Here is a 115,343-nt window from a genome sequence, read left to right as displayed (position 1 = left end):
CAGTTCCGAATAACGCGCCACGTCTTTGATTTCATGGCCGCTAACGCGGTAAGGGATGGTATTGAGCACGCTATTTTCTTTCACTACGCCGCGCTGCAACGCCGTCATTACCACCATCGGTTTCACGGTAGAACCAGGTTCAAAAATATCGGTGATGGCACGGTTACGCATAGTGTCTTTCGGCGTATCGGCCATATTGTTCGGGTTGTACGATGGGCTGTTGGCCATCGCCAGCACTTCGCCGGTGTTCACGTCCACCAGCACTGCGGTACCAGACTCCGCCTTGTTGAAGGCAACGGCGTTATTCAGTTCACGGTAAACCAGCGCCTGCAGGCGTTCATCGATGCTCAGCGCCAGATTGTGCGCCGCCTGGCTGTCTACCGAGGAGATGTCCTCGATCACTCGGCCATAGCGGTCTTTACGTACGGTTCTTTCGCCCGGTTGGCCGGTCAGCCAGCGATCAAAGCTCTTTTCGACCCCTTCGATCCCTTCGCCGTCAATGTTGGTCACGCCGATGATATGAGAAGTAACCTGGCCAGACGGGTAGTAGCGGCGCGATTCCTGGCGCAGGTAGATGCCAGGCAATTTCAGCTTGTGGATGTAATCACCAATCGCCGGATTAACCTGCCGGGCCAGATAGACAAAGCGCCCCTTCGGATTGGCATTAATACGATTGGAGAGCTGATCGAGCGGAATTTGTAACGCGTCGGACAGCGCTTTCCAGCGCGAATCCAGCGTAATACCCCCGCGTTCGTTCAACTCTTTCGGATCGGCCCACACAGCGTTCACCGGCACGCTCACCGCCAACGGGCGGCCAGAGCGATCGCTAATCATGCCACGCGCGGTGGGCACCGACTGCACACGCAGCGAGCGCATGTCGCCTTCTTTCACCAACCGATCCGGATTGATCACCTGCAAATAAGCCACACGCAGCATCAGCCCAACCAGCGCCAACAGAATACAGCCGCACAGCAACGCAAAACGCCAGCTGACAAAGCTGGCCTGATCTTCCTGGCGTTTCAACTTCTTACCGGGACGTACTGCTTTCATGCGTTAGCTATTTGCTCCGTATCATGACTTCGGCTAAACCACTCATGGCTTGACAATGATATTTTCCTGCGATGGATCAACGTGTTGCATCTGCAGTTTTTCGGTGGCGATACGCTCAACACGGCTGTGATCGCCAAGGGCATTCTCTTCCAGGATCAGGTTGCGCCATTCGATATCCAGCGCATCCCTCTCCAGCACCAGCTGTTCACGCTCGGCGGTCAGCAGGCGGGTACGGTGCGCGGTGGTCACCACAAACACGGCGGAAACCAGCGCGGCAATCATCAGAATCAGCGGGATCTTGGCGTTACGCAGCAGATCGCCACCAATGACGCCAACTAAACCGTGGCGCTCATTACCAATCACGCAGGCATCCTCTCGGCAATACGCAGCACCGAACTGCGCGCCCGTGGATTTTCCGCCACTTCGACATCACCTGGCTTCATTTTGCCCAAGGCTTTCAGCGTGCGGCCGCCCATTTCACGCAACTGCGCTTCGGTTAGCGGAATTCCTGCCGGAACCTGGGCACCACGGCTGTGGTGGCGCATAAAGCTTTTGACGATACGGTCTTCCAACGAATGGAAGCTGATGATCGACAGGCGGCCTTCTGGTGCCAACACGGCTAATGCACCGTCCAGCGCACGCTCGATCTCTTCCAGCTCGCTGTTGATGTAGATACGGATCGCCTGGAAGCTGCGGGTTGCCGGGTGTTTATGCTTATCACGGAACGGGCTGGCATGGGCGATCAGCTCGGCCAGTTCCTTGGTACGGGTCATCGGCTCTACGCGGTTTCTTTCAACGATGGCGCGGGCGATACGTTTGGCGAAGCGCTCTTCACCGAAGGTTTTCAGCACCCAGGCAATATCGTCGGCTTCCGCTTTCATCAACCATTCGGCGGCGGATTGGCCGCTTGAAGGGTCCATACGCATATCCAGCGGGCCGTCACGCATAAAGGAAAATCCGCGTTCTGCGTCATCCAACTGCGGGGAAGAAACCCCCAAGTCGAGCAACACGCCGTCGATCTTGCCCACCAGTTCCCGTTGCTGCACATAGTCAGCCAAATCGGAAAACGGGCCGTGGATGATAGTAAAACGTGGGTCTGCAATAGATTCAGCTGCGGCAATTGCCTGCGGATCGCGATCGATAGCCAACAAGCGCCCTTCCGGCCCCAGTTGGGACAAGATCAGACGAGAATGACCACCGCGACCAAAAGTACCGTCGATGTAGATGCCGTTACTGCGAATATTGAGACCCTTCACGGCCTCATCCAGCAGTACGGTCGTATGTTTATAATTTTCCAGCATGCTTATAGTGACAAGTCCTGTAGCCGCTCAGACAACGGTTCCTGAGTGGATTGTTCCGCGTCAATATCATCCTTGACTTGTTGATACCAGGTCTGTTCATCCCACAGTTCAAACTTGTTGAACTGCCCGACCAGCATCACTTCTTTAGTAAGCCCGGCATGTTGGCGTAGCGTATTGGCTAACAGCAACCGGCCGGCATTATCCATCTGACACTCACTGGCATGGCCCAACAGCAAGCGCTGGACTCGACGCTCGGCGGGATTCATGCTCGACAGACGGGACAACTTTTGCTCGATGATTTCCCATTGAGGTAATGGATAAAGCAGCAGGCAGGGCTGATGGAGGTCAATGGTGCAAACCATTTGGCCTTGCGATTCCTCATTCAGTAAATCCCGATAACGGGTCGGTACGGCAAGCCGTCCTTTACTGTCGAGGTTGACCATCGTTGCCCCACGAAACATACCTGAGCTACCCCCTCGTGACCCTTTTCACCACTTTACACCACAAATTCCCACATAAGGGAGTTTACGGAGGGTATGAAAACCTTGTCAAGCCAGAGCAAGAGCGGTTTGGCAATATTTATAGGCATATTTTGGAGGCTGGCTCACGAAAGGAACTCTATTTATTGCATGAATATAAATTAACATCATGATTAAAGAGGAGAATTTTCTAAGCGGAAAGAGTGTGATTAAAATAAACACAAATTGACGATTAAATAACTCATTATGTCCTTCTGCAATCCAGGTCTCACTTTTCAACATCGCTCTCGGCGGGGACAACCCCACCGCATCCCGCATCGGTCAAGGCTTGGCTGCAAGCCGCCTGCCAGCAGGGAAATGCCATAAACCCTTGACTTAATAACACTCGCTGAGTATTTCGCTGCCAACGGCGCGCTATTTTACTTCAATTATTCCGTCAAAGAACAACCCAACGATAAAATAAATGGCGAAGCACTGGCTCAAGCCGCTAATTATGATTCAAATCAAAATGGTAAGATTATTCTCAAAACACCTATTTACAATTCATCTGGATTTTTTTGCGACTTTAGGAATATACGTAAAATTAGTGAGCCTATCGCTAAATCAGCCGCAAAACCCTCATCTCACCGTTGCCATACAATCATAACACACTGTTTATAATCGTAATTTTCACAACTGCCATTTTAAATTCCTGCTTTACGCGCTTTCCCCCCTGTTGTCAGGATAAAAATCACTCAAATGTTAAAAATAAAAATTTTAAGCCACTTATAACAATCAATGCAGTCAAGTAAACTACCAAATAGCAGCATGGTCAGTTAATAACACCTAATTAACATTAACAAACAACATATTAACCGATAAATTCAGGGATCGTGTCATGTCTAGAGCCGTTTCATCATGGCGCAGCGCTGCCGCCGATACTTTTGCGCTGGTGGTGTACTGTTTTATCGTCGGGATGGCGATTGAAATACTGATTTCGGGCATGAGCTTTAGCCAATCGCTCTCTTCCCGACTGGTGTCGATCCCCGTCAATATCCTGATCGCCTGGCCCTATGGCCGCTACCGCGATTTCTTTATCGCCACCGCACGCCGCAGCCCACACGGGCAGTTTTTGCTGCGTAACCTGGCCGATCTGTTGGCTTATGTCAGTTTCCAATCGCCGGTTTACGCTGCCATTCTTTGGAGCGTGGGTGCAGACGGTCAGCAGATCCTGGCCGCGGTGACCAGTAATGCGGTGATCTCAATGGCGATGGGCGTAGTGTACGGCTATTTTCTGGAGTATTGCCGCAGGCTGTTTCGCGTGGTGGGTTACGTTTAGGGGCCGAATTACGGCCCCTTGAAGATTACTTGCGGCTCAGGCTGCCACGGCGGAACAGGTTACGGCGAATGCGCGTCATACCCGGTTTGGGTTTGCGTGGTTCATCCAGGCTGGCAAGCACCAGCTCCAGCACCCGCTCGGCAACATCACGGTGGCGCTGGGCCACGGCAAGCACTGGGCACTCCAGGAAATCCAATAGCTCATGGTCACCAAAGGTGGCAATCGCCAGATCCGCCGGTAAACGCCCACGCTGTTTCAGCGTTACGTCCATCACTCCCTGCAACAGCGAGAATGAGGTGGTAAACAACGCCTGTGGCATCGGATGGGTTTTCAACCATTCCGCGAACAGCACACCGGCTGCTTCACGTTCATAGCTGTTGGCATACAGATAATCCACCTGCCGCTCATCATCCTGCCAGGCCTGACGGAAACCCTGCTCACGCAAGAAGCTGACCGAAAGCTCAGGCAAAGCCCCCAGATACAACACCGACTTGGCGGGGAAAGTGCGTAACTCCTGCGCCAGGGCAAAGGCGTCTTCCTGATCGGCCCCTACCACGCTGATAAAGTGTTCACGATCCAGAGCGCGATCCAACGCGATAATCGGGAAAGGATCGTTAGCCCAGCGTTGATAGAAAGGATGCTCCGGCGGTAACGCCGTGGAGACGATGATCGCATCAACCTGGCGTTGCAGCAGGTGCTCAATGCAGCGCATTTCATTATCCGGCTGATCTTCCGAACAGGCGATCAACAGTTGATAACCGCGCTGACGCGCCTGGCGTTCCAGATAGTTGGCAATGCGGGTATAGCTGGTATTTTCCAGATCCGGGATCACCAGGCCGATAGAACGAGTGCGGCCTGCACGCAGCCCTGCCGCTACGGCATTCGGGTGATAATTGTGCTCCCTGACCACGGCCATCACTTTTTCGACGGTTTTATCGCTGACACGATACTGCTTCGCCTTGCCGTTGATGACATAACTGGCCGTAGTGCGCGAAACGCCTGCGAGACGCGCGATTTCATCCAGTTTCACGTTAACCCCTTTAAATGACTCTCAAAATGACAATGGATCGTGTGGCGTTGTTTACCCCAGGCTTTCAATGTACGGCTAAGCATGCAGCGAACCGAAAGCGGAAGGGTAATGAGTAACCATGATAGTCACTATGGTTATTCAACCCGTAATGGCGATCTAACAGCAGAAAACACGGCCGAGCAACCGCTTTCGCCCAAAGGTGCCAGCAAATGGGCAAAAAATTAAAAAGAAAGGGCGCAGCAAACCTGCCACGCCCCGGATACAGTGCAGAAAACCCGCTATCAGCGCATAATCTTGTCGCCGCGCGACACGCCAACAATCCCCGAGCGGGCCACTTCGACGATTTCCGCTACTTCACGTACGGCGTTGAGAAAGGCGTCCAGCTTGTCGCTGGTCCCCGCCAACTGCACGGTGTAAAGCGACGAGGTGACATCCACAATCTGGCCACGGAAGATATCCGTGCTGCGTTTCACCTCTTCACGACCGTAGCCGCTAGCCTGCAGCTTCACCAGCATGATTTCACGCTCAACGTGAGCCCCTTGCACCAGCTCACTGACGCGTAAAACGTCAACCAGCTTATGCAACTGCTTCTCTATCTGCTCCAGTACCTTTTCATCACCCACCGTCTGGATCGTCATGCGCGACAAGGTTGGATCATCGGTAGGAGCAACCGTCAGGCTTTCGATGTTGTAGCCACGCTGAGAGAACAGCCCGACGACGCGCGACAACGCACCGGATTCGTTTTCCAGTAATACCGATAAGATACGGCGCTTCATCAGGTTCTCTCCGTTTTGCTTAGCCACATTTCGTCCATGCTTCCACCGCGGATCTGCATTGGATAAACATGTTCAGTCTCGTCGACGGTCACATCGACAAACACCAGACGTTCTTTTTCAGCCAGCGCCTGCGCCAACTTGCTTTCAAGCTCATCCGGGGTACGAATGGCGATGCCGACATGGCCATAGGCTTCGGCCAGCTTGACGAAGTCCGGCAAGGAATCCATATAGGACTGTGAATGACGGCCAGAATAGATCATGTCCTGCCACTGCTTCACCATGCCCAGGTAGCGGTTATTCAGGTTGACCACCACCACCGGCAGATTGTACTGCAGAGCCGTGGACAGCTCCTGGATATTCATCTGGATGCTGCCGTCACCGGTGACGCACACTACCGTTTCGTCTGGCAGTGCCAGTTTCACCCCGAGGGCGGCTGGTAAGCCAAAGCCCATGGTGCCCAAGCCACCAGAGTTGATCCAACGGCGCGGTTTATCGAATGGATAATAAAGCGCGGCAAACATCTGGTGCTGGCCAACGTCGGAGGTGACATAGGCATCGCCCTTGGTCAGGCGGTGCAGCGTTTCGATCACTGCCTGAGGTTTGATGGTGCCACTGTCTTTGCTGTAGCCCAGGCAATCACGCGCGCGCCACTGCTCAATGGACTGCCACCAGTCACGCAGCGCATCGAAATCCTGCGCTTTGTCCTCATGCGCCAGCAGTTCCAGCATCTGCGTCAGCACCTGTTTGGCATCGCCAACGATAGGAATATCGGCATCCACCGTTTTGGAAATGGAGGTCGGGTCGATATCGATATGCAGCACCGTGGCATCCGGGCAGTATTTGGCCAGGTTATTGGTCGTGCGATCGTCAAAGCGCACCCCAACGGCAAAAATCACGTCGGAATGATGCATGGTCTTGTTGGCTTCATAGGTGCCGTGCATGCCCAGCATACCGACGCTTTGGCGGTGAGTCCCAGGGAACGCCCCCAGCCCCATCAGCGTACAGGTGACCGGCAGGTTCAGCTTTTCCGCCAGTTGCAGCAACTCTTCATGGCACTCCGAATTGATGGCACCGCCGCCCACGTACATGATCGGCTTTTTTGCCGCCAGAATGGTCTGCAGGGCGCGTTTGATCTGCCCGCGGTGGCCTTGCACCGTCGGGTTGTAGGAACGCATGCTGACGTCCTGCGGATACGCGTAAGGCATTCTTACCGCCGGACCGACGATATCCTTCGGCAGATCGACCACCACTGGGCCAGGGCGGCCGGTAGAAGCCAGGTAAAACGCCTTTTTCAGCACGGAAGGTATGTCTTCGGTACGCTTGACCAGGAAGCTGTGTTTTACCACCGGGCGGGAGATACCCACCATGTCGCACTCCTGGAAGGCATCGTAACCAATCAGCGAGCTTGGCACCTGGCCAGACAGCACCACCATCGGGATGGAATCCATATAAGCGGTGGCGATGCCGGTAATGGCGTTGGTGGCCCCTGGGCCGGAAGTGACCAGCACTACGCCCACTTCACCGGTCGCTCGTGCATAGCCATCGGCCATATGCACCGCCCCTTGCTCGTGGCGCACCAGAATATGATCGATGCCCCCCACCGTGTGCAGGGCATCATAGATATCGAGTACCGCCCCGCCCGGATAGCCGAATACATGCTTAACGCCCTGATCGATCAGCGATCGGACGACCATCTCGGCTCCTGACAATATTTCCATGGGTTTGCCTCCAGGCTTACATAGCTTGCTCTTGTCTGACGCCGGAACGTAGCGCCTGTCCTGTCTGGGGCATGGCCCCAAAAATCTTATGGACGTTTTGGACTCTTAACATAGCGTCAGAATATGGGGCAGGCAAACGGCAAAATGGCTTATCGTGGGCAAGGGTATTGCCATCAGGCTGGAGATGCGCGGCTTGGCAAAACTATGCACTAGCTGAGAGGTTATTCAGCTAGGCATTGTTTTGCATAGTGGGATAATTACAGAACTATATTAGGCAAGCTAATCGGGCGCAGCCTGCGGCGCCCCTACGTACAATGAACCGGTTGAGGGATGTCTATCCCTCATTTTTCCTGATACATGGACTCAATTTCATGCTGGTAACGCTGGAGGATCACCTTGCGGCGCAGTTTCAGGGTCGGAGTCAGTTCCCCCAATTCCATCGAGAAGGCGGCTGGCAGCAGGGTAAATTTCTTCACCTGCTCAAACAGGGCCAACTCTTTTTGCATCTCCCGCAGACGCTTTTCGAACATTTCGATGATATGGCTGTTGCGCAGCAGTTCGAGCCGATCCTGATACTTCAGATTGACCGATTTGGCATACTCTTCCAACGACTCGAAGCTCGGAACGATCAACGCGGAAACAAATTTGCGTGCATCGGCAACGATCGCGACCTGTTCAATAAAGCGATCCTGCGCCAGGGTGCCTTCCAGCATCTGTGGCGCAATGTATTTGCCGCCAGAGGTCTTCATCAGATCCTTCAGCCGCTCGGTAATAAACAGGTTGCCGCCATCGTCGATCATGCCGGCATCGCCGGTTTTCAACCAACCGTCTGCAGTAAAGCTATCGGCCGTCTCCAGCGGTTTATTGAAATAGCCGCGCATCACGATTGGCCCACGCACCTGGATTTCATTTTCATCGCCAATGCGCACTTCCACGCCGGGCAACGGCTTGCCGATCGAACCAAAGCGGAAGTTGTTTTCTTCCCAGCAGGAGACTGTGGCACAGGTTTCCGTCATGCCGTAGCCATATTTGATGTTAATGCCCATCGCCTGGAAGAACAGAATGACGTTGTCATCAAGCTTGGCACCGGCCGCTGGCAAGAAGCGTACCCGCCCCCCCAGGATCCCCCGCAGCTTGCTTAACACCAGTTTGTCAGCCCAGCGGTGAGAGAGGTCGAACAGCTTGCCTAACGGTTTACCAGCCCGCTCCTGAAGGAACTTGCGTTCTCCGCAGACGATGGCCCAGTGGAATAAGGCACGCCGCAGCCAAGGCGCACGAGCGACCTTTTCATGCACCGCACTGAAGATTTTTTCATAAAAGCGTGGCACTGCGCACATCAGGGTCGGTTTGACATCGGCCATAGCTTCCCGCACCCAGTCGGTATTGGGCAGATAAACGTTCTGCGCGCCCGAATGCATGATAAAGAAGCTCCAGGCACGTTCAAACACGTGTGACAGTGGCAGGAAGCTCAGGGAAACGTCATCCGCCGTCACCGTCAGGCGATCGTCATGCAGTTGCAGCTGTGCGGCCATATTGCGGTAGTCAAGCATCACGCCTTTCGGCTCCCCGGTGGTGCCTGAGGTGTAGATAAGGGTGAACAAATCCTGTAAATCGCGCTCGGCAATTCTTTGCTGACGCAGGGCATCGAAGCGCTCGATATCCGCAAGACGTTCGAAATGATGCAGGTGTTGAGCAATCTCACAGCCACGCAAATCGGCTGAAGCATCAAAGACAATAATGTGGGTCAGTTGCGGGCATACGCCACGCAGCGCAATCGCGGCATCCAGCTGTTCCTGCTCGCCGACAAACAGAATGCGGATATCGGCATCGTTAATGATAAATGCCGCCTGAGCCGGGGTGTTGGTGGCATAAAGCGGTACGCTGACCGCCCGCAGTTCGAGGATCGCCAAATCGGCCAACGACCAGGCCATGCTGTTGTTGGCAAAAATTGCGATACGTTCCTGTACCTCAACGCCCAGTGCCAGCAAGGCGCAGGCAATATGTTGCATATGCGCCCCGACTTGCGACCAGGTCAGCCGTGTTTCTCCCTGCGGGGACCACTGACGGAAAGCCGTATGTTCGGCACGGTTAGCAATTTGATGCTGTATACGTTCGACCTGATGGTAATGCTGCAAGGTATTGGTCATAGCGCTCTATGCCTGAAATTAATCAACCAGTTAACCGCGATTGGAGCGGAAGCTCTCACATCTCAGCTTACACGTGTTTACTTTTTTTTCGCAGTCTACCTAGTCTCCGGCTGTGGGAAAAGGGATTTCAGCGTAGAAGTGTGAGCCAAAACGCGCTTGTGCTCATTTCTCTTGATCTTGGACAAAGGGGAGTGCAAAAGGTTTACGCCAAACAGACAAAGTGGGATCGACGACCAGAAGGGAGAGGTGGCAGGTTAAAATAGCGACAGTATCGTTTGGAGCAGAATAGAGTTTCACCCGCTCAAATTAATTAACCCTCGTGGGTCAATGATATTTCCCACGGTGTTATTAACCGGAATTATCTTAGTTTTTATTGAGCCTATTCTTATTATTGTTTCGCGCTATCCATTATCAACCCGACGCACTCGAAAGCGCGCTGGGCCAATAAATCACTAATTAGCGCAATACACCCGCTTGGCTAAGTACAGACTTCATCCACTGATGGCCTTCATCACGCTCGGCAGACTCATGCCAGGAGAGATAACAGGTGGCGGTTTTTCTCTCCCAGGGCAGCGGAATTAATTTTAGCTGCAAGGCTTGCGCGTGCTGCTGGGCAAACCAACGTGGAGCGATTGCTACCATCTCGGTCATGGCAACTAGATTCAATACGCTGAACAGGTCGGTACATTGCTGGGTGACACTGCGTTGTAGGGTTTCGTCCAGATAGTAGGGTTTGCTAAAGGAACAAAAACGCTCTAATGCGATGACGGCATGCTGCTCCGCCAGCATCTGTTTCTGGCTAATGGTACCCACCAGGCGTGGGTGAGACTGCGCGGCAACCAGGGTCAATTCATCATCGAATAAGGCAATGTCCTGAAACTCGGGATGTTCAAGGCGGCTATAGCCAATAACAAACTCGGTCTCCTGATAGCGTAACTGATGCTCGATGTTAGTGCTCATGTAAGACTTGGTCTGTATCTGCACGTTGGGAGCCATGCTCTTGACGTTGTTGATTATTTTGGCTGTCAGACGAATATCTAGCGGGCTGCAGATAGAAAGCACAAAGAGGCGTTCGCTGCTCAGGGCATCAAAGCCAGCGCCTGGCAGCTCATTTTGTACCAGCTGCAGTGCCTGGCGTACCGGGCCAAAAAGTTGGCGGGCGCGCATGGTAGGCTGAATGCCACGGCCGAAGCGGACAAACAGCTCGTCGTTGAACATGATCTTCAAACGCGATACGGCATTGCTGACCGCCGGCTGCGACATCCCTAAGGAATTTGCCGCCTTGGTAATATTCTGCATCTGCATAACTGCATCAAAAACAGTGAGTAAATTAAGATCCACACTGCGCAAATGAATATCACCGTTTTCTTTCCTCAAGACAGTTCCTGAATTATATTCGGACATATCCAAACTCCACTAAGTCCCATGTAGATAATCTCGCTAGCGCGCAGGGGAATAACGGGAAAAGACACGCTACGTTATTCCCACACAGCGAAATTAGTTATCCCTTTTGACTACCCTTGTAAGATAGCAATCGGGCATCATCCTATAAAAATATGTCACAGCGGTGCATATTAGGCATTGCTCGTCGTTAGGTAGCCTTGGCACATCGGTTCGCAACTCGCAGATGGCATACAAACAAAATTGGCAGGCAAAACACCTGAGTTATGGATACCTGTTGGCCCCATCAACCTCTGGATCAGACCATAAAATGAGTTAATGGACAATCATGCAAAAGCAAAATAGGTCTCTTTAGCATCACTTAATTGATTGTAGCCGCTCAGTTCAGCACTAAGAATACGAATAACGAATAGAATAAAGACAACAAATTGACACCATGAATACCAAACCCGCAACGTCAGCATCCCATCAAACCATGTCTGCTGCTTTTTTGCGCCAACGATAAATGTTAACCGTGTAGTGTTGTTAATCAATGCGACAGCGCCACTTTCAAACCATTTATGCTAATAAAACCCCGATCACCTGCGGATTTAGCGCTGACCCTAGGGAGTTTTACCGAGTTTCCAACTGGCGCCATCCCCGCTGGCACCACGCTTTTCAATACCCCTGTTTTAATCAGGTGTTGACATGCCCCGGCCAATAAAGTATCAAATTAGGCAACGAAACAATTTTAGAGAAGCTGACCGCCATGATCCGTACCCACCGTCTACTAGGCCTACTACTAAACGCATCTTATGTGCGCGGTACGCTGGTGGACGGGGTTCAAAGCTGATTCAGCCCATCATCTGCAAAACCCGCGCTACTGCGCGGGTTTTTTTTTACCCGCTTAGCGTGAAACAAACACGACAAGGAACAACACGATGAGCCAACAAGTCATTATTTTCGATACCACATTGCGTGATGGTGAACAGGCGCTGCAGGCGAGCCTGAGCGTTAAAGAAAAAATCCAGATCGCCATGGCGCTGGAAAGAATGGGTGTCGATGTAATGGAAGTCGGCTTCCCAGTCTCCTCCCCTGGGGACTTTGAGTCGGTACAGACCATTGCCCGCCAGATCAAAAACAGCCGCGTTTGTGGTCTGGCACGCTGTGTTGATAACGACATTGACGTCGCTGCCGAAGCATTACGCGTGGCCGAGGCCTTCCGTATTCACGTCTTCCTGGCCACCTCCACCCTGCATATCGAATCCAAATTGAAACGCTCTTTCGATCAGGTGCTGGAAATGGCAGTGCGCTCCGTGAAACGCGCCCGTAACTATACCGATGACGTAGAGTTCTCCTGTGAAGACGCTGGCCGTACCCCCATTGATAATCTGTGCCGCGTGGTAGAAGCCGCCATCAACGCCGGTGCCACTACCATTAATATCCCTGATACCGTTGGCTACACCACGCCCAACCAGTTCGGCGGCATCATCACTACGCTGTACGACCGCGTGCCTAATATTGATAAGGCAATTATCTCTGTCCACTGCCACGACGATTTGGGCATGGCCGTGGGTAACTCTATCGCAGCCGTCCAGGCCGGTGCCCGCCAGGTAGAAGGCACCTTGAACGGCATCGGCGAACGTGCCGGTAACTGTTCACTGGAAGAAGTGATCATGGCCATCAAGGTCCGTCAGGACTTTATGCAGGTGCACACCAATATCAATCATCAGGAAATCTACCGTACCAGCCAGTTGGTCAGCCAACTGTGCAATATGCCCATCCCGGCCAACAAGGCCATCGTCGGTTCCAACGCCTTCGCTCACTCTTCCGGTATCCACCAGGACGGCGTGCTGAAAAACCGCGAGAACTACGAAATCATGACCCCACAGACCATCGGTCTGAAAGATGTCCAGTTGAACCTGACCTCCCGTTCCGGCCGCGCGGCGGTAAAACACCGCATGGAAGAGATGGGCTACAAGGAGCAGGATTACAATCTGGACGTGTTGTATGCGGCTTTCCTGAAGCTGGCCGACAAGAAAGGCCAGGTGTTTGACTACGATTTGGAAGCCCTGGCATTTATCAACAAGCAGCAGGAAGAGCCTGAGCATTTCAGCCTGGAATACTTCAGCGTGCAGTCTGGCAGCAGCATTATGGCTACCGCCTCGGTCAAACTGAAATGTGGCGACGAAGAGAAGTCCGAAGCCGCCACGGGCAACGGTCCGGTCGATGCAGTTTATCAAGCCATCAACCGTATTACCGACTACCCGATTGAGCTGGTGAAATACCAACTGACCGCCAAGGGCCAGGGCCGCGACGCGCTGGGTCAGGTTGATATCGTGGTGTCTTACAATGGCCGCCGCTTCCATGGCGTGGGCCTGGCAACCGATATTGTGGAATCCTCTGCCAAGGCGATGATCCACGTATTGAATAATATCTGGCGCTCTCAGCAAGTAGAAAAAGAAAAGCAGCGCTTGCAGCAAACCAAACATCAAAATAATCAGGAAACGGTGTGAACATGACTAAGACTTACCACATTGCCGTCTTGCCCGGAGACGGGATCGGCCCGGAAGTAATGGCTCAGGCCCATAAAGTGTTAGATGCAGTGCGCCAACGCTTTGGTATCCGCATCACTACCAGTGAATATGACGTCGGTGGCATTGCCATCGATCGCCACAGCACCCCATTACCCGCAGCGACCGTTGCCGGCTGCGAGCAGGCCGATGCCATCCTGTTCGGCTCGGTGGGCGGCCCCAAATGGGAGCACCTGCCACCGGCAGAGCAGCCGGAGCGTGGTGCGCTGCTGCCGCTGCGTAAGCACTTCAAACTGTTCAGCAACCTGCGCCCTGCCCGCCTGTACCAAGGGCTGGAAGATTTTTGCCCACTGCGTGCCGATATTGCCGCACGTGGCTTCGACATTCTGTGCGTACGTGAGTTAACCGGCGGTATTTACTTCGGCCAACCCAAAGGCCGTGAAGGCCAGGGCATGCATGAGCGCGCCTTTGATACCGAGGTCTACCACCGCTTTGAGATCGAACGCATCGCCCGTATCGCCTTCGAGTCCGCCCGCAAACGCCGCAATATCGTCACCTCGATTGATAAAGCCAACGTGTTGCAAAGCTCCATCCTGTGGCGTGAAGTCGTGACTCAGGTCGCCAAGGACTATCCGGACGTGTCGCTGTCGCATATGTATATCGACAACGCCACCATGCAGTTAATCAAAGACCCGTCCCAGTTCGACGTGTTGCTGTGCTCCAACCTGTTCGGCGACATCCTGTCGGACGAATGCGCCATGATCACCGGCTCGATGGGCATGCTGCCTTCTGCCAGCCTGAACGAACAAGGCTTTGGCCTGTACGAACCCGCCGGTGGTTCAGCACCTGACATCGCGGGCAAAAACATTGCCAACCCGATCGCGCAAATTCTGTCTGCCACCCTGCTGCTGCGTTACAGCCTGGGCGCCGATGAAGCCGCAGATGCGATCGAGCGCGCCATTAATCAGGCGTTGGAGCAGGGCTACCGTACCGCCGATCTGGCAGGTGCCGGCAAAGCTATCGGCACCAATGAAATGGGCGATATCATTGCCCGTTTCGTGGCTGAGGGGGCGTAATCATGGCCAAGACCTTATATCAGAAATTATACGATGCCCACGTAGTGCATGAAGCGCCAAACGAGACGCCGCTGCTGTACATCGATCGTCATCTGGTGCATGAAGTGACCTCCCCACAGGCCTTCGACGGCCTGCGTGCCATGGGGCGCAAAGTGCGTCAACCGGGCAAGACCTTTGCCACCATGGATCACAACGTTTCGACCCAGACCAAAGACATCAACGCCAGCGGCGAGATGGCCCGCATTCAGATGCAGGAGCTGATCAAGAACTGCGCAGAGTTCGGCGTCTCACTGTATGACCTGAACCACCCCTTCCAGGGCATTGTGCACGTTATCGGCCCTGAGCAAGGCATGACGCTGCCGGGCATGACCATCGTCTGTGGCGACTCCCATACCGCCACGCACGGTGCCTTTGGCTCGCTGGCGTTCGGTATCGGTACTTCGGAAGTGGAACACGTGCTGGCAACCCAAACCCTGAAGCAGGGCCGCGCCAAGACGATGAAGATTGAAGTCACCGGCGATGCCGCAGAAGGTATCACCGCCAAAGATATCGTGCTGGCCGTGATCGGCAAAAGCGGCAGCGCTGGCGGTACTGGCCACGTCGTTGAATTCTGTGGCAAAGCTATCGAAGCGTTGAGCATGGAAGGCCGCATGACGCTGTGCAACATGGCGATTGAGATGGGTGCCAAAGCGGGCCTGGTTGCGCCAGACGACACCACCTTCAATTACCTGAAAGGCCGCCAGTTCGCTCCTACCGGGGAAAACTGGGAGCAGGCCGTGGCCTACTGGCGCACCATGAAGTCCGACGCCGAAGCCAAATTTGATACCACCATCACCCTGCGGGCGGAAGATATCGCACCACAGGTGACCTGGGGCACCAACCCTGGGCAGGTTATCGCGGTCGATCAGGCGATCCCAACCCCTGATTCCTTTAGCGATCCGGTGGAACGTGCCTCGGCTGAAAAAGCGTTGGCCTATATGGATCTGAAACCCGGCATCAAACTGACTGACGTCGCAATCGACAAAGTGTTTATCGGCTCTTGCACCAATTCACGCATCGAAGATCTGCGCGCAGCCGCCGCCATTGCCAAAGGCCGTAAAGTGGCCGCAGGCGTGCAGGCGATTGTGGTGCCTGGCTCCGGCCCGGTGAAAGCGCAGGCGGAAGAGGAAGGTCTGGACAAGATCTTTATCGAAGCCGGTTTCGAATGGCGTCTGCCAGGCTGCTCCATGTGCCTGGCAATGAACAACGACCGTCTGAACCCTGGCGAACGCTGTGCCTCAACCAGCAACCGTAACTTCGAAGGGCGTCAGGGCCGGGGTGGGCGTACCCATCTGGTCAGCCCGGCGATGGCCGCCGCTGCTGCCGTTACCGGCCATTTTGCCGACATCCGTGAATTGCACTAAGGAGCACCAGCGTGGCTAAATTTACTCAACATACCGGCTTAGTGGTGCCTCTGGACGCGGCCAACGTCGATACCGACGCCATTATCCCTAAGCAGTTTCTGCAGAAAGTCACCCGCACCGGTTTCGGCCAGCACCTGTTCAACGACTGGCGCTTCCTGGACGATGCGGGTCAGCAGCCAAATCCTGAGTTTGTGCTGAACCTTCCGCGCTATAAAGGGGCCAGCATCCTGTTAGCCCGGGAAAACTTTGGCTGTGGCTCATCCCGTGAGCACGCACCATGGGCACTGACCGATTACGGCTTCAAGGTGGTGATTGCACCAAGCTTTGCGGATATCTTTTACGGCAACTCGTTCAACAACCAGCTGCTGCCGGTCACGCTGAGCGAGCAGGATGTGGATACGCTGTTTAAGTTAGTGGCAGAGCACGAAGGCACGGAGTTTGTGGTCGATCTGGAAAACCAGACGGTGAATGCCGGGGGCAAAAGCTACCCGTTTGAGATCGACAGCTTCCGCCGCCACTGCATGATTAACGGTTTGGACAGCATTGGCCTGACGTTGCAGCACGAAGCGGAAATTTCCCGCTACGAGGCGCAGCAACCGGCGTTTCTGAACTGATATCACTTAGGGGCGCAGCTCGCTGCGCCCTTCTAGATTTCTTCTAAATCACCAATAACCCAGCCACTTCCACCATACTCCCCCGATCAGTGCCCAGATCAGCAGGTTGACTACACTCATGATAAAGCCGGTTTTCCACCATTCCCCCAGGGTGGCATAGCCCGATCCAAAGATGATCGGCGCGGTACCGGTGGCATAATGGGTTAACGACATCATCAGTGAAGACGAGAAGGCCAGGATCAGGCCAAGCAGAGCCGGAGGCGCACCAAGGGCAATACCTGCGGCAAAGAACGCGGCGAACATGGCGGTCACGTGCGCGGTGGTACTGGCGAAGAAGTAATGCGAATAGAGATAGACGAGCGTTAGCAGAATGGTCCCCCCGACCCAGCTCATCCCCATATGATCGATACCCGAACCTACCGTTTGTGACAGCCAGGCAATCAGGCCCAGTTTGCCGAGGAAGGTCGCCATCATCACCAAGGCGGCAAACCAGACCACGGTATCCCAGGCCCCTTTGTGCTTCAGCACGTCGTCCCAGCTCAGTACGCCGGTTGCCAGCAGGATCGCCAAACCAATCACCGCAGCCGTCGTTGGGTTAACCGCCAGTGCGGGGCCAAAAATCATCGCCGGAACCCCGGCCCACAGCACCAGCAACAGGGCAAACACGCCCAGCGTGATTTTCTCTGGCAGGGTTATCCGCCCCAGAGTTTGCAGTTTATCTTTCGCAAACAGTGGCGCATCTGGGGTGCTTTTGATTTCCGGTGGATACAGCAGATAAACCACCAGCGGCATGACGATCAACGAACAGATTGCCGGTACCAGCGCCGCTACCGCCCACATGCCCCAGGTGAGTTCGAACTCGGAACCGGCCCCTTTGGCGATCAGATTGACAATCAGCGGGTTAGGCGCAGTTGCGGTGATAAACATCGCCGAGGTGATCGGGTTGATGTTGTAGTTCACCAGCGAGAGATAGCGGCCAATCTTGCCGGAGGTATTCAGCTCGGGCTTGGAGCCAAAGCTGTCCGCTATCGATTTCATTATCGGGTGAATGATCCCGCCGCCACGGGCGGTATTACTCGGCGTCACCGGGGCCAGCACGGTTTCCGCCAGGGTTAACGCATAGGCGATCCCCAGCGTTTTTTTGCCAAACAGCGAGATAAAGTAGTAGCCAATGCGCGATCCCAGGCCGGTTTTATTCAGGCTCAGGGAGATCATGATCGAGAAACCGATCAACCAGATGAGTTGATTGGAGAACCCACTCAGTGCATCGTCCAGCGCGGCCCCCGGCTTGCCAGGGTTGGTCACTCCGGTCACGGCCACCAGCGCAATGGCAATGATGGATACGGCGCCGATCGGCATCGCCTTGCCGATAATGGCAATGATGGTCCCAATAAACAGCGCCAGCAAATGCCAGGCATTCGGTGCCACCCCTTCGGGAACAGGGATCACAAACCAGATCAGCAGAGCGACGATAACGGCACAGAGGGAGGGAACAGGTTTGAGCGGCGTTAGTTTATCCATAACATACCCACTTTTATCAACGGGATCGGCATCTCAATAGCAAGATGGATAAGAGCGTGAAGCTCACGCTCTGAGTCCGTTTATCTTAGTGAGAATGGAGCAGTTTTCTCAATGATATGTATCAACTAACCGGGTGTTACAGCTCACACTTCGCGAACTTTGGCACACATCCACAGCGCCAGGATGGCAAGCAGGGTAATCAGGTAGTAAACCGCATAGTGCCCAAAGTTTTCCACCAGCGCGCCTTGCAGTACACCGGCCAGGATCACTCCGGTCGAAATGCTGTTGGTAAACATAGTGGTCGCGGCACCGGGCCGCCCCGGCATCAGATCCTGAAAATACAACATGCCGATCCCGGCAACGATGCCAATAAACACCGCATTGAACAACTGCAATACCATCAGGGCCGACTGGAACTTGAACAGCACCAACCCGGCATAAAACAGTACGCCTGCCGCCACCGCAAACAGCATCATATTGCGTTTGCCAAAGCGTTTGACGTAATAACCCGCCAGCAGCATAGCCGGAATTTCCAGCCCGGCGGCGGTCCCCATCAGCCAACCTGCCAGCCGTTCTGGCAAGCCCAGGTCGGCAGTGATATACAGTGGCATATCGATGATATACATGGTGTTGCAGGTCCACATCAGCATCGAAGCCACAAACAGCAGGCGCACATCGGGATCGCGCCAGGCGCTGATTGGCGCGATAGGCGGAGAATCTACGCTGATCTCAACGTTGGCACGGGGCACCGAAGGCAATATCAGCCACACCAGCAGCACGCTGACGACAAAAATCCCCGCCGCAATTATAAACATCACGGTAAAGCCGTAGTTCAGTGCCAGCATAAACGACAGCGGCGGGCCGATCACCCAGGCCAGTGAAAGCTGAGCGCGCATCACCGAACTGAACATCACTACTTCACGTGCCGAGCTGTCCGCATACTCACGCGCCAGGGCAAAAATCTGCGGCATGGCGGTATTGGCAATCGCGGCCAGCAATACACCAGCAGTGATCAAGGTCAGATAATCACGGTTGAACGCAAACAACAGGCTATTGCCCACCGCCATGGCACAGCACACCAGGATCAGCTTGCGCCGATCCCCACGGGTATCCGAGCGCTTGGCCAACAGGAAGCTGACGGCAATCCCGGCGATGGCATTCACGGTATAGAACATACCCACCCATAGCGGGCGCACCTTTACCTCGGTGGTCAAAAACAGGCTCAGCGTGGGAGCTTGCAGTGCTCCGGCAATGCCGGTCAGGAAGGCTATCAGCAGGAAGGCGGCAAAAACGGGATTAAAACGGCGCGGCAACCAGCGTCTGAAACTCATGGCGATATCCCTATCCAGAAATAAAGAAGGCTATGCTACAGAAGGAAAATTGCCGAAGGAAGTAAAGACGGCAGATAAAAATGCCAGTGGGTGTTACCCCACTGGCTGGTGAAAAGCACCATTACTCAGAAACACTTTTGCGGTGAACGTCAGATACGCTCACGGTATTGCTTGTCGCTCAGCGTGGCGATGTCCCACTGGGTCAAGTGGGCCAGCATCTCCAGCCGCGCCTGTTCAGGTACCACCCGCAGCCAATCTGCCTGCTGGCGGCGGATCGCGGTGAAATAACGCTGATAAAACTGTTTAGTTAACAGAACCGTCATTTGTTATCCCTCCGCTGATTCAACTGCCCTCATTATCGGCGTAATATAGGGAAAGATAAATTGACGACTTGATGCCAGAGAGTTCCTCTTTTATGTCCACCTCACGCCTGCAACAACAGTTCATCCGCCTGTGGCAACGCTGCCATGGCCGAACCACCGAAACCACGCTGCAAGAGTTGGCGGAGGTGCTCAGTTGTTCCCGCCGCCACGTTCGTTCGCTACTGGGAGCCATGCAGCACGAGGGCTGGCTGACCTGGCAGGCCGAATCCGGCCGGGGTAAGCGTTCGCAGCTCAGCTTTCATTACACCGGATTGGCACTGCAACAACAACGCGCCGAGGAACTGCTGGAACAGGATCGCATCGACCAACTGGTCCAACTGGTGGGCGATAAAGACGTGGTGCGCCAAATGCTGCTTTCCCAGCTGGGGCGTAGCTTCCGCCAGGGGAAACATATCCTGCGCGTGCTTTACTATCGTCAGCTTTACAACCTGTTGCCCGGCTCGGCACTGCGCCGTTCAGAAACCCACCTGGCAAGACAGATTTTCAACGGCCTGACGCGGGTAAACGAGGAAAACGGGGAACTGGATCCGGATCTTTCGCATCATTGGCAAACGATCACCCCTTTGCACTGGCGCTTTTATCTACGTCCGGCGATCCATTTTCACCATGGCCGTGAGCTGGAAATGGAAGATGTGATCCATTCGCTCAATCGCCTGATCCCACAACCGCTATTTTCACATATCGACAGGATCGACTCGCCTACGCCCTATGTCATCGATGTGCATCTGCACACGCCGGACTACTGGCTGCCCTGGCTGCTGAGTAGCGTACATGCCATGATCCTGCCGCGCGAATGGCAGAGTTTGCCGGACTTTGCTCGCCATCCGATCGGCACCGGCCCCTATCGCGTGATACACAACAACCAAAGCCAGATGAAAATCCATGCCTTTGACGACTACTTTGGCTATCGTGCCCTGATCGATGAGGTCAACATCTGGGTATTACCGGAAATCACCGAAGAGCTGGCGCACTCCGGCGTCCAGCTGCAGGGGGATGATACCGGTAGGAACGAGCTGGAAAGCCGCCTGGAAGAAGGCTGTTATTTTCTGCTATTCGACCAGCGTTCGGCACTGGCGGCCGATCCGGAAATCCGCAGTTGGCTAAGCGAACTGATCAACCCGATCGCGCTGCTGAGCCACGCCGGGCCGCTCTACCAGCGTTACTGGGCTCCGGCCTATGGCATTCTCCCGCGCTGGTTGCATAACCGCGTATTGGGGCAGCAGCCCAAGCCTGCAGGCTTAACAGAATTGACTCTGACCTTCTACAGCGAACACTCCGAGTTCCATGCGATCAAGCAGGCTATCGCCTCTCTACTGGCCGAGCAGGGCATCAAACTCAATGTGCAGGTTGTGGATTATGAAGCCTGGCATAAGGGCAAAGCACAAAGCGATCTGTGGTTAGGCAGCGCCAACTTCACCCTGCCGCTGGAGTTTTCTCTGTTTGCCACGTTGTATGAACTACCGTTGATCCAACACTGTCTGACGGAGGATATCGCGCAGGATGCCGCTCAGTGGCGGGAAAATAGCCTGTCCATGGCCGAGTTTTGCCAGCGCCTGGTCAGCAGCCATCAGTTGCATCCGTTATTCCACCACTGGCTGCAACTGCATGGTCAACGCAGCATGCGTGGGGTTCGGATGAATACTCTCGGCTGGTTCGATTTTAAATCTGCCTGGTTTGCGCCGCCGGAAGCATAATCGCCTTTCACCCACGCCGCTAAGCCTCTACAATAGCGCCGACTCAACGGGGTGCGGAGAACCCGCCAATTTTTGGCCAACGGTTTTCCGCTGAGAGCACACCCGTCGAACCTGATCCGGTCAATACCGGCGGAGGGATTTGAGCATGGCGCGTTAACCCTTGTTAACCCAGTCCTCAGATACCTTTGCCCCTTTATTATTAGGAGTGCAAAGTGGTCAAAAAATACCTGCCCTGTTTATTACTGCTAGCGGCGATGCCCGTCCTGGCCAAGCCAACGCTGACGGTCTACACCTACGACTCTTTCGCTGCCGACTGGGGCCCAGGCCCGGTGATAAAAAAAGCCTTTGAGGCCGAATGTGACTGCGAATTGAAATTCGTGGCGCTGGAAGACGGCGTGTCGTTACTCAATCGCCTGAGAATGGAAGGCAAGAACAGCGCCGCCGACGTGGTTTTGGGCCTGGACAACAACCTGCTGCAAGCCGCGCAGCAAACCGATCTGTTCTCCGCCAGCCAAGTCGATACTAGCAAGCTCACGGTTCCCGGTGGTTGGCACAACCAGACTTTCGTTCCCTACGACTATGGCTACTTTGCTTTCGTCTACAACAAAGACAAGCTGAAGAACCCGCCGACCAGCCTGAAAGAGTTGGTGAGCAGCGATCGCCCCCTGAAGATCATCTATCAGGATCCACGCACCAGCACTCCTGGCCTTGGCCTGCTGCTCTGGATGCAGAAAGTGTATGGCGACGAGGCACCGCTTGCCTGGCAACAGTTGGCGAAGAAAACCGTCACCGTGACCAAAGGTTGGAGTGAAGCCTACGGCCTGTTCCTGAAAGGGGAAGGCGACATGGTACTGAGCTACACCACCTCCCCCGCCTACCATCTGATCGAAGAGAAAAAAGACCTCTATGCGGCGGCCAACTTCAGTGAAGGCCACTACCTGCAAATCGAAGTCGCTGGCAAGCTAAAGGCCAGCAAACAGCCAGAACTGGCCGAACGCTTCATGCAGTTTATGGTCTCCCCGGCCTTCCAGAACACCATTCCCACTGGCAACTGGATGTACCCGGTGATCAAGACGGAACTGCCCGCCGGTTTCGAACAGATGACCGTGCCGCAAACGGCATTGCAATTCAGCGCCGAGGAAGTGGCACAACAGCGTGGTAACTGGATCCGAGCATGGCAAACCGCCGTCAGCCACTGATCCCCCGCTGGTTATGGCCGGGGCTGATGGCCGCCGGTCTGATCCTGTTGATCGCGTTGGCGGCCATGGGCTCGCTGTGGCGTCATGCGCCCGAGAGCGATTGGCGCAGCCTGTGGCAAGACAGCTACCTGTGGCACGTGGTGCGCTTTACCTTTTGGCAGGCGCTACTCTCCGCCGTAATCTCGGTGGTGCCTGCCATCTGGTTGGCCAGGGCACTGTACCGGCGGCGCTTCCCTGGCCGCAACCTGCTGCTGCGCCTGTGCGCCATGACGCTGGTGCTGCCGGTGCTGGTGGCGGTGTTTGGCATGCTGAGCGTCTACGGCAGGCAAGGCTGGCTGGCAACGCTGTGTGGTTGGCTGGGCGTGAACTACAGTTTTTCGCCTTATGGCCTGCAAGGTATTCTGCTGGCACATCTGTTCTTTAATATGCCTCTGGCCACCCGCCTGCTGCTACAGGCGCTGGAGAACATTCCCACCGAGCAGCGACAACTGGCCGCACAGCTGGGGATGAACGGCTGGCAGCAGTTCCGCTTTGTGGAATGGCCTGCGTTACGCCGCCAGATCCTGCCCAGCGGCGCACTGGTGTTTATGCTGTGTTTTGCCAGCTTTGCAACCGTGCTGTCGTTGGGCGGCGGGCCACAGGCCACCACCATAGAGCTGGCGATCTATCAGGCCTTGAGTTACGACTACGATCTCAGCCGCGCTGCGCTGCTGGCGCTGATCCAACTGGCTTGCTGCCTGGGGCTGGTAGTACTCAGCCAGCGTTTGAGCCAGGCGCTGCCGGTTGGCCATACCCACGCCCAGCGCTGGCGCGATCCGCAGGACAGCCTGGGGCGGCGCCTTAGCGATACGCTATTCATTGCCGCAGCGCTATTACTGCTGTTGCCCCCGTTGCTGGCGGTGATCATCGACGGTGCCAACCAAACGCTGGTCACCGTGCTGCAACAGCCAATTCTCTGGCAGGCTCTTTTCACCTCGCTGCGCATCGCTCTCGGTGCGGGAATTTTGTGCGTGGTATTGACCATGATGCTGCTATGGAGCAGCCGTGAACTGAAGCTGCGGCAACGGGCCGCCTGGGGCCAAACGCTGGAACTGAGCGGCATGGTGATCCTGGCGATGCCGGGTATTGTGCTGGCTACCGGTTTCTTCCTGCTGCTGAGCGATACCACTGGGCTGCCGCAGTCGCCTTATGCGCTGGTGATCCTCACCAATGCGTTGATGGCGATACCCTACGCGCTGAAAGTGCTGGAAAATCCGATGCGCGATCTGGCCGAGCGTTATAATCCGCTATGCTTGTCGCTGGATATCCACGGCTGGCAGCGGTTGCGCTGGATCGAGCTGAAAGCGCTGCAACGCCCGCTGGCGCAAGCACTGGCCTTTGCCTGCGTGCTGTCGATTGGCGATTTCGGCGTGGTAGCACTGTTCGGCAATGAGCAGTTCCGTACTCTGCCTTTTTATCTCTATCAGCAGATTGGCGCATATCGCAGCAACGACGGGGCCGTGACCGCCCTGCTGCTACTGCTGCTCTGTTTCCTGCTGTTTACCCTGATTGAACGTTTACCGGGCCGCCATGCTGACGCTTGAAAAACTGACCTATCTGTACGAACACCTGCCGATGCGTTTTGACCTGCGCATTCAGCCGGGAGAACACGTTGCGGTGCTGGGCCCTAGCGGCGCAGGCAAAAGTACCTTGCTCAGCCTGATCGCCGGTTTTCTACCGGCGGCCAGCGGCAAACTGTGGCTCAACGGTAGCGATCATACCGCTTCACCACCTGCCAAACGCCCGGTGTCGATGCTGTTTCAGGAAAACAACCTGTTTGCCCACCTGACGGTCAGGCAAAACATCGGCCTGGGGCTGGATCCTGGGCTGCGCCTAACCGCCGCACAGCAGGAACAACTGGCACAGATTGCCCAACAGGTCGGATTGGAGGGGCATCTGCAGCGCCTGCCGTCACAGCTTTCCGGCGGGCAACGGCAACGGGCAGCCTTGGCGCGTTGCCTGATCCGCCAGCAGCCGATCCTACTGCTCGACGAACCTTTCTCTGCACTCGATCCGGCACTGCGCAGTGAGATGCTGCAACTGCTGCAAAACGTCTGCGACCAGCGCCAACTCACGCTGCTGATGGTTTCACACAATCTGGAGGATGCCGCCCGCATCGCTCCGCGTACCTTGCTGGTCGTGGATGGCCGGATTTATTACGACGGCCCGACACAGGCGTTGGTAAGCGGTAGTGCACCGGAAGCCAAGGTGTTGGGTATTCCGGTTAAACCGTGATCTACCACGCGTTTTTTATGCTGAACCAATAAACCTGTTGTGCGAATTTTGCACCTGTGGTTTTATAAAATTCTGTTTTTTTACTACTGATGATAAGGCTCCCTGTGATCGCATCCTCGCTGACCTCGACCCTACTAACAACCGCGCTACCAGCCGCGGTGGTCGTCGTGCGTGTGGTGGTGGTCGTCGGCAACGCGCCGTAGGGTCCGAATCAACGCGATTCCCAAACCCCGCCGGCGCAAACCGGGCGGGGTTTCTTGTTTTAGTCCCCCTGCCCAGAAAAGCTAACCGGCCCAGAGAAAAGGATAGGCACATGGCAACTTCGGGCACGCCACACCAAGGCCAACGTATTACCGGCGCACAGCTGATCGTGCATCTGCTGGAGCGTCAGGGTATCACCACTATTGCAGGCATTCCCGGTGGCGCAGCGCTGCCGCTGTACGATGCTCTGAGCCAAAGCACCGTCATCCAGCACGTGCTGGCCCGCCACGAGCAAGGGGCCGGTTTTATGGCGCAGGGCATGGCACGTACCAACGGCAAGGCGGCGGTCTGTATCGCTTCCAGCGGCCCGGGAGCCACCAATCTGGTGACCGCCATTGCCGACGCCAAGCTCGATTCGATCCCGCTGGTCTGCATCACCGGCCAGGTATCTTCCTCAATGATCGGCACCGATGCCTTCCAGGAAGTGGATACCTACGGTATTTCCATCCCAATCACCAAATACAACCACCTGGTCCGTGATATCAGCGATCTGCCGCAGGTGATCTGCGACGCGTTCCGCATTGCCGAATCTGGCCGCCCAGGCCCGGTGTGGATCGACATCCCGAAAGACGTGCAAACCGCCGAAATTGAATGGGATTTGTTACCGCCAATGGCCGTACCAGACGCCCCACCGGCCTTTGATAGCAAGCAGGTCGAACAGGCCGCGGCCATGATCAATCAGGCCAAGCGCCCTATTCTGTATCTGGGCGGCGGCATTATCTGCGCTGAAGCCCATAAACCGGCGCTGGAAATGGCCGAGCGCTCCAACCTGCCAACCACCATGACGCTGATGGCATTGGGCGCAATGCCAGTAGAACACCCGTTGTCATTAGGCATGTTGGGGATGCATGCAGCACGCAGCACCAACTTTATCCTGCAAGAAGCCGACCTGCTGATCGTGCTGGGCGCCCGCTTCGACGACCGGGCAATAGGTAAAACCGAGCAATTCTGCCCGAACGCCAAAATTATCCACGTGGATATCGACCGTGCCGAACTGGGCAAGGTTAAACAAGCCAATATTGCCATCCATGCCGACGTCGGCCAGGTACTGCAACAGCTGTTACCGATGATCGAAGCGCAGCCGCGTACCGAATGGATGAACACCGTTAACGATCTGAAGCGTGAATTCCCGATCAACATGCCAAACGTGGCAGATCCATTGAGCCATTACGGGCTGGTTAAAGCCGCAGCACGCTGCGTGGACGAAAGCGCCATTATCACCACCGATGTAGGCCAGCATCAGATGTGGGTAGCCCAGGCTTATCCGCTGAGCCGCCCGCGCCAGTGGCTGACCTCCGGCGGTTTGGGCACCATGGGCTTTGGTTTGCCTGCTGCGATTGGTGCTGCACTGGCAGAGCCTCAGCGCAAGGTACTGTGTTTCTCCGGTGACGGTAGCCTGATGATGAATATTCAGGAGATGGCGACCGCCGTTGAACATAATCTGGATGTGAAAATCATCCTGATGAACAACCAGGCCTTGGGATTGGTACACCAGCAGCAGACGCTGTTCTATCAACAGCATATCTTTGCCGCCACCTATCCAAAGCGTACCGATTTCCTGAAAATTGCCGCCGGTTTTGGCCTGGACACCTGCGATTTGAATGCCGAGGCAGATCCACAGGCTGCGCTGCTGGCAGCGATCCAACGCCCTGGCCCTTGCCTGATCCACGCGCTGATCGATATCAACGAAAAAGTCTACCCAATGGTGCCACCGGGTGCCGCCAACATCGAAATGATTGGAGAATAAGCCATGCAATCACTACAAAAGAATCCACAGGTGATCCTGGAGTTGGCGGTACGGAACCATCCGGGCGTAATGACCCACGTTTGCGGCCTGTTTGCCCGCCGTGCCTTTAACGTGGAAGGTATTTTGTGTATGCCGCTGAAAGATGGGACCCAGAGCCGCATTTGGCTATTGGTAGCCGACGATCAGCGCCTGGTGCAGATGATTAGCCAGGTTGAAAAGCTGGAGGATGTATTACAGGTGAAACGCCATAACGAAGATATGCGGGTGTTTGAGCAGTTGGAGGCTTTCTTCCAGTAAGCTTTCGCGGCTGAATGTTAAAGGCCGGGAAGTGGTTAGCCCCCGGCCTTAGCTACGTTTCCGTTATCAGTTCAGTAACTGAAGCACATAACGGATCAGTTCCAGTAACGCGATCAGCGCCCCAAGAACGATGATTGCCTTATCAATATCAATCACCCGTTTTCTCCATAACATGGAGTGAGCCACCGCCGCTTATCCTTACATTGCCTGTCACAGCGCAGCACTCAGTTGTTAGATGGGTGCAGTCTCACTCCGGCCAGAGCGCCGGATAACGGCACCATCCGTACACCCGACCAGGACTTGAATGTGTACATGCGCATACCGAAGTAAAGACAGCAGCAGAGCTAACCAGCTGATTATATCTTAACCAATTCAGGGCGCGACATAACAGATTTCCGATTTCTGCGTTTTTGACATTGAGGGCGATCGACGATAAAATCGATTCCGTTAGATGGGTGCTGTCTCATCCGGTCAGAGTGACCAACTCCAGCCCGGGAAATAAAAAAACCGACCTCACCAGTCGGTTTTTTTATGCCCAAATTTTAGCGTCAGCCCGCCAGCACTTTCCACAGTAGGTGTCGATATACCGGCATCAACGCCTGCTGATGCATATAATAGAAACATACCAGCGCCCCTACCCAGCTCGCAATACAGGCCAACCGCAGCCGCCTCGGCGTTAGCCAGCGCGTCAGCTTATCGGCACTGCGCTTTCCTTCACGCCACCAGCGCCAACTCAGCCAAGCTGCCAGCCACAACAGTACCACCACGCCAAACAACAGCCATTTGAACAACGCGCTGTTGGCGCTGGCAGGAATATCGATCGCGACTCCCGCCAGAATGCCGGGAAAGAAATAGACCGGTGGCCAGGTCAGGCAACCGATGATATTCGGCAGGGCAAATTTGTAGGGAGGCAGATCGAGCATGCCAGCTACCATCGGCACCAGCGGGCGCGTCGGGCCAACAAAACGGCCGATCAAAATCGTAACGATACTGTGCTGATGCAGCGCATGCTCGGTTTTATCCAACATCGCCTTGTTCTTTTTCAGGTACGACCAACGGTGCAGCGGCCCCTTGAAAGCCCGGCCGATAAAGTAGGAGATCCAATCCCCCAGCAGACAACCGACAATGCCCGCCCCCCAGGCCATATAAAAGTCCACCTGTCCGCTGCCGATCAGTGCACCAATGCTGGCCATCATCACCGTGCCCGGCAATAACAAACCGACCAACGCCAGCGACTCCAGGAACGCCACCAACATGACCACCACCAGGGTGAAAGCCAATGACTGGGTGATCAACTGCTGTAAATAGGCTTCCATTAAACCTCTGTTGGTAAGCTAAACGTATGGGCGAAGGATTGTCCGGCGCGGGCCAGGGGGAGTCAATCGTTGAATTGTATGTAGATTTAGCCAATCCGGCCAATAATAGACAATTACTGTATAAAAACCCATACTATAAACATCTATAGATCATCGATGCTCAGGAACTAGTGACATCTCTACAACAGGGTTTCTTACTCACTCGCCATTGGCGTGATACACCCGCCGGGACCGAAGTTGAGTTCTGGCTGGCAACCGATAGCGGGCCACAGCGGCTACGGCTGGCCCCACAGACCTCCGTGGCATTCATTCCCGCCGAACAGCGTCAGCGGGCAGAGTTGCTGCTGCGTGAAGAGCGTCATGTCGAGCTGAAACCCTTGCCGCTGCAGGATTTCCACTCCCGTCCGGTGATGGGCCTTTATTGCCGCCAGCATCGTCAGTTGATCAAGCTGGAAAAACTGCTCAAAGAGGGCGGCGTCAACGTGTTTGAGGCTGATATCCGCCCGCCGGAACGCTATCTGATGGAGCGCTTTATCACCGCCCCGGTGTGGTTCAACGGCCAACCCGACGGTCATGGCCTGTGGCTCAACGGCCAGATGAAGCCTGCCCCAGACTACCGCCCCACGTTAAAGCTGGTATCACTGGATATCGAAACCACCGCCCATGGCGAGCTTTACTCCATCGCGCTGGAAGGCTGTGGCCAACGCCAAGTGTATATGCTCGGCCCGGCCAACGGCGGCACTGAAGCGCTGGATTTCGAGCTGGAATACTGCAACAGCCGCCCACAGTTGCTGGAACGCCTGAACCAATGGCTGGAGCAGCACGATCCCGACGCTATCATTGGCTGGAACCTGGTGCAGTTCGATCTGCGGGTGCTGCAGAAACACGCCGAGCGTTATCAGATCCCCCTGCGCTTTGGCCGTGGCGGTAACCTGTTGGAATGGCGCGAGCACGGCTTTAAGCAAAACCACTTCTTCGCCTCGGCCTCCGGACGATTGATTATCGACGGTATCGAGGCGCTGAAATCGGCCACCTGGAACTTCCCGTCCTTCAGCCTGGAATATGTGGCGCAAACGCTACTTGGGGAAGGAAAATCAATCGACAACCCTTACCAGCGGATGGCAGAAATAGACCGTCGTTTTGCCGAAGATAAACCCGCCCTGGCCCGCTATAACCTAAAAGACTGCGAGCTGGTGACGCGTATTTTCGCCAAAACCGAACTTTTGACCTTCCTGCTCGAGCGCGCCACCGTGACCGGCTTGGCGGTCGATCGCAGCGGCGGTTCGGTAGCGGCCTTCAACCACCTTTATATCCCGCGCATGCATCGCCAGGGCTATGTGGCTCCTAACCTTGGGGAGTTGCCGGAAGAACACAGCCCCGGCGGCTTTGTGATGGATTCACAGCCCGGTCTGTATGATTCGGTGCTGGTACTGGATTACAAAAGCCTGTATCCGTCGATCATCCGCACCTTCCTGATCGATCCCGTTGGGCTGGTAGAAGGTATGCAGCACCCGGATGATGAACACTCAGTGCCGGGTTTTCGCCAGGCTCGCTTTTCCCGCACCAAACACTGCCTTCCCGAGATTGTTCGCCAAATCTGGCAGGGGCGCGAAGCGGCCAAACGCCACAATAACAAACCGCTATCGCAGGCGCTCAAGATCATCATGAATGCGTTCTACGGCGTGCTGGGATCGAGCGGCTGTCGCTTCTTCGATCCCAGATTGGCCTCGTCGATCACCCTGCGCGGCCACGAGATCATGCGCCAGACGCGGGAGTTGATCGAAGCTAAAGGTTACCAGGTGATCTACGGCGATACGGACTCGACCTTTGTCTGGCTGAAAAAGGCCCACAGTGAACAGCAGGCCGCCGAGATTGGCCGCGAGCTGCTCGATCATGTCAATCAATGGTGGCAACAGCATCTGCAACAGCAATATGGGCTGGAAAATGCGCTGGAGCTGGAGTTTGAAACCCACTATTCCCGCTTTTTAATGCCCACCATCCGCGGTGCCGAGCAGGGCAGCAAAAAACGCTACGCCGGGTTGATCAGCAAACCGGACGGCAGTGAAGAGATGGTGTATAAAGGATTGGAAACGGTACGCACCGACTGGACCCCGCTGGCACAGCAGTTTCAGCAGCAGCTCTATCAACGCATCTTCAAGCGCCAGCCCTATCAGGACTTTGTGCGCGATTACGTGGCCAAAACGCTGAACGGCGAATTTGACGACCGGCTGGTCTACCGCAAACGCCTGCGGCGCAAGCTGGACGACTATCAACGCAATGTCCCGCCACACGCCCGAGCAGCCCGGCTGGCCGATGACTATAATCGTCAACAGGGGCGGCCGCTGCAATATCAGAACGGTGGCTGGATCAGCTATGTAATGACGCTAGCCGGGCCAGAGCCGCTGGAAACCCGGCAATCCGCGATCGATTACGATCATTATCTCGAACGCCAGCTGCAACCGGTGGCAGACGCTATACTTCCCTTCCTGTACGACGATTTTTCGGCGTTGGTAACCAGGCAGATAGGCCTGTTCTGAGCGGTCAAAGCAGGGGGTAATACCACCCCATGGGGAAACCCTTTCTTTTTACTGATGTTAGTCGGCATTTGGGAAGAAAAAATCATCGGGTTTTACAGGTGACGAATGCGCCGCCTTCCATTACCATAGCGCCCTTCCCAAATTCTGAACCACTATTCACAACATCGTTGTCGCCATGCCGTCACCAGACGTCTGGCGTAACAGGCTATTACCCGCTAAATGAAAATAAAGCTCGCCAACCGGTAACAACGCGGTGGCAGGCAAGATGCCGGGAATAGCAAGCGGTTGAAACAGGTTACCCTTGGCTTATCTGCCGGGTAGCAAGACTTACTTAATAAGAATCGAGCCGACAAACTATGCCTTTTACACTTGGTCAACGCTGGATCAGCGATACGGAAAGCGAATTGGGACTGGGAACCGTGGTCGCACTGGACGTGCGCATGGTCACCCTGCTTTTCCCCGCAACCGGTGAAAACCGCCTCTATGCCAGAAACGACTCGCCAATCACCCGCGTGATGTTTAACCCGGGCGACACCATCAGCAACCACGAAGGCTGGCAGTTGCAGGTGGAGGAAGTCAAAGAGGATAACGGTCTGTTGACCTATATCGGCACGCGTCTGGACACCCAGGAAAGCGGCGTCGCTATGCGTGAGGTGCTGCTGGACAGTAAGCTGACCTTCAGTAAACCGCAAGACCGCCTGTTTGCCGGTCAGATTGACCGCATGGATCGCTTTGCGCTGCGTTTCCGCGCCCGCAAATACCAGAGCGAACAGTATCGCCTGCCGTTCGCTGGCCTGCGTGGTATGCGCGCCAGCCTGATCCCGCACCAATTGCATATCGCCTACGAAGTCGGCCAGCGCCATGCGCCGCGAGTTCTGTTGGCCGATGAAGTGGGCCTGGGTAAAACCATCGAAGCCGGGATGATTATTCATCAACAACTGCTGGCTGGCCGCGCCGAACGCGTGCTGATCGTGGTGCCGGAAACCCTGCAACACCAGTGGCTGGTTGAAATGATGCGTCGCTTCAACCTCTATTTCTCACTGTTTGACGATAGCCGCTATTCCGAAGCGATGCTCGACAGCAGCAACCCGTTCGAAACCGAACAGTTGGTGATCTGCTCGCTGGATTTCGTGCGTCGCAACAAACAGCGCCTTGAGCAGTTGGCCGATGCCCACTGGGATCTGCTGGTGGTAGACGAAGCTCACCACCTCGCCTGGAGCGAAGACGCGCCGAGCCGTGAATATCAGGTGATTGAACAGTTGGCGGAACACATCCCGGGCGTACTGTTGTTGACGGCAACCCCGGAGCAGCTTGGCCAGCAAAGCCACTTTGCCCGCTTGCGCCTGCTGGATCCCAGCCGTTTCCATGACTACCAGGAGTTTGTCACCGATCAGCAGAAATACCGTCCGGTAGCCGATGCGGTGACGCTGCTGCTGAGCGGCGAGCGCCTGGCGGATGACAAGCTGAACCTGCTGGGTGAGCTGATCGACGAGCAGGACATTGAACCCCTGCTGAAAGCGGCCAACAGCGATACCGACAACAGCGAGCAGGCACGCCAGGAACTGGTCACCATGCTGATGGATCGCCACGGCACCAGCCGCGTGCTGTTCCGTAATACCCGTAACGGCGTAAAAGGCTTCCCACGTCGCCACCTGCACCAGATCAAACTGCCGTTGCCAACGCAATATCAGACAGCGATCAAGGTGTCCGGCATCATGAGCGCCAAGAAAACCGTCGAAGCCCGCGCCCGCGACATGCTCTACCCAGAACAGATTTATCAGGAGTTCGAAGGGGAGAATGCAACCTGGTGGAACTTCGATCCGCGCGTTGAGTGGCTGCTGGATTATCTGGTCGCCAACCGTCATGAGAAAGTATTAGTGATTTGCGCCCAGGCAGCGACCGCTCTGCAACTGGAGCAGGTGCTGCGTGAGCGCGAAGCGATCCGTGCCGCCGTGTTCCACGAAGGGCTGAGCATTATCGAACGCGATCGCGCCGCCGCCTACTTCGCTTCACAGGAAGAAGGCGCGCAGGTACTGCTGTGCTCCGAAATCGGTTCGGAAGGGCGTAACTTCCAGTTTGCCAGCCAGATGGTGATGTTCGATCTGCCGTTCAACCCGGATCTGCTGGAACAGCGTATTGGCCGTCTGGATCGTATTGGCCAGATGCACGACATCCAGATCATGGTGCCGTACCTGGAAAACACCGCTCAGGCCGTGCTGGGCCGCTGGTTCCATGAAGGGCTGGATGCCTTCGAGCACACCTGTCCAACCGGCCGGCCGATTTATGACAGCTGCTACGAGCAACTGATTGGCTACCTGGCCGCCCCTACCGAGCAGGAAGGTCTGGACGAGTTTATCCATGCCTGTAACCAGCAGCACAAACAGCTGAAAACGCAGCTGGAACAGGGCCGTGACCGTCTGCTGGAAATGCACTCCAACGGCGGTGACAAAGCGCAGGCGCTGGCGGAAGCCATTGCGGCACAGGACAACGACGTTAACCTGGTGAGCTTTGCGCTCAACCTGTTCGATATCGTCGGCATCAATCAGGAAGACCGCAGCGACAACCTGATCGTCCTAACCCCATCCGACCATATGCTGGTACCGGACTTCCCGGGGCTGCCGCAGGATGGCTGCACCGTGACGTTCGATCGCGAGCAGGCGCTGTCGCGTGAAGATGCCCAGTTTGTCAGTTGGGAACACCCGATTATCCGCAACGGGCTGGATCTGATCCTCTCCGGCGATACCGGGAGCTGTGCAGTTTCCCTGTTGAAAAACAAGGCGCTGCCGGTGGGCACCCTGCTGGTCGAACTGGTGTATGTGGTTGAAGCCCAGGCCCCTAAACACCTGCAGCTGACCCGCTTCCTGCCGCCAACGCCGATCCGCATGTTGATGGATCGCAAGGGAACCAACCTGGCGGCACAGGTCGAGTTTGAAAGCTTTAACCGCCAACTGAACGCGGTCAATCGCCACACGTCCAGCAAGCTGGTCAACGCAGTGCAGCAAGAAGTGCACGTGATGCTGCAACAGGCAGAAAGCCTGGTGGAAGAACAGGCGCGCGCCCTGATCGAACAGGCCAAGCAAGAGGCCGATGACAAGCTGAGCACCGAGCTGGCACGTCTGGAAGCCCTGAAAGCGGTTAACCCGAATATCCGTGATGACGAAGTCGAAGCGCTGGAGTTCAACCGCAAGCAGGTGCTGATTAACCTCAACGAAGCGGGATGGCGGCTGGATGCTATTCGCCTGGTCGTGGTGACGCACCAGTGATCCACTTAACGGGGAGCCAAGGCTCCCCGGTTTGCCCTTCTCAGCGGAGCTAACATGGAACCTTACAATCCCCCGCAAGATCCGATGCACGTGCTGTATCAGGATGAGCACATCATCGTGGTCAACAAACCTAGCGGGCTGCTTTCCGTGCCTGGCCGTGCCCCGGAGAACAAGGACAGCCTGATGACGCGCATCCAGGCAGACTTTCCTGCGGCGGAATCCGTGCATCGCCTGGATATGGCTACCAGCGGGGTGATCGTGGTGGCATTGAACAAGGCCGCCGAGCGTGAGCTAAAACGCCAGTTCCGCGAACGCGAGCCGAAAAAATGCTACATCGCCCGCGTATGGGGGCATATGGCACAGGATGAAGGGTTGGTAGATTTACCGCTGATTTGCGACTGGCCGAACCGGCCCTTGCAGAAAGTCTGTTTCGAAACCGGCAAGGCCGCGCAGACCGAATATGTGGTGCTTTCCCGGGACGCGGATGGCAGCACACGGGTCAAGCTGCTGCCCATTACAGGGCGCTCACACCAATTGCGTGTGCATATGCTGGCATTGGGTCACCCCATTCTCGGCGATGGCTTCTACGCCCCGCCAGAGGCCAAGGCGATGGCACCGCGCCTGCAACTGCACGCACAAGAGCTGCGCATCACCCACCCCGCGTTTCAGACCCCGATGCATTTTCGCGTAGAACCGGATTTCTGAGTTTGGGGCGCCGCATGCGGCGCCCTTGACTACTTGAAGCCCTTCTCGCGTTTGATCAGGTCGTAGGCTGCCTGGATCTCCTGCGCTTTCTGTTTCGCCATCTCCATCATTTCCGGCGGTAATCCCTTAGCAACCAGCTTATCCGGGTGATGCTCGCCCATCAGTTTACGATAGGCACGCTTGATGGTGGTGGCATCGTCGCTGCTGCTCACGCCCAGCACCTTGCAGGCATCTTCCAGCGTTGGGCCACGTTGCGCCTGCTGATAGCCGCCCTGGGAGTATCCCCCTTGCTGCCCCTGCCAGCTGCCGCCGCCAAACTGACGCCCGCCTTCAATCATGCTGAGGAACTGATCGAACTGAGCGCGGGAGATCCCCAACTCTTCGGCGATCACATACAGCACCTGGCGTTCATTCGGATGCAGCGAGCCGTCGGCAAACGCGGCCTGGATCTGAATTTCCAGAAACATCCGAATCAGGTCAAAGCGACCAAAACAGATGCTGCGTAACTGCTGCAAGGTTTCACGCAGCGGAAACTGGCTGTGCTTGCCTTCGCGGAACGCCTGCTGCGCCGCGGTACGGGCCTCACCATGCAGTTGCAGGCGGTCCATAAACAGGCTGGCTATCTGGATATCGGCTTCGGTCACCCGCCCTTTCGATTTGGTCAGATGCCCCATAACCTGAAAGGTAGTGCGGAAAAATAACGTCTGCCGCGTTTGCTGATCGGTAAAGAAGCCCCGGCTGCGCTTGTTATTACGTGCGGTATCGATCATATGGCCAACGATCAACCCCAGCACGACACCCCAGAATCCGCCGCCAGCCCAAATGGCGACAATCACTCCGAGCAGTTTTCCCCAATACTGCATATACTCCCCAACTATCAAACCGTAATAAGCCGTGTATCCCCATCGGTACGCGCAAGGGTTAAGGCGATTTTTTCCAAGAATTCGATTATCATACCTGTCATTTATCTCTGCGCCTAACGACGACGCAATCGAACGGCAGGATTTAACACTAGCGCAACGCTGATGAGTGATATAGTCTCTGACCGTTTGCCGGACATGACGCCTCTGATGACGGAACACCAAAACCGCGTATGAAAAAAAGTTTCCCAACACTGCTGGCCACGTTAATTTGGACGGCGATATATAGTCAGCACGCGCTGGCAGATCTGGCCGAGCAATGTATGCTCGGTGTACCTGTTTATGATAAACCCGTGATCAGCGGCGACCCCAACAGTCTGCCGGTCACCATCATTTCTGATGATTCACAAGCCAACTATCCGAACAACGCGCTGTTCACCGGCAACGTCAACGTCGAACAGGGCAACAGCACCCTGACGGCGAAGCAGGTTGAGCTGAAGCAGACGCAAAAAGACGGGCAGCCGGATCCCATCCGTACCGTTACCGCCACCGGTGACGTGAACTACGCGGATAATCAGATCAAACTGAAAGGCCCTAAAGCCTGGTCAAACCTGAACACTAAAGATACCGACGTCTACCAGGGCGACTATCAGATGGTGGGCCGCCAAGGGCGTGGTGACGCCGACAAGATGAAGATGCGCGGTCAAAACCGCTACACCATCCTGGAAAACGGTACCTTCACCTCTTGCCTGCCTGGCGATGACAGCTGGAGCGTAGTGGGCTCCGAAGTGATCCACGATCGCGAAGAAGAAGTGGCCGAAGTGTGGAACGCCCGCTTCAAGATTGGCAAGGTGCCAGTGTTCTACAGCCCCTATTTGCAGCTGCCGGTGGGCAATAAGCGCCGCTCCGGCTTCCTGATCCCCAATGCCAAATATGGCAGTAATAACGGCTTCGAGTTCATGCTGCCGTATTACTGGAACATTGCACCAAACTTTGATGCCACCATCACCCCGCACTACATGACGAATCGTGGTCTGCAGTGGCAGAACGAATTCCGTTATCTGTTGCAACCGGGTCTGGGCACTATGGCCTTTGACTGGCTGCCAAGCGATAGGGAGTACGAAAAAGATCACGGTGATGTCGACGACAGCAAGCGCTGGCTGTTCTACTGGGGTCATAACGGCGTAATGAATCAGGTGTGGCGTTTCAACGTCGACTACACCAAGGTCAGCGATCCTTATTACTTCACCGATCTGGATTCCAAATACGGTTCCACCACCGATGGCTACGCCACGCAGAAATTCAGCGTCGGTTATGCCGATGAGAACTGGGATGCCACGCTGGCCTCCAAGCAGTTCCAGATCTTCAGCGGTGCAGGTAACCAGAACGCCTACCGTGCACAGCCGCAGTTGGATCTCAACTACTATAAATCGGATATCGGTCCGTTTGATTTCCACACCTACGGCCAGGTTGCCAACTTTACCAGCGTCAACCCGAATAACCCGGAAGCCACCCGTTGGCACATTGAACCGGCGATCAATCTGCCGCTGGTCAACAGTTGGGGCAGCCTGAATACCGAAGCCAAACTGATGGCGACGCATTTCCAGCAGACCATCCCGAACGGTTTTGCCGCTGACTATGCCAGCCGTAACCCGGGGAGCCCGGTTCCCGACCTGGAAGATTCGGTCAACCGCGTACTGCCGCAGTTCAAGACCGATGGCAAAGTAGTGTTCGATCGTCCAATGGATTGGTCAGAAGGTTATACCCAAACCATCGAGCCACGTATGCAGTACCTGTACGTGCCTTATCGCGATCAAAGCGATATCTATACTTATGACTCAACCCTGCTGCAAACCGACTACTCGGGCCTGTTCCGCGACCGCTCCTACAGCGGCCTGGATCGCATCGCCTCGCAGAACCGTGTGGCGGCTGGTGTCACCTCGCGTATTTATGATGACGCACTGGTTGAACGTTTTAACGTTTCCGTAGGTCAAATCTACTACCTCAGCCGCTCGCGGACCGGGGATCAAAGTAGCAACTTTGATAATAGCGATGATACCGGCAGCGTCGTCTGGGCTGGTGACACCTATTGGAAGATTGACGATCGCTGGGGCCTGCGCGGTGGTGTGCAATATGACACCCGTCTTGACAGCTTCGCGTTAGGCGACGCGGTAGTGGAATATCGTCAGGATCAGAATCGTATGGTGCAGTTGAACTACCGTTATGCCAGCCCGGAATATATTTCGGCAACCCTGCCGGATATCAGCAACCCAGGCTATCAGGACGGTATTTCACAGGTCGGTCTGGTGGCCAGTTGGCCGATTGCCGATCGTTGGGCAGTGGTCGGGGCGTATTACTACGATACCCGTGCGAAACAAACCGCTAACCAGTTGGTCGGCCTGCGCTATAACACCTGCTGCTGGGCAGTTAACGTGGGTTACGAACGCAAGATCACCGATTGGGACTACGGCAATCAGGTCAGCAAGTACGATAACAAAGTTTCATTCAACGTCGAACTGCGTGGTTTGAGCAGCGATCACAGCCTTGGCACCAATGAAATGCTGCGTTCGGGTATTCTGCCTTACCAACGCGCATTCTGATATTGATTAACGAATTGAAAAAAAACAACTTTCACCCGCATTTGCGGAAACAGATAACGGGAAATGTATGAAGAACTGGAGAACGCTTCTTCTCGGATTGGTGGTTTGTGCCAATACCGCGTTCGCAGCACCGCAACAAATGGATAAAGTCGCCGCCGTCGTCGATAACGGCGTAGTACTCGAGAGCGACGTGAACGGCCTGATGCAATCGGTGAAACTCAACGCACAGCAGGCTGGCCAGCAATTGCCAGACGACAATACGTTGCGTCACCAGATTATTGAACGTCTGATTATGGATAATATCCTGCTGCAGATGGCGCAAAAAATGGGGATCACCGTCAGCGATGCCGATCTGGACAAGGCGATCGGCAATATCGCCGCCCAGAACAAGATGAGCCTGGATCAGCTGCGTAGCCGCTTGGCGTATGAAGGTCTTAACTACAACACTTACCGTGCGCAGATCCGCAAGGAAATGCTGACCTCGGAAGTGCGTAACAACGAAGTGCGTCGCCGTGTCACCATCCTGCCACAGGAAGTTGACGCGTTGGCCAAACAGGTCGGCGCGCAGAACGGCGGTGAAACCGATATCAACATCAGCCACATCCTGATCCCGCTGCCAGAAAACCCATCGCAGAAGCAGGTTGATGAAGCCGAAGCGCTGGCGAAACGTCTGGTGGGTGAAGCGACCGGCGGTGCCGATTTCGGCAAGCTGGCGATCACCTACTCCGCCGACTCACAGGCGCTGAAAGGCGGCCAGATGGGTTGGGGTAAACTGCAGGAAATGCCAACGCTGTTCGCAGAACGTCTGTCCAGCGCCAAAAAAGGCGACGTGGTTGGCCCGATCCGCTCCGGCGTCGGCTTCCATATCCTGAAGGTCAACGATATCCGTGGCGGTACCCAGTCGATTTCCGTGACCGAAGTGCATGCCCGCCATATCCTGCTGAAACCTTCAGTGGTGATGACCGACGATCAGGCACGCGCCAAGCTGCAAGAAGTGTCTGCGGCCATCAAGAGCGGCAAAGCGAAGTTTGAAGACGAGGCCAAACAGCTGTCACAAGATCCAGGCTCAGCCCTGCAGGGCGGCGATCTGGGTTGGGCTTCACCAGACATGTACGATCCAGCCTTCCGCGATGCGCTGCTGAAGCTGCAAAAAGGCCAGGTCAGCGAGCCGGTACACTCTTCCTTTGGCTGGCACCTGATCCAGTTGCTGGATACCCGCCAGGTGGATAAAACCGATGCGGCGCAGAAAGATCGTGCCTACCGCATGCTGTTTAACCGCAAGTTTGCCGAAGAAGCGCAAACCTGGATGCAGGAACAACGTGCCGCTGCTTACGTGAAGATCCTCGATGGAAGCAATGCACCGCAATAACCGTATCGTCATCACCCCCGGCGAGCCTGCCGGGGTTGGGCCGGATTTGGTCACCGTACTGGCACAACAGGATTGGCCTGTTGAGCTGGTGGTGTGCGCCGATCCGGCCTTGTTGCTTGAGCGCGCCCACCAGTTGGCGTTACCGCTCACGCTGCGCGACTACCAGCCAGGCCAGCCTGCACAGCCACAGCGTGCCGGGACATTAACCGTATTACCCGTTTCAGCCCCGGCGGCCGTGGTCCCTGGCGAACTTAACGTCGCTAACAGTGCCTATGTGGTAGAGACTCTGGCACGTGCCTGCGACGGTTGCCTGAACGGTGAGTTCGCCGCGCTGGTCACTGGCCCGGTCAACAAAAGCATCATCAATGACGCTGGCGTCGCCTTTACCGGCCACACCGAGTTCTTTGCCGATCGCAGCCATTGTGAACGCGTGGTGATGATGCTGGCTACCGAGGAGCTACGCGTCGCTCTGGCAACGACCCATCTGCCGTTACTGGCAGTCCCGGGCGCCATCACCCAACAGAGCCTGTTCGAAGTGATCACCATTCTCGATCGGGATCTGAAAAACCAGTTTGGCATCCCACAGCCACTGATCTACGTCTGTGGGCTAAACCCGCATGCGGGGGAAGGTGGCCACATGGGGCGTGAAGAGCTGGATGTGATTATTCCGGCTTTGGAGGTGCTGCGTAGCCGCGGCATCCGGCTGATTGGCCCGCTCCCGGCGGATACGCTGTTCCAGCCAAAATATCTGCAACATGCAGATGCGGTGCTGGCGATGTATCACGATCAGGGCTTGCCTGTACTAAAATACCAGGGGTTTGGTCGGGCGGTGAATATCACCCTCGGTTTGCCTTTTATCCGTACCTCGGTCGACCATGGTACCGCGTTGGAACTGGCTGGCAGCGGCACTGCCGATGCAGGCAGCTTCAAAACGGCCTTGGCTCTCGCCATTAAAATGATAATTAACAGCAATGAATAATAGAGTCCACCAAGGGCACTTTGCCCGCAAACGTTTTGGACAGAACTTTTTAACCGATCAGTTTGTCATCGATAGCATTGTCTCGGCCATTCACCCACAGCCGGGCGAAGCGGTGGTCGAAATCGGCCCAGGCCTGGGAGCCTTGACCGAGCCGGTTGGCGCGCGTATGGATCGCATGACGGTGATTGAACTTGACCGCGATCTGGCAGCCCGCCTGGCCAATCACCCACAGTTGAAAGACAAGCTGACCATTCATCAGCAAGATGCCATGACGGTGAACTTCGCCGAGTTGGCAGCCGTGGAAGGCCAATCGTTGCGCGTGTTCGGCAACCTGCCGTATAACATCTCAACGCCGCTGATGTTCCACCTTTTCAGCTATACTTCAGCTATCCGCGACATGCACTTTATGCTGCAAAAAGAGGTGGTCAACCGTCTAGTTGCCGGCCCAAACAGCAAGGCATACGGGCGCTTGACCGTGATGGCGCAGTATTACTGCAACGTTATTCCCGTGTTGGAAGTGCCGCCGACTGCGTTCGCACCGCCGCCTAAAGTCGATTCTGCCGTGGTTCGTCTGGTACCGCATCTGGTGATGCCCAATATTGTCGGCGATGTGCGTATGCTCAGCCGCGTGACTACCCAGGCGTTTAACCAACGCAGAAAAACCATCCGCAACAGCCTGGGCGATCTTTTCACCCCGGAACAGTTGACGGAACTCGGCGTCGATCCGACGCTCAGAGCAGAGAATATTTCTGTAGCGCAGTACTGTAAGCTGGCAAACTGGCTTTCACAACAGCAGGCGCAGCAGCAATAAGGAGCAGTTGTCATGATTGATTCGCCCCGTGTATGTGTGCAGGTACAGAGTGTGTATGTGGAATCACAATCGATACCTGAGGAAGAACGTTACGTCTTCGCGTATACCGTTACCATCCGTAATCTGGGGCGCTTTGACGTGCAACTGCTGGGCCGTTACTGGCTGATCACCAACAGTAACGGTCGCCAAACTGAGGTTCAGGGCGAGGGAGTGATCGGTGAACAGCCCATTATCCAGCCCGGCAGCGAGTTCCAATATACCAGCGGTGCGATACTCGAAACTCCGCTGGGCACCATGGAAGGCCACTATGAAATGGTTGATCAACAGGGTCAGCCATTCCGTACCGCTATTCCGGTGTTCCGTTTAGCCATCCCAACGCTGATCCACTAATATGTCGACATATCTTATCGGCGACGTTCATGGCTGTTTCGATGAACTGCAGTCGCTATTAGCTCAGGTTAATTTCGATCCCCTGCAAGACCAACTGTGGCTGACTGGCGACCTGGTCGCCCGTGGCCCCGGCTCGCTCGAAGTGCTGCGCTACCTTCGCTCTCTCGGCCCGGCATTGCGCATGGTTTTGGGTAACCACGACCTGCACCTACTGGCGGTGTACGCCGGTATCAGCCGTAACAAACCCAAAGACCGCATTACCCCCTTACTGGAAGCGCCTGATGCTGACGAGTTGATCAACTGGCTGCGTCGCCAACCGGTGCTGCAGGTGGATGATGAACGCAAACTGATCATGGGCCACGCCGGCATTACCCCACAGTGGGATATCGAGACCGCGCAGATGTGTGCCCGTGAAGTGGAAGCGGTGCTCAGCAGCGACAGCTATCCTTTGTTCCTGGATGCGATGTACGGCGATATGCCCAACAACTGGAGCCCGGAACTGAGTGGGCTGGCACGCCTGCGCTTTAGCACCAATGCGTTGACCCGCATGCGCTATTGCTTCCCTAACGGCCAGTTGGACATGATCTGCAAAGATGCGCCGGGCACCGCTCCCGCTCCGCTGAAACCCTGGTTTGATCTGCCGCGCCTGGTCGATCCCGAGTACAGCATCATCTTCGGCCACTGGGCATCACTGGAAGGCAGAGGCACGCCGGAAGGGATCATAGGTCTGGATACCGGTTGCTGTTGGGGCGGGGATTTGACCCTGCTACGTTGGGAAGACAAGCGCTACTTTACCCAGCCAAGCAACCGCCGTGATGCGATAGACGGCGCGGATACGTTGGCCGCTTCTTAAAACGACAATGGGCACCCAAAGGTGCCCATTTGATAACTAGCCCGCCTTAGCGGCGTTCCAAAATCTCAAAACAGTAACCGTGCGAGTTCAGTGCGTCCGCATCGTGGAAGGCACTGAAAGAGGTTTCCCATTCGTCTGGCTCGTAATCGGGGAAGTAGGTATCTCCGCCCACTTCGGCATCGATATGGGTCAGATACATCCGGGAAGCCCGTGGCAGGAACTGGCTATAAATGCTGCCACCGCCCATCACCATCACTTCTTCCACCTCGCCAGCCGCAGCCAAGGCCTCCTCCAGCGAAGTCACCCAGGTCACGCCAGGTTCTTTACCCGGCTGGCTGCTTAACACGATATTATGGCGGCCCGGCAAGGGGCGGCCAATCGACTCAAAGGTCTTGCGGCCCATAATCACCGGTTTATTTAACGTGTTACGTTTAAACCACGCCAAATCCTCCGGCAGGTGCCACGGCATGGCATTTTCCATACCAATAACGCGATCCGCCGCCAAAGCAGCAATCAGGCTGATAATCATTGTTTAACCCTGTATAGGCAGCAAAATTGTTCACACTATACGTAAAGCCCCGTCAACCGTCGATAGACGAATCGAGCGATAGTCATATATCGGACGGCTCTGAAGATAAACTCCAATAATCCCAGATCCTTAGAAAAATCCCTAAACGCCGGGACGTTTACGATACAGCCACAGCCCCGGTACCGACAGGCCAATCGACAAGGCCCCCACGATAAAACAGGCTTTGAGGAAGTTGGAGATCATCACCGACATCAGGGCTTCGCTGTAGCCTAAATGAGAAATCTCCACCACGCTGATCATCGCGGTATAGGCTGAAATACCGGGGAACATCGGGATCACCGCCGCAACGGTAAACACCTTGGGATGCGCCAGCAGCCAGCGTGACCAGTAAATGCCGATGATACCGATCAGGATGGCGGCCAGGAACGAGCCCCACTCGATATTCATGCCGAAATGCATCATCAGCATTCGTGAACCGTGCCCCAGCGCCCCGAGCAGGGCACAGTAGCGCAGCGCACGTACCGGCACATTGAACACCATGGCAAAGCCGAGCGCGGGTACCGCCGCCAACAGCATGTCCTGTAACAACGCCCACAGCAGGCTCATGACCACCCCCGTAAATCCCACAGCGACATCGCCATCACCACGCCGATGCAGGTTGCCAGCGTCAGCAAACTGGCCATCGCCCAACGGGCCAGGCCGGTATTCACGTGGCCTTTAAACATATCGGCTACCGCGTTGATCAGCGGGAAACCGGGCACCAGCAACAGCACGCTGGCCGCCATCGCCACGCTGGAGGTTTGGTGGAAAAACGGCACGCGTAACAGCAGGCCGGAGACCGACGTGGCAACAAAGGCCGTCAGGCAAAAGTTGATCAGCGGATTCATATGGCGAGCGGTCAGCATCTGGCGCACAAACATCGCCAGGCCACTGGCCATAAAGGTGACCGCAAAAGCATCTGGCCCGCCGCCGTTGAGCATGCTGAAACAGCCACAGGACAATCCCACCATCAGCACCACCAGCCACCGCGGATAGCGTAGTGGACGGATCTTTTCAAAACGCCGGGCAACGTCATGGGCATCGGCCAAATGGTGTTCCGCCAGGATCACAATGTGCTGCACCTCGGTCACCATTTGCATGTTGATCCCGCGATCGACGTTCTTACGTGTGGTGGTCAGGCAGGCATCATTGCTGATGGTAGTCAGCACCACGGCGTTGGCCGAGATGGAGCTTTCTACACTATCCATGCCAAGCGCCAGGCCCAAGCGAGTCGAGAGTTGTTCCACCACCGTGCTTTCCGCCCCGTGCTGTAGCAGCAGCAACGCACACTGAATACACAGACGGGTGATTTCACGCTGTTGCTGGTTTACACCGGGTATCTCTGCGGTCAATTCCTTTTTCATGTCGCTCAATCAATTCCTCTTAATGAAGACCCATCATATAACCAGAGATTAGTGTAATAGGTTGATGCACGTCAGGAGGAGTGGCGTTATTATCAGCAGAATTAGGCCTTTTTCAGAGACTCGCTCATGCTTGAAACCTCATTGTTTGTCGCCGGTATTGCCACGCTCGGCATGCTTTCCCCCGGGCCAGACTTTTTTCTGGTGATTAAAAACGCGGCGCGCTATCCGCGCCTGGCAGCAATGATGACTGCGTTCGGCGTGATCTGCGGCGTGGCAACTCATATGTCTTACTGTGTCGCGGGTCTGGCGGTAGTGATCACCACCACGCCGTGGTTGTTCAACGTGCTGAAATACGCCGGTGCGGTGTACCTGATTTGGGTCGGCATTCAAGCCCTGTTGTCACGCGGGGGCAGCAAGATGAACGTCAGCAGCCTGCCTCAGCAGCAGGTCAGTCTGAAAAGCGCCTTTGTACAAGGGTACCTGTGTAATCTGCTCAACCCGAAAGCCACGCTGTTCTTCCTGGCGGTGTTTACCCAGGTATTGCAAATCAACTCCGGCCTGGGTGAAAAGCTGTGGTACGCCGGAATTATTTTCGGCCTTTCCGTCGTTTGGTGGCCGGTGCTGGTGTTTTTGATCCAAAGCGGGCCGGTGCGCCGTGGGCTGGAGAAAACCCAGAAGGTGGTCGATAAACTGTTGGGCGGGATGTTAATCGCCTTGGGCATCAAGGTCGCGCTGAGCTGAAAAACCGGCGAGGGGTAAACCCTCGCCAGGCAATTACCCTTTCGCTTCCACCACCTCTTCCTCCGGCGCTTTGCCATCAATACTGCCGCGCCAACCAGTTTGCGGCACCCGCGACAACCGCGTCTGATCCTGCTCGATAGCGGACGAAAGCATCTCTTTGGCCCGCTGCATGCTGGCGATGCGGAACTCGGTATCTTCGTAGTTCTCCAACGTATCTTCCAGCATCTTCACGTTATACCGCCGGAAGGTATCCGCTTTTTCACGGGCTTCGTAGGCGTCCAGCCCCAGCAGCTCGAGGGTTTCTCTGCCGATCAGTAACGAGCTTTCAAAGGTTTCCCGCGCAGGTTTTTCCACCCCCAACTGGCGCAGTTGATACCAGTGGTCCACATCGCGGGCACGCGCCACCACTTTCAGGTGTGGGAAATGGCGTTTGACCAGCGCCGTCAGTTGCAGGTTCGCCTCCACGTCGTCGATGGCGTTAATCAGGATTTTGGCATGTTCCGCTCCTGCCGCTTCCAACAGATCGGCCCGCGTCGCATCACCATAGAACACCTTGGTGCCAAATTTGCGCAGCGTTTCGATGTGGTCCGGATCGTGATCCAGTACTACGGTATGCACGCCGTTGGCCAGCAACATACGGCCCGCGATCTGGCCGAAACGGCCAAAACCGGCGATGATCACGCTGGCGTTCTCTTCGTCGATCACGTCTGCCGGGCGTTCGTCCTGCGGGGCATTCTTGGCCAGGCGAGCGGCAACCACCAGCAGCAGCGGCGTAGCGGCCATCGAAAGTGCGACGGCCAACGTCAGCGATTTAGCCCATTCGAGTGGTAACACGCCCGCCATCTGCGCCGCACCAAAGATCACAAAAGCAAACTCACTGCCCTGCCCCAGCAAAATGGCAAACAGCCCGCGCTGGCGCTTGGGTACCCCAAGCATTGGCGCAACCAGCCACAGCAGCGCCGCCTTCAACAGCATAAAGCCCAGCAACAGCGAGGCAATCAGCAACGGGTGATGGAACAGCGTGCCAAAGTCGATCGACATCCCCACGCCGATAAAGAACAAACCAAGCAGCAGGCCTTTAAATGGCTGAATGTCGCTTTCCAGCGCATGGCGGTATTCGGAACTGGCCAGCAACACGCCAGCCAGAAAAGCCCCCATCGCCATCGACAGCCCGGCCATTTCCAACAGAATGCCAAAACCAAACACCAGGAACAGCGCCACGGCGCTGAAGACTTCACGCATGCCGGAACGCGCCACAAAGTGCAGCAAGGGTCGGGTCACATAGCGCCCCAACAGCACCACGACCGCCAGCGCCCCCACCACCTTGGCGGCAGAAAACACAAAGGCCCCCAGCGTAGTAGCCGCACCGCTACTGGCTAGCAGTGGGATCATCGCCACCAAGGGAATAGCGGCAATATCCTGGAACAACAGCACCGCAAACGAGCTGCGGCCAATCGGCGAAGGCGTCAGATTACGCTCACTCATCGCCTGCATGGCAATTGCGGTGGAGGAAAGTGCCAACGTCAAGCCAATCAGCAAGGCGACCTGCCAATTCAGGCCGAGGAAATAGCAGAAGGCGCTCAGCACCAGGCCGCATCCCACCATCTGGATGCTCCCACCGCCAAATACCGCTGCCCGCAGAGTCCACAACCGCCGGGGATCCAGTTCCAGCCCGATGATAAACAACATCAATACCACGCCGATTTCGGCAAAGGTCAGTATCGACTCCGGATCGGAAACCAGTTTCAGCCCCCAGGGGCCAATGACGCAGCCCGCAATCAGGTAACCAAGTACCGATCCCAACCCCAGGCGTACGGCAATCGGCACCAACAGCCCGGCCGATCCCAGATAGATCAGCCCTTCAATCATCATCGAGTGATTATCCATTCACGGACTCCTGCTCTACTGCTTGCTCGCTGTGTTCCATCAGATACTGCACCAGCCGCTGGCGATAGGCTTCCCCGGCGGCGATCAAGGCCGGTTCGTTACAGGTGAAGGTGTTGTGCACGGCAAAATATGGCTGCCACTTCATACCGCAGTAAATCGCCGTGGCCTGTAGCGGCTGGCCCAGTGCGGCAAAGTTGGGGTAATCGCCCAAAGCGAAATGCTGCTCATCTCCGCCACTGGTGACCGCCCACAGGCAGTCTTTCCCCACCAGGGCGTTGCCCTCGTGGCCATAGGCCCAGCCATGTTCCAGCACTTTGTCGATCCACAGTTTCAGCAACGGCGGTAGGCTGTACCACTGCATCGGATGCTGTAAAACCACCATATCGGCCCGTTCCAGCGCCCGCTGCTCGGCATCGATATCGATATTAAAATCCGGATACAGTTCGTACAGCGCACGGACCTCCACGCCGGGAATGTCTTTTACCGCCTGTAGTAAACAGTGATTGGCATGAGAATGCCGGGGATAGGGATGAGCGTAAATAATCAGGATCATGCGGTTCTCACCGTGCTGTGTGGTCTATCAAGCATATATCTTGACGCTTTACGCAGGGATTAATAGCGGAAATTTTTATCGGGCCTATACAAATTGGCTGATGGAAATCGCGAAAACAACCTTGCTATCATGTGACCAACTCAACATTAGGAGGAAACGATTATGGCCAAAGGGAAATCCGTAAAAAAAAACGCCGCCAAAAAGCAGGGGCCGAAAAATCCGCGCCAACAATTCAATGCCCACTGTCAGGCTATTAAGCAACAGCATTTACGGCTGGATGCATTACACCGACAGCAGACAGAACTGGTCACCCGTTTCCAGCAACAGATGTTGCCTTTAGAAAAACAGTTTGTCGATGCCGTTTTTCAAAAGGCCGAGCGCTTGCTCTCCTTCGTCGATAAAAAATCCCTCTCAGCCTTGCAACGTGACAATCTTCTCAACTGGATCGGCGAAGATTTGATGTACCTGGAGGAATACCCGTTCGCGGATCATCTGGATATTCAGCCACTCCGGGAAAAATACCTCAACGCCTGTGCCACAATGGTGAACGATAAAGATCTGGATGAAGACGAACTCCAGCTTATGCGTGACATGTTAGAGAGTCAGCTTCCCTTTGTGCAGGATATCTCAGACGAGGAGCTGCGGGATTTAGTCCGTGAGCCGCATAAATTCAAAGCCAAAATCGAGGAAACGTTCGCCAATTCGGCCGCCAATGAAGACGAAGAATTTGCCGAGGACGAAGAGGAGCCTCTCTTTGATGAGTTTGAGGAAGAAGCGCTTGCGGCCAGAGAGCGGCGGCAACAAGAAATCACCTCCCTGTTCAGCGCTTCGGCAGCCAACCGCATGTATAAACAGCTCGCTAAGGTATTTCATCCTGACCGCGAAATGGATGAAACCATCAAGCAAGAAAAACATCATTTGATGGTGCAACTGGCGCAGGCCAAGCAAAACCACGATATCTGGACCATCATCAATCTGTATCAACAACATATTGATCCCAACGGCGGCTTCGAAGAGAAGGATCTGCCAGAAGTCAATCGGCTACTTGCCGAGCAGGTGATTACCCTGAAGTTCGATTATCGCCAAAAAGAGTATGGGAGCGATCCTATGACCGCACTGCTGTGGTCAAAATTTGGCGATGCCAAAACGCCTCAAGCACTGGATAAAAAACTGATCCGTCATGCCAATGAACTCAAAGCATTGCTGGCTGAAGAAAGTGAAGCGCTGGAAGAACTGACTTCTTTGAAAGTGCTGAAGCAGCATTTGGCGGAGCGTGAGCAGGAAATGGAAGAGGACGAGATGAGCTTTATGGCACAGATGTTCAAATAACCGCAAAAATACCCGCCCTGGACCATCCAAGGCGGGCCGGCGTGGGTTAATCCCCGCTTCGCCCAGCACCACGACGGTGCCGTGAGTCGCATCCAGCACAAAGCCCTGCTTGAGCAGGCTGGCAGCTAAATCCACTACGCGAGCCTTATCCCCACCGCGCACCGACAGCAGCGTACGGCCTTTCTTCATGGCATCACCGGCTTATGGTCATGATTGACTCAACGTGTTGATAATCTCAAACAAACGGTCGATCTCCTGGCGGGTGTTGTAATGCATCAATCCGATCCGCACGACACCGCCACGTTGCTCCAGACCCAGTTGGCGGATCAGCCCCAGCGCATAAAAATGCCCGTTGCCGACACAAATATTGTGCTCGCCCAGCGCTCTAGCAACCGATTCAGGCAGCACGTGCGCAAACGTCACGGCGAAAGTCGGGGTCCGGCAGTTGGCATCGGGCCGATCGATACCGTACAAACGCGCACCTTTGACTTGCCGTAGTTTATCCAGGAAATAAGCGCTGAGCGCTTCTTCATGTTGGCTGAGTTGGCTAAAGCTGTCTTGCAAGCGCTGCCGCAATGGCGCGCCCGCTTCTCCCCACTGAGCCAGGTATTCGATCGCAGCTGTCACCCCCGCGAGCCCCTCAAAACTCTGAGTCCCCGTCTCAAAACGCCCAGGGCCAAGATCGGTGGCCGGCTCGACCTTGTAAGGACGTAACGTTTGCAACCACGGCGCAGCCAGATAGGCAATCCCGACGTGTGGGCCAAAAAATTTATACGCGGAACACAGGAGTATGTCGCAACCCAGCGCCTGAACATCAATAAGGCGGTGTGGGGCATAGTGCACAGCATCTACATACACCAAAGCGCCAACCTGGTGCGCCGCCTCGACGATACGCTTTATATCCACGATCGAGCCTGTGGTATTTGACGCATAGGTGACAGCCACCAACCGGGTTTTGGCGTTAATGAGCGCACAAAGTTTATCGACGTCTAACGTACAATCCTGATCGTTAACTGGAGCCTGATGGACAACGACCTGTTTATCGGCAGCGGCCTGTTGCCAGCTCGAAACGTTCGCATAGTGATCCAGAGCGGTGACGATCACTTCGTCCCCGGCTTGCCACTCCCGGCTGATAGCGCGGCTCAGTTGAAAAGTCAGTGAGGTCATGTTGGCGCCAAAGACAATATTGTCAGCCGAACCGGCATTCAAGAAGGCCCGAACAGACTCTCTGGCTTGTAACATCACTTGCTCAGTGGCTTTGCTGGAAAAGTAGTGTCCCCCCAAGTTGGCATTATGGTGGCCCAAATAATCGACCATCTTGTCTAATACCGTACGCGAAACCTGTGAGCCACCAGGGCCATCAAAGAACACCACGCTTTTTCCTTGATGCAGCTGATCCAGAGCGCTGAATTGCGCCCGGCTTTGTTCAGGCGTAAATGTCATACCACCCTCGCTGTCAGAACAAAAACATCCATATGCCCTTCTTTATCGGCCTCGACGGCACGGATTGGGCAGGCGTTATGCCACAACTTACTATCAGCAATCATGGCAACTTCGCCATTTTCCAACACCTTACGGAAAAATGGCTCTTCGCGATTGCTGTTATAGAGCAGGATATCCCCCCCGACAATGTTATGCCTGTCGATACCGACTATCGCGATATGATCAAAACCATCACGATGGATGCCTTCCGGCGCCACCTGAGTTTCATCATAGGTGGTGGTAATGCGGATTTGGTGGATCTCTATTTCCTGGTTGTTCGGTAGAGCATTGCTTTCAACAAAGACCCCACACATTTCACGCATCCCCTCATTTTGCCAGGTTGTGGTCAGGAGCGGTTCGAACTGGCGGACAATATTGCCCTGAAAGCGGTTGATATCCTCAGACTGTACAAACTCATGTTTGTCCGTCTCTACGACCTTTCCATCCTGAAAACGCATGACAGAATAACGCCGCAGGCGGTACTTGCCATCCGCATGCTGGGTGTGGGGAAGCGTGTTGAATGAAGGAGCCAGTTGAACCATCCCTTCCCGGCTAAGATGGGTGATCTGCAGGATATTCTCGTGTTTGTTTAGCATGATGACACCTTATTGAACAGGTCCGTTTTGCAACAGAAAATAACAGTAATCATCATTAAAAGTAGATAAAGATAATGGGATATCAAATTTATCATCCCAAAAATATGACGTACCCCCACAAAATCAGCACAAGTCGCAAATCATCACTATTGGGTTGCTCCAGCAATAAAAAAGGCGCTGCAAAAGCAGCGCCTCAGTGATAGCCAAGTTATTAACTTACTTGGTGATACGTGCGTGCAGTTCCTGTACCGACGTCACCTGCTCGGTTGGATCTGCCTTCATCGCCATCGAGGTAGCAAAGCCGCCGTTCATCGTGGTGTCGTAGTGCACTTTATACTGCAGCGCACTGCGGCGGATCAGCTTGGAGTCTTCAATCGCCTGACGCCCCGCCGTGGTATTAACGATGTAGGTGTACTCGCCGTTCTTGATGCGGTCCTGAATGTGCGGACGCCCTTCATGCACCTTGTTGACCAAGCGTGGGTTAATCCCCGCTTCGCCCAGCACCACTGCGGTGCCGTGGGTGGCATCCAGTTCAAAGCCCTGCTTGAGCAGGCTGGCAGCCAAATCCACTACGCGAGCCTTGTCCCCACTGCGAACCGACAGCAGCGCACGGCCTTTCTTCATGCCGGAGTTACTGCCCAACATCGCCTTGGAGAAGGCTTCGGCGAAGGTGCGGCCAACGCCCATCACTTCACCGGTCGAGCGCATTTCTGGCCCGAGGATCGGGTCAACGCCTGGGAATTTGTTGAACGGCAGCACCACTTCCTTGACCGAGTAGTACGGCGGGATAACCTCTTCGGTCACGCCCTGTTCGGCCAGCGATTTACCGGCCATCACGCGCGCCGCCACTTTCGCCAGCGGTACGCCGGTCGCCTTGGAAACGAACGGCACGGTACGCGCGGCGCGTGGGTTCACTTCGATCAGGTAGACTTCGTTGTTCTTCACCGCAAACTGCACGTTCATCAGACCACGAACCTGCAGTTCAAACGCCAGTTTTTCTACCTGCTGGCGCATCACGTCCTGGATCTCTTTGCTCAGCGTGTAGGCTGGCAGTGAACAAGCGGAGTCACCGGAGTGGACGCCAGCCTGTTCGATATGCTCCATGATGCCACCGATCAGCACGCGCTCGCCGTCACAGATAGCATCCACATCCACTTCTACCGCGTCGTCCAGGAAGCGGTCCAGCAGCACTGGCGCATCGTTGGACACGCTAACCGCGTTCTGGAAGTAACGGCGCAGGTCGATGTCGTCGTAAACGATCTCCATCGCACGGCCACCCAGTACGTAGGATGGGCGCACCACCAGCGGATAACCGATACCGGCCGCTTTCTCAACCGCCTGTTCGATGGTTGCCACGGTGGCGTTGGCCGGTTGCTTCAGGCCCAAGCGGTTAACCGCCTGCTGGAAACGTTCACGGTCTTCGGCACGGTCAATCGCATCCGGGCTGGTGCCGATAATCGGCACGCCTGCCGCTTCCAGCTCACGCGCCAGTTTCAACGGGGTTTGCCCGCCGTACTGCACGATCACGCCTTTTGGCTTCTCGATGCGCACGATTTCCAGCACGTCTTCCAGCGTCACCGGTTCGAAGTACAAGCGATCCGAGGTGTCGTAGTCGGTAGAGACGGTTTCCGGGTTACAGTTGACCATGATGGTCTCGTAGCCGTCTTCGCGCAGCGCCAACGAGGCGTGTACGCAGCAATAGTCGAACTCGATGCCCTGGCCGATACGGTTCGGGCCACCGCCCAGGATCATGATTTTCGGGCGATCGTTGGTCGGGTTGGATTCACACTCGTCTTCATAGGTGGAATACATGTAGGCGGTGTCGGTCGCAAATTCTGCCGCACAGGTGTCCACACGTTTGTAGACCGGGTGCATGTTGAAGCTGTGGCGCAGCTTGCGGATTTCGCTTTCCGCCACGCCAGCCAGCTTGGCCAGGCGCGCATCGGCAAAGCCTTTACGCTTGAGCGTGCGCAGGAAATCAGCGTTCAGGCCGTTGATGCCCGCTTCGGCAACCTGCTCTTCCAGACGCACCAGCTCTTCAATCTGCACCAGGAACCAGCGGTCGATGTTGGTCAGGTTGAACACACCATCGACGGACAGACCGGCGCGGAAAGCATCGGCGATGTACCAGATACGATCGGAACCCGCATCCTTCAGCTCACGGCGGATCTTGGTCAAGGCTTCCGGATCGTCCAGGCTCACTTTCGGATCAAACCCGGTCGCGCCCACTTCCAGGCCGCGCAGCGCTTTCTGCAATGACTCCTGCTGAGTGCGGCCAATTGCCATCACTTCGCCGACCGACTTCATCTGGGTGGTCAGGCGATCGTTGGCACCGGCAAACTTCTCGAAGTTGAAGCGCGGGATCTTGGTGACGACATAGTCGATGGACGGCTCAAAGGAGGCTGGCGTACGGCCACCGGTGATGTCATTCATCAGCTCATCGAGGGTGTAACCCACCGCCAGCTTGGCGGCGATCTTGGCAATCGGGAAGCCGGTCGCTTTCGAAGCCAGCGCCGATGAACGGGATACGCGTGGGTTCATTTCAATCACGATCAGGCGGCCGGTTTTCGGGTTCACCGAGAACTGCACGTTGGAGCCGCCGGTTTCCACCCCGATCTCACGCAGTACCGCCATCGAGGCGTTACGCATGATTTGGTATTCTTTGTCGGTCAGCGTTTGCGCTGGAGCCACCGTGATAGAGTCACCGGTATGGATACCCATCGCATCGATGTTTTCGATCGAGCAGACGATGATGCAGTTGTCATTCTTATCGCGCACCACCTCCATCTCGTACTCTTTCCAGCCGATCAGCGATTCGTCAATCAGCAGCTCTTTGGTCGGGGACAGATCCAGACCGCGCTCGCAGATCTCTTCGAACTCTTCGCGGTTATAGGCGATACCGCCACCGGTGCCGCCCATGGTAAATGACGGGCGGATAATGCATGGGAAGCCCACATCGGCGGCCACCGCCAACGCTTCTTCCATATTATGGGCGATGCCGGAACGCGCCGTATCCAGGCCAATTTTCTTCATGGCGATATCGAAACGGCGGCGGTCTTCGGCTTTGTCGATGGCATCGGCGGTAGCGCCGATCATGGTGACGCCGAACTCGGCCAGTACGCCCTGACGTTCCAGCTCCAACGCACAGTTCAGCGCGGTTTGCCCACCCATGGTTGGCAGCACCGCATCCGGGCGCTCTTTCTCGATGATTTTACGCACCACTTCCCAATGGATCGGCTCGATGTAGGTGGCATCGGCCATTTCCGGGTCGGTCATGATGGTGGCCGGGTTCGAGTTGACCAGTACAACGCGGTAACCTTCTTCACGCAGCGCCTTACACGCCTGGGCACCAGAGTAGTCAAATTCACACGCCTGGCCGATAACGATCGGGCCAGCGCCGAGGATCAGGATGCTTTTTATATCTGTACGTTTTGGCATGGCTTTTCTGGCTCCTGATTATTTGGCGTTGGTACGGTAAGTCTCAATCAGTTCGATAAAGTGATCGAACAGCGGCGCGGCATCGTGCGGGCCTGGGCTGGCTTCTGGGTGGCCCTGGAAGCTGAACGCGGCTTTATCGGTACGATGGATGCCCTGCACCGTGTGGTCGAACAGGGATTTATGCGTGACGCGCAACGTGCTCGGCAGATTATTTTCATCTACGGCAAAGCCATGGTTCTGCGCGGTGATCATCACGGTATTGTTATCCAGATCCTTCACCGGGTGGTTACCGCCGTGGTGGCCAAGCTTCATCTTCATGGTTTTGGCACCGCTGGCCAGCGCCAACAGTTGGTGGCCCAGGCAGATACCAAATACCGGGATATCGGTTTCCAGGAAGCGTTTGATGGCGGTAATGGCGTAATCGCATGGCTCCGGATCTCCAGGGCCGTTGGACAGGAAGATGCCGTCCGGATTCATTTTCAGCACGTCTTCCGCAGGGGTTTGCGCTGGCACCACGGTGAGGCGGCAGCCGCGATCCACCAGCATGCGCAGAATGTTACGCTTGGCGCCGTAATCGTAGGCCACTACATGGTAAGGCAGTTCGCCCGCAGGCTTAGCCTCCGGTAAATCGCCTTCCAGCGTCCAGCTCCCCTGTTGCCAGGCGTAAGCCTCTTTGGTGGTGACCTCTTTCGCCAGATCCATGCCTTTCAGGCCAGGGAAAGCCTTGGCTTTTTGCAGCGCCAGCTCGGCATCGGTGAGGTCGCCCGCGATGATGCAGCCGTTCTGTGCGCCTTTCTCACGCAGCAGGCGGGTCAGCTTGCGGGTATCGATATCGGCAATCGCCACAATGTTGTGACGCTTGAGGTAATCGGCCAGGCCCATTTCGTTGCGGTAGTTGCTGGCAATCAGTGGCAGGTCGCGGATGACAAGGCCTTGAGCATGAACAGCGGAGGATTCTGCGTCGGAATCATTGGTGCCGACATTGCCGATATGAGGATAAGTAAGAGTAACGATCTGGCGGGAGTAGGAAGGATCAGTGAGGATTTCTTGATAGCCGGTCATCGAGGTATTGAAGACCACTTCCCCCACTGCCGTACCTTCTGCCCCGATGGCCCGACCGTGGAATTGGGTTCCGTCTTCCAGAACCAATAGCGCTGACTTAATCAAAACACCCTCCGAGGAATAATCAATCACAATATTTGCATATTAATTCAGATTTCACGCCCTAAATCAATGCAAAAACCGCCCTCAAGGCCAATTTTTGGCAAATTGGGCGCATTTTAATGATGAGCGTCCCGCTTGTCTAGATAAAGCGCCATTTTTTCCATTATTTTTGCTGCCCTCAGGGTTTAAAGGGGGTCACAGGCACAAAAACACCAGCAAACTTGACCGAGTAAACGGTTGCGAGACACAGTGACAGAAAAAATGGCTTAAAACAGCTAAAATCGATGCGAGGAGCAATAAAGATGGCAGTAAAAACAGGAAATAGACTGGATAACATATAAAAATAATAGCTACACAATTAAAACTAATCGTAAGCTTCATTTTTGATGTTAAAAAAAAGGACAATAAAATTATTGTCCGATTATCATATCATTATGATCAACACAACCACATCACGATGGTGTTCATTAAAATTATAACTGGTCTAAACCGAGCACGTCACGCATATCAAACAGCCCGTTATGCTGGTTTGAGATCCAGGATGCGGCACGCACCGCGCCATTGGCAAACGTCATCCGGCTTGAGGCTTTATGGGTGATCTCTACCCGCTCGCCAATATCGGCAAACATGGCGGTATGTTCACCCACAATATCCCCGGCACGAATGGTGGCAAAGCCGATGCTCTTTGGATCGCGCTCGCCGGTATAACCCACGCGCTCGTAAACCGCGCACTCTTTCAAATCACGTCCCAAGGCACCGGCAATCGCCTCGCCCATGGCTAACGCCGTTCCTGAAGGGGCATCTACCTTGTGGCGGTGGTGAGCTTCCACAATTTCAATATCGGTATAATCGCCCATGACCTTGGCCGCTTTTTCCAGCAGCTTGAGCACCACGTTGACGCCCACGCTGAAGTTGGCGGCAAACACGATGCCAATCTGCTGTGCCGCGTCCTGGATCGCCGCTTTACCTGCATCATCAAAACCGGTGGTGCCGATCACCATGGCTTTGCCGTGGGCCACGCAAAACGCCAGATGGGCCAGGGTGCCTTCCGGGCGGGTGAAGTCGATCAGGATATCGAAATCGCTGACAACCTTTTCCAGGTTATCGCTGACGGTGACGCCCAATGCACCAACGCCAGCCAGTTCGCCGGCATCGGTGCCAACCAGGCTAGAACCCGGGCGCTCCAACGCTGCCCCCAATACCACACCCTGTGCCTGTTGCACGGCCTGGATCAATTGGCGCCCCATGCGGCCACCGGAACCCGCAATCGCGATGCGGATTTGTGAATCAGTCATACTTCGCTCTCTTTTATGGTCAAAAGCCGATCCTCGGCTATAGGTTCAGGGTAACTTTCTCACCTTACCACTGCCAGAGGATTTTTTTGCGGATTAGAAAATTATGATATGCCCGGTATGTTATCAGTAACGCTGTCAATTGATTAACAATTACCCGATTAGCGGCAACTGTCTGGTTTTACATAATCATGCACTATTTATGCATTACGATGAATGGCGTAAAGGGGGTTTCTGCAAGTTAAATAGCGGCTGTTATTATCGCGACACATAAAGCCCAAAGCAGAGGGGAGTCATACAGGTTAGCCGACCGTTGAGCGCATGGATGCGCGATTCGAGCCCCCAGGGATGGGTTTACGGCGTGTCGGCGTTCTGTATGGCTCCTACCTGTTACACCAGTAATTACAGCTAGTTAAAATGCAAAACGGGGAGCATGAAAGCTCCCCGTTCAAATAGATGACAAAGTGGTAATGTTGCAGACTCTTAACGGACGCAGCATGCAGCGTCCCTACGTAGCAACACTCAAGCCTGGGGTAAGAAAAACCATCAGTCGATCTGCTTGATATCCATGCGCAGTTCTTTCGGCACTTCAAACACGATGTTCTCTTCACGGCCGCTAAGCTCCTGCACGTCCTTGCCGCCCAAAGCTTTCAAGCGGCTGATGACGTCCTGAACCAGCACGTCCGGCGCAGAGGCTCCAGCGGTGACGCCAATGTTGCTCGCATCTTTCAACCAGGATTCCTGAATGTCCGCCGCCGAGTCGATCAGATAGGCCGGTTTCCCCACACGCTGGGCAAGCTCGGCCAGGCGGTTGGAGTTGGAGGAGTTCTTCGACCCCACCACCAGCACCACATCGGCATCACCTGCCAAGCTGCGCACCGCTTCCTGACGGTTGGTGGTGGCATAGCAGATATCGTCCTTGCGCGGCCCGATAATATCCGGGAAGCGCTTACGCAACGCATCGATCACGTCGGAAGTATCGTCCACCGATAAGGTAGTCTGGGTCATAAAGCACAGGTTATGCTCGTTCTTTACCTGCAATTGCCAGACATCTTCCGGCGACTCAACCAGGTACATGCCCCCTTGAGGGTTACTGTACTGGCCCATGGTGCCTTCCACTTCCGGATGCCCGGCGTGGCCAATCAGGATCGCTTCGGTGCCCTTACGGCTGGCACGGGCCACTTCCATATGCACCTTGGTCACCAACGGACAGGTAGCATCAAACAGCATGGTCAGATCCCGGGCCTTGGCCTCGGCACGAACTGCCTGTGAAACACCGTGGGCAGAGAAGATCAGGATCGAGCCATCCGGCACTTCCGCGATCTCTTCGATAAATACCGCACCGCGCTCACGCAGGCTTTCGACCACGTAGCGGTTATGTACCACTTCGTGACGGACGTAAATCGGCGCGCCATAAATCTCCAGCGCACGTTCTACGATGCTGATCGCACGATCAACCCCGGCGCAGAAGCCACGTGGATTAGCCAGCAATATTTGCATGCGCTTCCTCCTGCTGCGGGTCGATCTCCAGCACTTCGATATCGAAGGTCACCGGATGCCCCGCCAACGGATGATTGAAATCAACGGTGATCGAATCTTCCGCCACTTCACGCACCACACCAGGCATTTCACTGCCGTCGATGGCGGTAAACAACATGATGGTGCCGACATCCGGCACGCCTGTTTCGTTGAAGTCGCGGCGTGAGAAGAACTGGATGAGATCCGGGTTCTCCGCACCGAACGCAGCTTCCGGTTGCAGGGTAAACGCACACTTGTCCCCAGCCCGCAGACCGATCAGCTGCTGTTCCAGCGGAGCAGACAGGCTGCCATCGCCCAGGCGGAACAGCGCTGGTTTGCCGTTGCCCTGGGTGGATTCCGCCGTCGTTCCATCTGCCAGTTTCAGCGTAAAATGCACCAGCACTGCGCTGTTGCCGTTAACCTGAGCCGTCATATCACTTACCTTCGCTGTTGACGCTTTTCTTCGCTGGCAAGAACCCTTCCAGCACGATCATGGCGGCACCGACGCAGATAAAGCTGTCCGCCAGATTGAAGGTCGGGTAATGCCAGTTGCCGATATAAAAGTCGATGAAATCGACCACAAAGCCATGCCACAGACGATCAAACAGGTTGCCGAGCGCACCGCCGATAATAAAGGCATAGGCGATATTGTTCAGCTTCTGCTGGGCACTGCTGCGATACATCATCACCAGCAGCACCACCACGATGGCGATCGCAATACCGGCAAAGAACCAGCGCTGCCAGCCACCGTGATCCGCCAGGAAACTGAACGCCGCGCCGTAGTTACGCGCGTAGTACAGGTTGATTGACGGGAACAACGGCTGGGTCTGGCCCAGCACGAAGTTACTCAGGATCCACTGTTTGCTGAAAAAATCCAGCGCCAGCACCACCACTACCAACCATAACCAGCGCAAGCCGGTCGAACTTATCGGTCTACTCATCAGGCGCGTGTTCTCAAGCAAAGTTACGTTTTTCGCCGTCACCGGCTACGTTGGTCACACAGCGGCCGCAAAGTTCTGCGTGCTCCGCCACCTGGCCGACATCGGTGGTGTAATGCCAGCAGCGCGGGCACTTCTCACCATCCGCTTTGCTGAACGCAATTTTCAGCCCTTTCAACAGTTCGCTTTGCTGCGCATCTGCCGGAGCATCCGCAAACGGTGCTACGCTGGCCGATGAGGTCAGCAACACAAAGCGCAGCTCGTCTTGCAGGCTGTTCAGACGCGCTGCCAGATCGCTATCGGCGTACAGCGTAACCGCCGCCTCCAACGAACCGCCAATGTGCTTGTCTGCACGCGCCTGCTCCAGCACCTTGTTCACTTCGCCACGCACTTTCAGCAGATCGGCCCAGAACGCATCGTTCATGCCTTCGCCTGCCGCCAGACCGAACAGACCGTCATACCACTCTTCGGTAAACACGTACTGCGTGCGCTCACCTGGCAGGAAGGCCCAGATTTCATCGGCGGTAAACGACATGATCGGTGCCATCCAACGTACCAGCGCTTCTGCAATGTGGAACAGAGCGGTCTGGCAGCTGCGGCGGGCAACGCTGTCGCTTTTCGCGGTGTACTGACGGTCTTTAATGATGTCCAGATAGAAGGAACCCATTTCTACCGAGCAGAACTGCATCAGACGCTGCACCACTTCGTGGAAATCGTAGTTGGCATAGGCCTGCTCGATATCCTGTTGCGCGGCCATTGCACGACCTACGGCCCAGCGATCCAGCACCACCATCTCTTCCGGGGCCACGCAGTCAGTGCTCGGATCAAACCCGTTCAGGTTGGCCAGCAGGAAACGCGCGGTATTACGGATGCGGCGATAAGAATCGGCAGCACGCTTGAGGATTTCGTCGGAAACCGCAATCTCGCCGGTGTAGTCGGTAGACGCGACCCACAGACGCAGAATGTCGCCACCCAGCTTGTTCATAACGTCCTGCGGGCTGACGGTGTTGCCGATTGACTTGGACATTTTGCGGCCCTGACCATCGACGGTAAAGCCGTGGGTCAGCACTTCTTTGTAAGGCGCTTTGCCCTTCATGGCGGTCGAAATCATCAGTGATGACATGAACCAGCCACGATGTTGGTCGGAACCTTCCAGATACATATCGGCAGAGTGGCCGTTGAATTCTGGACGCACGTCAACCACGGAAGAATGGGTTGAACCTGAGTCGAACCAAACGTCCAGCGTATCTGGCACTTTCACATAATCGGCCGCTTCGGCACCGAGGATATCGGCAGCGTCCAGATCCCACCAGGCCTGGATCCCGTCCTGCTCAACACGCTTGGCCACTTCTTCCATCAGCTCTACGCTGCGTGGGTGAAGCTGCTCAGTGTCTTTGTGCACGAACAGGGACATTGGAACACCCCAGGTACGCTGACGTGAGATACACCAGTCTGGGCGGTTAGCCACCATGGTTTCAATACGCGCCTGGCCCCAATCCGGGATCCACTGTACGCCCTTGATCTCTTCCAGCGACTGCTTGCGCAGGCCCTTTTGATCCATGCTGATAAACCATTGCGGCGTGGCACGGAAGATGATCGGCGTTTTGTGGCGCCAGCAGCACGGATAGCTGTGTTGCAGTTTTTCCACGTGCAACAAAGCGCCTTTCTCACGCAGCAGCTCAACGATCAGATCGTTGGCCTTGAACACGAATTTACCGTCCAGCGTTGGATAGGTGCCGGTCAGGTAGCAGCCGTTCGGGCCAACCGGGTTGGCGACTTCCAGGCCGTATTTCTGGCCGATCACGAAGTCATCCGGGCCGTGGCCAGGTGCGGTATGTACGGCACCGGTACCGGCATCCAGCGTAACGTGATCGCCCAGGATCGCCGGCACGTCAAAGCCCATAAACGGATGGGTAAAGCGCATCAGTTCCAGATCGCTGCCCTTACAGTCGCCCAGCACTGCCCAGGAAGTGATGCCTGCGCGCTTCATCACGCTTTCCACCAGATCGGCTGCCAGGATCACGCACTGGCCGTCGATCTGCACTAACTGATAGGCGAATTCTGCGTTCAGCGAGATCGCACGGTTGGCAGGCAGCGTCCACGGTGTGGTCGTCCAGATCACCAGTGACACCGGACCATTCACGTTGGTTACGCCAAACTTGCTGGCCACCGCCGCCGCATCAACCGCGTGGAACGCGACGTCGATGGATGGCGAGGTTTTGTCGTAATATTCAACTTCCGCTTCCGCCAGGGAAGAACCGCAGTCCGTACACCAGTGCACCGGCTTGGCGCCTTTGAGCAGATGACCATTGCTGATGATCTTGCCCAACGCACGGATGATGTTGGCTTCGGTTTTAAAATTCATGGTCAGGTACGGATGATCCCAGTCACCCAGAACCCCCAGACGGATAAAGTCTTTCTTCTGGCCTTCAACCTGCTCGGCAGCATATTCACGGCATTTCTGGCGGAACTCTGCCGGCGTCAGTTTCTCACCCGGTTTGCCATACAGTTGCTCAACCTTCAGTTCGATAGGCAGACCGTGACAGTCCCAGCCTGGAACATAAGGCGAATCAAAGCCAGCCATCCCTTTTGACTTGATAATAATGTCTTTGAGGATCTTGTTTACCGAGTGACCAATGTGAATGCTGCCATTCGCATACGGAGGGCCGTCATGCAGAATGAAGGATTTCTTGCCCTTTTTGGCGGCACGAATGATCCCGTACAGATCCTGTTCATACCAACGTGCGAGCATGCCAGGTTCACGCTTGGCGAGATCGCCACGCATCGGGAACCCTGTTTCCGGCAAGTTCAGGGTATTCTTGTAGTCACTCATTAGATTCTCGATCTCGTTTCGGTTCGTAGATTAAGCCGGTGTCTGTAGCCCGAAGAACGTCCGGGCCGTCACCACATCATTGGCGATTTGCTGCTTTAGCGCATCGAGCGAAGCAAAACGCTGTTCATTGCGCAATTTTGCGCGCAGCACCACATCCAGGTGGCGCCCGTAAAGATCCATGGTTACGTCCAGCAGATGCACTTCCAACTGCTGACGTACGCCTGCCACCGTAGGGCGCGTGCCGATATTGGCCACGCCCGGCAAAGGCTCGGGGCCCAGGCCATACACATCAACGGCATACACCCCTTTCACCGGGGCAACCAGGCGTTTGAGCGGCAGGTTGGCGGTTGGGAAACCAATGGTTCGCCCCAGTTCATCGCCATGCACTACGCGCCCGGAAATACTGTAAGGATGCCCCAGCAGGGTTTCTGCCAGTGGCAAATCATCATCACGCAGCGCATTGCGGATGGCGGTGCTGCTGATGCGCAGGTCGCCTTCACGGAAGCTTGGTGTGCTGACCACCTCAAAGCCGAATTCTTGCCCGGCAAGCTCTAACAGCGGGAAGTCCCCCTGGCGACCAGCACCAAAGCGGAAATCATCCCCCACCATCAGGAATTTTACCCCCAGCTTTTCGACCAGCAGCTCGGCAACGAATGCCTGAGCGGTATGGGCGGCAAAACGGGGATCAAACTTGACGCACAACAGGTAATCAACCCCGGCCTGCGCCAGGTATTTGGCTTTGTCACGCAAACGCGTGAGGCGGGCCGGAGCCTTATCCGCGGCAAACAGTTCCAGCGGTTGTGGCTCAAAGATCATGACGATGACGGGTAACCCCAGGCGTCGCCCTTCCTGCTTCAACTGCCCCAACAGCGCCTTGTGACCGCGATGGACGCCGTCAAAGTTGCCGATGGTGAGCACACAGCCACGGTGGCGTGCCCGGATATTATGGATGCCGCGAATTAGCTGCATAGCTGGCCCAACACAGTGGAAATCGGCGGATTATACCTTGTACAGCGGTCAAGGTTAACCCGCGATTGGTTCCTTTGATGTAATAGTCATACCATACCGGAGGATAATCGCCTTAACCACCGTTTATCTGGCCCAATGCGTGCTATATTAGCGCGCTGATAGCGAGCTTGGCTTCTGGCCGACGCTTGAAAGACGGGGGATAACCCACCAGGACCAACAGCTTGCAGACTGTGATGCAAATCACATGGCGATTTTTCTCGTGAAACACTGTATTCCCATGGCTGAAGCTGGTAAAATCCTGCGCCATCACAACGTAGCAAGTGCCGCCCGTACAAACGGCGCTTATTTGCACAAATCCATTGACAAACGAAGGCTAAAAGGGCATATTCCTCGGCCTTTGAATTGTCCTCAATATATATATTTGGGAGTTGGACCTTGGCTAATATCAAATCAGCTAAGAAACGCGCCATACAGTCTGAGAAACGTCGCAAGCATAACGCTAGCCGTCGCTCAATGGTGCGTACCTTCATTAAGAAGGTTGACGCAGCTATCGCAGCTGGCGACAAAGACGCAGCACAAAACGCATTCCTCGTAATGCAACCACTTGTGGATCGCCAGGCTGCTAAAGGCCTGATCCACAAAAACAAAGCAGCGCGTCATAAGTCAAACCTGACGGCGCGTATCAACGCAATGCAATAAGCATTACGTTGTGTGCTTGTTAAAAAAACCGGCCTCGGCCGGTTTTTTTACGCCTGACGTTCAAGCCTACAGCGCGAACAGCGCCGAGAAGTCCTTGTTGCATACCCGCTGTACCGCCGGGTGCTGGATCATTCGCTCGGCAAAAATGATGTAATACTCTTCCTGCACGCTATCGACACGCCCTATCTCCACCACGTCATCATCGCTATAGGTATCCAGTGCATACAGCGTTGGCGCCACGAAGATCGCATTGTGGTACAGGCCGAAAGCCTTCATCAGGGCCGCATCGTCAAACTCCCCCAGTATTTCGACCTTGATACCTTGCGTGTTGAACCAGTTGAGCAGCTTGCGCCCCAGCATTGAACGCCTTCCCGGGATCAGCAAGCGGCGCTGTTCCAGACAGGCCGGAAACGGTAAATCGGGTATCGGCTGACGACAGAAGAAACTGACCCCACACTCGCCCAGCTTCAGCGAAAACAAGCCTTCCTGCTGGCTGGAGTCGACCGGACAATCCGACAGGATCATATCCAGCTTATGCTGGCTCAGTTGCTCCAACAGCATCTCATGGGTTGATTCAAAACAGCGCAGGTGGATTTGCTCGTTGTCCACCACCACCGCCGTTTCCAGTACCTGGCTGACCAGACGTTTGGATAGCGCATCCGCGACGCCCACGTCAAACAGCAGGTTGGACTCCTTGCGGTAGTTGACGATATCCAGCATTTCCTGGCTGAGCATAAACATCTTGTCGGCATAGCGGAACACCAGTTGGCCTAGCTCGGAGGGTACCAGCCCGCGCCCCTGGCGTTTGAACAGCTTACCGTTGAGCCGTTCTTCCAGTGCCTTGATTTGGCCGGTGATGGTCTGCGGCGTGAGGAACAGGGCTTCTGCCGCTCCCACGACCGACCCCTCCTTGCAGACCTGCCAGAAGTAATACAGATGGTTAAAGTTGATATGAGACATTCTCAAAACGTTCTCTCCTTAGGTTTCTCATCGGCAAACGGTCTGCCGTGATGAGCGACAAACTCCCTATCGTTAATTTCGGACAACGCAAAGTTATCTTTAATCCCAAGTGCAGCGTAGCTGACGAAGCCACGCTGCCGCTACTATTGTAATAGCCCTTCAGCAACGAGGGGTAAACACAAAGGTCATCGGCTGCGAGGCAAACTCAAACGCAACAGGCCGTAACCCACTACCGCAGCGCTGGTCGATCCCAATAATATGCCTAATTTGGCATAGGTACTGAGAGCCACATCCGCATCGGCGAAGGCCAATGAGGCAATAAAAATCGACATGGTGAAACCAATACCACAGAGCACGGCCACAGCAAACACCTGTTTAAAGCCGATATCCTGCGGCAAACGGGCAATCCCCAGCTTCACCGCCAGCCAGCAGAAGACGAAAATCCCCAGCGGCTTGCCGATAAACAGCCCGGCAGCAATCCCCAGCGGCAGCAGTGAAGTCAACCCGCTCAAGGACACCCCTTGCAACGATACACCCGCGTTGGCAAAGGCGAACAGCGGCAGGATCAGGAAGGCGACCCAAGGGTGCAGCTCATGCTCCAGGGTTTCAGAGGGCGAAGGCTCACTCTTGGCGTTCAGCGGGATCATAAAGCCGACAATCACCCCCGCTAGCGTAGCGTGAACGCCTGACTTGAGGATCGCTACCCACAGCACCAATCCGACCATCATATACAACGAGGTTTTACCCACTCCCCGCCAGTTCATTAGCGCCAATACCGCAATCGCGGCAGCCGCAACGCCCAACGCCACCATCGAGACCTGATGGGTATAGAACAACGCGATAATGATGATAACCCCAAGGTCATCGATAATCGCCAAGGCCAGCAGGAACACTTTCAGGCTGGTCGGCACCCGGTTGCCCAGTAAGGCCATCACGCCCAAGGCAAAGGCAATATCCGTTGCCGCCGGGATCGCCCAGCCCTGGCGGGTCACTTCATCGGCACCGTTGAACAGCAGATAGATCAGCGCCGGAGCCAGCATGCCGCCCAGTGCCGCAATCGCAGGGAAGATGGCTTTGTCGCGCCCGGCCAACGAGCCTTGCAGCAGCTCACGTTTGACTTCCAGCCCGACCACCAGGAAGAAGATGGCCATTAAACCGTCGTTAATCCACAGCAGCAGCGGTTTGGCAATTTCCAGCGAGGCGATGCTGACCGCCACCGGTAAATTAAGGAAGGCCTGATACAGCCCCTGTACGGGGGTATTGGCCATGATCAATGCCACCACGGCGGCAGCGATCAGAATAATGCCGCCGGCGGCTTCTTGACGCAAAAATTGACGAATAATAGTAGTCACAGTACGTCACCCCAAGTAATAGGTTTCCAGATAATTCGCAGAGTATAGGCGAGGAGTAACATCGAAAAAAGCAGTTTATAAATGCAAAACAACTCGAAAAAACCGATTTATAAAGGTCTTATATCACAGTTTTAATAGGGATATAGACCATGCGTTTTGCTGCAAAGAAAAACCCCGGTTTGCTTAAACCGGGGTTTTGAGGGTGATGCTCGGGGAACGTTGATTAACGAGTCAGGTCGTCAAAAAACTTTTTCACGCCGTCGAAGAAGCTTTTCGAACGCGGGCTGTTTTTATCCCCAGAAGGACCACCCAGGCTCTCTTCCAGCTCTTTAAGCAGCTGCTTCTGCTTGTCGTTCAGACTCACCGGCGTTTCTACCACCACGCGGCACAGCAGGTCACCCTGGCTGCCACCCCGTACCGATTTAACCCCTTTGCCACGCATACGGAACAGTTTACCGGTCTGAGTTTCCGCCGGGACTTTCAGCTTGACGCGGCCATCCAGCGTTGGCACTTCAATCTCGCCACCCAAGGCAGCCATAGCAAAGTTGATCGGCACTTCACAGTAGAGGTTATTGCCTTCACGCTCGAAGATCGGGTGAGCACTCACCTGAACCTGAACGTACAGATCCCCTGCTGGCGCACCGTGTTCACCGGCTTCACCTTCACCCGACAGGCGGATGCGGTCGCCAGTATCTACGCCCGCCGGGATTTTCACCGACAGGGTTTTGGATTTCTCTACGCGACCGTGGCCGTGACATTTATTGCACGGATCCTTGATGATCTGACCACGCCCGTGGCAGTGCGGACAAGCCTGCTGCACGGTGAAGAACCCTTGGCGCATCTGCACCTGGCCCTGACCATGACAGGTCGGACAGGTTGCCGGCGAACTGCCCGGCTTGGCACCGTTGCCATGGCAGACATCACACTCTTCTAGCGTTGGAATACGGATCTCTTTGGTCACGCCACGCACGGCTTCTTCGAGCGTCAGATCCATGTTGTAACGCAAATCGGATCCACGGCTGGCACGTTGACGGCGTCCGCCGCCAAAGATATCGCCAAACACGTCGCCAAAGATATCGCTGAAGTCGGCACCGCCGCCACCAAAGCCACCACCACCGCCCATACCACCTTGCTCAAAGGCCGCATGGCCGTATTGATCGTAGGCAGCACGTTTTTGATCGTCGGTCAGGATCTCGTAGGCTTCCTTGACCTCTTTAAACTGGCTTTCGGCGTCTTTTTCCTGATTACGATCAGGGTGATACTTCATCGCCAGGCGCTTATACGCCTTTTTGATTTCGCGCTCGTCTGCCGTCTTGGCAACGCCGAGCACCTCGTAATAATCTCTCTTCGCCATTATTTCTCTTACCCTTAACATGCGTGCACGGGCGTAGAGTTGCCTCGACGCCCGTGCTGGTTTCCGGTTACGGCCTGTGGCCGCACCGTGCCCGCTTAAGGGCGATTATTTTTTGTCTTTAACTTCTTCAAACTCGGCGTCAACCACGTCGTCGTCTTTCTGCGCCGCGTTGTCTGCACCGGCATCAGCACCCTGTGCCTGCTGCGCTTGAGCCTGGGCCATTTCCATCAGCTTGCCGGAAACCTGCACCAGAGCCTGGGTTTTCGCTTCGATTTCGGCTTTATCTTCGCCTTTCACCGCCGCTTCCAGATCTTTCAGCGCGCTCTCGATAGCGGTTTTGTCTTCAGCTGGCAATTGTTCGCCCGCTTCTTCCAACTGCTTACGAGTACCGTGGATCAGGTGATCCGCCTGGTTACGAGTTTGCACCAGTTCTTCGAACTTACGGTCAGCTTCAGCGTTCACTTCGGCATCGCGTACCATTTTCTGGATTTCTTCTTCGTTCAGACCAGAAGACGCCTTGATGGTGATCTTCTGCTCACGGCCGGTGTTCTTGTCTTTCGCAGACACGTGCAGAATACCGTCGGCATCGATATCGAAGGTCACTTCGATCTGTGCCATACCGCGTGGTGCCGGCTGGATGCCGTCCAGGTTGAACTGGCCCAGTGACTTGTTGTCATTGGCACGTTTACGCTCACCCTGCAGCACATGGATGGTCACCGCTGCCTGGTTGTCTTCGGCAGTAGAGAACACCTGGCTGTGCTTGGTCGGGATAGTGGTATTTTTGGTGATCAGCGGCGTCATTACGCTGCCCATGGTTTCGATACCCAGTGACAGTGGGGTAACGTCCAGCAGCAATACGTCTTTCACATCACCGGCCAACACACCGCCCTGAACCGCAGCACCAACGGCAACCGCTTCGTCCGGGTTAACGTCTTTACGTGGTTCTTTACCGAAGAAGTCAGCAACTTTCTTCTGAACCATAGGCATACGGGTCTGGCCACCGACCAGGATCACGTCCTGAATGTCAGAAACCGACAGGCCTGCATCTTTCAGTGCCACTTTCAGCGGCTCGATAGAGCGAGCAACCAGATCTTCTACCAGCGACTCGAGTTTTGCACGGGTCACTTTGATGTTCATGTGTTTTGGACCGCTGCCATCTGCAGTGATGTACGGCAGGTTGACGTCGGTCTGCTGAGCGGAGGACAGCTCGATCTTGGCTTTTTCAGCGGCTTCTTTCAGACGCTGCATCGCCAACGGATCGTTGCGCAGATCCATGCCCTGCTCTTTCTTGAACTCTTCCACCAGATAGTTGATCAGGCGGCTGTCGAAGTCTTCACCACCCAGGTGGGTATCACCGTTGGTTGCCAGAACTTCGAAGGTTTTTTCACCGTCAACGTCGTCGATCTCAATGATTGAGATATCGAAAGTACCGCCACCCAGGTCATAAACCGCGATGGTACGGTTGCCCACTTCTTTGTCCAGGCCATAAGCCAGGGCCGCAGCAGTCGGTTCGTTGATGATACGTTTCACTTCCAGACCTGCGATACGGCCAGCATCTTTGGTCGCCTGACGCTGAGCATCGTTGAAGTAGGCAGGAACGGTGATAACCGCTTCAGTTACCGGCTCACCCAGGTAATCTTCCGCCGTTTTCTTCATTTTCTTCAGGACTTCCGCAGAGATCTGCGGAGGTGCCATTCTCTGGCCCTTCACTTCCAGCCAGGCGTCACCGTTATCGGCAGCGACGATGTTGTAAGGCATGATAGCCTTGTCACGCTGTGCTTCTTCATCCTGGAAGCGACGGCCAATCAGGCGCTTGATCGCAAACAGGGTGTTTTGTGGGTTGGTAACAGCCTGACGCTTAGCAGGCTGGCCAACCAGAATTTCACCATCCTGGGTATATGCGATGATTGAAGGAGTGGTGCGATCGCCTTCGGCATTCTCCAGCACGCGCGCCTTGCCACCATCCATAATTGCTACACAAGAGTTGGTTGTACCCAGGTCGATACCAATAATTTTGCCCATCTAAACATCTCCACTAATAAATTCATAATCGGTCAGGTTGCTAACTATATGCGGGCGTTTTTTTGCTTTTCAACTGCCCGGCATCTCAGTGTTACCCGCGGTCAGCAACTGCGGTTGCCAATAAGATGGGGCCATCCACACCAGCATCAAGGGGCAGGGCAAAAAAAATTTCGTTTTTATCCGCAGCAAGATCATTGTTTCCTGACGTGGGGATCATTATGATGCCGCGCGCTCTGATGGAAGTTATGGGTTTTTCGGCCATTCAGACCATTTATTAAATTACCTATCCATTTTCGTTACAATTCTGTTATCGCAGAGGACATATGCACTCCAACAAGTTGGCAAATCCCGGCCCCCTGGGTCTGATGGGCTTCGGGATGACTACCGTCTTGCTGAACCTGCACAACGCGGGCTTTTTCCCACTGACTTCCGTCATCATCAGTATGGGGATTTTCTTCGGTGGCATGGCTCAGATTTTTGCCGGTATTCTTGAGTTCAAGAAAGGCAACACCTTCGGCTTGACCGCCTTCACCTCTTACGGCTGCTTCTGGCTGAGCCTGGTAGGCATCCTGCTGCTGCCACGCATGGGCCTGGCAGAACCGACCGACGCGAACGTCCTCGGCATCTACCTTGCACTGTGGGGCGTCTTCACCCTGTTCATGTTCTTCGGCACGCTGCACACCAACCGTGGGTTGCAGTTCGTGTTTGCCAGCCTGACCGTGCTGTTCGCACTGCTGGCCGTCGGCAACATCACCGGTAACCACGCGATCCTGACGTTCGCCGGTTACGAAGGCATCATCTGTGGCGCCAGCGCAATCTATCTGGCGATGGCTGAGGTGATCAACGAACAGTTGGGCCGCACCGTACTGCCAATCGGCCCGGTGGAAGCTCAGCAGGCAACACCAGCTGCCGTTACTGCATAAATCCGTACTAACGTGATATAAAAAAACCCTGCGGTGTTTAATCGCAGGGTTTTTTATTGGGCGAAAATCGCTTAGTTCAAGAGCGGTTTTTCACTGTTCAGGTCGCGACGCAGGTAGATCCCCAGCAGCAGGCCGAGCGTCGATAACGCCAGCATATAGTAAGCGGGCGCTAACGGGGTTAACTTCATGATCAGCGTGACAAATACCGGGGTTAAACCCCCAAAAATCGCGTATGCCACGTTGTAGGAGAACGAAATCCCGCTAAATCGCACTTCCGCCGGGAAGGCCCGCACCAGCACGTAAGGCACCGCACCGACGATCCCCACACTGAAGCCAACCAGCGCGTAGGTGGCGAACAGCATTTCTGGATGTGTTGTCACCGACTGATAGAACAGCCAACTGCACCCTGCCAACAACACACTGCCGACGATAAAGGTTTTGCTGGCGCCAAAGCGGTCCGCCGCCGAACCAGAGACGATGCAGCCAGCAAACAGCATGATGATCGCGATGCTGTTGGCCTGCAGTGACAACGCCGGGGCTATGGCAAACTGTTTTTGCAGGTAGGTTGGCGTCATCAGGATCACCACCACAATACCTGCCGACAACAGCCAGGTCAGCAGCATCGAGACCGCGATCTCTTTGCGGTGATTCATCACCACCGATTTCAGCGGCAGCTCTTCTGCCAGCGCCTTACGCGCCTGCATCTCGATGAAGATTGGGGTTTCCTGCAACCAGCGGCGCAGATACATGGCAAACAGGCCAAAGATGCCGCCCAGGAAGAACGGAATACGCCAGCCACCGTCATGAATGGCCTGTTGGCTGAGCGTGGTATTGATAATGGTGGCCACCAGCGAGCCGAGCAGGATACCGGCTGTCAGGCCAGCAGTGAGCGTGCCACAGGCAAAACCAACGCGTTTGCGCGGCACATGCTCCGCCACAAATACCCAGGCACCAGGGACTTCACCACCGATCGCCGCGCCTTGCAGAACCCGCATCAACAGCAGCAGCAACGGTGCGGCGATGCCGATACTGGCGTAGGTGGGCAGCATCCCCATCGCCAGCGTCGGTAACGCCATCAGCAGGATGCTCAGGCTGAACATCTTTTTACGGCCCACCAGATCGCCGAAGTGCGCCATGATAATGCCGCCCAGCGGCCGAGCCAGATAGCCCGCCGCAAAGATACCGAAGGTCTGCACCTGGCGCAGCCACTCAGGCATATCCGCCGGGAAGAACAGATCGCCCATTACCGCGGCAAAGAAAACAAAAATGATGAAGTCATAAAACTCCAACGCACCGCCCAGGGCAGCCAACGTCAGAGTCTTATAATCTTGCCGGTTGAGCCGACGATTATTATCGTGATGCATAAGATACCGTTAGAGAAAACAGGAAAGACACAGAAAGCATAATGGCTAACTGTAAAAAGTTTCTTACTATAACGGCAAAATACTTTCACACCAGATGCGCTGAAGGTTATCCCGCAGATTGCTGAAATTTAGAGATTTATCTCGCGCCGCGCATTCTTGGGACGAAATGCTGCTACCACGGCCTCGTGGGTCTCTACATAAGGGCCTTCGAGCAGTTGGATGCAATAAGGCACGCTGGCAAAAATACCGTGCACCACCACCTTGCCTGCCTCGTCCTTCACCCCTTCCAGCGTTTCTTTAATCGATTTGGGTTGCCCCGGCAGGTTGATGATCAACGCCTGTTTACGGATCGCCCCAACCTGGCGTGAAAGAATTGCCGTTGGCACATAGTGTAGGCTGATTTGGCGCATTTGCTCGCCAAAACCAGGCATCACGCGATCGGCAATCGCCAACGTGGCATCGGGAGTGACGTCACGCCGGGACGGGCCGGTACCGCCGGTAGTCAGCACCAGATGGCAGCCCATTTCATCAACCAGCTCACACAACGTATGCTCAATCAACGTCTGCTCGTCTGGGATCAGTCGGGTCTCCAGGGTGAACGGCGTCGCCAAAGCGCTGCCCAACCACTCTTCCAGCGCCGGGATCCCTTTATCCTGATAAACGCCCCCTGAAGCGCGGTCCGAAATAGAAACCAAACCAATGCGTAATGTATCCATGTTTTACCTCTGTCTTTTGCCCCGGTTACCGAAGGGAGATTAATGACGGGAGTATAGGGGGTTTGTCCGATGAGGTGGATATTCAGATATAAAAAAAGGTGGCCGAGGCCACCTTCTGCACGACTTTTCGTAATTACAGCAAGTCGGCGATCATTTTTTCCAGCTTGCCCTGGTCTACGGCAAACTTGCGGATACCGTCGGTCAGTTTCTCAACCGCCATTGGATCCTGGTTGTGCTGCCAGTAGAACTCAGGCTCGGTCAGCGGTGCCGGACGCGCTTTCACTTCGCCGGTATAAGACAGTTTACGCTCCAGTGCGCCTTCGCTCTCTGCCAGCTCTTTCAGCAGTGCAGGTGCGATGGTCAGACGATCGCAGCCCGCCAGTTCGATGATTTCACCGACGTTACGGAAGCTGGCGCCCATCACCACGGTTTCATAGCCGTGCTGCTTGTAGTACTGATAAATTTCGGACACCGAAACCACGCCCGGATCTTCGTGCGGGGCAAACTCTTTCTTGTCGCCATTGGCTTTGTACCAGTCAAGGATACGGCCAACGAACGGCGAGATCAGGTACACGCCAGCTTCGGCGCAGGCACGTGCCTGAGCGAAGGAGAACAGCAACGTCAGGTTACAGTTGATGCCTTCTTTTTCCAGACGCTCGGCAGCACGGATACCCTGCCAGGTGGAGGCCAGCTTGATCAGGATGCGATCGTTGCTGATGCCCGCTTCGTTATACAGTTTGATCAGGCGCTTGGCTTTGGCAACGCTGGCTTCGGTATCATAAGACAGACGCGCGTCCACTTCGGTGGAAATGCGGCCCGGGACCAGTTTCAGGATCTCCAGACCAATGTTGACGGCCAGCTTGTCTGCGGCATCGGCAACCTGCTGATCGCGATCGCTGCTCTGCTCGCGCGCCCAGGCAATGGCTTCATCGATCAGTTTACGGTATTCAGGAATTTGCGCTGCGTTGAGGATCAGCGAAGGGTTGGTGGTGGCATCTTGCGGTTGATATAGCTTCATTGCAGCGATATCACCCGTATCCGCAACTACCGTAGTCAGCTGGCGTAGGGACGTTAATTTATCGGTCATGTTGGCATTATCTCATCGTTTGTGCATGAACTTTTGGCATCGTTCAACCATGCCTTGTCCTGATAATAACATGCACGCAGCCCGGCGCAAGGCAGGAAAATCACGCGCTGGCGGCGGTTGTTTTATCCTTGCACGAGCAACCGGTTACGCACCGATAATTCGCAATTACCGAAGCAATGCCACGGCATTAACGCGCTATCCCGCCTGGAAATTATGTTAAATTCCCGCCAGCTGTTTTATTCACCGAAAACCCCAAAAGAAGGCTGTAATTCCCGTCAATGGGATGATTTTAGCCAAGTTCTTGTCGAGAACTGACTCAAGTTTTCCGAACCAAGGTCGAAGACCCTGAGGAGCAGTAATCTTAACAAGGAGAAACACGTGACGGATCTGATTAACTTTATCAATAACATCCTGTGGAGTTCAGTACTGATCTATTTGCTGTTGGGTGCCGGCATCTACTTCACCTTACGTACCCGCTTTATTCAAATTCGTCACTTCAACCATATGTTTTCCGTGCTGAAGAACAGCACCAAAAGCGACGGTGTGGGTATTTCATCCTTCCAGGCACTATGTACTTCTCTAGCCGCTCGTGTCGGCACCAACAACCTTACCGGCGTGGCGATAGCGCTTACGGCTGGCGGCCCCGGCGCCATCTTCTGGATGTGGGTGATCGCGTTTATCGGCATGGCGACCTCTTTCATTGAGAGCACCCTGGCGCAGCTCTACAAAACCAAAGACGATAACGGCCACTACCGTGGCGGCCCTGCTTACTATATGGAAAAAGGGTTGGGCATGCGCTGGATGGGTGTGATGTTCTCCATTTTCCTGCTGATCGCTTTCGGCCTGGTGTTCAATGCGGTACAGGCCAACTCCATCGCCCTGGCCAGCTCGGTGGCCTTCAACATCGACCCCATGTACGTCGGCATAGTGTTGGTGGTGCTGAGCGCCATGGTGATCTTCGGCGGTATCCGTTCCATCGCCCGCGTCGCAGAAAAAATCGTGCCGTTTATGGCCTTGGCTTACCTGCTACTGGCGCTGTGGATCATCGGCCTGAATATCGAGCATATGCCAGCTATCCTGGCGTTGATCTTCAAAAGCGCTTTTGGCCTGCAGGAAGTCGCTGCCGGTACCCTGGGTTACGGGATCTCGCAGGCCATGACTCAGGGTATACAACGCGGGCTATTTTCTAACGAAGGCGGGATGGGGTCGGCCCCCAACGTGGCAGCTTCCGCTACCCCTTATCCGCCACACCCTGCCTCGCAGGGCTATGTGCAGATGCTTGGCGCATTTGTCGATACCATCGTCATCTGTAGCGCAACGGCGGCGATAATCTTGGCCTCTGGTGCACTGGATAGCCCCCCATCCGACATCAGCGGCATCGATCTGACCCAGCGGGCCATGGCCAGCGCCGTCGGTTCCTGGGGCGCGCCCTTTGTCGCGATTGCCGTATTCCTGTTTGCCTTTACCTCTATCATTGCCAATTATGCCTATGCCGAGAACAACCTGATCTTCCTCAAGCACCACCATCCGACCAAACTGACGATTTTTCGCTGCTTTGCCTTGGGTATGGTGATGTTTGGCTCAATGGCAGAATTATCCACGGTGTGGAAAATGGCGGATATCTCGATGGCGCTGATGGCGATCACCAATCTGACCGCTATCTTGTTACTGTCCGACGTGGCCTTCAAATTGGCCAAGGATTACAACCACCAACGTTCACTCGGCAAGCTGCCCACCTTTGACATCAACCACTACCCGGAGCTGGGATCGCAACTCGAACCGGGGATCTGGAAGCCGAGCAGGCAGCGTTAAACCTCCAGGGCGTGCGTAAAGTGCGCCCTATCACAGCCATACCTCCTGGTCTTGCGCGCTTTTTGCTACAGTAGCCACATGTTGATAAACAGGATGTGACCATGCTTATTATTATTTCACCTGCCAAAACCCTGGATTATGCAAGCCCGTTAGCCACCGAACGCTTTACCCAGCCCGAATTGTTGGATCAGTCGCAAAAGCTGATCAAAATCTGCCGTAAGCTGACCCCGGCGCAAATTTCCGGCCTGATGAGCATCAGCGATAAGCTCGCGGGCCTGAATGCCGCACGCTTTGGCGAATGGCAGCCTGACTTCACCCCGGACAATGCTCGTCAGGCGCTGTTGGCGTTTAAAGGCGACGTTTATACCGGCTTACAGGCGCAAGACTTCAGCGAAGAGGATTTCGACTTCGCACAGCAGCATCTGCGGATGCTCTCTGGTCTGTACGGGGTGCTGCGCCCGCTGGACCTGATGATGCCTTACCGGCTGGAGATGGGGATCAAGCTGGAGAACCCGAAGGGCAAAGACTTGTACAGCTTCTGGGGCGATCGGATCACCGCAAAACTGAATCAGGCCCTGGAGCAGCAAGGCGATGATGTGGTGGTGAACCTGGCTTCGGATGAATACTTCAAATCGGTAAAACCGGCCAAGCTGCACGGTTCACTGATCAAACCGGTATTCCTGGACGAGAAAAACGGCAAGTACAAAGTCATCAGTTTCTACGCCAAGAAAGCGCGTGGGCTGATGAGCCGCTTTATCATCAAGAATCGCTTGGAGCGCAGAGAACAACTGGTTGATTTCAATCTGGAAGGGTATGCCTTCGATGAGGCGGCTTCGGCGGGTAATGAGCTGGTATTCAAACGCCCAGAGCAGTGAGAAATCCGTTCCCTCTCCCGACAAGGAGAGGGAACGGGTTTTGTCAGACTGGCAACGTCATCATGAATTGACGCAGCGCGGCAAAGTCCGCTGCCATGTTATGCGACAACAGCGGCAACTGTGCACGCACCGCCAAGGCCTGTGGCAGCGGTAACTCCTGGCCGAGGATCTCTTCGACGCTTTCCTTGAACTTGGCCGGATGTGCCGTGCCCAGGAACAGGCCAAACTCCCCTGCTTGCAGTTGATCGCGCAGAACGCGGTAGGCGATCGCCGCATGAGGCTCTGAAAGGTAGCCCAAAGCAGCCAACTCTTTCATGGTTTCCTTGGTGGTTTCATCACTCACCGCGCCATGAGCCAACTCCTTCAACTGCCAGATTTTACGGCGGAACAACTCTTCCACACGCGGCCAGTTATTCGGCTGGCTGACGTCCATCGCGTTGGATAACGTCGCCACAGTGGTGTTTGGTTCCCATTGGCCAGTAGTCAGGAAGCGTGGCACGGTGTCGTTAGCGTTGGTGGCGGCAATAAAGCGTTTCACCGGCAGCCCCAGGGATTTCGCCAGCAACCCGGCGGTCAAATCGCCAAAGTTGCCGCTTGGCACGGAAACCACCAACTGATTGCGGGCTTCCTGCGGCAGTTGCGCCACCGCTTCAAAGTAGTAGCAGATTTGCGCCAGCAGGCGGCTGATATTGATCGAGTTGGCTGAGTTAAGGTGTACCGCCTCTTTCAGCTCCTGATCGTCAAACGCCTGCTTGACCAACGCCTGGCAGGCGTCAAAGTCGCCATCGATAGCGATGGTGTGGATGTTGCCACCCAACGTGCAGAACAGCTTTTCCTGCAGCGAACTGATCTTACCCTGTGGATAGAGGATCACCACGCGCACGTTTTTCAGGCCGTAGAAGGCATGAGCAACGGCAGCGCCGGTATCACCGGAGGTTGCAGTCAAGATGGTTACTGGCTGGTCGCCCGCGACTTCCGCCAGCATCTGCGCCATAAAGCGGCCGCCGAAGTCTTTGAACGCCAGCGTCGGGCCGTGGAACAGCTCCAGGCAGGCTACATCGCTCTCCACCTGCGCCACCGGGGCCGGGAACTCAAACGCGGCCTTCACTCGCTTGTACAGCGCCTCTTCGCCGATCTCGTCGCCAATAAAAGCGGACAGGATCTTGCTGCTACGAGTGACAAAGTCCATCTCCAGCAGCTTATCAATCTCTGTCAGTTCGAATTCTGGCAGTTCCAGCGGGAAAAACAGCCCTTGCTGCTTACCCAGGCCCTGTTTGATAGCCTGCGCGAAGCTGACCTGTTCGTTATGATCTTTCAGATTGTACAGTTTCATGCGTTATCCCAATAGTCGAGCGCCAGCGGTATCCAGGCGGCAAATATGAACAAAACCTTCGTCGTTTTGCAGGTAATGGTTGGTCAGCCAATCAGCCATGCGTTGCGCCGTTGCGCCGTCATCACAGACCGCAAACAGCGTCGGGCCGGAGCCGGAAATGCCGCAAGCCAAGGCACCGATATCCTGTGAGGCTTTACGCGCTTCGGCAAAACCTGGCAACAGGCGGGTGCGATAAGGCTCGGCAATCACATCCTGCATCAGCTTGGCCGCCAGACGCGGTTGCTGAGTGTGGCAAGCGTGAATAAAGCCCGCCAGATAGCGGCCATGGCTGATACAGTCCTGGCGGCGGTATTGCGCGGGCAGAATGGCACGCGCCTCAGCGGTGGACACTTTGATGCCCGGATAGGCCATCACCCACAGCCAGTCTTTAAAGCCAGGCACTTCCTGGCTGATGATCCCTTCTTCTTCCAGCATCAGCTGCAAGCCGCCCAGATAGCACGGCGCAACGTTATCGTAATGCACGCTGCCGGAAATACGCCCTTCCAGCTCGCCCATCAGGGCCAGCAGTTGCGTCTCGTTGAGCGGGCGATCGCAAAATTCGTTCATCGCCATCAGACCGGCCACCACCGAGCAAGCGCTGGAGCCTAGCCCGGAACCGATCGGCATGTTCTTCTCCAGCCGCATCGCTACCGGCACTTCACGGCCAATCGCCTGGCAGAAACGCTCCCAGCACTGGTAAACAATGTTCTCTTTTGGATCGCTCGGCAGCTTGCTGACAAAACGCCCACCATTCTCCAGGCTGAAGCGGCTGGCCGCTTCTACGCTGACGCAATCCCCCAGCAGCGTGCCGTCGATAGGGGAAACCGCAGCTCCCAGCACATCGAACCCGACGCTGACGTTACCAATTGAGGCCGGTGCATACACCTTAACCATATTAGACTCCCAACTTCCATGACAGTGTGCGCAACAGATCGGCAAATACCCCGGCCGCCGTCACATCATTACCGGCACCATAACCGCGCAGCACCAGCGGCAATGGCTGATAGTAACGGCTGTAGAAGGCCAGGGCGTTCTCACCGTTCTTCACTTTATACAACGGATCGTTGCCATCTACCGCATCAATACGTACCAGGCAGCGGCCTTCTTCGATAGCCCCCACATAGCGCAGCACCTTACCTTCCGCGGCAGCAGCGGCCACACGGCGGTTAAATTCGGCATCCAACTCCGGCAGGCGGGCAATAAAGTTCTCCACATCACCGCTGGCATCGAACGACGGTGGTAACACCGATTCGACTTCAATATCGCTCAGTTCGAGCGCATAGCCCGCTTCACGCGCCAGGATCAACAGCTTGCGAGCGACATCCATCCCCGAGAGATCATCACGCGGATCTGGCTCGGTGTAACCGAGGGCCTTGGCCTGCAAGGTGGCCTCCGACAGCGACATCCCCTCATCCAGTTTACCGAAGATAAAGGACAGTGACCCCGACAGGATACCGGTGAAGCGCACCAACTCATCGCCCGCATTGAGCAGGTTCTGCAGGTTTTCGATCACCGGCAGGCCCGCACCCACGTTGGTGTCATACAGGAATTTGCGGCGAGAACCGGCTGCGGCGGTGCGCAGTTGCTGGTAATAATTCATCGACGAGGTGTTGGCCTTCTTGTTTGGCGTTACCACGTGGAAACCATCGGCCAGGAAATCGGCATACTGATCGGCCACCGCCTGGCTGGAGGTACAGTCGACAATCACCGGATTGAGCAGGTGGCACTCTTTTACCAGGCGGATCAGGCGGCCCAGATTGAAAGGCTCTTTGGCTTCGGCCAGTTCGTCCCTCCAGCTTTCCAGCGAGATGCCGTGCACGTTGGTCAACATCGCCCTTGAGTTGGCAATGCCACAGATGCGCAGATCGATGTGTTTTTGCTTCAGCCAAGGCTGCTGACGATAAACCTGCTCGATCAGCGCCCCGCCGACGCCACCCACGCCAATCACAAACACTTCGATCACCTGATCGGTGTTGAACAGCATCTGATGGCTGACGCGCACGCCAGTGGTGGCGGAATCATTATCGACCACCACGGAGATTGAACGCTCGGAAGAGCCTTGAGCGATCGCCACGATATTGATGTTGGCGCGCGCCAGAGCAGAGAAGAAACGCGCAGAGATGCCACGCAGGGTGCGCATACCGTCGCCGACGACCGAGATGATTGCCAGGCGCTCCATCACGTCCAGCGGCTCCAGCACGCCGTCTTTCAGCTCCAGGTAGAATTCGTCTTCCAGGGCGCGACGAGCGCGTTGCAGCTCGCTCTGCGGCACACAGAAGCTGATGCTGTATTCGGAAGAGGACTGGGTGATCAATACCACCGAGATCCCGGCGCGTGACATCACGGCAAACACACGTGCCGCCATGCCAACCATGCCTTTCATACCTGGGCCGGACACGTTGATCATCGCCATATTGTTCAGATTGGTGATGCCTTTTACCGGCGTATCATCAGCCACGCTTTCGCCACCGATCAAGGTGCCGGGAGCTTGTGGGTTGGCGGTGTTTTTAATCAGGCAAGGGATTTGGAACTGGGCAATCGGGGTGATGGTACGCGGGTGGAGAACTTTGGCGCCGAAGTAAGAGAGCTCCATCGCCTCGCGGTAGGACATCGACTTCAATAATCGGGCATCCGGCACGGTACGCGGGTCGCAGGTATAAACCCCGTCCACATCGGTCCAGATCTCGCAGCAGTCGGCACGCAGGCAAGCGGCCAACACGGCGGCGGAATAATCGGAGCCGTTGCGCCCCAGCACGACCAGTTCGCCTTTGTCGTTACCGGCAGTAAAGCCCGCCATCAGGACGATATGGTCAGAAGGAATGGCCGCTGCAGCGATACGCAGAGTGGACTCGGCAATATCTACGGTCGACTCCAGATAGTGGCCCTGAGCCAGCAGCTTCTCTACCGGGTTAATCACCGTCACCGGGTAGCCCTTGGCTTTGAAGACGCCTTCCATGATGGCAATAGAGAGCTTTTCACCCCGGCAGATGATGGCCGCATTGACGCTATCCGGGCATTGCCCCAACAACGCCACGCCATGCAGTACCTGTTTGAGCTGCGCGAACTCCTGCTCGACCAGTGCCTTCAGGCGATCGTACTCAAAGCCCGGCAGCTCCTTGGCCAAACCGCTGAGCAGGTCGGCAAAGATGCGCTCGGCGTCGCTCATGGTTGGCAGAATATCCTGGCCGGCTACCGTTTTTTCAATCATCGCCACCAGGTGATTGGTGATCTTGGCCGGTGCGGACAATACCGTGGCTACCTGTCCCTGGCGTGCATTGTTCTCCACGATATCGGCAACGCGCAGAAAACGTTCCGCATTCGCTACCGAGGTTCCACCAAATTTAAGCACTCGCATTTCTGTTATCTCCTGAATTTATGCCGAAAAAAAAGCCCGCACTGGTTAGGTGCGGGCTTTTTTCTTCTGTTTCCTGTACGCGTCAGCCCGCCCCGTTACCTGTGGTATCGGTGGTGGTAATAATTGTCGTATTCAGGCTGATGTTTCGCATTTTGTCTGTCTGTCTCATTAGAATCTCTGTCCCCTCTATTGGTTAAAGCAATCGTCTGGCCAAGTCAAATTATTTCTTTGTTTTGCCTATTTACTGGCCACAGTGGGATCTGCGCGATGAAGCCGATAAAAAAACAGAATTGCAGAACAAAAAATCATAAGAAAGCCGATCAAACAGTGAATAACACCAGCCAAACAACAGAAAACGCCTACATCACTTCGTCAGTTTTTTTTCAATATCATGCAGCAACCGGTGCAGCATGACGGTATCGCGCTGTTGCAAGACCCCAAGCCGCTGGTGTAACCAATCGCGCAATTTTTGGTCATCCGCCACGTCCAACGCCTGTAACAGACGATCTGCCCGTTGCCGCAACGCGTTGAGCTGCCCGGCATCGGCCAGAGGTTCCTGCACCGAGCTGACAGCCATTAACTGCGCCAGTTGATAGCAATACACCATCACCGCCTGGCCGAGGTTCAGCGAAGGATAATCGGCCACCATCGGGACGCCGGTCAGCAGATCGGCCAACTCCAGCTCTTCATTGGTCAGGCCCGAGTCTTCACGGCCAAACACCAGTGCAGCCTGATGCACCCATTGCTGGCGTTCCGCCAACTGCTCCGTCAGTTGCTGAGGGGTACAGTAATAATGGAAGCGTGCGCGGCTACGAGCGGTGGTCGCAACGGTAAAGTCCACATCTGCCAATGCCTGTTCGAGGGTAGAAAACGTCTGCACCGCATCCAGAATATCGCCAGCGCCGTGGGCGACCCAGCGGGCGGCGGGCTGCAGATGGGCCTCGCTGTCGACGATGCGCAACGAGGTGAAGCCCATGGTTTTAATCGCCCGCGCCGCTGCGCCAACATTTTCCGCCCGAGCGGGCGCGACTAACACGATATGAAGCTGCATCAAGACTCCGGAAAAATAAAGAGAATAGTTCTTTGACTGTTGGGATTTGTCTGATTATATTTACAAACGATTAACATCGTAAATGCTCTCTTGCTATAATATTATTAAATAGGCACTTCAACCTATAAAGCAGACGAAACAATCATAACTACAGGTTAACTTTTAATTTTCATTAAAAACAAAGCACTATATTTTCAAGCCAAACAGTTAGCTTTCAATTGTAACGCATCAGCCCCAACAAAGCTGAATCGTTCACAGAATTTGACGATCTGTGACTTAACTTGGCAGTTCTGTAAGTGTTTTTCACAAAACTGTTAACGTGCTACAATTGAATTTGATATATGTCAACAAAGCGTAGTTTTGTTAGGTGATGAATTCGGCACACACTGTTATATTGCTGTTAATAGGGTTAGGATATGCGCCGTTTTGGCATCATTCGGGGTGGTAAAAAATAGCCCCCCCACCCAGCTAGCGATCTTGTTGACATTGATGGAAAGCGCATCAAGAACGAGTTTACGTACTGTAGTCGTTTGGTAATTGAGGGAACGTGAGCGGTATCTCTGCCCTCCATGGAAGAACACCAAGACTGCTGTACTTCCTATTTTCTATTTTGTTGGCAATTTTAGGTAGCAAATATGCAGACCCCGCACATTCTGATTGTCGAAGACGAGTTAGTCACTCGTAACACCCTGAAGAGCATTTTCGAGGCGGAAGGCTACATTGTTCATGAAGCCAATGACGGTGCAGAAATGCACAACATCCTGTCCGAAAATGATATCAACCTGGTTATCATGGATATCAACCTGCCAGGCAAGAACGGCCTGCTGCTGGCGCGTGAACTACGCGAACAAGCCAGCGTCGCGCTGATGTTCCTGACCGGTCGTGATAATGAAGTCGATAAAATCCTCGGCCTGGAAATCGGCGCCGATGACTATATCACCAAACCGTTCAACCCACGCGAACTGACCATCCGTGCGCGCAACCTGCTGTCACGCACCATGAATCTGGGTAGCGTCGGCGAAGAGCGCAAACTGGTTGAGAGCTACAAGTTCAACGGTTGGGAGCTGGACATCAACAGCCGCTCTCTGATCGGCCCTGCTGGCGAGCAGTACAAACTGCCACGCAGCGAATTCCGCGCCATGCTGCACTTCTGTGAAAACCCGGGCAAGATCCAGTCCCGTGGTGAGTTGCTGAAGAAAATGACTGGCCGTGAGTTGAAGCCGCATGACCGTACCGTAGACGTGACCATCCGCCGTATTCGTAAACACTTCGAATCTACGCCGGACACGCCGGAAATCATTGCCACCATTCATGGTGAAGGTTACCGCTTCTGCGGCGATCTGGAAGAATAAGCCTGTCTTAACGTCACAGGTTAAAAAGGGTTCAGCTTGCTGAACCCTTTTTTATTGAGACCCGACACGATGCCATGTGAGGCTCACAAAGTAGGGGCGCTGCTACGCCCGTCTGAATTATTTGGCTTCACCCCAAGGGATGATTGGCACCGCGCTCAGGGCATTTTTCGGTGAACCATCTACTACCCGATCGGAATAGCTCAAGTAGATCAGCGCATTGCGATTGGCATCATAAAAACGAACTACCTGCAGCTTTTTGAACACCAAAGAGGTGCGCTTCTGGAACACCACAGTTCCCTCCGCCTTGCCCTTTTTAATCTTGTCGCTCAGCTCGATCGGCCCAACCTGCTGGCAAGAAATGGCGGCATCCGAAGTATCCTCTGCCAGCCCTAACCCACCCTTTATCCCACCGGTTTTAGCACGGCTGATATAACAAGTTACATTTTTCACGTCGGGATCGTCGAACGCTTCAACCACAATTTTATGATCTGGACCAAACAGTTTGAATACCGTATCGACCGATCCTACCTGTTCCGCCTGCGCGCTATTAACCGTTGCGCAAACCAGACCGAACAAAAATATCCATCCTTTTTTCATTCACTTAACTCCAATAGAACAGCGTGTTAAATCACAGGGCTGCTAATAAGAACGCCGATGCTTCAGGTCACAGAAATGGGTTTTCCTCGGCCCAGGAAGCTCTTTTTAGCACAGAGAGCGAAAAAAATCTTTGGGAGTCGTGGAGGAAAAAAGTTGCTATTATGCGGCATCGTCATCGCTTAATGCCTGTTAACACCAGTTTTCCCCCGCTTCCCGCAACGCATATCGCAAAAGCGCCGTATGTAATGCAACTGATTGATCAATAAGTCAGTGGGCATCAGGTATCAGCATGACAAATCAAACAGTTCGAGTTCCGAACCTGAAGCTCTACGAGGAAGATCTATGGATCAAGCCGGTATCATTCGTGATCTGCTTAGCTGGCTGGAAAGCCATTTGGACCAACCTTTGTCACTGGATAACGTGGCGGCAAAAGCGGGTTACTCTAAATGGCATCTGCAACGGATGTTTAAGGATATCACTGGGAACGCCATCGGGGCCTATATTCGGGCAAGAAGATTGTCCAAAGCCGCCGTCGCATTGCGCCTCACCAGTCGGCCTATTCTGGATATTGCTTTGCAGTATCGTTTCGACTCACAGCAGACCTTCACTCGCGCATTCAAAAAACAGTTTGCGCAAACCCCGGCGCTGTATCGCCGTTCAGAAGACTGGAACGCCTTCGGCATGTGCCCGCCAATACGTCTGGGCGCCTTTACGCTGCCACATCCAGAGTTTGTCACGCTACCAGAACTGGACCTGATCGGCCTGACGCAGAGCTACTCCTGTACGTTAGAGCAAATCTCCAACTTCCGCTCCGAGCTGCGTACCCAATTCTGGCAACAGTACCTGGGGCAGATAGAAACCCTGCCACCGGTGCTTTACGGCCTGCACCACTCGCGGCCAAGCCAGGAAAAAGACGACGAGCAGGAGGTGCTGTACACCACTGCCCTGGAGGCGCAACATATTCCGACCAAGGTGCAGGAAGGCCAGCCGATCACGCTGCAGGGCGGTGAATATGCCATGTTCAGCTATCAGGGGCCAGCATCCGGCCTGCAGGACTTTATCCTGATACTGTACGGCACTTGCCTGCCAGCATTGGAACTGACCCGCCGCAAAGGGCACGATATTGAGCGCTTCTATCCGCAAGGTGACCGGCGTCCGCCTCAGCCACCCAGCGAGATCCGTTGCGACTATCTGATCCCGATCCGCCGTTAGCGCTGTAGCTCATCCAATGCGGGCATGTCCAGATGCGAGATATCGCCCGCGCTTTCCACAATCCAGCCCGGAGCCAACCACGGGCTTTGTTGATAGTCGACGCGTGACAACGAGCAGTTGCGCAAACGCAGACGGCGCTCGGCATAGGCCGGTAACCCTAATACCGTCCCGATCAGGCACCCCAGCGCAATGCCGTGGCTGACAATCAACGGCTTGCTGCCCTGCGGCAGTTTCAGGCACTCTGTCAGCGCCGCATGCATCCGCGTGGCCAACTCCGTCATAGATTCACCTTGAGGGATACGGCCGTCAGCAGTACCATCGACCATCTGTTTACGCCACAGCTCTTCCTGCGGTGTCAGGCTGTCGATCAAACGTTCTTCCAGAACGCCCATATGCAGCTCACGCAGCCGGGCATCTACCATAACGTCGCAACCGCAAGCGTCCGCAATGATTTGCGCGGTCTGACGGGTGCGGCCCAGATCGCTGGAAATCACGTGCGTCACGCCCTCACGGCTAACGCGTTTGCCAACCAGATGAGCCTGGTGAACGCCAGTGGCGGTTAATGGGCTGTCGGATTGGCCCTGAATGCGACGTGCTGCGTTCCATTCCGTTTCGCCGTGGCGAACGAGGTATACCTGTAACATTATGCTTTTCCGTTATACTGCGTGAAACTTGAGTTTATCTGTGGCTCGTGCCTTGCACTTCGCATAACTTGCCGCCATCAAAAATCATGGCAAGACACAGCCCCACTTTAAAGGAAGCTAAAGCCGTTATGTATCATGTTATCGCTGCAACTACCAACCCGGCAAAGATCAGGGCTATTCAACTGGCTTTTGAAGATACCTTTGGCGCAGACCAATGCCGCATAGAATCGGTTGACGTCGCCAGCGGAGTTTCACTGCAACCCATTGGCAATACCGAAACCCGTACCGGCGCACGCCAGCGCGTGATGGAAGCGCGGCAGGTGCGGCCAGAAGCCGACTTTTGGGTCGGAGTCGAAGCCGGGATCGAAGAAAACATGACGTTCGCCTGGATGACGGTAGAAAACCCGACGACCCGTGGCGAATCGCGTTCTGCCAGCCTAATGCTGCCAGAATCAATTTTACAGGGTATTCGAGCTGGTCGCGAGTTAGGCGATGAAATGACCTTGATCACCGGCAATAGCGAAGTCAAACGTCAGGGGGGAGCGATCGGTATCTTTACTGACGGTCGGCTGAGCCGCACCAGCGTTTACCATCAGGCGCTGCTGCTGGCACTGGTGCCGTTCCACAATCCGATTTACCGCAGCCACAGCAGCAATAATACGCCGCAGCAATAAGCCACCGGGGTGATGGCTTCACCCCAGTAGTTGCTGTTCCAGCCACTGTTTCAGCGCTGGCGTCGCCATCTTCAGGCTGTTTGACCCTCTGGTGATGGTTGCGATACCTGCCCCGAGCTCATTCTTCAGCTCGCGCTGGCTCATTTCGCCACGCATCAGTTCCTGAATAATCCGCACCCGTGTGCCCAGCGCAGTACGCTCATCCGGCGTCAGCAGCAGTTGCATCAACGGTTGGTGTAAATCCTGATCGAACGAGCTTTGCAGCAGTTCGACAAAGCGCAGCCAATCTTCATTGCCTTGTTCTGAAAGAGCGGGGTCGTTTAGCGATAATTGCGTCATGCCAGCCACCATACTATTTAACTAGTACAGCAGCATAGCATACCGCGGGTAAGCGTCAAAATAGCTCTAGACGGGCGCAGCATGCAGCGCCCCTACGGCGAACTATTCAGCAACATTGCTACCTAGGTCCGATGTCGTTAACAAGCAATCACAACCGGCCGACAAGGTAGGGGCGCTGCATGCTGCGCCCGTTCAGATGGTCAATGTTAACAACAACGACTCTATTAAATTCAATAGCGTCTTTGCCACTCGGCATCCGTCAGCACCTTCGCTGGCCGATGCATGAAGTAACGATAAAATGCGTCATAGGCCAGCACGTTCTTCACGTAAGAACGGGTTTCCGAGAACGGAATGCTTTCCACAAACGCCACGGCATCCACCCGACCATCGGTATTGCCTAACCAGGTATTCACCCGTGATGGGCCAGCGTTATAAGCCGCAGACGCAAGAATGCGGTTGCGACCAAATTGCTGATACACCGACTCCAGATAGCTGGTGCCAATGGTGATATTGGTTTGCGGATCAAACAGCTGGCTCGGGCTGCTGTAGCCTGGGATGCCGAACAGATCCACCGTATGTTTCGCGGTGCGCGGCATGACCTGCATCAAACCTGCAGCCCCGACCGGCGACTGCGCTTTCGGGTTCCAGGCGCTCTCCTGGCGGGCTATCGCCATGGCATAGCTCGGCGTAATGCCTTTATCTTCGGTAGCACGGCGGAATTCCTGTGGCCAGGCCATCGGGAAACGTTCTTCAAGATGATCCCACAGTTTGCCAACAATGGTCGCCTGTACGCTCAGGTCGGCCCATTTCTGCTCAAAGGCATAGCGGGCCAGCGCTTCCTGCTCCGGGCGGCTGCGGCTGGCGACGAATGAGCTCCACTCGCTGCGCGCCAGATTATCCATATTCCAATACATCAGTTCACGCACCCGGGCAATCTCCGGGCCACTCACCAGATCGGTGCGCGGTTTTGCCGCCACGGCGACCATCACCGGATAAGGCACCTGAAGTTTTTGCGCCGCCACCATCGGGTAGAAACCGCGTTCGTTCATCAGGCTACGCAGTATCGCTTCCCCTTCGCTGCGTTTACCTTCATCGATCATGACACTGGCACGCCAGAAGCGCCATTCATCCTTGTTCCGCGATTCTTCAGGCAGGCGTGCCAGCCAGGTTTTCAGCCCCTGACGATCACCCACGCCCAGCGCCATACGCACACGGCGCTCAAGCAAGGCTGGCTGTTGGCTACGCAGGATCACCTGATCGCGCCATTGGGTCTGCTCAAAGGTGGCATCATTACCCATCAACCGCCAGGCCACCTCTTCCTCCATTGCCAACTTCTCGCTTTCGCTCATTTTCTGCAGGCGGGCCAGCGTTGGGATCATGGCTCGAGCATTTTCTACGTCCTGACGAGCAAGACGGGCGAATACGATGGTGGTAGCCGAACGGGTAAAATCTGTCGGGCCGACGCTACGGGCGAAGGCTTCCAACGTGGCGGGATCGTTTTGCAACCGTACCAGCGCATCCCCCATGGTCTGATAATCGCTTGGCAGTTGGCGGTACAGGTAGTTCACCAGGCCGCTGTTGCCCTCTTTCAGCGCCAGCTTCATCCGCGCCAGCGTGTTCAACGGCGTTTGCTTACCGGCAGCCTGCCAGACGCTGAACAGCTTATCGCAGGAGCCTGGCAAGGTTTTACCGCTCATCCAGATATCATCGGCACCAGCCCAGGCCGCCTGCTGATCGCCGGTGGCCCACTTGGCGTAATAGAAATTACAGCGCGCCGCGACCGGTTTAGGCTCTTGCGGGCTGAAGGCCAGCAAGGTAGTCCAGTCTTGACGGCTCGCCAGCTCGTTCACAAAACGGGCAGAGAGCGATTTTGCGGGTGGCAACGTAGGATGCAACCGCAAAAATTGCTGGACCTGAGCCGCACTGGCCGTGCTGAGATCCTGCGTCAACTGGCGATATTCCAGATAAGGATACAGGGGGTAATCCTGCAGCGTTGGCATCAACTGCGCCACCACGTCCATCTGTTTACTGTCCCAGGCCTGCTTGATTTGCAGATAACGCTGGCGTTCGGCATCCAAAGAGTCTGCCAATGTTGCACCAGAAAATGCCGTCAGGCACAGGCCCACAGCCCACAACCGCCATTTGTCCACCTTGACCATACTTACTCTTTCCTCGCTGGGTTAGCTTGCCAGAACCGATCCACCCCGCTGCCGCGCCGCGTCAGCAGCCAACGGGCCAGTGGATCCTGCTCTGCGAGTGTCTCACACCCACCGTGGGAAACCACGCCGGGAACAAAACCGTGCCGCCACCATGGGCTGGCATCAGGTATTAATCATAGACAGCAAAAACGCGTATCCATTCATTACTTTATAACAAGTTTATCGACGGAGATGAAAACCACGCTGTCAGGCTATCGCGACAGACGGAAGAACAAGACGATGTTTTGAAAAATCACAGGATTATGGGGAATTTTTTCATCACACAATAACGCCGGTGTTCTATAGTTTTCTATGTAGGAGAGCGTTTTCCTATACAAAAAATGACATTACAGAGACATTAATACAGAAACATTTCCATACGGATTAAAACAATTCCTATTACTTTGTTTTTATTATCTCAGATCAAAAACTCAAGTTTGCGATTATTTACTATCACGCGGCAGATAATTGGCCAGCAGCTAACTGAAAATTATTACCATTCACGTCTGTGTGACAGAAAACAATGGAATATCAACCCGGCAAAAGGGCTGCCGACACAGATGGGGACTTAGATTCGAACGACTTTAAGGAGAGGCACTCAATGCCAAAACATTCCCCCACTGAATACCAAGAGCCGCCCAAGCCGGAAAAAGCCTGGTATCAATATGATATTGAACAAACGCTTCAGCATTTGAACGGCCAGCAACAAGGCCTGAGCGAGCAGGAAGCCGCCGAGCGGCTAAAGAAGTTTGGCCCCAACGCCCTGCCGGAGCAGGCAGGCAAAAGCGCCTTTATGCGCTTTATTGCCCACTTTAACGATGTGCTGATTTATATTCTGCTGGCCGCCGCCTTCCTCAAAGGCATTATGGGGCATTGGATTGATACGGTGGTTATTCTCGGCGTGGCCGTGATCAATGCCCTTATCGGCTTTGTGCAGGAAAACAGCGCAGAGAAATCGCTGAAAGGCATTAAGAATATGCTTTCCAGCCAAGCTATTGTGGTACGTGACGGAATTAACCACACCGTGAATGCGGAAGATTTGGTCCCGGGGGATATCGTATTATTGCGCCCTGGCGATAAAATTCCCGCCGACCTGCGGTTATTGGAATCTCACAACCTTCAGGTTGAAGAAGCCATCTTGACCGGCGAATCTACCGTGGTCTCGAAGCAAACCGACGCAATCCCTGATGAAGTGATGATTGGCGATCGTACCAACCTGTTGTTCTCCGGGACCACCATCAGCGCCGGGAATGCCAAGGGCGTGGTTATCGCAACTGGCGGCTATACCGAACTCGGCCACATCAGCGAGATGATCTCGACCGTTAAGACCCAGCGTACCCCGTTACTGCAACAGATGGATCGCCTGGGTAAAAACATCTTCATCCTGATCCTGGTGATGATGGTGTTGCTTTTCGTGTTTGCCTTCACGATGCGGGATATGCCGCTTGGTGAGCTGCTGGTAGCGCTGATCAGCCTGGCGGTGGCCTCAGTACCCGAAGGTCTGCCTGCCATCATTTCCATTATCCTGTCCCTGGGCGTGCAGTCGATGGCACGTAACCGCGCGATTATCCGCAAACTGCCTACGGTAGAAACCTTGGGCTCGATGACGGTGATCTGCTCGGACAAGACCGGCACGCTGACCATGAACGAAATGACGGCAAAAAACGTCATCATGGCTGACCATGCCTACCGTGTGGAAGGGGAAAGCTATGAACCGGTTGGTGGCATTTTCTTTGCCGACAGTAACAAACCAGCGCAAGTTCAAGATATCCCACCGTTAGCGCAGTTCATTACCGCGATCACCCTGTGTAACGACAGCCAGGTAAAGCAGGATGACAGCGGCCGCTGGGCGATCACAGGCAGCCCGACGGAAGGCGCACTGAAAGTGCTGGCGATGAAGGCAGGATTGGAGATCGGTGAAGCTCGCCAACTGGCTAAAATCCCGTTCGACTCCAGTTACAAATATATGGCGGTACGTAGCCAGGTAGCAGGCAAGAATCAGGTGTTCCTTACCGGCGCACCGGACGTGCTGTTCTCACTGTGCGAATTCGAACTGACCGATTCTGGCATCAAGCCCTTCCGCCGCGGCTACTGGGAAGCGGAGATGTCGCGCTTTGCCGAGCAAGGTTTACGTATGGTGGCTGCCGCCAGTAAAACCACGCCAGACGGCGAAGTAGAGCTGGATCATGGCGATATCCGCCAGCAGATGGTGTTTATCGGCATCGCTGGCGTGATGGACCCACCGCGTCCTGAAGCAGTTGCTGCTATCGCCGAATGCCAGCAAGCGGGGATCCGCGTGAAGATGATCACCGGCGACCACCAAAAAACGGCCATGGCCATCGGGGCTATGCTGGGTATTGGTAATAGCCAGGATTCCATTACCGGCTCCCAGCTGGAACATATGGATGACCAGGCGTTGGCAGAAGCCGCCGTACGTTACGATATCTTTGCCCGTACCAGCCCGGAACATAAGCTGCGTCTGGTAAAAGCGCTGCAGGATAAAGGCGGCGTGGTAGGGATGACCGGCGACGGCGTCAACGATGCACCAGCGTTGAAACAGGCCGACGTGGGTATCGCCATGGGGATCAAAGGCACTGAGGTCACTAAAGAAGCCGCCGATATGGTGCTGACCGACGATAACTTCGCCACCATCGCCAGCGCGGTAAAAGAAGGCCGCCGCGTTTACGACAACCTGAAGAAAACCATCCTGTTCGTGCTGCCGACCAACCTGGCACAGGGCCTGCTGATCATTATCGCCATTCTGGCCGGTGCCATGCTGCCGCTGACGCCCATCCAGATCCTGTGGATGAACATGGCCACCTCCACCACCCTGTCCTTCGGCCTGGCCTACGAACCTGCCGAAAAAGGGCTGATGCACCGTAAACCGAGGGTGCCGGGCAGCAACGTGTTGGATCTGCACGCTATCTGGCGCATTGGCTTCGTCGGCGTGCTGATCGCTATCAGCGCCTTCGCACTGGAAGCCTGGATGGCACCACGCGGCTACAGCAGCGAGCTGATCCGTACCGTGTTACTGCAAACCCTGGTCACCGCACAGTGGGTTTACATGTTCAACTGCCGCACCGCAGACCGCTTCCCGCTCAACCGCCAGTTGTTCCTCAATAAGGGCCTGTGGTTGGTGAGTGGCGTACTGTTGCTGCTGCAGATGGCCATCATTTATCTGCCGTTTATGAACTCGCTGTTTGGCACCGCGCCGCTGCCGCTGTTCTATTGGGGAGTGACGCTGATGATAGCCATTGGGCTATTTCTTATCGTAGAAGTAGAAAAATGGGTGATTAACCGCATCAAAGCGAGCCGAAAAACGCTATTATAAGCGTGTAAGGAAACGCAACTTTCGCTAAAACGCCCGGCAAAATCTGCCGGGCGTTTTATAACGTTAAAAACACCTAGGAAAAATCTCATAAAACCGAGCATAAAGCGCACAACAAACGGCTCTTATAATACAATCCGCCTCCAAGACGGTCAGGTTATGCTTTTTGGGTAGTGCGATTGATTGTACGTGGCAAAGTTTTACCCTTTTCGACTAGGCTCAATTATTTAGTATCAGACTGCCGCGCCACCAAGCCGGCCGTAGGCAGGAATGGCAAATGAAGATGTCGATACAGGCCAGAAGGTTGGCTGCCAGGATACAGGGTTTATGTAGCAACCCGGTCCGATCGCGTCGCATGTTACCGATCCTGCTGCTGGCTATGTTGACGTTTCCCAGCTTGGCCGGGGCTGATACACAAGATCCCTACCAAAAACGTATTCATACCGTCACCACCGTGGTGGTGGGGATTATCAGCTATGCTCGCTGGCCCGCCAAACCTGATCCGATCCGCTTGTGCGTGACTGCGCCTGTGCAGTATGCCGAAGGTCTGTTCGACCCGGTATTGCTGACGGCACCGCAGCCAATCAAAACCCTGCGGATCGAGATAGATAATCCGCAATTGGCAACTAGCTGCGATGTAGTGTATTTGGGCAACGTTAATGCCGTTCAGAAACAAGATTTTTTCCACCGGATTTCGGGTCACTCGATCCTCAGCATCAGCGAAAAGGATATGGAATGTGCTGTTGGCAGTGCCTTTTGTTTGCAAATCAGCAACGATCAGGCGGGTTTTAAAGTGAATCTGGACTCACTGGCGCGCAGTGGCGTGCGAGTTCACCCTAACGTGCTGCAGTTGGCGCGTAAAAAGGGGCCGCCGCAATGAAACTGTTAGGTCAAAAAGGTTCGGCTACCTCTCGCCCTACGCTGGGCCAAGTGCTGCAACGGATGAACCTGGGGCTGGCGCTGATCGCCGTCAGCGCTGCGGGGATCTTCCTGACGTTGTTAGCACTGTTTGCCCTGCGAGCCTATGCCAACCATAACCTGCATCTGATTGCCCGCTCGATCAGTTATACCGCTGAAGCCGCCGTGGTGTTTGAAGACCGCCCTGCCGCTCGCGAAGCGTTGATGCTGATCGCTTCCAACGAAGAAGTGTCGGAGGCCAAGATCCTGGATATGCAGGGGATCGCCTTGGCCAGTTGGAGCCACCCAGCGGATAGCCCATTACATGGCTTGGAACAGATGGTGGCCCGCTGGATCTTGCCGGAAGCGGTGGTTTTGCCCATCGCCCGTGAAGGCAAACAGATCGGCCTGGTCTGGCTGACCGGCAACGGCAGCAGTCTGCTGAAATTCTTGCTGCGCGGCATGGTAGGCATGATTGCCTGCCTGATGCTCAGTACGTTGTGCGCCCTGGTGCTTTCCCGCAGAATGCTCAGAGGGATCGTGACCTCCTTGGACGATATTACCAACGTTGCCCATACGGTACGCCGCGATCGGACTTTCGAACTGCGGGTGCCTTCAGCACCGATTGCCGAACTGCACGAACTGAGCTGTGATTTTAACGGCCTGCTGGATGAAATCGAAGCCTGGCAACAGCACCTGCAACAAGAAAATGACGCATTAACCCACCAAGCCACCCACGACAGCCTGACCGGGTTGCCAAACCGGGCCTTCTTTGAAGCTCAGTTGGGCCGCGCGCTGTCAGAGCTCGAACCCGATGAAAAGCTGGCGGTACTGTTTATCGACGGCAATCGTTTCAAGGAGGTGAACGATAACCATGGCCATGCTGCCGGTGATACCGTCTTGATCACCATCGCAGAGCGCCTGCGTAGCAGATTGCGCAAGCACGATCTGGTCGCCCGGATGGGGGGCGATGAATTCGCCATCCTGCTGGCACCGCTCAAAGACACCAACGATGTGCTGCCGATTGCCGACATCATCATCGAGTGTATGCAACAACCCATTGTGTTACCCAACAAGGAAAGAGTGATCGCCGCACTGAGTATCGGCATCGCGTTTTACCCTGAACATGCCTCTACCACTCAGGAACTGCTCAACGAAGCGGATGACGCCATGTACCGGGCAAAACACCTGTCCCACGGAGGCTGGCGGTTAGCGATGCGCAAATAGCGCCAGCACCGAGCCTCAAACAACCATAAAGAGAAAAATCAATGTTACAGCAAAATTTTAAACGGTCTTATTCCCTACTGGCATTAGTGTTTATCACCTTGCTCACGCTGGCAGGCTGCCAGAGCAAACCACAGGGGCTGACGGCGGAACAGATCGCCTTACTGCAGGCGCAAGGGTTCAAACTGACCGATAACGGTTGGGAATTTGGCTTTTCCGACAAGGTGCTGTTCGGTAACAACGTCGGTAAATTGAGCCCGCAAAGTACCGAAATCGTCGAGAAGATGGGCAAGGCGCTGAAGAGCGTTGACATCGTGCAATTCCGCCTGGACGGCCATACCGATAACTACGGTGAGGACAGCTACAACGACCAGCTTTCACTGCGCCGTGCCAACGCCGTGGCCGATGTCCTGGCCGGTATCGGCATCCCGCGTGCCAATATAGAAACTCGTGGCATGGGTAAACGCCAACCGGTAGCCAGTAACGCCACCTCCAGCGGCCGCGCTGAAAACCGTCGCGTGGCGATCGTCGTCACCCCTTAAGAAACAGCAAAGTTCACCTAATGGAGGGCATTAGCGGTTATACTTGGCGATCGTCATAGGGGATCTGGGAACCGGTGCTGAAACGGGCTACACTCAGGCCGCCAGACAACCTATAAAAACTGATAGAGAGGCTCGGAGCAACGTGGCTCAATACGTCTATACCATGCACCGCGTCGGCAAAGTGGTTCCGCCGAAGCGTCATATTCTGAAAAACATTTCCCTGAGTTTCTTCCCTGGGGCCAAAATTGGCGTACTGGGCCTTAACGGTTCCGGTAAGTCTACCCTGCTGCGCATTATGGCCGGCATCGATACTGATATCGAAGGGGAAGCTCGCCCGCAACCGGGTATCAAGATCGGCTATCTGCCGCAGGAACCGCAGCTCAATATGGAGCACAGCGTTCGCGAATCGGTTGAAGAAGCGATGGCAGAGGTGGTCGGTGCCCTTAAGCGCCTTGATGAAGTGTACGCACTGTACGCTGAAGAAGGGGCCGACTTCGACAAGCTGGCCGCTGAACAGGGCCGTCTGGAAGAGATCATTCAGGCTCACGATGGTCACAACCTCAACACCCAGTTGGAGCGTGCCGCCGATGCACTGCGCCTGCCGGAGTGGGATGCAAAAATCGCCAACCTGTCCGGTGGTGAGCGCCGCCGCGTAGCGCTGTGCCGCCTGCTGCTGGAAAAGCCAGACATGCTGCTGCTGGACGAACCGACCAACCACCTGGATGCCGAATCCGTGGCCTGGCTGGAACGCTTCCTGCACGACTTCGAAGGCACCGTGGTGGCGATCACCCACGACCGTTACTTCCTCGATAACGTGGCTGGCTGGATCCTGGAGCTGGACCGTGGCGAAGGTATTCCATGGGAAGGTAACTACTCGTCCTGGCTGGAGCAGAAAGACGCTCGTCTGGCACAAGAAGCCTCAACCGAAGCCGCTCGCCGCAAGTCGATCGAGAAAGAGCTGGAGTGGGTACGTCAGGGTGCCAAAGGCCGTCAGTCCAAGGGCAAAGCCCGTCTGGCACGCTTTGAAGAGCTTAACAGTACCGAATACCAGAAACGTAACGAAACCAACGAACTGTTTATCCCACCAGGCACTCGCTTGGGCGATAAAGTGGTTGAAGTTAACAATCTGCGTAAATCCTACGGCGACCGCCTGCTGATCGAAGATCTCACCTTCGCGGTACCTAAGGGTGCCATCGTTGGCATCATCGGCCCGAACGGCGCGGGTAAATCCACGCTGTTCCGTATGATGTCCGGCCAGGAACAGCCTGATTCCGGCAGCATCGTGCTGGGTGATACCGTCAAGCTGGCTTCGGTCGATCAGTTCCGCGACAGCATGGATAACTCCAAAACCGTATGGGAAGAAGTTTCCGGCGGCCAGGACATCATGCGTGTGGGCAACACCGAAATGCCAAGCCGTGCCTACGTTGGCCGCTTTAACTTCAAGGGCGTCGATCAGGGCAAACGCGTGGGCGAACTGTCCGGTGGTGAGCGTGGCCGTCTGCATCTGGCCAAGCTGTTGCAGGTTGGCGGCAACGTGCTGCTGCTCGACGAACCCACCAACGACCTGGATATCGAAACCCTGCGCGCGTTAGAAAACGCCCTGCTGGAGTTCCCGGGCTGTGCGATGGTGATCTCGCACGACCGTTGGTTCCTCGACCGTATTGCCACCCACATTCTGGACTACCAGGATGAAGGCAAGGTGGAGTTCTTCGAAGGCAACTTTACCGAATACGAAGAGTACAAAAAGCGTACTCTGGGTGCCGAAGCGCTGGAACCTCGCCGTATCAAGTACAAGAAAGTCACCAAGTAACATCAGGTTGGCTATCTCTCTCAAGCCCGCATTTTGCGGGCTTTTTGTTATCCCCAATCCAGTGCCTGCGCATAATCCACAAAGACCGGATGCTGGATCACCACATCAATAAAGCAGGCCAGAGCCGGAGAATTAAGCTTGCGGCTCGGGTAAACCAGATACAGTTCATTGCCTTCGGCCTGCCACTGCGGCAACACTTCCACCAATTGCTTTTGTGCGACCACTTCGCGGCTGAGAAACGCGGGCAGCAGCGTAATACCCGCCCCCAAAATGGCACATTCGCGCGCATATAACAGATTATCGGTGGTATGCCGCAGCGGCAATTGCCAACGGTAGTACTCTTCACCCCGGCGCAATATCCAGGCGGGCCAGGCGCGGTGAGCGATGCAAAGATGCTGCTGCAACTGCTGCGGATGCAGCAATGGCGGGTGTTGGGCCAGATACTCCGGTGCAGCCAACAAATAACGGGGAGCATGCCCCAGACGACGGCCAATCAACGAAGAATCCTGCGGCCTGCCGGTACGCAATGCCGCATCAAAGCCCTCCTGCACCATATCCACCATTGCATCCGATACTGACACTTCCAACGAGACATCCGGATATTGGCGCTGGAAATCTGCCGCCAGACGCGGAAGCAACGTCGCCCCCAGCCCGGCTGGCGTAGAGATGCGTAGACGGCCACTGGGGTTATCGCGTAAGCGCTGCAACGCCAGATCGGCCCGTTCGGCAGCAGAGAGCATCTCCTGGCAATGTTCAAGATAGCGCTCACCGGCAAAGGTCAAATTTAACTGCCGGGTGGTACGGTTGAGCAAGCGCAGGCCAAGCTTCAACTCCAACTGGCTGACACGCTGGCTGACGCTGGATTTAGGCAGACCGGCACGTTTGGCTGCCGCAGTAAAACTGCCGCACTCTGCCACCAGCGCAAACAACGCCATATCCTGCAACTGCTTGAACATAATTGTTCACCTCAGACGAACACTTAGTTAGTTATTGTCCATCTTATCACTCTACTCCTCAGGGTCTACACTGGGACTATTCATGCGAAGGAGCACAATTATGTTAATCAAAGCCATTGCCGTCGATCCGAAGAATCCAGCCGGTTTTATCGAGATCGCTCCAGAAAAACCCGCACCGGGTCAATACGATCTGCTGGTGGAAGTGAAAGCCGTTTCCGTCAACCCGGTCGATACCAAGGTTCATGCTGGCCTGCAAAAGAATGGTTTGCAGCAGCCACGCATTCTCGGCTGGGATGCCAGCGGCGTGGTGCTCGAAGTGGGCAGCAGCGTCAGCGGGTTCAAACCCGGCGATGAGGTATGGTATGCCGGGGATATTACCCGTCCGGGCAGCAACAGCACCCATCAGCTGATTGACTCACGTATCGTGGCACATAAACCGGCCAGCCTGGACTGGGCGCAAGCCGCCGCGATGCCGCTGACCGCGCTCACCGCGTGGGAAGCCCTGTTTGAACACCTGAATATTCAGCATGCGGCTGCCGGTAAAACGCTTTTGATCATCGGCGGTGCCGGTGGCGTGGGCTCACTGGCGATCCCCCTGGCAGCACAGCGTAGCAAGGTGAAAGTTATCGCTACGGCCTCTCGCCCGGAATCAGCTGCCTGGTGCCGCGAACGGGGTGCTGAGCTGGTGGTGGATTACCGCGACCTGAAAGGCAACCTGGCTAAGGAAGGGATTGAGAGCGTCGATTATATCCTGTGCCTGAACGATACCGACGGCCACTGGCAAGCCATCAGCGATCTGGTCGCCCCACTCGGCCATATCTGCACCATCGTCGAGAACAGCCAACCGCTGGATCAAAATGCGCTGAAGCTGAAAAGCGCGGCGCTGCATTGGGAATTTATGTTTACCCGCAGCATGTTCACTACGCCGGATATTGCCCAGCAGGGAGAGATCCTCAAGCAGGTGGCGCAGTTGATTGATGCAGGCAAGCTGACCACCACGCTGAGTGAAACGATACAGGGGCTGACGGTGGATACGTTGACCGCCGCGCACGCCAAGCTGTTGGATGGGCATATGCAGGGCAAGCTGGTGATAACTTACTAAGTTAGTGGGAGCGTCGATTTATCAGGTATTAATAAATTGCTATATACATGATACTTAAGCGATGTCCCCTCACCCCAACCCTCTCCCACAGGGAGAGGGAGCTATTAGCCCCCGCTCTTTTGGAAGTAAAAAGAACATCTCAGCAAATTCGATCGTCCCCTCGTCCAAGGTGAGTCACTACAATTTCAAACACACTCGATCGGTTCCCTCTCCCTTTGGGAGGGGGAGTTATTAGCCCCTGCTCTTTTGGAAGTAAAAAGATCATATCGGCGAATTCGATCGTCCCCTCGTCCAAGGTGAGTCACTACAATTTCAAACACACTCGATCGGTTCCCTCTCCCTTTGGGAGGGGGAGTTATTAGCCCCTGCTCTTTTGGAAGTAAAAAGATCAAATCAGCAAATTCGATCGGTCCCCTCATCCAAAGTGAGTCACGACAATTTCAAACACACTCGATCGGTTCCCTCTCCCTTTGGGAGAGGGTTAGGGTGAGGGGCACAACATTAACCAGTCTAAAACTTCACCAAGCGGCTGGCGTCCGCCGCTAGCAGTTGCTGCACCAGTTCGACACAGCGCAAGAAGCGCTCCTCGTAATCGCTCGACTCTACGTGAACATATTCGATGTTATTGGCGTGCAGCATCTCTTCCAACAAATACTGAAACGCCTTGCGATCGACCGGGCTACCCAGACTGCGCAATCCGTCGGCCACCCAAGGGGTATTGTTCTCCAGCAGGATCACCAGATCGAAACGGTATTCGTCGATCAACGCCTGAACGAACGGATGCTCCCGCCCTTCATACTTTTTACAGAACGCCTGCGTAGTGACAAAGTCGGTGTCGATAAACGCCACTTTATTGGCGTATTTCACCGCAAAATCCACGTACTGGGCCTGCCCAAGCGCGATCTTGTCATAATCGGAATACTGCAACGCCATCTCGTCACCCCCGAGATGGGAGAAGACGTAGTCACGGCCATATTCCCAGGCGCTGGTGGTGTTGAAGATGTTCGCCAGCTTATTGACCAGCGTTGACTTACCGCTGGACTCACCGCCCAGGATCGCCACCGTGCGCACAAAGAACGGCTTCACTTCGGTCGGGATGTAGTCCCAATAGCGGAACGGATCCTGACGGATCTGGCTACCGCTGATATTCATAAAGGAGCGTTCCGGATCCACCAGGATGGTTTCAATCCCCAGATGTTCGCGGTAACGGGGGGCATCCAGCTCTTCGCTGGAATAGATAAAGCTAGGGACGATGCCCTTTTGCTCCATAAAGCTCTTCATGCCGTTACTCCACACGTCCCAGCCGTGCGGGTAAGGCTCGATGCCCTTCTCGTCGAAAGAGTGAATATGGATATTTTTCTGGTATTTAAAGGTCTGCAACAGCCAGCGCAGACGATCGCTGACCGTCGGCTGCTGTGACATGGAGCTGTTCTCGAACAGCAACAGATCGCGCGGTTCATCGTGGCACAGGATCACATGCAGCTCGTCAACCTGACTACAGGCGCGCTGGATCAGATAGATATGCCCAGTATGTAGCGGGTAAAATTTACCAAACACCACGCCGACTTTCTTCTCACGGCGCGGGAATTCCAGCCCCAGGAAACGGTGCAGGGCTTCCAGCTTCTGCGCGCTCGGGCTTTTGATTTTGTCGTTCAACAGCTGGCTGAGGTAGCCTTTGGTCATGCTACTGGCATCAGCCACCTGCTGTAAGGTACATCCCTGTTGCTTAATCGCTGCCTTGAGGTAATCGAACTGCCGCATAAACCCTCCCGTTTATTATGCTAAACAAAATAGCATATTCCGCGCAGCGGGCGGCAATTAATAAAACTGTTCCAGCACGTCCAGCGCATCCGCCAGCTTCTTGACACCGAACACCTGCATATTGGCCGGTGGTTTCTTCGGCACGTTGGCATGTGGCACGATCGCCCGCTTGAAACCGTGTTTGGCCGCTTCGGAAATACGCTCCTGGCCGCTAGGCACCGGGCGGATTTCCCCTGCCAGCCCCACTTCGCCAAACACCACCAGATCGTTAGGCAATGGACGGTCGCGTAGGCTGGACACCAACGCCAGCAGCAACGCCAGATCGGCACTGGTTTCGCTAACCTTGACGCCGCCCACCACGTTGACAAAAACGTCTTGGTCGGACATCTGCAAGCCACCGTGACGATGCAGCACCGCCAGCAGGATCGCCAAACGATTCTGTTCCAGGCCCACCGCAACGCGGCGTGGGTTAGACATCATCGAGTGATCCACCAGCGCCTGGATCTCGACCAGCAGCGGCCTGGTGCCTTCCCAGACCACCATCACCGAACTGCCGGAGGTCACTTCATCACCCCGGCTGAGGAAGATCGCGGAAGGGTTACTCACCTCACGCAGCCCTTGCTCGGTCATGGCGAACACGCCCAGCTCGTTGACCGCACCAAAACGGTTTTTATGGCTGCGCAGCGTACGGAAACGGGAATCTGCATCGCCATCCAGCAACACGGAACAGTCGATACAGTGTTCGAGGACTTTTGGCCCGGCTAGCGAGCCATCTTTAGTGACGTGGCCAACCATCACGATCGCCACACCGCGAGTTTTGGCAAAGCGGGTGAGATAGGCCGCCGTTTCGCGCACCTGCGCCACGCTGCCTGGCGATGACTGGATATCCGCCATATGCATGACCTGGATCGAGTCGATCACCATCAGCCGCGGCTGCTCCTGCTCGGCGATCAGGCAGATCTGCTCGATGCTGGTTTCCGACAGCATGTTCAGGCCGCCAGTGGGCAATCCAAGACGATGGGCACGCATCGCGACCTGTTGCAGCGACTCTTCACCCGTGACGTACAGGGTTTTCATCTGCTCAGCGAGTTTGCACAGCACCTGCAACAGCAGCGTACTTTTCCCCGCGCCGGGGTTGCCGCCGATCAGGATCGCACTGCCTGGCACCACGCCGCCGCCCAGTACGCGGTCAAACTCCAGAAAGCCGGTAGAGAAACGCGGCAACTCTTGCAGACTGATGTCCGAAAGCTTCTGCACCTTGCTGATACCGGCATCGCCCGCATAGCCGCTTAAACGCTCGCTACGGGCAGCGGAAGAGGAAACTGAAGCCAGGCGCACCTCTGTAATGGTGTTCCAGGCCTGACAGGCACTGCATTGCCCCTGCCAGCGAGGATAGTCAGCGCCGCATTCATTACAGACAAACGCCCGTTTTACTGCTTTTGCCACAACTTACCTCACATCGTGTTTCAAACTGCCACAGAGCACACAGAGCACTCCCAGCAGATCGGCATGGCGGATCGAGACCTGCGCCTTCTCATAGACCTTAGGCTTCGCGTGATAGGCAATACCCAGCCCGGCCACCTGCATCATTTTCAAATCGTTGGCACCGTCGCCGATCGCCACGGTTTGCTGCGGTGGGATCCCCAGCTTCTCTGCCAGCGCCACCAAAGTATCGGCCTTGAATTGCGCATCCACGATCGGCCCCAGCACCTCACCGGTCAGCTTACCGTCGCGGATCTCCAGCTCATTGGCGGCCACGGCCACCAGCTTGAGCTTGTCACGCAGGTATTCGGCATAATAGGTAAAGCCGCCGGAGGCAATGGCGACGTGCCAGTCCAGCGCCTGCAGCTTGCGCACCAGGCTGGTCAACCCAGGCATCAACGGCAATTCGTCACGCACCTGTTTGAGGATATTGGCATCGGCCCCTTTCAGCGTACCCACGCGTTGGCGTAGGCTAGCGGTAAAATCGAGTTCGCCGCGCATCGCGCGTTCGGTCACTTCACTGACCTGCTCGCCCACTCCGGCCAACTTGGCGATTTCATCAATGCACTCAATCTGGATCGCCGTCGAGTCCATATCCATCACTAACAGGCCCGGCTTGCGCAGGTTAGGGATTTTGCCCAGTGGGGCAACGTCTAGCCCGTTTTCGTTCGCCAACAGTTTGGCTCGCGCAGATAGCGTCCCCGCCAGACGAACCACCTGATAATCTTCCACCGCCCAGGCCGTCACGATCACCATCGCGGCCCCTAGCTTGCGCTGGAACTGAGTAATACGCTCTTTATCCAGTTCTCTGCCATATAGTAGCCAACCGGTGTGGCCCGCCCGATAGTCCAGCGGCATGACTTCGTCACCGCTCAACGAAAGGGGCAACCCCGGCCATTGAGAGATCTCTGCGGGGAGATCGCAATAGGTCAGACTATTTGGCATCCTTAACTCCTGAATAACACTGCATGATAAAACGACGCATCAAGCTATCCTATCGCCATTGCTTCTGGCAACATATTACCCTATGAATCTCTAGTTGGCCGCTCTAGCGCATCCATGCGCTCGCGGTATTGGTACATCCCGGTACCGCACAGCCAGGTGGTCAATCGTGACTCCCGGATGACCGCCCTAAAGGAAGCCTAATGGCTAAAGCTAAACTGAAATTCCGCCTGCATCGCACCGCTATTATCCTGATTTGCCTGGCGTTGCTGGTGCTGTTGATGCAAGGTGCCTCCTATTTTAGCCTGAGCCACCAAATGGCGCGATCGGAACAGGTGGAAGAATTGGCACAAACCTTGACCAAACAGGTAGCTTTTAGCCTGACTCCGCTGATGGATGGCGACAGCGACATAGACAATCAGCAGGTTGAGCGCATTCTCACGCAGCTGACCGATCACAGCCGTATTCTGGACGCCAGCGTCTACCAGTTGGACGGCACCCTGATCGCCCATTCCGGCGAGCAGATTAGCGTGCGCGATCGCCTGGCGCTGGATGGCAAACGTGCAGGCAGCTACTTCAACCACCAGCTCGTCGAGTCAATCCAGGGCAAAGATGGCCCGCTGGGCTTTATCCGCGTAACGCTGGATACTCACGTGCTGGCCACCGAATCCAAACAGGTAGATAACACCACCAACCTGCTACGCCTGATGATCCTGCTGGCGCTGGCCATCGGCATTATTCTGGCCCGTACCCTGCTGCAAGGCCGCCGCAGCCGCTGGCAGCAGTCGCCATACCTGCTAACCGCCAACACACCGCTGGCAGAAGGTAACACGGTAGACGATGGTGATGACGAGAAACCGGCAGAGCAGGAAGAGATGAAGAAAGATTAAGCCAAGCGCTGAATACGATCGTTCAGCGCCTGAAGCTGTACCAGCATTTGAGCAGCAATGGCCCGGAACGATTCGCTGATTTGCGGATGTTGTGCCGTACGCTGCCAGAATTCAACCGCCATCAACTCGGCCTGCCGCCAAATGGGGCCGTTGACCTCATTGCCCAATCTGATTTCCACCGCTGTTTCTCGCATATTACCGCTATTGGCAGGGGCAAACGCCATCGGCAACATGTCATACAACGGAGCCAATACCATCGGCCACTGCTCCGTACGCAGGAACGATAGATTCCCCTGGTGCATATCGCTATTGGCGATCAGCCTGCCAAATGCCCAATACAGACCGATTGTTTTCCAGGTTTGATGATCGATGATCCCCTGCTGCAATAGCTTTTCCGCTGCGGTGACCCAGTTAGCCCCGCCGCTGCCGCTAAACTCGGCATCCAACGCCTCCAGTGAAACCAGAGCGACTCGCCCATGTTCACCAATACGGTCAAATCGTTCGATCTCCAAAAAACACTGTTGGTTATCGCCAAACAACACCTTTGTCGGTGCGGAACACAATCCGGCCTCTGCAACCACTTGCAATGCCAATGACTCAGCGATCAGCAAATCGCTCCAGCGTTGCGCAATGGAGTTGTCCGGTACCGCACTGAACTTCACCAGCACATGACTACGGCGATTTCCCGACAGTTCGGCATAGGCAGTAAACTTGGGCTGCTCGCCACCGGCAGAAGAACCAATCAGTTCCCCCGCTAATGCGCGCGCAGACAGCGTAGCGTAATACTTGGCCTTGCCCGCCATCGGTACCGGGATTTCAGCCGCGCGCGTTAACCAACGCTGATAACTCTCTGCGCCCGGCAACAGATCGCCACTCATATCCTCACCATAATGACAAAGCGCTACCAGGCGCTGTTCTTCATTCCATTGCAGAACGTCTTCCGGCAACTTTAGCCGCCGTGCAACGGCTTTCCCCCAGGCGCGGCCAAGAAAACCTACCGGGCGCAGATCGTTCAGATACCAAGGCAAACCATCATACAACTGCCACTCACCGCTTTGTTCATCGAACACCGCGCAGCTGTCTGCCGGATATAGGGAATAGAGCGTGGCAAACAGATGCGCCTTACCCAGCTTATCGATTTGATACAGTGGGAAATACGACTCACCAGCCACCTCCCGCCTGAGCGCATAACGCGTGGATCTGCCTTTGTCGATGACCAGAACCGATCTTGCCAAATCGCGGATACGGCGCGATAGCGTGGGTTGGCTGATCCCCAATGCGGCAGTCAGTTCCCGGGAAGAAGCGGGTCCATTACGCAGAATTTTTTCGACTGTGCTCATCGCTGAATAGATTAGTGAATAGATAGATGAATAGAGTAATAGCGCTAATTAGCGGAAAGGTAAAGAATTAGCTAGAAAGGTTGGTATAAGGGTGAATAGATAAAATGGGGCGCAGCGTGCTGCGCCCGCGAAGTCATTACGCTTTGTCGCCCAGCAGGACAGATTCCAGCGCGATAACGATCATCTCGTTAAAGGTGGTCTGACGCTCGGCTGCGGTGGTCTGCTCGTGACGCAGGATATGGTCGGAAACGGTGCAAATGGTCAACGCCGTGCTACCGAACTCTTCATACAGCTCTGCGGCTACGCCGTAGATACCTGCCGCTTCCATCTCTACGCCCAGGATGCCGTACTTCTTCATCACCTGGAACATATCCGGATCTGGCGTGTAGAACAGATCGGCGGAGAAGATGTTACCCACGCGTGCAGGGATGCCCTGAGCAGCCGCAGCGTCTACCGCATTACGCACCATGTCAAAATCCGCAATGGCCGCATAGTCGTGGCCTTTGAAGCGCATACGGTTAACCTGGGAATCGGTACAAGCCCCCATGCCGATCACCACATCACGCAGTTTGACGTCATCACGCACCGCGCCACAAGAGCCGACACGGATGATTTTCTTCACGCCAAACTCGGCAATCAGTTCACGCGCATAGATAGAGCAGGATGGAATGCCCATGCCGTGGCCCATTACCGAGATTTTACGACCTTTGTAGGTGCCGGTGAAACCCAACATGCCACGCACGTTGTTCACTTCCACCGCGCCTTCCAGGAAGGTTTCTGCGATATATTTTGCCCGCAGCGGATCCCCCGGCATCAGCACTACGTCAGCGAAATCACCCATCTCAGCATTAATATGTGGCGTTGCCATAATCACTTCCCTCAATTCATGGAAAAAAAGACGCTGGCGTGAAGGCCAGCGTCATTAAAAGCGGTATTAAAGCATGGATTTGCCGTAATCCATCGGCGACACGCCAAAATAGCTGGCGACGGTCTGGCCGATGTCGGCGAAGGTTTCGCGATGCCCCAGCGAACCTGGTTTGACTTTCGGGCCATAGACCAGAACCGGGATATGCTCACGGGTGTGGTCGGTGCCTGGCCAGGTCGGGTCGCAGCCGTGGTCAGCGGTGAAGATGATGATGTCATCCCCTTTCACCAGCTTCAGCAGCTCTGGCAGGCGACGGTCGAACAGCTCCAGCGCGGCAGCATAGCCAGCCACGTCACGGCGGTGGCCGTAGGAGGAGTCGAAATCAACAAAGTTGGTGAACACGATGGTGTTGTCACCGGCTTTTTCCATCTCGACCAGAGTGGCGTCGAACAGGGCGTCGATCCCGGTAGCTTTCACCTTCTTGGTGATCCCCACGTTGGCATAGATATCGGCAATCTTACCGATGGAAACCACTTCGCCACCCTTCTCATCCACCAGCTTTTTCAGCACGGTTGGAGCCGGGGGTTCCACGGCCAGATCGTGACGGTTACCGGTACGCTGGAACTCACCTGGTTTATTCCCCAGGAACGGACGGGCAATCACACGGCCGATGTTGTAGCCACCTTCGGTCAACTCTTCACGAGCGATCTCACACAGCTCGTACAGGCGATCCAGGCCGAAAGTCTCTTCATGGCAGGCAATCTGGAACACCGAGTCCGCAGAGGTATAGAAAATCGGCTTGCCGGTTTTCATATGCTCTTCGCCCAGTTGATCCAGGATCACGGTACCGGATGAATGGCAGTTACCGAGGTAGCCCGGCAGGTTGGCACGCGCCACTAGCTTGTCCAGCAGTTCCTGCGGGAAGCTGTTGTGCTCGTCTGAGAAGTAGCCCCAGTCGAACAAGACTGGCACACCAGCAATTTCCCAGTGGCCTGATGGCGTATCTTTACCGGAGGAAAGCTCGCTGGCATGGGCGTAAGCACCAATGATTTCAGCGTCTTTATCCAACCCTTCCGGGAACTTGCCGGTCGATTCTTCCGCCGCTTTGCCCAGGCCCAGACGGCTCAGGTTTGGCAAGGTCAGCGGGCCGCTACGGCCCACGTTGGCTTCGCCACGCGCACAGGCAGCAGCAATATGGCCAAGGGTATCGGAACCTTCATCGCCAAAGCTTTTGGCATCTTCACTCGCGCCAATGCCGAATGAGTCTAATACCATAATAAACGTACGTTTCATCATACTCTCCTGCGTATTCACGCTGATACCCTGCGTCTTTCAAGCTACAGTGTTGTTGGCTGCGTGCGCTCACCCCAGTCACTTACTTAAGTAAGCTCCTGGGGATTCACGCACTTGCCGCCTAGCTGTAGCTCGAAATCCATTGGGTATAAACAGTCACAAAATTCAAAACTGCCATTGAACGTTTAAAAAATGTTATTCAGAGATGCGTTTGTAAACCACCGGCGTGACTTCTGGCGCTTTGTCGCCCAGAGCCATCGCGCTGCGTACCGCATCCGCCGCCTGCTGCCAGCTCTCTTCGTCGTTGGCATGGATCACCGCCAATGGACGCTGGGTATCGACAGTGTCGCCCAGGCGGGCCACATCGGTCAGGCCCACGCTGTAGTCGATGCTGTCGGTCGCGCGACGACGGCCACCGCCCAGTGACACCACAGCCATACCCAGTGCACGGGTATCCATCGCAGTAATGATACCTGGTTTCTCGGCATAAACCGGTTTGGTTAACGTCGCGGCTGGCAGATAGCTGTCGTAACGCTCGATAAAATCGCTTGGGCCTTTCTGCGCCGCCACCATGCGGCCAAAGATTTCCGCCGCTTTGCCGTTATCCAGCACCGCCTGCAGTTTGGCGCGCGCATCAGCGTCGTCGGTGGCCAGGCCGCCAGACAGCAGCATTTCCACGCTCAACGCCATGGTCACTTCCAGCAGACGCGGATTGCGATATTCCCCGGTCAGGAAGCGTACCGCTTCACGCACTTCGACCGCATTACCAGCGCTGGAAGCCAGCACCTGGTTCATGTCAGTCAGCAGCGCGGTAGTCTTGCAACCAGCACCATTCGCAACGCCCACGATCGCCTGCGCCAGATCGTCAGAAAGCTGGTAGGTCGGCATAAAGGCACCGCTGCCAACTTTCACGTCCATAACCAACGCATCCAGCCCTTCGGCCAGTTTCTTCGCCAGAATAGAGCCGGTGATCAGCGGAATGGAGTCGACGGTAGCAGTGATATCACGCGTCGCGTAGAAACGCTTGTCTGCCGGAGCCAGTGAACTGGTCTGGCCGATAATCGCCACGCCAACGTCTTTGATGATCTTACGGAACGCGTTGTCATCAGGGAAAATATCAAAGCCAGGGATCGCTTCCAGCTTGTCCAGCGTACCGCCAGTGTGACCCAGGCCACGGCCTGAAATCATCGGCACGTAGCCGCCACAGGCTGCCACCATCGGGCCAAGCATCAGCGAAGTCACGTCGCCCACGCCACCGGTGGAGTGTTTATCCACAATCGGGCCGTTCAGCGACAGACTTTTCCAGTCCAGTACCGTGCCGGAATCACGCATTGCCATGGTCAGCGCAACGCGCTCAGGCATGGTCATGTCATGGAAATAGATGGTCATCGCCAGCGCAGCAATCTGCCCTTCTGACACCACGTTGTCACGAATGCCATTAATGAAGAAGCGGATTTCGGCTTCGCTCAACGGTTGCCCGTCACGTTTTTTACGGATTATTTCTTGTGCCAAGAACAAAGTAGCCCCCTGTTTTAGCTAAATAGAGTCATTCGATACGCCTGCGCGCTGCGTTAACGGGGCCGCTTGGCAGCCCCAACGCAACAAGACGTGAGAGAAAATCAGTAACCGTTACCAGCGGCTTGGGTGCTATGCCCCAGCGTGGTCAGCAGGCTGGCTAACAGGCTCGACGCGCCAAAGCGGAAGTGGCGCGCATCGGCCCAGTCTTCGCCCAGCAGTCGCCCGGCAAGTTGCAGATACTGTTGAGCATCTTCTGCGGTACGCACGCCACCGGCTGGCTTGAAGCCAACGGTTTTGCCTACGCCCATATCACGGATCACGGTCATCATCAGCTCAGCGCTTTCCAGCGTGGCGTTGACCGGCACTTTACCGGTAGAGGTCTTGATAAAATCAGCCCCGGCCTTGATGGAGATCTCGGAGGCTTTACGGATCAGTTCCGCCTGCTTCAGCTCACCGGTTTCGATGATCACTTTCAGCAGCACGTTGGCAGCGGCGCAGGCCTGCTTGCACTGTTTGACCAGCTCAAACCCGACTTCCTCGTTACCGGCCATCAGGGCACGGTAAGGGAATACCACGTCAACTTCATCGGCACCGTAGGTGATGGCCGCACGGGTTTCTGCCACGGCGATGTCGATATCATCATTGCCATGCGGGAAGTTGGTGACGGTGGCGATACGGATATCTGGCGTCCCCTGCTCACGCAGCGTTTTGCGGGCAATCGGGATAAAACGCGGATAGATACAGATGGCGGCAGTATGGCCTGCCGGGCTGTTCGCCTGACGACACAACGCGATCACTTTCTCGTCGGTGTCATCTTCGTTCAGCGTGGTTAAATCCATCAGGTTCAGCGCACGTTGCGCTGCTGCGGTTAATTCGGTCATAAAACTCTCCAACTGAGCATTCTGATGTTGGCGAGCGGACTTGGTTCCTTGAAGATAGCGCGCGGGATAGTCTTCCCACGCCAGCAACTGAGATCCTTCTCACCGCACATAGCCCTTCGATTTTCGAATAGCCAGCCATCGCTATTTCAACACGATCACTCTGGCATATTTGTGTTCTGATTCACACTACACAGGATAGCACTGTAACAGAACTGAATTATATGTGAAGATCATCACAAAATAACGCGATATTGTTCACAAATTCACTAAAGAGACGGCGGTCATCAGGCGAATGCCCTTTTTGCAGGTAACCAGGCCCCCTTCAGGAGCCTGGTTGTTGATACCAAGTATAGCTTACAACGCTAGGAAGAATCCGGCGATGGTGGCGCTCATCAGGTTAGATAAGGTACCGGCTGCCACCGCTTTCAACCCGAAGCGGGCAATATCGTGACGACGGCCTGGTGCCATGCTGCCTAGACCACCCAGCAGGATAGCTACGGAAGAGAGGTTGGCAAACCCGCACAGCGCAAAGGAGATGATCGCCTTGGTGTGCTGTGACAGCACCTGTAGCCCCTCAGCGGCCACCACGTCATCCGGACGCAGGTAAGCCCCAAAGTTCATGTAGGCCACGAATTCGTTAACGATCACCTTCTGGCCGATAAACGAACCCGCCACCATCGCCTCACTCCAAGGTACACCAATCAGGAAGGCGATTGGTGAGAACACCCAGCCCAGGATCAGCTCCAGTGACAGTTGCGGGAAATCGAACCAGCCACCAATACCGCCAAGAATACCGTTAAGCAGCGCGATCAGAGCGATAAATGCCAACAGCATCGCCCCCACGTTCAGCGCCAGTTGCATGCCAGAGGCCGCACCAGAGGCAGCGGCATCGATGACGTTTGCCGGGCGCTCGTCTTCGGCGATCAGCTTCATCGCATCGGCTCGGTCTTGGGTATTTTCGGTTTCCGGCACCATCAGTTTGGCAAATAACAGCCCACCCGGTGCAGCCATAAAGGAAGCGGCGATCAGGTATTCCAACGGTACGCCCATCTGGGCATAGCCCGCCAGCACGGAACCGGCTACCGAAGCCAGGCCGCCGCACATCACGGCAAACAGCTCCGACTGGGTCATGGTGGCGATATAAGGGCGCACCACCAGCGGCGCTTCGGTCTGTCCCACAAAAATATTGGCCGTGGCTGATAGCGACTCAGTCCGCGAAGTACCCAACAGCTTATGCAAACCACCGCCTAGGAGCTTAATCACCACCTGCATGATGCCCAAGTAATAGAGCACCGCAATCAGCGAGGAGAAGAACACAATCACCGGTAACACACGCAGGGCGAACACGAAGCCGCCACCGCCGAACACTTCAAACATTTTGTCGGAAACCAGGCCACCAAAGATGAAAGAGATACCCTCGTTACCGTAAGCGATGACGTTTGCCACCCCTTCCGACATGCCACCAAGAATACGTCGCCCGATCGGGACATAGAGCACCAGCGCGCCAATGCCAATCTGGATGATAAACGCGCCGAGTACGGTACGCAGTTTAATAGCGCGCCGGTTGCTGGAAAGCAGCACCGCAATGGCGATCAAGACCACCATACCGACCAGGCTCATGAAGAGTTGCATACGAGTATGTCCCTGTTGCGAAGAAGAAATGCCCCCGGCCCGCTGGATGAAGCGGGTTGCCCAAGGGCGATAATGGGACGCAATTATACTGAGCCAGGCGGGATGAGACTCGTTTTATGTCACAAATATATACAAGTGGAAGTAACTGAAAATCACACAGCGTGACTCAAGTCACATTTAAAGTAGGAGGGGGGGATCCAATGCAAACAGGGATTGGCTATTTTGTTGTAGCTGTCCGGCAATGTCGTCGGCAGATTCAGGCCGCAGTTGGCAAAGTACCTGAAACACCTCCGCAGCCCGTTCGGGCCGGTTCGGCTGCCCTTGATAGCCCGCCAACGGCATGTCCGGCGCATCGGTTTCCAGCAGCAGCGAGGTCAACGGCAACTGCGCCATCACCTGGCGGGTCTTCTGCGCCCGTTCGTAGCTGATCGTGCCGCCAACGCCAATGTAATAACCCAGGCGAATAAAGGCCTGCGCCTGAGCCAGACTGCCAGCAAAGCCATGCACCACACCACGGCGCGGTACCTCGGTACGACGCAATGCGGCAGCTAACTGATCGTGGCTACGGCGGGAGTGCAGGATCACCGGCAGATCATACTGCTTTGCCAGCTTCAGCTGTGCCTTGAGCAACGCCTGTTGGCGTTCAAACTGCGGCTCGGCCATATATAGATCCAACCCAATCTCCCCCACCGCCACCAGCTTATGCGGCTTGCTTGCCAGACAACCTGCCAGTTGTTCAAGCTGCTCATCATGGTGCTGGGCGATATACAGCGGGTGTAACCCCAGCGCGGCAAACAACGGAGTATGTTCGCGCGCCAGCTTGAGAATACGCACAAAGCGATCGGCCGTTACCGCTGGCACAATAATTTGCTGCACCCCGGCTTGCGCGGCCAATGCCAGGCTCGCCTGCTCATCCCCGCTGAAAGGCGGGAAATCAAAGTGGCAATGGGTATCCGTAAAGGCGTAACTCACAGCACATCTCCGTCACCTGGCAGGATGATTTTTGGTGGCGCTTCAGGCTGCACGGCATGGCCCTGCGGGTTAAGCACATCGGTAATAATCGGCGAAGGCATCCGTACGGTTTCCGGCTGGATCAGACGACGGGAAAGTGATGTTGTTACCGTCATGCCATCGTTCTTTTCCTGCTCCAGCAGCCAGTGGCCAACCGTCGCCAGGAAATAGCGCCCACAACGGCGGCCCAGATGATAATCGCGATTCAGCGCGGGCAAACGGCTGCCGAGCGCATTGCTCGCCAGCGGCTTAGGCGGGAATATTTCGAAGATGCGCAGTTTACCGGGGGGTTTTTCAATAAATTGCTGGATGCGCAAATAGCTCTGCTCATGATGCTGCAACACCCGCACCATTTGCTGCAGGCTGCTTTCACCCAGCCATTGCTCCATGCGTTTCATCCACTTCGGCGTATACACCATCTGTGAAGGCACGGTGCGGATCACCACGATGGTATCCGCCCCACGGCGATAGGCCTCTTCCACCGGGATGGCATCGCTGATACCGCCATCCTGATAGCTGATGCCATCCAGCTCTACGCCCATACGGTAAAAACCGGGGATGGCGCTGGAGGCCTTGATGGCCGGTAACCAGCTATCCCGTGCAGCAGGCAGATAAACCGGCGTAAAGTCATCGCTGCGACAGGCACACATCAGAAATTCACGGCCATCAATCAGCTGCTTTTCCGCCACGTCAAAAGCCAGCGGCAACTGTTGTGAGGTAATATCCAATAACCAGTCGAGATCGATAAGGTGCCCACCACGTACAAAGCGCAGCGGGTTAAAGAAATTGGCAGAGGTGGTGTAGCGGGTGATCACTCGCCGTGCGTATCCCATCTGGCCACAAACAAATGCCGAGAGATTCTGCGCACCGGCAGAGGTGCCAATCATCAGATCAAAAGGGTTAAAGCGGGCGCGCTGGAATTCATCCAGTACGCCGGCGGTAAAGATACCGCGCTGTCCGCCGCCCTCACACACCAGCGCCATTTTACCGGGCCGGAATGGTTTATACGCCAGGGGTTCTATATTACCGAGCGTGATGGGTATTCTGTATCCCAACCCCGTATCCTCAATGTGGCCGTTTTCCCGAGGATACCTCTTCTTGCTCTCTTCCGTAATCTTCTTGTAATACGCCAGAGAGGCAGTCATTGCTCCCTGCCAGCCACAGGCCATCATTGCCGGAAAACTCCGCCCATGCCTGCCAAACCTGGCCTTTCAGCTGTTTCCAACGGCCAACAATGATGTCGCTGTTCATGAACTGCCTCCTGGCGTTAAGGAAAGGAATCAAGCTTTGTTACAGTTTAGAGTGACGCTAAGGGCGCCGACGGCCGGTAAACAGGCTGACCAGGAACAGAATGATCCCTACCACGAACACTACTTTGGCGGCCCAGGCAGCAGTACCTGCCAATGAACCAAAACCCAGTGCTGCGGCGATCAATGCAATAACTAAAAATATAATGCCCCATCGAAACATAAGCCTCTCCTTACCATGGTGATAAAAATTTCGCGTTTGGCTCGCCCCTGCTGGGTGCGGCTTAAAACTGCGGATTATTCTATTTCTGGTAGTACATCCCAGGCGTTAGCCTGGGAGTTAACGCTTACTGTTACTGACGATTAAGGTTTTACCGCCAGATCGTTCTTGACGCTTTTCACGCCATCAATGGCTTTGGCAATACTTTCTGCACGGTCAGACTGCGCCTGGGTTTTCACCTCACCGGAAAGCTGTACCACACCATCGGTGGTTTCTACTTTCACGTTGCGTGAAGGCACGATGTCATCGGCCAGCAGTTTAGCTTTCAGTTCGCTGGTAGTCGCGGTGTCACCGGCATAGGATTTCACCGACTGGGTCGCTTGATCTTTCACGTGCAGCTTATCGCTGACGGATTTAACCCCTTCCACCCGGCCTGCAACGCTAACCGCTTGCTCAGCCTGAGCCTGAGTGGCGACAAAACCGCTCAACGTCACCACACCTTTTTCGGTTTCCACCGAGATGTCGGTACTTTTGATGGCTTTCTCGTCAACCAGCG

General features: G+C 55.3%; 99 protein-coding genes, 2 pseudogenes, 1 riboswitch and 1 other annotated feature (2 of these 103 running past the window's edge). Of the genes and pseudogenes, 37 read left to right on the top strand and 64 right to left on the bottom strand.

The window, feature by feature from the left end:
- The 4 genes in view from WN53_RS12030 to mraZ are tightly spaced (at most 42 nt apart) and all read right to left on the bottom strand, a layout consistent with a single transcriptional unit that may run on beyond the window.
- A protein-coding gene (locus WN53_RS12030) for a peptidoglycan glycosyltransferase FtsI (RefSeq protein WP_024483531.1) crosses the window boundary here: on the bottom strand, positions 1 to 1,050 show its 5' portion. It extends 717 nt beyond the left edge of the window; 1,050 of the gene's 1,767 nt are visible here — the first part of the coding sequence; the start codon lies at positions 1,048 to 1,050; the stop codon falls past the left edge of the window.
- Between the two features lie 42 nt (positions 1,051 to 1,092).
- Positions 1,093 to 1,413 carry a cell division protein FtsL gene (gene ftsL, locus WN53_RS12025; protein ID WP_024483532.1) on the bottom strand — a complete coding sequence of 107 codons (321 nt, stop codon included), beginning with the start codon at positions 1,411 to 1,413 and terminating at the stop codon, positions 1,093 to 1,095.
- The gene (gene rsmH / locus WN53_RS12020; protein WP_024483533.1) at positions 1,410 to 2,351 is read right to left on the bottom strand and encodes a 16S rRNA (cytosine(1402)-N(4))-methyltransferase RsmH; all 942 of its coding nucleotides are present in this window, start codon (positions 2,349 to 2,351) and stop codon (positions 1,410 to 1,412) included. Before rsmH ends, ftsL begins: the two co-directional genes overlap by 4 nt.
- Before the next feature lie 2 nt (positions 2,352 to 2,353).
- Positions 2,354 to 2,812 carry a division/cell wall cluster transcriptional repressor MraZ gene (gene mraZ / locus WN53_RS12015; RefSeq protein ID WP_024483534.1) on the bottom strand — a complete coding sequence of 153 codons (459 nt, stop codon included), beginning with the start codon at positions 2,810 to 2,812 and terminating at the stop codon, positions 2,354 to 2,356.
- 895 nt (positions 2,813 to 3,707) lie between these two features.
- Here mraZ and WN53_RS12010 point away from each other — a divergent pair.
- The gene (locus WN53_RS12010) at positions 3,708 to 4,148 is read left to right on the top strand and encodes an L-alanine exporter AlaE (protein WP_024483535.1); all 441 of its coding nucleotides are present in this window, start codon (positions 3,708 to 3,710) and stop codon (positions 4,146 to 4,148) included.
- A gap of 25 nt (positions 4,149 to 4,173) precedes the next feature.
- On the opposite strand, the gene cra is transcribed toward WN53_RS12010, so the two are convergent.
- The 5 genes from cra to leuO form a co-directional block, all read right to left on the bottom strand.
- Entirely contained in the window at positions 4,174 to 5,178 is a 1,005-nt protein-coding gene (gene cra, locus WN53_RS12005; RefSeq protein ID WP_021179314.1) for a catabolite repressor/activator, read from the bottom strand.
- 281 nt (positions 5,179 to 5,459) lie between these two features.
- A complete protein-coding gene (gene ilvN / locus WN53_RS12000) occupies positions 5,460 to 5,954 on the bottom strand; it encodes an acetolactate synthase small subunit (RefSeq protein ID WP_021179312.1) in 495 nt (164 codons plus the stop codon).
- Positions 5,954 to 7,672 (bottom strand): acetolactate synthase 3 large subunit, encoded by a 1,719-nt coding sequence (gene ilvI, locus WN53_RS11995; RefSeq protein ID WP_024483536.1) that lies wholly within the window; start codon positions 7,670 to 7,672, stop codon positions 5,954 to 5,956. The genes ilvN (WN53_RS12000) and ilvI overlap by 1 nt, the downstream gene beginning before the upstream one ends.
- A gap of 341 nt (positions 7,673 to 8,013) precedes the next feature.
- A complete protein-coding gene (locus tag WN53_RS11990; RefSeq protein ID WP_024483537.1) occupies positions 8,014 to 9,819 on the bottom strand; it encodes an AMP-dependent synthetase/ligase in 1,806 nt (601 codons plus the stop codon).
- A gap of 456 nt (positions 9,820 to 10,275) precedes the next feature.
- Positions 10,276 to 11,223, bottom strand: a complete 948-nt coding sequence (gene leuO / locus WN53_RS11985; RefSeq protein ID WP_024483538.1) for a transcriptional regulator LeuO — start codon at positions 11,221 to 11,223, stop codon at positions 10,276 to 10,278.
- Between the two features lie 917 nt (positions 11,224 to 12,140).
- Between leuO and leuA the strand changes: the two genes are divergently transcribed.
- From leuA to leuD, 4 genes are read left to right on the top strand one after another with little or no spacing between them, the layout of a single operon-like run.
- Positions 12,141 to 13,715, top strand: coding sequence for a 2-isopropylmalate synthase (gene leuA / locus WN53_RS11980; protein ID WP_021179308.1), 1,575 nt, complete (start codon positions 12,141 to 12,143; stop codon positions 13,713 to 13,715).
- 2 nt (positions 13,716 to 13,717) lie between these two features.
- Entirely contained in the window at positions 13,718 to 14,809 is a 1,092-nt protein-coding gene (leuB, locus tag WN53_RS11975) for a 3-isopropylmalate dehydrogenase (protein WP_024483539.1), read from the top strand.
- 2 nt (positions 14,810 to 14,811) lie between these two features.
- Positions 14,812 to 16,212: a 3-isopropylmalate dehydratase large subunit gene (gene leuC / locus WN53_RS11970; protein ID WP_024483540.1), complete on the top strand. Its 1,401-nt coding sequence runs from the start codon at positions 14,812 to 14,814 to the stop codon at positions 16,210 to 16,212.
- 11 nt (positions 16,213 to 16,223) lie between these two features.
- Positions 16,224 to 16,826: a 3-isopropylmalate dehydratase small subunit gene (leuD, locus tag WN53_RS11965; protein WP_024483541.1), complete on the top strand. Its 603-nt coding sequence runs from the start codon at positions 16,224 to 16,226 to the stop codon at positions 16,824 to 16,826.
- A gap of 48 nt (positions 16,827 to 16,874) precedes the next feature.
- Here leuD and WN53_RS11960 read toward each other — a convergent pair whose 3' ends face one another.
- The 3 genes from WN53_RS11960 to sgrT form a co-directional block, all read right to left on the bottom strand.
- Positions 16,875 to 18,347 (bottom strand): DASS family sodium-coupled anion symporter, encoded by a 1,473-nt coding sequence (locus WN53_RS11960; RefSeq protein WP_024483542.1) that lies wholly within the window; start codon positions 18,345 to 18,347, stop codon positions 16,875 to 16,877.
- A gap of 143 nt (positions 18,348 to 18,490) precedes the next feature.
- Entirely contained in the window at positions 18,491 to 19,678 is a 1,188-nt protein-coding gene (locus WN53_RS11955) for a sugar efflux transporter (RefSeq protein WP_024483543.1), read from the bottom strand.
- A gap of 149 nt (positions 19,679 to 19,827) precedes the next feature.
- Complete coding sequence (sgrT, locus tag WN53_RS27270; RefSeq protein ID WP_071784940.1) at positions 19,828 to 20,001, bottom strand: glucose uptake inhibitor SgrT; 174 nt, start codon at positions 19,999 to 20,001, stop codon at positions 19,828 to 19,830.
- A gap of 92 nt (positions 20,002 to 20,093) precedes the next feature.
- Between sgrT and sgrR the strand changes: the two genes are divergently transcribed.
- From sgrR to ilvN (WN53_RS11925), 7 genes are all read left to right on the top strand, one after another.
- Entirely contained in the window at positions 20,094 to 21,755 is a 1,662-nt protein-coding gene (gene sgrR, locus WN53_RS11950) for an HTH-type transcriptional regulator SgrR (protein WP_024483544.1), read from the top strand.
- A gap of 37 nt (positions 21,756 to 21,792) precedes the next feature.
- Positions 21,793 to 21,911: riboswitch (TPP riboswitch) on the top strand.
- A gap of 56 nt (positions 21,912 to 21,967) precedes the next feature.
- Positions 21,968 to 22,954 (top strand): thiamine ABC transporter substrate binding subunit, encoded by a 987-nt coding sequence (gene thiB, locus WN53_RS11945; RefSeq protein ID WP_024483545.1) that lies wholly within the window; start codon positions 21,968 to 21,970, stop codon positions 22,952 to 22,954.
- Positions 22,930 to 24,537 (top strand): thiamine/thiamine pyrophosphate ABC transporter permease ThiP, encoded by a 1,608-nt coding sequence (gene thiP, locus WN53_RS11940; protein ID WP_024483546.1) that lies wholly within the window; start codon positions 22,930 to 22,932, stop codon positions 24,535 to 24,537. The genes thiB and thiP overlap by 25 nt, the downstream gene beginning before the upstream one ends.
- Complete coding sequence (gene thiQ, locus WN53_RS11935) at positions 24,524 to 25,228, top strand: thiamine ABC transporter ATP-binding protein ThiQ (RefSeq protein ID WP_024483547.1); 705 nt, start codon at positions 24,524 to 24,526, stop codon at positions 25,226 to 25,228. The genes thiP and thiQ overlap by 14 nt, the downstream gene beginning before the upstream one ends.
- 89 nt (positions 25,229 to 25,317) lie before the next feature.
- The gene (gene ivbL, locus WN53_RS28410; RefSeq protein WP_193569011.1) at positions 25,318 to 25,431 is read left to right on the top strand and encodes an ilvB operon leader peptide IvbL; all 114 of its coding nucleotides are present in this window, start codon (positions 25,318 to 25,320) and stop codon (positions 25,429 to 25,431) included.
- Positions 25,432 to 25,541: 110 nt separating this feature from the next.
- A complete protein-coding gene (ilvB, locus tag WN53_RS11930) occupies positions 25,542 to 27,236 on the top strand; it encodes an acetolactate synthase large subunit (RefSeq protein WP_024483548.1) in 1,695 nt (564 codons plus the stop codon).
- Positions 27,237 to 27,239: 3 nt separating this feature from the next.
- Positions 27,240 to 27,533 carry an acetolactate synthase small subunit gene (gene ilvN / locus WN53_RS11925; RefSeq protein WP_021179286.1) on the top strand — a complete coding sequence of 98 codons (294 nt, stop codon included), beginning with the start codon at positions 27,240 to 27,242 and terminating at the stop codon, positions 27,531 to 27,533.
- 66 nt (positions 27,534 to 27,599) lie between these two features.
- Here ilvN (WN53_RS11925) and dinQ read toward each other — a convergent pair whose 3' ends face one another.
- Both dinQ and WN53_RS11920 read right to left on the bottom strand, forming a co-directional pair.
- Positions 27,600 to 27,680 (bottom strand): damage-inducible type I toxin DinQ, encoded by an 81-nt coding sequence (gene dinQ, locus WN53_RS28405; RefSeq protein WP_166735140.1) that lies wholly within the window; start codon positions 27,678 to 27,680, stop codon positions 27,600 to 27,602.
- Positions 27,681 to 28,081: 401 nt separating this feature from the next.
- Positions 28,082 to 28,849, bottom strand: coding sequence for a DedA family protein (locus WN53_RS11920; RefSeq protein WP_024483549.1), 768 nt, complete (start codon positions 28,847 to 28,849; stop codon positions 28,082 to 28,084).
- Between the two features lie 170 nt (positions 28,850 to 29,019).
- Between WN53_RS11920 and WN53_RS11915 the strand changes: the two genes are divergently transcribed.
- From WN53_RS11915 to rluA, 3 genes are all read left to right on the top strand, one after another.
- Complete coding sequence (locus WN53_RS11915) at positions 29,020 to 31,386, top strand: DNA polymerase II (RefSeq protein ID WP_024483550.1); 2,367 nt, start codon at positions 29,020 to 29,022, stop codon at positions 31,384 to 31,386.
- Positions 31,387 to 31,742: 356 nt separating this feature from the next.
- On the top strand, positions 31,743 to 34,649 hold the full coding sequence (gene rapA, locus WN53_RS11910; protein WP_024483551.1) for an RNA polymerase-associated protein RapA: 2,907 nt from the start codon (positions 31,743 to 31,745) through the stop codon (positions 34,647 to 34,649).
- Positions 34,650 to 34,703: 54 nt separating this feature from the next.
- Positions 34,704 to 35,354, top strand: a complete 651-nt coding sequence (gene rluA / locus WN53_RS11905; protein WP_024483552.1) for a bifunctional tRNA pseudouridine(32) synthase/23S rRNA pseudouridine(746) synthase RluA — start codon at positions 34,704 to 34,706, stop codon at positions 35,352 to 35,354.
- 29 nt (positions 35,355 to 35,383) lie between these two features.
- Here the strand turns inward: rluA and djlA are convergent, their stop codons facing one another.
- A complete protein-coding gene (gene djlA / locus WN53_RS11900; protein ID WP_024483553.1) occupies positions 35,384 to 36,217 on the bottom strand; it encodes a co-chaperone DjlA in 834 nt (277 codons plus the stop codon).
- 230 nt (positions 36,218 to 36,447) lie between these two features.
- Here djlA and lptD point away from each other — a divergent pair, with 230 nt between their 5' ends.
- The 6 genes from lptD (at position 36,448) to apaH (ending at position 43,216) form a co-directional block, all read left to right on the top strand.
- Positions 36,448 to 38,814, top strand: a complete 2,367-nt coding sequence (gene lptD / locus WN53_RS11895; RefSeq protein ID WP_024483554.1) for an LPS assembly protein LptD — start codon at positions 36,448 to 36,450, stop codon at positions 38,812 to 38,814.
- A gap of 67 nt (positions 38,815 to 38,881) precedes the next feature.
- Positions 38,882 to 40,183: a peptidylprolyl isomerase SurA gene (surA, locus tag WN53_RS11890; protein ID WP_024483555.1), complete on the top strand. Its 1,302-nt coding sequence runs from the start codon at positions 38,882 to 38,884 to the stop codon at positions 40,181 to 40,183.
- Positions 40,170 to 41,162 (top strand): 4-hydroxythreonine-4-phosphate dehydrogenase PdxA, encoded by a 993-nt coding sequence (pdxA, locus tag WN53_RS11885; protein WP_024483556.1) that lies wholly within the window; start codon positions 40,170 to 40,172, stop codon positions 41,160 to 41,162. Before surA ends, pdxA begins: the two co-directional genes overlap by 14 nt.
- A complete protein-coding gene (rsmA, locus tag WN53_RS11880; RefSeq protein WP_021179275.1) occupies positions 41,155 to 41,973 on the top strand; it encodes a 16S rRNA (adenine(1518)-N(6)/adenine(1519)-N(6))-dimethyltransferase RsmA in 819 nt (272 codons plus the stop codon). The genes pdxA and rsmA overlap by 8 nt, the downstream gene beginning before the upstream one ends.
- Before the next feature lie 12 nt (positions 41,974 to 41,985).
- The gene (gene apaG / locus WN53_RS11875; protein ID WP_024483557.1) at positions 41,986 to 42,363 is read left to right on the top strand and encodes a Co2+/Mg2+ efflux protein ApaG; all 378 of its coding nucleotides are present in this window, start codon (positions 41,986 to 41,988) and stop codon (positions 42,361 to 42,363) included.
- Between the two features lies 1 nt (position 42,364).
- Positions 42,365 to 43,216 (top strand): bis(5'-nucleosyl)-tetraphosphatase (symmetrical) ApaH, encoded by an 852-nt coding sequence (apaH, locus tag WN53_RS11870; RefSeq protein WP_024483558.1) that lies wholly within the window; start codon positions 42,365 to 42,367, stop codon positions 43,214 to 43,216.
- A 46-nt stretch (positions 43,217 to 43,262) separates the two neighbouring features.
- Here the strand turns inward: apaH and folA are convergent, their stop codons facing one another.
- The 3 genes from folA to WN53_RS11855 form a co-directional block, all read right to left on the bottom strand.
- A complete protein-coding gene (gene folA, locus WN53_RS11865; protein ID WP_024483559.1) occupies positions 43,263 to 43,745 on the bottom strand; it encodes a type 3 dihydrofolate reductase in 483 nt (160 codons plus the stop codon).
- Positions 43,746 to 43,886: 141 nt separating this feature from the next.
- A complete protein-coding gene (locus WN53_RS11860) occupies positions 43,887 to 44,351 on the bottom strand; it encodes a threonine/serine exporter (protein ID WP_024483560.1) in 465 nt (154 codons plus the stop codon).
- Positions 44,348 to 45,148, bottom strand: a complete 801-nt coding sequence (locus WN53_RS11855) for a threonine/serine exporter family protein (protein WP_024483561.1) — start codon at positions 45,146 to 45,148, stop codon at positions 44,348 to 44,350. Before WN53_RS11855 ends, WN53_RS11860 begins: the two co-directional genes overlap by 4 nt.
- Positions 45,149 to 45,274: 126 nt before the next feature.
- Here WN53_RS11855 and WN53_RS11850 point away from each other — a divergent pair, with 126 nt between their 5' ends.
- Positions 45,275 to 45,889, top strand: coding sequence for a LysE family translocator (locus WN53_RS11850; RefSeq protein WP_024483562.1), 615 nt, complete (start codon positions 45,275 to 45,277; stop codon positions 45,887 to 45,889).
- Positions 45,890 to 45,922: 33 nt separating this feature from the next.
- On the opposite strand, the gene kefC is transcribed toward WN53_RS11850, so the two are convergent.
- Both kefC and kefF read right to left on the bottom strand, forming a co-directional pair.
- Positions 45,923 to 47,776, bottom strand: coding sequence for a glutathione-regulated potassium-efflux system protein KefC (gene kefC, locus WN53_RS11845; RefSeq protein WP_024483563.1), 1,854 nt, complete (start codon positions 47,774 to 47,776; stop codon positions 45,923 to 45,925).
- On the bottom strand, positions 47,769 to 48,329 hold the full coding sequence (gene kefF, locus WN53_RS11840) for a glutathione-regulated potassium-efflux system oxidoreductase KefF (protein WP_024483564.1): 561 nt from the start codon (positions 48,327 to 48,329) through the stop codon (positions 47,769 to 47,771). The genes kefC and kefF overlap by 8 nt, the downstream gene beginning before the upstream one ends.
- Before the next feature lie 162 nt (positions 48,330 to 48,491).
- On the opposite strand from kefF, the gene WN53_RS11835 reads away from it, so the two are divergent.
- A complete protein-coding gene (locus tag WN53_RS11835) occupies positions 48,492 to 49,658 on the top strand; it encodes a hypothetical protein (RefSeq protein WP_046808063.1) in 1,167 nt (388 codons plus the stop codon).
- A gap of 39 nt (positions 49,659 to 49,697) precedes the next feature.
- On the opposite strand, the pseudogene WN53_RS29150 reads toward WN53_RS11835, so the two are convergent.
- From WN53_RS29150 to ribF, 11 genes and pseudogenes are all read right to left on the bottom strand, one after another.
- Positions 49,698 to 49,844 (bottom strand): annotated as a pseudogene (locus WN53_RS29150) (hypothetical protein); the annotation flags it as partial.
- Between the two features lie 21 nt (positions 49,845 to 49,865).
- A complete protein-coding gene (locus WN53_RS11830) occupies positions 49,866 to 51,101 on the bottom strand; it encodes a cysteine desulfurase-like protein (protein WP_024483566.1) in 1,236 nt (411 codons plus the stop codon).
- Positions 51,098 to 51,736: a 2OG-Fe dioxygenase family protein gene (locus tag WN53_RS11825; RefSeq protein ID WP_024483567.1), complete on the bottom strand. Its 639-nt coding sequence runs from the start codon at positions 51,734 to 51,736 to the stop codon at positions 51,098 to 51,100. Before WN53_RS11825 ends, WN53_RS11830 begins: the two co-directional genes overlap by 4 nt.
- 216 nt (positions 51,737 to 51,952) lie before the next feature.
- Positions 51,953 to 55,174, bottom strand: coding sequence for a carbamoyl-phosphate synthase large subunit (carB, locus tag WN53_RS11820; protein WP_024483568.1), 3,222 nt, complete (start codon positions 55,172 to 55,174; stop codon positions 51,953 to 51,955).
- An 18-nt stretch (positions 55,175 to 55,192) separates the two neighbouring features.
- The gene (carA, locus tag WN53_RS11815; RefSeq protein ID WP_037411486.1) at positions 55,193 to 56,341 is read right to left on the bottom strand and encodes a glutamine-hydrolyzing carbamoyl-phosphate synthase small subunit; all 1,149 of its coding nucleotides are present in this window, start codon (positions 56,339 to 56,341) and stop codon (positions 55,193 to 55,195) included.
- A 470-nt stretch (positions 56,342 to 56,811) separates the two neighbouring features.
- Positions 56,812 to 57,633: a 4-hydroxy-tetrahydrodipicolinate reductase gene (dapB, locus tag WN53_RS11810; protein WP_024483570.1), complete on the bottom strand. Its 822-nt coding sequence runs from the start codon at positions 57,631 to 57,633 to the stop codon at positions 56,812 to 56,814.
- 543 nt (positions 57,634 to 58,176) lie between these two features.
- Complete coding sequence (gene ispH / locus WN53_RS11805) at positions 58,177 to 59,130, bottom strand: 4-hydroxy-3-methylbut-2-enyl diphosphate reductase (RefSeq protein WP_024483571.1); 954 nt, start codon at positions 59,128 to 59,130, stop codon at positions 58,177 to 58,179.
- Complete coding sequence (gene fkpB, locus WN53_RS11800) at positions 59,111 to 59,581, bottom strand: FKBP-type peptidyl-prolyl cis-trans isomerase (RefSeq protein WP_024483572.1); 471 nt, start codon at positions 59,579 to 59,581, stop codon at positions 59,111 to 59,113. The genes ispH and fkpB overlap by 20 nt, the downstream gene beginning before the upstream one ends.
- A 1-nt stretch (position 59,582) precedes the next feature.
- Positions 59,583 to 60,089 (bottom strand): signal peptidase II, encoded by a 507-nt coding sequence (gene lspA / locus WN53_RS11795; protein WP_024483573.1) that lies wholly within the window; start codon positions 60,087 to 60,089, stop codon positions 59,583 to 59,585.
- A 13-nt stretch (positions 60,090 to 60,102) separates the two neighbouring features.
- Positions 60,103 to 62,919: an isoleucine--tRNA ligase gene (ileS, locus tag WN53_RS11790; RefSeq protein WP_024483574.1), complete on the bottom strand. Its 2,817-nt coding sequence runs from the start codon at positions 62,917 to 62,919 to the stop codon at positions 60,103 to 60,105.
- A gap of 30 nt (positions 62,920 to 62,949) precedes the next feature.
- Positions 62,950 to 63,888, bottom strand: a complete 939-nt coding sequence (gene ribF, locus WN53_RS11785) for a bifunctional riboflavin kinase/FAD synthetase (protein ID WP_024483575.1) — start codon at positions 63,886 to 63,888, stop codon at positions 62,950 to 62,952.
- 435 nt (positions 63,889 to 64,323) lie between these two features.
- Between ribF and rpsT the strand changes: the two genes are divergently transcribed.
- Complete coding sequence (gene rpsT / locus WN53_RS11780) at positions 64,324 to 64,587, top strand: 30S ribosomal protein S20 (protein WP_024483576.1); 264 nt, start codon at positions 64,324 to 64,326, stop codon at positions 64,585 to 64,587.
- Between the two features lie 66 nt (positions 64,588 to 64,653).
- Here rpsT and nhaR read toward each other — a convergent pair whose 3' ends face one another.
- The 5 genes from nhaR to WN53_RS28835 all read right to left on the bottom strand — a co-directional run bounded on the left by nhaR (position 64,654) and on the right by WN53_RS28835 (position 70,537).
- On the bottom strand, positions 64,654 to 65,553 hold the full coding sequence (nhaR, locus tag WN53_RS11775) for a transcriptional activator NhaR (protein ID WP_021179255.1): 900 nt from the start codon (positions 65,551 to 65,553) through the stop codon (positions 64,654 to 64,656).
- A 179-nt stretch (positions 65,554 to 65,732) separates the two neighbouring features.
- A complete protein-coding gene (gene nhaA / locus WN53_RS11770; RefSeq protein ID WP_024483577.1) occupies positions 65,733 to 66,899 on the bottom strand; it encodes a Na+/H+ antiporter NhaA in 1,167 nt (388 codons plus the stop codon).
- A gap of 223 nt (positions 66,900 to 67,122) precedes the next feature.
- Entirely contained in the window at positions 67,123 to 68,253 is a 1,131-nt protein-coding gene (gene dnaJ / locus WN53_RS11765) for a molecular chaperone DnaJ (RefSeq protein WP_024483578.1), read from the bottom strand.
- A 105-nt stretch (positions 68,254 to 68,358) separates the two neighbouring features.
- Positions 68,359 to 70,275 carry a molecular chaperone DnaK gene (gene dnaK, locus WN53_RS11760; RefSeq protein ID WP_024483579.1) on the bottom strand — a complete coding sequence of 639 codons (1,917 nt, stop codon included), beginning with the start codon at positions 70,273 to 70,275 and terminating at the stop codon, positions 68,359 to 68,361.
- Between the two features lie 91 nt (positions 70,276 to 70,366).
- Positions 70,367 to 70,537 (bottom strand): hypothetical protein, encoded by a 171-nt coding sequence (locus tag WN53_RS28835; RefSeq protein WP_161629422.1) that lies wholly within the window; start codon positions 70,535 to 70,537, stop codon positions 70,367 to 70,369.
- Positions 70,538 to 70,598: 61 nt separating this feature from the next.
- Between WN53_RS28835 and satP the strand changes: the two genes are divergently transcribed.
- Positions 70,599 to 71,198: an acetate uptake transporter gene (gene satP, locus WN53_RS11755; protein WP_024483580.1), complete on the top strand. Its 600-nt coding sequence runs from the start codon at positions 70,599 to 70,601 to the stop codon at positions 71,196 to 71,198.
- Between the two features lie 71 nt (positions 71,199 to 71,269).
- Here satP and WN53_RS11750 read toward each other — a convergent pair whose 3' ends face one another.
- The 3 genes from WN53_RS11750 to tal all read right to left on the bottom strand — a co-directional run bounded on the left by WN53_RS11750 (position 71,270) and on the right by tal (position 74,365).
- Positions 71,270 to 72,562 carry an MFS transporter gene (locus WN53_RS11750; protein WP_037411490.1) on the bottom strand — a complete coding sequence of 431 codons (1,293 nt, stop codon included), beginning with the start codon at positions 72,560 to 72,562 and terminating at the stop codon, positions 71,270 to 71,272.
- Between the two features lie 128 nt (positions 72,563 to 72,690).
- Positions 72,691 to 73,278, bottom strand: coding sequence for a molybdopterin adenylyltransferase (mog, locus tag WN53_RS11745; RefSeq protein ID WP_024483581.1), 588 nt, complete (start codon positions 73,276 to 73,278; stop codon positions 72,691 to 72,693).
- A gap of 133 nt (positions 73,279 to 73,411) precedes the next feature.
- Entirely contained in the window at positions 73,412 to 74,365 is a 954-nt protein-coding gene (tal, locus tag WN53_RS11740) for a transaldolase (RefSeq protein WP_024483582.1), read from the bottom strand.
- A 378-nt stretch (positions 74,366 to 74,743) separates the two neighbouring features.
- On the opposite strand from tal, the gene WN53_RS11735 reads away from it, so the two are divergent.
- Positions 74,744 to 76,177 (top strand): alanine/glycine:cation symporter family protein, encoded by a 1,434-nt coding sequence (locus WN53_RS11735; RefSeq protein WP_024483583.1) that lies wholly within the window; start codon positions 74,744 to 74,746, stop codon positions 76,175 to 76,177.
- 101 nt (positions 76,178 to 76,278) lie between these two features.
- Positions 76,279 to 77,052, top strand: a complete 774-nt coding sequence (gene yaaA, locus WN53_RS11730; RefSeq protein ID WP_024483584.1) for a peroxide stress protein YaaA — start codon at positions 76,279 to 76,281, stop codon at positions 77,050 to 77,052.
- 43 nt (positions 77,053 to 77,095) lie between these two features.
- On the opposite strand, the gene thrC is transcribed toward yaaA, so the two are convergent.
- The 6 genes and pseudogenes from thrC to yjjY all read right to left on the bottom strand — a co-directional run.
- Positions 77,096 to 78,385 (bottom strand): threonine synthase, encoded by a 1,290-nt coding sequence (gene thrC / locus WN53_RS11725; RefSeq protein ID WP_024483585.1) that lies wholly within the window; start codon positions 78,383 to 78,385, stop codon positions 77,096 to 77,098.
- Positions 78,386 to 78,388: 3 nt separating this feature from the next.
- On the bottom strand, positions 78,389 to 79,318 hold the full coding sequence (gene thrB / locus WN53_RS11720) for a homoserine kinase (protein WP_021179245.1): 930 nt from the start codon (positions 79,316 to 79,318) through the stop codon (positions 78,389 to 78,391).
- 1 nt (position 79,319) lies between these two features.
- Positions 79,320 to 81,779, bottom strand: coding sequence for a bifunctional aspartate kinase/homoserine dehydrogenase I (gene thrA, locus WN53_RS11715; protein WP_024483586.1), 2,460 nt, complete (start codon positions 81,777 to 81,779; stop codon positions 79,320 to 79,322).
- Positions 81,780 to 81,804: 25 nt separating this feature from the next.
- Positions 81,805 to 81,923, bottom strand: a sequence feature (Thr leader region).
- Positions 81,862 to 81,930 carry a thr operon leader peptide gene (gene thrL / locus WN53_RS27255; protein ID WP_071998276.1) on the bottom strand — a complete coding sequence of 23 codons (69 nt, stop codon included), beginning with the start codon at positions 81,928 to 81,930 and terminating at the stop codon, positions 81,862 to 81,864. (Overlaps the previous feature by 62 nt.)
- 213 nt (positions 81,931 to 82,143) lie before the next feature.
- Positions 82,144 to 82,830: a tRNA/rRNA methyltransferase gene (locus tag WN53_RS11710; RefSeq protein WP_046808062.1), complete on the bottom strand. Its 687-nt coding sequence runs from the start codon at positions 82,828 to 82,830 to the stop codon at positions 82,144 to 82,146.
- Between the two features lie 389 nt (positions 82,831 to 83,219).
- A pseudogene (gene yjjY / locus WN53_RS29085) lies at positions 83,220 to 83,357 on the bottom strand (YjjY family protein); the annotation flags it as partial.
- A 108-nt stretch (positions 83,358 to 83,465) separates the two neighbouring features.
- On the opposite strand from yjjY, the gene arcA reads away from it, so the two are divergent.
- On the top strand, positions 83,466 to 84,182 hold the full coding sequence (arcA, locus tag WN53_RS11705) for a two-component system response regulator ArcA (RefSeq protein WP_024483588.1): 717 nt from the start codon (positions 83,466 to 83,468) through the stop codon (positions 84,180 to 84,182).
- Positions 84,183 to 84,299: 117 nt separating this feature from the next.
- On the opposite strand, the gene creA is transcribed toward arcA, so the two are convergent.
- Positions 84,300 to 84,779: a protein CreA gene (gene creA, locus WN53_RS11700; protein ID WP_021179241.1), complete on the bottom strand. Its 480-nt coding sequence runs from the start codon at positions 84,777 to 84,779 to the stop codon at positions 84,300 to 84,302.
- A gap of 342 nt (positions 84,780 to 85,121) precedes the next feature.
- On the opposite strand from creA, the gene robA reads away from it, so the two are divergent.
- Complete coding sequence (robA, locus tag WN53_RS11695; RefSeq protein WP_024483589.1) at positions 85,122 to 85,991, top strand: MDR efflux pump AcrAB transcriptional activator RobA; 870 nt, start codon at positions 85,122 to 85,124, stop codon at positions 85,989 to 85,991.
- Here the strand turns inward: robA and gpmB are convergent.
- Positions 85,988 to 86,635 carry a 2,3-diphosphoglycerate-dependent phosphoglycerate mutase GpmB gene (gene gpmB, locus WN53_RS11690; RefSeq protein ID WP_021179239.1) on the bottom strand — a complete coding sequence of 216 codons (648 nt, stop codon included), beginning with the start codon at positions 86,633 to 86,635 and terminating at the stop codon, positions 85,988 to 85,990. The genes robA and gpmB overlap by 4 nt on opposite strands.
- 128 nt (positions 86,636 to 86,763) lie before the next feature.
- Here gpmB and yjjX point away from each other — a divergent pair, with 128 nt between their 5' ends.
- Positions 86,764 to 87,309, top strand: coding sequence for an inosine/xanthosine triphosphatase (gene yjjX / locus WN53_RS11685; RefSeq protein WP_021179238.1), 546 nt, complete (start codon positions 86,764 to 86,766; stop codon positions 87,307 to 87,309).
- Between the two features lie 18 nt (positions 87,310 to 87,327).
- On the opposite strand, the gene trpR is transcribed toward yjjX, so the two are convergent.
- The gene (trpR, locus tag WN53_RS11680; RefSeq protein WP_029987425.1) at positions 87,328 to 87,648 is read right to left on the bottom strand and encodes a trp operon repressor; all 321 of its coding nucleotides are present in this window, start codon (positions 87,646 to 87,648) and stop codon (positions 87,328 to 87,330) included.
- A 230-nt stretch (positions 87,649 to 87,878) separates the two neighbouring features.
- On the bottom strand, positions 87,879 to 89,798 hold the full coding sequence (sltY, locus tag WN53_RS11675) for a murein transglycosylase (RefSeq protein ID WP_024483590.1): 1,920 nt from the start codon (positions 89,796 to 89,798) through the stop codon (positions 87,879 to 87,881).
- A 649-nt stretch (positions 89,799 to 90,447) separates the two neighbouring features.
- Between sltY and WN53_RS11670 the strand changes: the two genes are divergently transcribed.
- The 5 genes from WN53_RS11670 (at position 90,448) to ettA (ending at position 97,647) form a co-directional block, all read left to right on the top strand.
- A complete protein-coding gene (locus WN53_RS11670) occupies positions 90,448 to 93,177 on the top strand; it encodes a cation-transporting P-type ATPase (RefSeq protein ID WP_046808061.1) in 2,730 nt (909 codons plus the stop codon).
- Between the two features lie 274 nt (positions 93,178 to 93,451).
- Positions 93,452 to 94,054: a regulatory sequestration protein YfiR gene (yfiR, locus tag WN53_RS11665; RefSeq protein WP_024483591.1), complete on the top strand. Its 603-nt coding sequence runs from the start codon at positions 93,452 to 93,454 to the stop codon at positions 94,052 to 94,054.
- Complete coding sequence (gene dgcN / locus WN53_RS11660; protein WP_024483592.1) at positions 94,051 to 95,298, top strand: diguanylate cyclase DgcN/YfiN; 1,248 nt, start codon at positions 94,051 to 94,053, stop codon at positions 95,296 to 95,298. Before yfiR ends, dgcN begins: the two co-directional genes overlap by 4 nt.
- Before the next feature lie 41 nt (positions 95,299 to 95,339).
- Entirely contained in the window at positions 95,340 to 95,837 is a 498-nt protein-coding gene (yfiB, locus tag WN53_RS11655; RefSeq protein WP_024483593.1) for an outer membrane lipoprotein YfiB, read from the top strand.
- A gap of 142 nt (positions 95,838 to 95,979) precedes the next feature.
- Positions 95,980 to 97,647 carry an energy-dependent translational throttle protein EttA gene (gene ettA, locus WN53_RS11650; RefSeq protein WP_024483594.1) on the top strand — a complete coding sequence of 556 codons (1,668 nt, stop codon included), beginning with the start codon at positions 95,980 to 95,982 and terminating at the stop codon, positions 97,645 to 97,647.
- Positions 97,648 to 97,694: 47 nt separating this feature from the next.
- Here ettA and WN53_RS11645 read toward each other — a convergent pair whose 3' ends face one another.
- The gene (locus WN53_RS11645; protein WP_037411494.1) at positions 97,695 to 98,603 is read right to left on the bottom strand and encodes a LysR family transcriptional regulator; all 909 of its coding nucleotides are present in this window, start codon (positions 98,601 to 98,603) and stop codon (positions 97,695 to 97,697) included.
- Between the two features lie 100 nt (positions 98,604 to 98,703).
- Here WN53_RS11645 and WN53_RS11640 point away from each other — a divergent pair, with 100 nt between their 5' ends.
- Positions 98,704 to 99,705, top strand: a complete 1,002-nt coding sequence (locus tag WN53_RS11640) for a zinc-binding alcohol dehydrogenase family protein (protein WP_024483596.1) — start codon at positions 98,704 to 98,706, stop codon at positions 99,703 to 99,705.
- Positions 99,706 to 100,215: 510 nt separating this feature from the next.
- On the opposite strand, the gene nadR is transcribed toward WN53_RS11640, so the two are convergent.
- Genes nadR through serB form a run of 3 tightly spaced genes read right to left on the bottom strand, consistent with a single transcriptional unit; the run spans position 100,216 to position 103,893 of the window.
- The gene (gene nadR / locus WN53_RS11635) at positions 100,216 to 101,466 is read right to left on the bottom strand and encodes a multifunctional transcriptional regulator/nicotinamide-nucleotide adenylyltransferase/ribosylnicotinamide kinase NadR (protein WP_024485513.1); all 1,251 of its coding nucleotides are present in this window, start codon (positions 101,464 to 101,466) and stop codon (positions 100,216 to 100,218) included.
- A gap of 57 nt (positions 101,467 to 101,523) precedes the next feature.
- On the bottom strand, positions 101,524 to 102,912 hold the full coding sequence (gene radA / locus WN53_RS11630; protein WP_021808023.1) for a DNA repair protein RadA: 1,389 nt from the start codon (positions 102,910 to 102,912) through the stop codon (positions 101,524 to 101,526).
- Positions 102,913 to 102,915: 3 nt separating this feature from the next.
- Positions 102,916 to 103,893 carry a phosphoserine phosphatase gene (gene serB, locus WN53_RS11625; RefSeq protein WP_024485512.1) on the bottom strand — a complete coding sequence of 326 codons (978 nt, stop codon included), beginning with the start codon at positions 103,891 to 103,893 and terminating at the stop codon, positions 102,916 to 102,918.
- A 200-nt stretch (positions 103,894 to 104,093) separates the two neighbouring features.
- Here serB and WN53_RS11620 point away from each other — a divergent pair, with 200 nt between their 5' ends.
- Complete coding sequence (locus WN53_RS11620; protein WP_024485511.1) at positions 104,094 to 104,780, top strand: YtjB family periplasmic protein; 687 nt, start codon at positions 104,094 to 104,096, stop codon at positions 104,778 to 104,780.
- Here the strand turns inward: WN53_RS11620 and yjjJ are convergent.
- From yjjJ to osmY, 11 genes are all read right to left on the bottom strand, one after another.
- Positions 104,777 to 106,120 carry a type II toxin-antitoxin system HipA family toxin YjjJ gene (gene yjjJ, locus WN53_RS11615; protein WP_024485510.1) on the bottom strand — a complete coding sequence of 448 codons (1,344 nt, stop codon included), beginning with the start codon at positions 106,118 to 106,120 and terminating at the stop codon, positions 104,777 to 104,779. The two genes, WN53_RS11620 and yjjJ, sit on opposite strands and share 4 nt — an antisense overlap.
- A gap of 136 nt (positions 106,121 to 106,256) precedes the next feature.
- The gene (gene deoD / locus WN53_RS11610) at positions 106,257 to 106,988 is read right to left on the bottom strand and encodes a purine-nucleoside phosphorylase (RefSeq protein WP_021179222.1); all 732 of its coding nucleotides are present in this window, start codon (positions 106,986 to 106,988) and stop codon (positions 106,257 to 106,259) included.
- A gap of 66 nt (positions 106,989 to 107,054) precedes the next feature.
- The gene (gene deoB, locus WN53_RS11605; protein ID WP_024485509.1) at positions 107,055 to 108,278 is read right to left on the bottom strand and encodes a phosphopentomutase; all 1,224 of its coding nucleotides are present in this window, start codon (positions 108,276 to 108,278) and stop codon (positions 107,055 to 107,057) included.
- A 195-nt stretch (positions 108,279 to 108,473) separates the two neighbouring features.
- Positions 108,474 to 109,796: a thymidine phosphorylase gene (gene deoA / locus WN53_RS11600; RefSeq protein ID WP_024485508.1), complete on the bottom strand. Its 1,323-nt coding sequence runs from the start codon at positions 109,794 to 109,796 to the stop codon at positions 108,474 to 108,476.
- A gap of 101 nt (positions 109,797 to 109,897) precedes the next feature.
- Positions 109,898 to 110,677, bottom strand: a complete 780-nt coding sequence (gene deoC, locus WN53_RS11595; protein ID WP_024485507.1) for a deoxyribose-phosphate aldolase — start codon at positions 110,675 to 110,677, stop codon at positions 109,898 to 109,900.
- A 354-nt stretch (positions 110,678 to 111,031) separates the two neighbouring features.
- Positions 111,032 to 112,297, bottom strand: a complete 1,266-nt coding sequence (locus tag WN53_RS11590; protein ID WP_024485506.1) for a NupC/NupG family nucleoside CNT transporter — start codon at positions 112,295 to 112,297, stop codon at positions 111,032 to 111,034.
- Positions 112,298 to 112,486: 189 nt separating this feature from the next.
- Positions 112,487 to 113,281 carry a TatD family hydrolase gene (locus WN53_RS11585; protein ID WP_024485505.1) on the bottom strand — a complete coding sequence of 265 codons (795 nt, stop codon included), beginning with the start codon at positions 113,279 to 113,281 and terminating at the stop codon, positions 112,487 to 112,489.
- On the bottom strand, positions 113,278 to 114,375 hold the full coding sequence (locus tag WN53_RS11580; protein WP_024485504.1) for a patatin-like phospholipase family protein: 1,098 nt from the start codon (positions 114,373 to 114,375) through the stop codon (positions 113,278 to 113,280). Before WN53_RS11580 ends, WN53_RS11585 begins: the two co-directional genes overlap by 4 nt.
- Positions 114,376 to 114,385: 10 nt before the next feature.
- Entirely contained in the window at positions 114,386 to 114,571 is a 186-nt protein-coding gene (locus WN53_RS11575; RefSeq protein ID WP_024485503.1) for a CsbD family protein, read from the bottom strand.
- Between the two features lie 57 nt (positions 114,572 to 114,628).
- The gene (locus WN53_RS27245) at positions 114,629 to 114,790 is read right to left on the bottom strand and encodes a DUF1328 domain-containing protein (RefSeq protein ID WP_004933089.1); all 162 of its coding nucleotides are present in this window, start codon (positions 114,788 to 114,790) and stop codon (positions 114,629 to 114,631) included.
- Between the two features lie 140 nt (positions 114,791 to 114,930).
- A protein-coding gene (osmY, locus tag WN53_RS11570; protein ID WP_024485502.1) for a molecular chaperone OsmY crosses the window boundary here: on the bottom strand, positions 114,931 to 115,343 show its 3' portion. It continues 202 nt past the right edge of the window; only the last 413 of its 615 coding nucleotides appear in the window; the start codon falls outside the window, past its right edge; the stop codon is at positions 114,931 to 114,933.

It is taken from the genome of Serratia fonticola (genome assembly GCF_001006005.1).
GTDB classification, from domain to species: Bacteria; Pseudomonadota; Gammaproteobacteria; order Enterobacterales; family Enterobacteriaceae; genus Chania; species Chania fonticola.
Note: the sequence above shows the minus strand (reverse complement) of the source record. Positions and strands in the feature narration are given on the sequence as shown.

Coding starts and splice junctions, on each gene's coding strand:
- dnaJ (WP_024483578.1), bottom strand. CDS start 68,253: ATGGCGAAGAGAGATTATTACGAGGTGCTCGGCGTTGCCAAGACGGCA.
- yjjJ (WP_024485510.1), bottom strand. CDS start 106,120: ATGAGCACAGTCGAAAAAATTCTGCGTAATGGACCCGCTTCTTCCCGG.
- WN53_RS11620 (WP_024485511.1), top strand. CDS start 104,094: ATGGCTAAAGCTAAACTGAAATTCCGCCTGCATCGCACCGCTATTATC.
- sgrR (WP_024483544.1), top strand. CDS start 20,094: ATGTCCACCTCACGCCTGCAACAACAGTTCATCCGCCTGTGGCAACGC.
- ribF (WP_024483575.1), bottom strand. CDS start 63,888: ATGCAGCTAATTCGCGGCATCCATAATATCCGGGCACGCCACCGTGGC.
- WN53_RS11860 (WP_024483560.1), bottom strand. CDS start 44,351: ATGAGCCTGCTGTGGGCGTTGTTACAGGACATGCTGTTGGCGGCGGTA.
- lspA (WP_024483573.1), bottom strand. CDS start 60,089: ATGAGTAGACCGATAAGTTCGACCGGCTTGCGCTGGTTATGGTTGGTA.
- deoC (WP_024485507.1), bottom strand. CDS start 110,677: ATGACCGAATTAACCGCAGCAGCGCAACGTGCGCTGAACCTGATGGAT.
- apaG (WP_024483557.1), top strand. CDS start 41,986: ATGATTGATTCGCCCCGTGTATGTGTGCAGGTACAGAGTGTGTATGTG.
- dapB (WP_024483570.1), bottom strand. CDS start 57,633: ATGACTGATTCACAAATCCGCATCGCGATTGCGGGTTCCGGTGGCCGC.
- ivbL (WP_193569011.1), top strand. CDS start 25,318: ATGATAAGGCTCCCTGTGATCGCATCCTCGCTGACCTCGACCCTACTA.
- WN53_RS11750 (WP_037411490.1), bottom strand. CDS start 72,562: ATGCATCACGATAATAATCGTCGGCTCAACCGGCAAGATTATAAGACT.
- rsmA (WP_021179275.1), top strand. CDS start 41,155: ATGAATAATAGAGTCCACCAAGGGCACTTTGCCCGCAAACGTTTTGGA.
- folA (WP_024483559.1), bottom strand. CDS start 43,745: ATGATTATCAGCCTGATTGCTGCTTTGGCGGCGGATCGCGTTATTGGT.
- WN53_RS11830 (WP_024483566.1), bottom strand. CDS start 51,101: ATGACATTTACGCCTGAACAAAGCCGGGCGCAATTCAGCGCTCTGGAT.
- lptD (WP_024483554.1), top strand. CDS start 36,448: ATGAAAAAAAGTTTCCCAACACTGCTGGCCACGTTAATTTGGACGGCG.
- mraZ (WP_024483534.1), bottom strand. CDS start 2,812: ATGTTTCGTGGGGCAACGATGGTCAACCTCGACAGTAAAGGACGGCTT.
- thiP (WP_024483546.1), top strand. CDS start 22,930: ATGGCAAACCGCCGTCAGCCACTGATCCCCCGCTGGTTATGGCCGGGG.
- thrA (WP_024483586.1), bottom strand. CDS start 81,779: ATGCGAGTGCTTAAATTTGGTGGAACCTCGGTAGCGAATGCGGAACGT.
- carB (WP_024483568.1), bottom strand. CDS start 55,174: ATGCCAAAACGTACAGATATAAAAAGCATCCTGATCCTCGGCGCTGGC.
- WN53_RS27245 (WP_004933089.1), bottom strand. CDS start 114,790: ATGTTTCGATGGGGCATTATATTTTTAGTTATTGCATTGATCGCCGCA.
- trpR (WP_029987425.1), bottom strand. CDS start 87,648: ATGACGCAATTATCGCTAAACGACCCCGCTCTTTCAGAACAAGGCAAT.
- mog (WP_024483581.1), bottom strand. CDS start 73,278: ATGGATACATTACGCATTGGTTTGGTTTCTATTTCGGACCGCGCTTCA.
- WN53_RS12010 (WP_024483535.1), top strand. CDS start 3,708: ATGTCTAGAGCCGTTTCATCATGGCGCAGCGCTGCCGCCGATACTTTT.
- WN53_RS28835 (WP_161629422.1), bottom strand. CDS start 70,537: ATGGCCGAAAAACCCATAACTTCCATCAGAGCGCGCGGCATCATAATG.
- ilvN (WP_021179286.1), top strand. CDS start 27,240: ATGCAATCACTACAAAAGAATCCACAGGTGATCCTGGAGTTGGCGGTA.
- WN53_RS11955 (WP_024483543.1), bottom strand. CDS start 19,678: ATGAGTTTCAGACGCTGGTTGCCGCGCCGTTTTAATCCCGTTTTTGCC.
- WN53_RS11990 (WP_024483537.1), bottom strand. CDS start 9,819: ATGACCAATACCTTGCAGCATTACCATCAGGTCGAACGTATACAGCAT.
- arcA (WP_024483588.1), top strand. CDS start 83,466: ATGCAGACCCCGCACATTCTGATTGTCGAAGACGAGTTAGTCACTCGT.
- WN53_RS11855 (WP_024483561.1), bottom strand. CDS start 45,148: ATGAAAAAGGAATTGACCGCAGAGATACCCGGTGTAAACCAGCAACAG.
- surA (WP_024483555.1), top strand. CDS start 38,882: ATGAAGAACTGGAGAACGCTTCTTCTCGGATTGGTGGTTTGTGCCAAT.
- leuO (WP_024483538.1), bottom strand. CDS start 11,223: ATGTCCGAATATAATTCAGGAACTGTCTTGAGGAAAGAAAACGGTGAT.
- kefF (WP_024483564.1), bottom strand. CDS start 48,329: ATGATCCTGATTATTTACGCTCATCCCTATCCCCGGCATTCTCATGCC.
- deoD (WP_021179222.1), bottom strand. CDS start 106,988: ATGGCAACGCCACATATTAATGCTGAGATGGGTGATTTCGCTGACGTA.
- rluA (WP_024483552.1), top strand. CDS start 34,704: ATGGAACCTTACAATCCCCCGCAAGATCCGATGCACGTGCTGTATCAG.
- yjjX (WP_021179238.1), top strand. CDS start 86,764: ATGTATCATGTTATCGCTGCAACTACCAACCCGGCAAAGATCAGGGCT.
- yfiB (WP_024483593.1), top strand. CDS start 95,340: ATGTTACAGCAAAATTTTAAACGGTCTTATTCCCTACTGGCATTAGTG.
- nadR (WP_024485513.1), bottom strand. CDS start 101,466: ATGCGGCAGTTCGATTACCTCAAGGCAGCGATTAAGCAACAGGGATGT.
- creA (WP_021179241.1), bottom strand. CDS start 84,779: ATGAAAAAAGGATGGATATTTTTGTTCGGTCTGGTTTGCGCAACGGTT.
- ispH (WP_024483571.1), bottom strand. CDS start 59,130: ATGCAAATATTGCTGGCTAATCCACGTGGCTTCTGCGCCGGGGTTGAT.
- djlA (WP_024483553.1), bottom strand. CDS start 36,217: ATGCAGTATTGGGGAAAACTGCTCGGAGTGATTGTCGCCATTTGGGCT.
- dnaK (WP_024483579.1), bottom strand. CDS start 70,275: ATGGGCAAAATTATTGGTATCGACCTGGGTACAACCAACTCTTGTGTA.
- fkpB (WP_024483572.1), bottom strand. CDS start 59,581: ATGACGGCTCAGGTTAACGGCAACAGCGCAGTGCTGGTGCATTTTACG.
- gpmB (WP_021179239.1), bottom strand. CDS start 86,635: ATGTTACAGGTATACCTCGTTCGCCACGGCGAAACGGAATGGAACGCA.
- ileS (WP_024483574.1), bottom strand. CDS start 62,919: ATGAGTGACTACAAGAATACCCTGAACTTGCCGGAAACAGGGTTCCCG.
- WN53_RS11640 (WP_024483596.1), top strand. CDS start 98,704: ATGTTAATCAAAGCCATTGCCGTCGATCCGAAGAATCCAGCCGGTTTT.
- WN53_RS11960 (WP_024483542.1), bottom strand. CDS start 18,347: ATGGATAAACTAACGCCGCTCAAACCTGTTCCCTCCCTCTGTGCCGTT.
- dgcN (WP_024483592.1), top strand. CDS start 94,051: ATGAAACTGTTAGGTCAAAAAGGTTCGGCTACCTCTCGCCCTACGCTG.
- thiQ (WP_024483547.1), top strand. CDS start 24,524: ATGCTGACGCTTGAAAAACTGACCTATCTGTACGAACACCTGCCGATG.
- WN53_RS11670 (WP_046808061.1), top strand. CDS start 90,448: ATGCCAAAACATTCCCCCACTGAATACCAAGAGCCGCCCAAGCCGGAA.
- WN53_RS11825 (WP_024483567.1), bottom strand. CDS start 51,736: ATGCTAAACAAACACGAGAATATCCTGCAGATCACCCATCTTAGCCGG.
- rsmH (WP_024483533.1), bottom strand. CDS start 2,351: ATGCTGGAAAATTATAAACATACGACCGTACTGCTGGATGAGGCCGTG.
- leuC (WP_024483540.1), top strand. CDS start 14,812: ATGGCCAAGACCTTATATCAGAAATTATACGATGCCCACGTAGTGCAT.
- ilvN (WP_021179312.1), bottom strand. CDS start 5,954: ATGAAGCGCCGTATCTTATCGGTATTACTGGAAAACGAATCCGGTGCG.
- kefC (WP_024483563.1), bottom strand. CDS start 47,776: ATGGATAATCACTCGATGATGATTGAAGGGCTGATCTATCTGGGATCG.
- WN53_RS11920 (WP_024483549.1), bottom strand. CDS start 28,849: ATGGAAGCCTATTTACAGCAGTTGATCACCCAGTCATTGGCTTTCACC.
- ilvI (WP_024483536.1), bottom strand. CDS start 7,672: ATGGAAATATTGTCAGGAGCCGAGATGGTCGTCCGATCGCTGATCGAT.
- deoB (WP_024485509.1), bottom strand. CDS start 108,278: ATGAAACGTACGTTTATTATGGTATTAGACTCATTCGGCATTGGCGCG.
- robA (WP_024483589.1), top strand. CDS start 85,122: ATGGATCAAGCCGGTATCATTCGTGATCTGCTTAGCTGGCTGGAAAGC.
- apaH (WP_024483558.1), top strand. CDS start 42,365: ATGTCGACATATCTTATCGGCGACGTTCATGGCTGTTTCGATGAACTG.
- WN53_RS11835 (WP_046808063.1), top strand. CDS start 48,492: ATGGCCAAAGGGAAATCCGTAAAAAAAAACGCCGCCAAAAAGCAGGGG.
- WN53_RS11850 (WP_024483562.1), top strand. CDS start 45,275: ATGCTTGAAACCTCATTGTTTGTCGCCGGTATTGCCACGCTCGGCATG.
- ilvB (WP_024483548.1), top strand. CDS start 25,542: ATGGCAACTTCGGGCACGCCACACCAAGGCCAACGTATTACCGGCGCA.
- thrB (WP_021179245.1), bottom strand. CDS start 79,318: ATGGTTAAGGTGTATGCACCGGCCTCAATTGGTAACGTCAGCGTCGGG.
- rapA (WP_024483551.1), top strand. CDS start 31,743: ATGCCTTTTACACTTGGTCAACGCTGGATCAGCGATACGGAAAGCGAA.
- tal (WP_024483582.1), bottom strand. CDS start 74,365: ATGACCGATAAATTAACGTCCCTACGCCAGCTGACTACGGTAGTTGCG.
- leuA (WP_021179308.1), top strand. CDS start 12,141: ATGAGCCAACAAGTCATTATTTTCGATACCACATTGCGTGATGGTGAA.
- WN53_RS11645 (WP_037411494.1), bottom strand. CDS start 98,603: ATGTTCAAGCAGTTGCAGGATATGGCGTTGTTTGCGCTGGTGGCAGAG.
- pdxA (WP_024483556.1), top strand. CDS start 40,170: ATGCACCGCAATAACCGTATCGTCATCACCCCCGGCGAGCCTGCCGGG.
- WN53_RS11710 (WP_046808062.1), bottom strand. CDS start 82,830: ATGCAGCTTCATATCGTGTTAGTCGCGCCCGCTCGGGCGGAAAATGTT.
- WN53_RS11590 (WP_024485506.1), bottom strand. CDS start 112,297: ATGAGCCTGGTCGGTATGGTGGTCTTGATCGCCATTGCGGTGCTGCTT.
- yfiR (WP_024483591.1), top strand. CDS start 93,452: ATGAAGATGTCGATACAGGCCAGAAGGTTGGCTGCCAGGATACAGGGT.
- thrC (WP_024483585.1), bottom strand. CDS start 78,385: ATGAAACTGTACAATCTGAAAGATCATAACGAACAGGTCAGCTTCGCG.
- satP (WP_024483580.1), top strand. CDS start 70,599: ATGCACTCCAACAAGTTGGCAAATCCCGGCCCCCTGGGTCTGATGGGC.
- sgrT (WP_071784940.1), bottom strand. CDS start 20,001: ATGACGGTTCTGTTAACTAAACAGTTTTATCAGCGTTATTTCACCGCG.
- serB (WP_024485512.1), bottom strand. CDS start 103,893: ATGCCAAATAGTCTGACCTATTGCGATCTCCCCGCAGAGATCTCTCAA.
- yaaA (WP_024483584.1), top strand. CDS start 76,279: ATGCTTATTATTATTTCACCTGCCAAAACCCTGGATTATGCAAGCCCG.
- WN53_RS11575 (WP_024485503.1), bottom strand. CDS start 114,571: ATGAACAGCGACATCATTGTTGGCCGTTGGAAACAGCTGAAAGGCCAG.
- leuB (WP_024483539.1), top strand. CDS start 13,718: ATGACTAAGACTTACCACATTGCCGTCTTGCCCGGAGACGGGATCGGC.